Source organism: Rhizobium sp. OAE497 (assembly GCF_040546565.1).
Lineage (GTDB): Bacteria > Pseudomonadota > Alphaproteobacteria > Rhizobiales > Rhizobiaceae > Rhizobium.
On the sequence record NZ_JBEPOA010000003.1, the window covers coordinates 1 to 114,809 of the forward strand.

A 114,809-nucleotide genomic window follows, 5' to 3' on the forward strand; every position below is an offset into this window, starting at 1 on the left:
TAATCGCAAAAAATCGAGTGGCGTCAAGCGGCAGGATAAATCGGCGCAGACAGTCGGGCCGCGCACTGGCATCGCATTTCCAGCGTAAGGCTCGCGAGGTGTCAAGTGGGCCCAGGCCATGGTGGCGATCAGCCTTTCGTCCGGGCGGCAAAACGGGGATCGTTTCAACACCGCTGGCCGCCTGCGGGGTCGGTCATTGTCGGTGGAAGCGCAGGGGTTGGGGTGGCCGGCACGCGGGAGGAATAAGCCTCGCCCTGCACAGGTGGATGCACAGGACGAGGCAGCTGGTTTGGATTGCCCTTCAAACCATAGCCATGATGAACGCTTAAAAGCGGGCTGTCAGCCTGACCCTTAGGATTAATCATAGCGGCTTGGACGCTACGTAAGGTTGGTTGCCGGGCCCGGCAAGCAATGTGGTGCTTCTCAAACCGTCGTCTACCAGCGGCAGATACGCTTATCACTATAGACCCAGCGGTGATGATAACGATGCCGGACAGTGGTCACGCGGCAGCGACGACCAGGGCGGTAGTATTGGCGCGCATGGTGGCGGCGCCAGTCGCGCCGGTCTCGGTCGCCATCCCAGTAGCCTATGTGAAGATCGCCGCCGGTAAGCGTCAGACTGTCGGCCATTCCCGGTGTCGCGGTCGCGATTATCGATGCCAATCCGATCTACCAGCCATCAGTAGCGTTTTCATTTTTCAATACTCCGGTTGGAACGCAGACGGGAAACGAGCGAAAAGACGAGCTGTCGTTCGGCCTCCGAGCAGCAAAACAGGAAACGAGAGCCGACCGCAACTCGCCCCTTGACTCAGGACTGGGTGAAGGATCCGTTTCTCGCTGCTGCACCCTCCGCAGATCGCGCTAGCGCCGGGTGTTCGTTCTGGTCCATTCCTCGTATTCGCCCCGAGCATCATCGTGCAACGGATAGTATCGCTGCAGGGATCCGCCAGCCATCAGCTTCATACGGGAGAATTCTTCCCAGTCATGGTGGGTTTTTGATTCCTGGATCACCTTTGAGGCCATGGCAACGGGGAGCACGACCACCCCGTCATCATCCGCCACGATGATGTCTCCGGGGATCACCGTGACGCCACCACAGGCAATCGGTACGTTCACTGCGTTGGGATAGATGCTCGTCTGAACATGGTAGTTCGGCGTCCAGCCGCGAAGCCACAGCGACAGGTCCAGCTTTTCGACGTTGGGTCTGTCGCGCATGCATCCATCGATAACGATGCCGGCGCCGCCGCGGCCCTTAAAATAGGTCGACATCATATCGCCGAAGACACCCGAGCTCATATCGCCGCGCGCATCGACGACAACCACGTCGCCTTCCTGCACGTGATAGAGGACATGGCGGTGCAACTGCGTCTCCGGATCAGCGTATTCGCCCTCGCTGAAGAGATCAGGCCGCTGGGGCATGAACTGGAGTGTCAATGCCGGTCCGACGATCGATCTGCCTCGCCGCTGCGAAACGGGGCCGACCATGTGCGGATTGCGAAATCCCATGTGCCCAAGCGTTCCCGCTATCGTTGCCGCGCCGATTTCTTCGAGAGCCTCAATCAATTCCTTGGGCGGCCGCGTAATATCCGTTGTCATGGTCATGGGGGCTCCAGTGTTTGGTAATTACCAGTTGGTGACTGAACCGTCGCGGCGCCTCAGATGCGGCGCTTCCCAGAAGCGGAAGCTCTCGGCGGCAATGGCATCCTCATTTACCTCGATGCCGAGCCCGGGCCGTTCGCTGACTGGATAGTCTGCTCCGTCCAGTCTTGGCTGAACTGGAAAGAAGTCCGAATTGTCAAAGCCGAGCCTGGCTTCAGGCGCCCGGGTCTCTAGCCAAGCGAAATTGGCAACAGCGGCTGCAAAATGGATTGTCGCAGCGGTACAGACCGGGCCAAGTGGATTGTGCGGCATCAAATCGACGTAGTGCGCCTCGCTCCAGCCGGCGATTTTCATCGCTTCTGTGAGCCCCCCGACGTTGCAGACGTCAATCCGGTTGAACTGGTGAATGTCGCGCTCGATATACGGCAAGAACTGCCACTTGCTGGCAAATTCTTCACCAATGGCAAAGGGGATATCCGTCATTCTGCGCAAGGATTCATAGGCTGACGGTGTTTCATCGCGTATCGGCTCTTCAAGAAAATCAAGAACACCGCGGCCGAGCTTGTTGCAGAAGCTCGCCGCCTCCGCCACCGATAAGCGGTGGTGATAATCGATACCGAGGACGACGTCATCACCCAATACCTCGCGTGCCTCGTTCAGCATCGATGCCGTTGGGCCAATTGATTCTCTCGGCTCGAAAATATCCTTGCTGTCCTGCCCGGCCGGGAAGAAACGGATTGCCTGCCAGCCTTGTGCCCGCAATTCACGCGCGCGCTCGATGGCGGCAGCCCCCTCGGCCTCGTCACCGGTCGATGCAAAGGTTGGAATGCGCTCGCGCTGCCTGCCGCCGAGCAGTTCATAGACCGGCACGCCAAGGGCCTTGCCCTTGATATCGTGAAGAGCGATATCGATCGCCGACATCGCCGCCTGAAGAACCCGGCCACCTTCAAAATACTGGCTGCGATAGATCTCCTGCCAGATCCGGCCGATCTGCATCGCGTCGCGGCCGATCAGAAATTCGCGATAATGCTCGATCGCTCCCGCGACGGCTTGCTCGCGCCCACTCAAGCCGCTTTCGCCCCAGCCAAAGATCCCTTGATCGGTTTCGACCTTGACCAGCATCTGATTGCGAATGCCCACCCATACTGGATAGGGCTTGATTGCAGTGATCTTGAGTTTTGCCGTCATCGACGCCTCGTGTTGCGCATTCGCCTGCTGTCAATCAGCTCTCAGGGCCATTTCTGTTTCACCGTCGAAGAGATGGATCCGCTCCTGATCGAATTCGAGCCAGATCTGTTCGTCCGGCGCAACCGCGACAGCCGGCGGCACGCTGATATTGACGATCGCGCCGGAGAGGAACGCTTGCACGAAGGTGACGTCTCCCGTCGGCTCTACGGTATAGGCCTTGGCGGGCACGCTTCCCGGAACCGCACTTTTGTGCAGTTTGATGGTCGAGTGGCGCGCACCGAGAACGACTTTCCTCGACTTTGCCTTGTCGACCTTGCGAGCATTTGCTGGGGAGAGTTCCAGATGCCAGCCTTCCGCGCTGGTCAAAACAGCTCTTCCTTGGCCTGTCGATGCTTCGAGGGGCACCAGGCTCATCGCCGGGCTGCCGACAAATCCAGCAACGAACATGTTTACGGGATTGGCAAAGACCTGCGCTGGCGTATCGTATTGCTGGAGATAGCCACCATTCATCACCGCCATTCTGTCTGCCATCGTCACCGCCTCAAGCTGGTCATGCGTCACATAGATGATCGTCGCCTTCAGATCCTGATGAAACCGCTTGATCTCCGAGCGCATTTGAACGCGTAGCTTTGCATCCAGGTTGGAGAGCGGCTCATCCATCAGGAACACGGCAGGGTCGCGAACAAGAGCGCGGCCGAGTGCCACGCGCTGCTGTTGTCCGCCCGACAGCTCCCGCGGCTTGCGTTCGAGCAACTGCGTCATATCGAGGACGCGGGCCGCTTCCCTGACTTTCTTGTCGATCTCGTCCTTCGGCAGTTTTCGCATCTGCAGCGGAAACGCCAGGTTTTTGTAGACGGATTTTTGCGGATAAAGAGCGTAATTCTGGAACACCATTGCGATGTCCCGGTCTTTGGGGTCGAGGTCGTTGACCACACGATCGCCGATGACGATATCGCCAGATGTGACCGACGTCAGCCCCGCCACCAGGTTGAGCGTCGTCGTCTTGCCGCAGCCTGAAGGGCCAACGAGTGCGACGAATTCGCCATCGTTGACCGTCAGCGAAACGCTTTTAACAGCATTGAAGCTGCCATAATTTTTGATCAGATCCTTTAAGACCACATGGGCCACGAGCAACTCCCTAGTGCTTGACGGCGCCCTCTGTCAGCGCGCGGACGAAGTATCGTTGCAGAAGCAGAAACAGGACGACAACCGGTACGCTCATCATGAAGCTGGCCGCCATAAGGCCAGGAAAGTCGGTGGTGTTTTCCGAAAAGAAGCGCTGGATGCCGACAGGCAAGGTCAGCTGCTCGTTTTTCGAAAGGAAGGTATAGGCGTAAATGTACTCGTTCCAGGCGCCGATGAAGGAGTAGATCGCTGTTGCGATGATCCCAGGCGTCGACAGCGGCACAACGATCAGAACGAAGGCCTGAAAGCGTGTCGCCCCGTCAATGCGCGCGGCTTGTTCCAGTTGGATTGGAATGTTGTCGTAGAACCCTTTGAGGAGCCAGATGGCCAGAGGCAAGCCGAAGGTGAGGTAGGTCAGGACGAGGGACCCGTGGGTGTTGACCAGCCCGATTGCCCGCATGAGGATAAAAAGCGGTACGAGAAAAATCACCGCTGGAAACATGTTCCGAAGCAGGACGGCAAAAAACAGAAAGTTCCGTCCAGGAAATGAGAAGCGAGAGAAGGCGTAGGCGGCCGGGACAGCGACGATCACCGACATTATGGTCGTCGCCGTGGAGACGAATAGGCTGTTCCAGAAGAAACGCAGGAAATCCTGGCCGACGCTGTTTTGCGGATCGAGCAGCTTCTGGTAGCTGGCGAGCGTCGGCTGATCCGGCCACCATTGAGGCGGGAACTGCATTGCAGCGAAGCCCGATTTGATTGACGTGAGCAACATCCAAATCATCGGCAAGGCTGTGTAGAGCAGCATGAAGAGCAGGAAGATGCGCCCGCCCCATCGCCATGCATCGACGCGCGTGCGGTGGTGCGGCTTGGGCGCGGCTCGGGTCTGTGCAATCGTGCTCATTCGGCCGCTTCCTTTTTATCGTTGGAGCTGAGCGCGCGGACATAGAAGTAACCGAACGACATCAGAATCAGGAACAGCAGGACCGAATATGCAGATGCGACGCCCCACCGCTGGCGGCCGAAGGCGAGCTCGTAGATGTGGGTGATCCAGATGTGCGACGCGTTCGACGGGCCACCGCCTGTCATGATCCATGGGATGATGAACGAATTGAAGTTGGCGACCGCCAGAAGCAGGATCGTTACGATCGAAACGTTGCCGACATGCGGGAAGGTCACGTGCCAGAACCGCTGCCACGCGTTGGCTCCATCTACTTTTGCTGCGCGCAGCAATTGGTCGGGAACGGTCTGAAGAGCGGCCATCATCATGATCATGGCGAACGGGAACTCGCGCCAGATATTGACGATGATGAGGGAAGGCAGAACGGTATCGACATTGTCGATGAAGTTGGGTGGCCGGTCTGCGAGACCGAGGCCGACCAGAACCGCGCCGATCACGCCGAAGTCTGAATGATAAATCCATTTCCAGATGTAAGACGCGGCGACTGCGCTGATGACCCATGGGATAATCAGGATGGCGCGCATGATCGCTCTGCCTGCAAAGTCGCGATGCAGCGCCAGTGCACAGGCAAACCCGAGAAGGAAGGAGATGAAAGTCGACCCAACCGTCCAGATAAGCGTGTTCTTGGTCACCGTCCAGAACACCGGGCTTTTCAGGATGGCGGTATAATTGTCGATGCCGACAAAGATCTTGTCGCGCAGCTGCAGACCGGGCGGTGTGTTGAAGAAGGACAGTTCGATCGTATAGTATATGGGGTAGGCGATCACGATAAGCATCACCGCGATCGACGGCAGCACATACGCGTAGTCGAAGCGATGATCCCAAACCCTGCGCATCACTCCAGATCTACGGTTATGCCACCGGCCAGTGTTTTCGGCCTTTCCGGTCAAAATCGTCACTATGCAAAGCCCTCATCCGTGGGAAGAAGGCCGGCTTCAGATCGCTCTGCAGCCGGTCCGAGATCAAAGGACCTTGTCTAGAGGCCACCATCCATCAGTTCCTTGACCTTTTTAGCCGCGTCATCTGCGGCCTGGTCAACGGTCATCGCCCCGGTCAGCGCGTTTTGCAGCATGTCGGGCACGATGATGTTCATGATTTCCGGTGACTGCGGAAGTGCTGGGAAGGGAATGCCGTAGGGCAGCATGGACGTCGTCACGTCAAGAAACTTTATCTTTTCCAGCCGGTCTTTCATCCACTTCGTCTTGAAGCCGTTCAGGTTTCCGGGGTTTGATCCCACATAAGCGAGTTTCAGCGACCATTCCGGGCTGCTCCACATGCAGATGATCGCCTTGGCTGCGGGTTCATCGACCGTGCCGCCCTCGACATATTCGGGCTTGAGAATATGGATGTTCGAGCCACCGAAGACCACGGCACGCTTGCCGTCAGGTCCGGTCGGGATCAGGCCGTAACGCATGTTGTCGATAACGGTCTGTGCTTTCTCCTTGTCCGTCGCCGTTGCTTTTTTCTGCAGGTCGAGCATGACGTCGTAATCGGACGGGTGCGAAACCATCATTCCCAGCTGGCCAGCAAGGAATAGCGGCTGATTGTCAGCCTGCTGGTTGGTCAACGCCGAAACGGGAACCGACTTGTCGCGGACATACATGTCATAGGAGGCCTGCAAAGCCGCCTTGCTTTGAGGGCTGGCAAGTTCGACCTCCTTGTAGGTCGGATCGGCGGATGCTTCGTCGAAGACACCACCGCCATAAGCCCATAGTTGCGGCATAAAACGGTATGGCGTATTGCCAGCGTTCTTGCGGGCCACGAGGCCATAGCCCGACACGCCAAGCTTGTCATGGATCTGCTTGGAATATTTGACGACGTCATCCCAGGTGGCTGGCGCCTTGTCGGGATCGAGGCCAGCGCGCTTGAATATGTCGGCATTCCAGATGAATGCCATCGTCTCGTTATTGGTCGGAATGCCATAAGGCACGCCATCCCAACTGACGGCCTTCATTGCGCCGGGCCAGAAGTCCTCGGTCTTGTAGCCGACATCCTCTGGCTTCAAAGGCTGAAGGTAACCCTTGGCAGCGAACTCGACGCCTCCGAGGATTTGCAGGCGGACGGCCATCGGTGCGGCGTTGCCGAGAAGCGCGGTGCGGAACTTGTCGAGAAGATCGTTGTAGGTCAGTCCCTGTTCTTCGAGCTGAATGTTGGGGTAGGTCTTGCGGAACGTCGCGAAGAAGTCCTTGTAATATTGCCGAAGTGAATCGGGATCTCCCTCGAAGATACCCTGGTACCAGAAGGTCAGCCGCCCCTTATAGTCGAGGGGTGTTACCTTGCTGCAGTCCGCTGCGGTATCGAAGTCCTGTGTGCCGGCGATCGACCTTACATAGTCGGGTGACCACTTGCTCAGGTCGACCGATGCGCCCATGGCAGAGGCAGACATCATCGACATCAGCAAAGCGGTTGAGACGGTGCCGCGCAGGACGGCACCTCCGAGTGAAATCCTCGTCATGGGTATCCTCCAGGTTCTCCCGAGCCGCTCGGTCCATGGCGAGCGCTCCTGTCCGCTGGGCCGCCTCCTCAAGCAGTGTATCCCATCAGACGGATTGCACGTTTTCAGATCAGCTAATGTCTGTCAATCGGCAAAATCGTACATTGTTTGAAGCTGATTTGCATGATAGGCGAGTAAGTCGAGTATTGGATGGGGATTATTTTGAACGAGACGAGCGATTTCAGAGCCGGACCACCTGAAGGCATCGATGCCGATGGAGCATCGAGCGAGGGGGCCTCGCTCTACAAAATCATCAGGGACGACATCATCGAGGGCCGGCTGGCGGCAAACGAGCGGCTGGTTGTGACCGATCTCGCCCGGCGCCATGGTACGTCCACCAACCCGGTGCGCGAGGCCTTGCAGCTTTTGCGAGGAGAGGGTTTCGTCACATTCGTGCCGAACCGGGGTGCGCGCGTCCGGCCAATCGATCAGGACTTTGTTCGCGATATTTACGAGATTGGTGTCCTCATTGAACCGGCATTGACACGCTGGTTCGTCACGATGGCAACCGTTGACGACATTGCCGAACTTGAGCGCATTCAGGATCTGATTGAGCAAAACGATTTTGCCGACCCGTTCAAACACAGTGAGTTGGACACGGCTTTTCACACGGTGATGTACCAGAAGCACTATAACCGTCATGCTGCCGAACTCTGGTGGAAGCACCGTGAAGTGCTGCGCGCAGTCGGGCGGCGGTTCAATTTCACGCTTGCCCGCCGGGCCGCCATCCTGAGTGAACACCGTGAGCTCATCGCGCATGTGAAGTCGGGAAACGCCGAGGCGGCAGCTGAACTCATCGCCCGGCACGTCGAGGGCTCTGGCCGTCATCTCCTCGAACACATGCGGGCGCGTAGCGCTCTTCGTGCGGGATAGACAAAGCCCGGGTGTAGACTCTCCTTCATGCCTCCAAGTCAAAGGTACCCCAGATGAAGATTACCAGTGTACGGCCGTGGCTCATCAAGTCGGATGCGTCTTACTGGGGCGAGTTCCTGTTCGTCGAGGTGACGACCGACGACGGGGTGAGCGGCTGGGGAGAGATCACAACGACGACGAAACTCGCCAATCGTGCGCTCTGTACGATCCTGCGCCAGATCGGCCAAGCACTGAAAGGCGAGGATCCGGGGCGCATCGAATACTTGTGGCACAAGATATTCCGCAGCTTCACCTACATGGGCAGCCGAGGTGCGGCAGTCGAATGCGTCAGCGCGATCGACATAGCTCTATGGGATATCCGCGGGAAAGTCATCGGCAAGCCGATCTACGAGCTTCTCGGGGGCCCGGTACGAGACGAGATCGCGCTCTACACCCATCCCAATCAGGCGAAGTTTACCAGCAGAGAGGCCGTCATCCGCGAAATCCGCGACATCGTCGATTCTGGTCACACCGGACTGAAGTTCGATCCTTTCCCCCAACAAGGACGCATCGCCGATGGTAACGCGCGAGAACAGCGAGACGGCTATCTTGACGGCACCATGACCCGAAAGGATGAGCGCGAAGCCGCAGAGCTCACCGCGCTGATCCGTGAGACGGCGGGTCCTGATGTCGACATCTTGATCGACGCCCACGGCCGTTTCGATGTCCCCACTGCCATTCGCCTTTGCCGAAGCCTTGAGGAAGCGGGGCAAATAGACTGGTTTGAGGAGCCTTGCCCACCCGAAAGCCTCAACGCTCTCAAGCAGGTCCGGGAGAAGGTAAGCGCCCCGATTTCGTGGGGCGAGCGCGGCCACACCAAGTGGGACTTCGTTCCGGTTCTCGAAAACAAGCTTGCCGACTACATCATGCCGGACGTCACCTGGACGGGGGGCATTACCGAACTGAAGAAAATCTCAGCTCTTTGCGAAGCTTATTATATCCCGGTCTCCCCGCATGACGCCGCCGGCCCGATCAACGTTGTCGCTGGCGCCCAGGTGATGATGACCGTTCCGAACTTCTACAAACTCGAGACATCGGAGTGGAACCTGGGCAAATACGATCATCTCATCGACCGCCCACTCGATGTCTCAAATGGCAACCTGAAGCTCAGCCCCAAGCCCGGGCTCGGTATCGAGATGAACCGCGACTACCTTCAAGACCACGAGATTGCACTGGACTGACCAACGTTTTCGGCTGTGCCGGCCGCGCGGCGGCCAGCCCTGTCGACAGGAGCGAGGATCAACTTATGAAAGAGGCAGACGGAGCCGAAGACGCGCTCGATCGGGTGAACCAGAATTCCAAGCCCTCGGACCTTCGCATTACCGACATACGGGTTGCCGAAATCGTCGGTGCACCCTTCACCTCTGCGCTTCTCAAGATCTATACGAACCAGGGAATCGTCGGGCTCGGCGAGGTTCGGGACGGGGCGAGCGCCACCTACGCGCTTATGCTGAAGAGCCGCTTGCTTGGCGAAAACCCCTGCGACATCGATCGCCTGTTCCGGCGCATCAAACAGTTCGGCGGACATGGACGGCAAGGCGGCGGTGTATCGGCGGTCGAAATTGCCCTTTGGGATCTTGCCGGCAAGGCCTATGGCGTTCCGGTCTACCAGATGCTCGGCGGTCGCTTCCGGGAGAAGGTACGCGTTTATTGCGACACGGACGCCACCGTGCCGAGCGGCACGGAAACCGGCAAGCGCCTAAAAGAGCGCATGGATCTCGGCTTCACCTTCCTCAAGATGGACCTTGGGCTGATGCAGATCGCCGATGTCCCTGGAGCGGTGGTGTTTCCTGCAGGCTCGCTGGAAGGATATCGCGACAGCCCGACGCGCGGACCGTTGAAGACGGCGGACGAACGCCGTCTTCGCAATGCAGCCTATGACCTGCACAACGTCCAGCATCCATTTACGGGTCTGCACTTTACCGACAAGGGCCTGGACTTGCTTGAGCAATACATCGCCGAGGTTCGCGAAGTCACTGGAATGAATGTACCGCTCGCGATCGACCACATCGGCCATATTTCGATGCAGAACGGCATTCGCCTCGCGCGACGCATCGAGAAATATGTGCCGGCATGGCTCGAGGACGTGATCCCCTGGCAATACGCACAGCAATATCGGCAATTGCAGGATGCTACCACCGTACCGATCTGTACCGGCGAAGACATCTATCTCAAGGAGGGTTTTCAGCCGCTCCTCGACAGTGGCGGTGTTTCGGTCATCCATCCGGATCTTCTGACCAGCGGAGGCATCCTTGAGACCAAGAAGATCGGTGACATGGCCCAGGATCGCGGTGTGGCAATGGCGATCCACATGGCGGAGAGCCCGATCGCGGCGATGGCGGCTGCTCATGTTGCGACAGCGACCGAAAACTTCATGGCCCTTGAATATCATTCGGCCGATGTCGACTGGTGGGACGACATTGTGACGGGCCTACCAAGACCATTGGTGAAGGATGGTTTTATCACTGTGCCCGACAAGCCGGGGCTTGGGATCGACGATGTCGTCGACGAGGTCATCCTGCAGCATTTGCAGCCGGGTGTCGCCGGCATTTGGCAGCCCACTGACCATTGGGATGACGAGTATTCCTGGGATCGTACCTGGAGTTGAAGCGAGAAAACGAAGATGAAGATCACCGACCTGCGCTGCGCTGTTATCGGCAAACACCCCATCGTCCGGATTGTGACCGACGAGGGCCTCTATGGCCTCGGCGAGGTGGAGTTTACCAAGACTTACCTCAAGCCATGGGTATTGCATTTTCGCGACGCTCTGATCGGTGAGGACCCCACCGACGTCGAGAGGGTGATGCTGAAGATCCGCCAGCGCGGCTCGTTCAAGCCATATGGCGCGGCCGTGAGCGCCATTGAGCATGCATTGTGGGATATCGCCGGCAAAGCGGCTGGCGTGCCGGCCTACAAGCTGCTTGGGGGCAAGGTGCGAGACAAGGTGCGCGTCTATAATGGCTCGGTGCGCCGGAAGCGTTCGGGTGATCGGCCGGAGGATTACGCCGCCGACGTCAGATGGATGATGGAGCAGCCGCAGAATTTCTTTATGGTCAAGCAGGGGATCTCGTTCCACTCCAATATGAAGGATACGGTCGAGGAATTTCATTATGGTGTGACGCAGACCAAGGCGGGTTACCACGGCGCGATGGATCAGGGCGTCATCAGCGAGCGCGGCTTCAACCATATGCTCGACTGCGTCATCGCAATGAAGGAAGTGCTTGGGGACAAAGTCAGCCTGGCGCTTGATTGTGGCCCAGGCTGGATGTTGCCGGATGCGATAAAGTTTGCTCGCGCGGTCGAGAAATACAATCTGATGTGGCTGGAGGACATGCTGACAGGCGACTATGTGCCCTGGGTCAATCCTCAGGCCTACAGGGAGCTGACCACCTCTACCTCGACACCGATTCACACCGGCGAGCAGATCTATCTCCGTCACAACTTCAAGGAGCTGATCGAAACGCAAGCCGTTCGTGTCATCGGGCCTGACCCGGCTGATGTCGGAGGTATCGCGGAACTGAAATGGATCACCGAACACGCCTATATGCACTCGATCCTGATGGCCCCACACGGAACGGCAAACGGGCTCCTTGGTCTCGGCGCGTTGATTAATGTGTGCGCGACGCTGCCGGCAAATTATGTTGCCTTCGAATATCCGACCGCCTCGGATCCTTGGTGGGAAGATCTGATCATTGGCTTGCCGGAAGAGATCGTGAAGGACAGCATGGTGGATCTTCTTGAGACGCCAGGCCTCGGTCTCGACATCGACGCGGAGAGCGCGAAGAAATACCTCAAGGAGGAAGATGCAGGATTTTTCGACCTGAACTGAAGCGTCATCAGCGCGAGCAACGACCAGGCGAAAAATAGCCTTCAACGAACGTGTCACCCAAATTTCTCGGCCCCGCTGGCAGGTGTCTGAAGCAGCCAAGTCTCCTGCCGGAAGATGGGTGGGCAGGTGAGCGACTGGTTCATTGCAATGTCTGGCCGCCTTGATCCAAATCATAGAAGGAGGAAAAGATGCTCAAACGGACGCTCGGCCGGCAGGGTCTGGAAGTCTCGGCTATTGGTTTTGGCTGCATGGGTTTGAACCATCACCGCGGTCCCGCGATGCGCTCAAGCGATGCGATCACTTTGATGCGAACGGCATTCGATCGCGGAGTGACCTTCTTCGATACCGCCGAAATCTATGGTCCTTTCACGAACGAGGAGCTCGTAGGGGAGGCTCTCGCACCGATCCGCGACCACGTCGTGATTGCCACAAAATTTGGCTTCAGGGACGGGCGATCAAGCAATGGCCTTGACAGCCGGCCGGAGAGTATCCGTCGGATGGTCGATGCCGCGCTTGTCCGGCTTAGAACCGATCACATCGACCTTCTCTACCAGCACCGTATCGATCCTGACGTTGCGATGGCGGATGTTGCAGGGACGGTCAAGGATTTGATCGACGCCGGTAAAGTCTTGCACTTTGGGCTATCGGAGGCCGACGATGAAGCTATCCGGATAGCTGATGCGGTCCAGCCGGTTGCCGCCGTGCAGAGTGAGTACTCCCTGTGGTGGCGCCACCCCGAGGCGAGCGTTCTTTCGACCGTCGAAGAATTGGGGATCGGGTTCGTAGCCTATAGCCCTCTGGGACGCGGCTTCCTGTCGGGGACGATGGGGGAAAGCACGAACTTCGCGGCCGACAACGATCAGCGCAAGACAAATCCCTATCTCTCAGCTGAAAATCGCGCGGCGAACCAACCGATCATTGATGCGATCAAGGCAATCGCGGAGGAAAAGCGGGCGACCGCTGCACAGGTTGCGATCGGTTGGTTGCTGGCACGGAAGCCATGGATTGTTCCCATTCCCGGAACGACGAAGCTGCAAAGGCTCGACGAAAATCTCGATGCGCTTTCCCTTGAGTTCAGTGAAAGTGATCTGGAGAAAATCGATCGCCTACTTTCGACCATCACGGTTCACGGTGAGCGCTATGCCAGCGCTCCTGCGCCAACGGCCGAACGATAGAGCGCCGGTTCCCGTCGCAGCCTTACAGAGCCATTTCAGGCTGCCATGTCCTGTCGGCAAACGAGACATCTTACGGCGATGAGCCGCCGCCGCTGATCGTCCTATCCAAGTGGGGAAGCGTTACCGTCCGGAGATAATTCTGCAGATGTTTTGAGCCCCGTGCCTGTCACGTTTGCCCAAGCGTCTCTATAACCTCTAAGCCAGGCCGCATAGAGGTCAGGTCGACCTTGATAAGGGTTTGCAGACAGTAAGGCCCCATTTCGCGCGCTCAAACAACCGGCCTGCTCGGCGTCCTTGGTTTCCCTCATCAAGCTCATAAGGATCTCCACAAAAGCAAGATTGATAGAAAAATCTGGTTGATGTCTAACGTCGGTACTTCTCCCGCTGCCAATGTCAAGTGGCAGAGGCCGCGGGATTGGCGTCCAACCGCTGCAGGCCTGATCGTTCGCCAGAGCTTATAAAGTGGGTCTTCAACCATGCGTTGTCCATGATCGATGGCGCCACCGTTGCCATTCTTCGCGGCTTTCAACCCGTCGGCTTCCCGGCATCAAGCGGGGGCAACAGCCAGTTGCCTATCTCGCCGGATCGGAGAAGCTATACGCTGCCTCCAGCTTCCAGGGACCACCTTGGTAGTGCCATAGCTGATACCCAATCATGTTCAATGTCTTCGGCTCAAACTCTTTGCGTAGTTCGTCGAACAACAGGTTGGCCTTTTTCGTGTCGACCCCGTTTTGCACGGTAATGTGCGGCCGCCATGGCCGAAGGTCCTGCGGGCAAAGCCACGACTGAAAGCTGCGTCGCAAGGCAGCGCGAATATTGTTGAGCTCGTCGGAGGCGACCGCGAAGGCGACGCCACGGCCAAGGTGGTATATGCCGGTCGTTGTCACTGTCGCAGGCACGACGTCTGCTGCCAGGGCGGCGAGTGTTGAACGGATGTCTGCGAGGCGGATGTTATCGATTTGATGAAACATCGTCAGATGCGCGCGCAAGAAGTTGCGGGGACTGGGAAAGTGCCTTTTACGCAAGGCTTCAAACGCTGCGAGATCTTCATCGGGGAATGCTGCGGTCAGGATCATAGCATCGAGATAGATTGACGCAGTTAAAATACAAGCAGGGGCATCTCAGAGAAGCGCGCAAAGGCGCTCAGTGCGCTGGTCTGGCCAAACAAGCTACCAGCATCGCTCGGCGGTTGATCGCCGGTGGAGAGATGAACGCCAGGTCGACACCACCATGAGGCTGTCGGGGCACGGCGCCGCCCGCTGCCGGGACCGGAGCGAAGAATGCAGGTAGCCGAGAAGGCAGGCGATCCTTACCACCCACAGACCTCCCTGTGGAATTAGCGCTTTAATGTTGTCACCGATCGCCACGAAACCGAATCTCGGTCGGCGCGTTTTGAGCAGGCAACATGACTGGAGTGGCGGATGGAACGCCTGTCGACAGGATACGACGAGATTGAACGTGAAAAGCAGGGAAACGTCATACCGCGTCCGATCTCTGATCATGGCGTTATCGGTGACCTCGCAACACTGGCCTTGGTCGCCAAGGATGGGACGATCGATTTCATGTGTTGGCCGAACTTTGACAGTCCGACAATCTTCGCGGCGCTCCTCGATCCCGAAAATGGTGGAAACTTCGAAATCTCGCCGAATATCGCTGATGCCAGGGTGGTCCATCAATACCGTCCAGATACCAATGTGCTCATCACCCGTTGGATGGGCCGCTGATGCGAGCGCGGAACTTACTGATTTCATGGCCGTCAACAACGGCGTAGCCGGCACAGCGACGACGCTCGCGCGGCGTCTGAAGATCACGCGCGGCAAGGTCCAGTTCACGATGCGCTGCGCGCCGCGTTTCGACTACGCCCGGCAAAAGATGGGCGCTATCGTGAACGGCAAAGAGGCATCTTGGGAGCCGTCAGCTTCCGTTCAGGGATTTCGTTTGTCGTCCAACACTGGCCTTTCCGCCGATGGCGCCGACGTCGTAGCTGGCGGTCTCCTGATGGCCGGAGAGACGGCAGATTTCATCCTTGCAGCTGTCGATCAGCGTCAAATCGAGATATCGGAGATTGATGGTTTCGAGGACGCCACCATTGCCTATTGGCAGAATTGGGCTTCGCAATCAACCTATCGCGGCCGATGGCGGGAGATGGTCAACAGATCAGCGCTGACGCTGAAGCTGATGACGTCAAGGCGCCACGGCTCTATTGTTGCAGCGGGAACTTTTGGCTTGCCCGAAGCGCCCGGGGGTAGCCGCAATTGGGATTATCGCGCGACATGGATCCGGGATGCATCCTTTACTGTTTACGCCTTGATGCGACTTGGATACCAGCAGGAGGCCGAGGCTTTCAACGGCTGGATCGGCAAGCGCGCTATGAGATGCGGTTCCCGAGGCAAACTTGATATCATGTATGCCGTCGATGGTGGGCAAGTGCCGGAAGAGGTCAGTCTTGACCATCTGCGGGGCTATGGCGGAGCGCGTCCGGTTCGCATCGGCAACAAGGCATCCGAGCAGTTCCAGCTTGATATCTACGGCGAGCTTATGGATGCGATCTATCTCAGCAACAAATACGGTCACGCCATCTCTCATGACGGCTGGCGTGGCGTGCGAGACGTCATCGACTATGTGTGCGAGCATTGGCAGGATGCCGATGCGGGTATCTGGGAAATGCGCCGGGAGCCGCAGCATTTCCTCCATTCCCGGCTGATGTGCTGGGTGGCGGTTGATCGCGCGATACGCCTTGCGAGCAAGCGCTCGCTGGCTGCGCCTTTCGCCAAATGGATCGACGTGCGCAATGATATCTATGAGGACATCTGGGCCAATTTCTGGAATGAGGAAAACGGACATTTTGTTCAAACGAAGAATGGCGATAGCCTCGACGCATCCCTGCTACTGATGCCACTGGTGCGCTTCGTCAGTGCGACAGACCCGCGATGGCTGGCAACTCTTGACGCGATCGGGCGAACCCTTTCTGACGACGGCGTCGTCTATCGCTACAAGAGCGCCGACGGTTTGCGCGGCCGGGAAGGTGCTTTCTCGGCCTGTTCTTTCTGGTATGCAGAATGCCTTGCGCGCGCCGGCGACCTGAAGAAGGCGCGGCAGGTATTCGAGGCGGTCCTCAACTACGCCAACGATCTCGGTCTTTATGCCGAGGAGTTCGATGTCCGCTCTGACTTGATCGGCAATTTTCCGCAAGCTTTCACGCATTTGGCGCTGATCAGCGCAGCCTATTATCTCGACCGTGAGCTTGATCGACGAAACGACCAAGAATGGCGGCCGTAAGCAATGGCGGTTGCGGATCCCGGCGTGCGAGCAGAAATGAATAGCCATCTGTCGAGCGCACGTTCGATAGCAGTGCCGGGCCGACTGGCCGGAGGATCCGGCTTGATCCGTGAGCACGCCACCCTGTCTCGGAGACTGCTGACCGCTCTCGGCGGCCGTCCCTTGCGAGCGACCGTTGCAAGGGAAAAAGGAGATCACGCTCGCCCGCGTGATCTCCAATTAAAACTGCTCCACGCCCCCGCAAAGCAGTCGATGCCAGAGAGGAACTGACAAGCTGAGACTGAGGCGGTTTGGTTAATGCAGCGTTAATGAACGACGACATGATTTTGCCGCTGTGAACAGCGCTGAAAAACAAAAACGGTTCATCGCATGGGTCAGCCGTGCGTCAACTCATGTGCCATCGACGGTTTTGCGAACATCTCTTGCTTCATCAGCACTCAGCGACATTGACCGCATCGACCGACGCGGCGTGCATGGCAATGGCAGGATGACGGGCAACTATTTACCCGTCAGGAACGCGCGCCAGCCTCCAAATGCCGTAATGTCGGCACAGTTGCTCACTGCAGATGCTTCAACGAGGAAGCCCTTAACACTGGACCCATCGGCCAAGGCGATCGTCCCGATCCCTAAGGGGGATGGTATCTCGGCGACGACACTTCCGAACGCCTCAGCAGACAAACGCCAAACCTCCACGTCGATTTCGCCGCCTTCTCCATCACGGATGCGAAGCAGGCCGGGCTTCGAAGGCTTCTGGGATGTCAATTCGAACAATCGGTACGCATCGGATGTCTTTGCGGTGCGCACAAAACGCGCGTCCCTGGATGTGAGTTGGGCATTGAGAGGCATGCCGCTCAGATGAGCTCCGACCACCGCAATTTCAATTTGGCCACGCGCGGGTGGCGCCACAGCAGCGGTCTTTGGAAGCGTCCAGCCGGTAGCACCCAGCGTTAGGCCGCTCGCCTGGTGAAGCCTCCGCGCCACGGCGCCAGCGATGCCGTCCTGGCCAGCTGGCGCAAGCAGCGTCACGCTCGATGGCAGGCCGTCGCGGCGCCGGCCACAGGGTACGGCGATGCCGCAGAGATCGAGCAGATTGACGAAATTCGTGTAGGTGCCCAGCCGCGAGTTCTCGCGGATCGGTTCGGCTTCCAGCTCGGCGACAGTGAAGTGCCGCGGTGCCGTCGGCACGCAGAGCAGATCGACCGAGGCGATGACAGGCGCGAGCTGCTTTTTATAGGCCTGAAGCGCGTAGAGGCCGCGGAAGGCGTCCGAGGCGGAGAGCGTCCTGGCGCCGCCATAAATCTTGCGGGTTACCGGATGGAAGCTCGCTTCCTTCGCATCAAAGAATTCCTTGACGGCGGCATAGCGCTCGGCGACCCAGGCCCCCTCGTAGAGCAAATCGGCGACCTTATAGAAATCGTGGAAGGGCAGTTCGGTGATCGCGTAGCCCATCCCGGCGAGGTCATCGAGGCTCTTGTCAAAAGCTTCAGCCATCGCCTCGTCGCCAAAGAACCGCAGATCGGCACGCGCCGGCACGCCGATTCTCAGAACCGGCGGCAGCGCCTCTAGCGCAAGCGGGCCGTAATCTCTCGAATAAGCGTCGGTTTCATCTGGCGCGGCCGCAGCCGAGAACACGCACCATGCATCGTCGACCGTCAGCGCGAAGACCGAGACGCAATCGAGCGTGCGGCAGGCGGGGACGACGCCCGATGTCGAAAGCGCGCCGAGGCTCGGCTTCAGCCCAACGATGTTGTTGAGGCCGGCGGGAATGCGGCCGGAGCCGGCTGTATCGGTGCCGAGCGCGAAGCTGACGATGCCCTGGGCGGTGGCGACCGCCGATCCGGAAGACGAGCCCCCTGGCACAAGCTTGGGATCGATGGCGTTGCGCGGTATCGGATAGGGCGAGCGGACGCCGACGAGGCCAGTGGCGAACTGATCAAGATTGGTCTTGCCGACGACAATGGCACCGGCCGCCTTCAGCCGGGCAACGACGGTCGCATCCTTTTCGGGCGTATAGGCATAGTCGGGGCAGGCGGCGGTGGTCGGCATGCCCGTGACGTCGATATTATCCTTGACGGCGAAGGGGATGCCCCAGAGCGGCTTTGCCGACGGGTCGAATGTGCCGAGCGCCGATGCTTGGGCGAGCAGATCCGCCTTGCTGGCAATTGAGATGAAGATGCCCGCATCGTTTACCGCCGCGATGCGGGCGAAGACCGCCTCGATCACATCCTCGGCCTTTCCGCCGTCGGCGTAGAAGGCGTGCAGTGAACTGATATCGAAGGCTGGTGCCGTCCTCATGCCATTTCCTCTTCCAAAATCCTCACCGGCCTGTCCCACTGGATCAGGACCACGCATCCGGTATCGCTCCACACCGAATGCTCGGTGCCTTCGGCATTGACGACATAGCTTCCTCGGCCGTAGTCGCCCGCCTCGTCGGATTGCGTGCCATCGAGAACGAAGATCGTCTCCAAGCCCTGGTGGCGGTGCCGGGGGACTGCTGCTCCTGCCTCGTATTTCAAGAGCGCTATCCCCGGCTGGTCCGCCTCGAACCTGCGGATCCAGTGTATCTCCACCCCGTCACGGAATGGCTCGAAGGCCAGTTTATTCCAGCCGCCCAGCGTTAGCATCTCGCGCGTCGTTTCAGGCATCGGCGATTCCTTTCAGAATATCGTCCACATGGGCGGTCCAGCCGACGATCGCGCCCTGGGCGCGGATCATGTCGATTGCCGCCTTTTTGAATTCGGGGAAATAGCTTTCGGTCGCCTCTTCGGCGAGCAGGCACTCGTAACCGCGGTCGTTGGCTTCGCGCATCGTCGTCTGCACACAGACCTCGGTGGTGACGCCGGCAAAGACCAGCTGGCCGATGCCTTTCTCTTTCAGGATGTCGCCGAGCGGCGTGGCATAGAAGGCGCCCTTGCCAGGCTTCTCGATAACGATCTCGCCATCGACGGGTGCAAGCTCAGGGAGAATAGCTGTTCCCGGCTCGCCTGCGATCAGGATGCGGCCCATCGGACCGGCATCGCCGATCCTCAGCGACGGGCTGCCGCGATCGCGCTTTGCCGGCGGCAGATCGGAAAGATCGGGCTTGTGGCATTCCATCGTGTGAATGACCGGCAGTCCCGCCTGGCGGAAGCCTTCTATCAGGCGCTTGACGTCGGGAATGATCCTGGTGATCCGGCTGACATCGTTGCCGAGGCTGGCGCCGAAGCCGCCGGGCTCGGCGAAATCACGCTGCATGTCGATGACGACGAGGGCCAGTTCGCCCGGTCTTGCCGGGAAGGCAAATGGTTCTGCCGCAATGCCGACCATCAGTGATGTCCTGCCATATGGGCGCCGATCACGCCGATGTCGGCACCGCGGGCTGGCGTTTCGTAAACCAGCTTGCCTTCCGAGATGACCATAATGCGATCGGACATTTCCAGGAGCTCGTCCAGATCTTCCGACAGCAGCAGCACCGCCGTTCCGGCGTTGCGCGCCTTCATGATGCGGGCTCGGATATCGGCGACAGCAGAAAAGTCGAGGCCGAAACAGGGATTGGAGACGATCAGGAGATCGACATCGCCGGTCAGCTCGCGGGCAAGCACCGCACGCTGCACGTTGCCGCCCGACAGAGCCGCGATCGGCGAGGCGGACGAGGCGGTCTTCACCTTGAAATCGGCAATCAGATCGGCGGCGCGCTTCTTCATCTGTCCCTTGCTCAGCCAGATAGCATCGCCGCCGCCGTCCTTGAGATCGAAGGTGCGGAAGGCAAGGTTCTCGCTGACGGTCATCTTCGGGGCGCAGGCGTTCTGCAGCGGCTCTTCGGGGATGAAGCGGACGTTGTGCTGGCGCGTTTCCGGCCGGGTGGCGCCGTAGCGGCTGCCCTTGACAGAGACGCTGCCTGCTTCCAGCGGGCGCTGCCCTGCGAGAATTTCTGTCAGTTCCTTCTGGCCGTTGCCGGATATGCCGGCGATCCCGAGGATTTCGCCCGAGCGGACGGTGAGCCTGTCGATCTCGATGGTCTTGAGGCCGGAGCGATCCGGTGCCTTGGCGGCCTCGACGGCAAGCACCATCGGCGCGCTATCGGAAACCGGTGTGCGGGCGTCGAGCTCGGCAAGCTTGACGTCGCCGATCATCATCGCCGCCATATCGGATATCGAGAGCTCGCCGATCTTGCCGCTGCCGACCAGCTTGCCGCGGCGCAGGATCGAGACGGCATCGGCAAACTTGGTCACCTCGTGGAACTTGTGGCTGATCATCAGTACGGTCAGCTCGCCGCGCTCGGTCATAGCGCGCACGAGCCCCAGCATCTCGTCGGCTTCGGCCGGGGTCAGCACCGATGTCGGTTCGTCAAGCACGATGAGGGAGCGGCCGAGATAGAGCTGCTTGACGATCTCAAGCTTCTGCTTTTCGCCGGCCGCCAGCTCGCTGACAGGGCGTTCGAGCGGGATCTTGAACGGCATGCGTTCCATGAAGGCCGCAAGATCACGGCGTTCCTTGGCCCAGTTGATGACTGCGGGCACTTCGGCTCCGCTGATCACCAGGTTTTCGGCGCCGGTTAGCGACGGCACCAGTGTGAAGTGCTGGTAGACCATGCCGAGGCCATAGGCAGCCGCATCCCGGGGCGAGGCGATCGCAGCCTCGCGGCCGCCGACCGATAGCGAGCCCGATGTGGCATGGTAGAAGCCCATGATGCATTTGACGAGGGTCGATTTGCCGGCGCCGTTTTCTCCGAGCAGCGCGTGAAAGCTGCCGGCAGGAATGCTGATCGAGACGTTGTCCAGTGCGGTGAACGACCCGAAGCGCATGGTCATGCCGAGGGTATCGATACCGATGGCCTTGCCGGCCTGGGGAAGGGGCGTGTCGCGAACGATGCTCACTTCAACTCTCCTTTTCAACGATGATGGCGACGGGACCGCCGCCGGAGGGACCCTGGTGTTCGGCCCCGCCGGAGACATAGAGATCGGTCATGCCGAAGACGCCGGCGAGCACGCCGCCGACGAAGGCGCGGGCATGGCGTGTGCCTGATATGTCGGAATCGTCGAGCATGGTGTGGCGCAGACCACCGACCTTTCCCGACGGGTCGGGCTCAGCCTTGGCGAGCACCGCGGTGAGACGGGCACTGGCGGGCAGACGATCGCGTGCCTTTAGCACGGAGGATGTGTCGATCGCATTCTCCATCACGGCATGGTCGATCGCGAAGGGACCGGACCAGCCGTTGCCCATGCCGAGCACGACGATTTCATGGTCAAGCAATTCGACGCCGCCGGAGGTGGATGCGCGGCGAGAGAAGATGGCGTAGCGCGTGCAGATGTCGGCGTCGGCAATCGAACCTGGGTCGGCCTCGCCGAGGGCGACGGCGGCACCGAGGGCGGAGGCACCGCGCGACAGGCCCATCGATTTCAGCGTGTCGCGGGTCGCGACCGCCTCGCCTTCGTTCTCGGCGACGCCAACGCGGGCCAGCGTCAGAAGCGGGCATTTGATCTGGACGAAATGCACGTCCCTCGGGTCATCGATGCCGGCATCGCGCATCGCCGCCTTCACACCGTTGGCGACCATCAGGATCTGCTGGCGGCGCCCGAGATGGTGGAAGGGAAGGACCGGCGTACGTGCGGTGCCGATCGCCAACGCGCGGCCCGCCGGCGCCTCGCTCTTTTCGCGGGAAAAGACCGTCCAGTGCGGCGACAGCGCGCCCTCCGTGCCGCCGGACATGACGAGGCAGACGCCGGTGACGCCATGCCTCGCGAACAGCGCTTCGAAGCTGCGGCTGGCAAAGCCGCGGGTGAAGTCGTTGACGCAGCCATTGCCTTCCGTCTTGCCGAGGATGGCAACGACGCTTTCCGGCCTCAGCCCGGCGGCAAACAGCGCCTCGACGACGGAGACGTCGTCGGGGCCGGCTGCCGCAACGCGATAGACATGGGCACGCATTGAGGACATCAGGGCAGCGCCTCGATCAGAGTGTTCGAATTGGAGACCGAGCCGAACACGCCGCCCTGCATCTTCACCATCTTGATGGCGGCGAGATGATTGCCGTAATCGGTGGCGCCGCAGCAGTCTTCGAGCAGCAGGCATTCGAAGCCGCGGTCGTTGGCTTCGCGCATGGTGGTCGAGACGCAGACATCAGTGGTGATGCCGGTCAGGATGATGTTTTCGATACGCTTCTGGTTGAGGATCAGCTCCAGGTCGGTGGCGCAGAAGGAACCCTTGCCGGGCTTGTCGATGATCGTCTCGCCGGCGACCGGGTACAGTTCGGGGATGATGTCCCAGCCTGTTTCGCCACGGGTGAGAATGCGGCCGCAGGGGCCGGGATCGCCGATGCCGGCGCCGATGCGTTGCGAACGCCAGCGCTTGTTGGCCGGCAGGTCGGCGAGATCGGGCCGGTGGCCCTCGCGGGTATGGATGATGTGATAGCCCTTGGCACGCATGGCTGTAAGCACCGCCTTGATCGGCTCGATCGGTGCCTGGACCAGCGACAGGTCGTAGCCCATGTGATCGACATAGCCGCCCTTGCCGCAGAAATCGGTCTGCATGTCGATGATGATGAGAGCGGTATTGTCGGGTCGCAGCGCGCCATTATACGGCCAGGGATAGGGGTCGGCGGTGATGTAATGCATCTTGGTCTCGACCAGAGTGTCCATCGTCTTGTCCTATTCGGCAGCGGGTTTGAGGGTTTCGCCGTAGCGGCGTGCCGGCGTGTCGAAGCCGCAGGAGGTGCCGTCGGTGACCTTGATCTGGTCTTCCCAGGGCAAGCGGTAGCGGCCGGCGATCAGGTCGTGCATGTAGCTGTAGGGCGCGTCACCGGCGCCACCCGATACCGCGACATAACCGCGATGGCCGAACTGGTAGATGTTGTTTTCGACACCCAGCCGAGACGTGCCTCTCGGACGAGATCGGGACGGACCTCGGCGGTGATGATCTCGTTGACGCGGCCGGATGTGCCGTGAGCGATGATCGTGCCGTCGAAATTGCAGATCATGCCTTCGCCCATGGAATCGAAGGTGCCGTCGGAGCCGCACATGCAGACACTGGCGGTGACCATGAGATTGCAGAAGGCGTTGGACTGGTTGGTGAACTTCCAGCTGTCGCGGATCGGCGCGGTATAGCCCGCCGTGCGGATCATGATCTCGGCGCCCTTGTAGGCGCATTCGCGGGCCATTTCCGGGAACATGCCGTCGTGGCAGATGATCAGCGCAAGCTTCGCGCCCTTCGGGCCGTCGATCACGGGAATGCCAAGATCGCCGGGCTCCCATGGCTCGATCGGGACCCAGGGATGCATCTTGCGATAGTAGAGCTTGAGCTCGCCCTGATCGTCGATGACGATGCCGGAATTGTAGGGCATGCCGCCGGGGTTCAGCTCCATGATCGAGAAGCAGCCCCAGATGGCGTTGTCGCGGCAGGCCTGCTTGAAGGCGGCGACTTCAGGACCGTCGAGGCTGCACATGATATCCGGATTGATGTCCATCGACAGGCCGTGCAGGGCATATTCGGGGAAGACCACGAGATCCATGCCCGGCTGATTGCGTCTCGCCTTGCCGACGAGATAGACGATCACCTGCGTCTGGCGCGCAAGGTCCGCCCTGGTGACGGTGACCGGCAATTGCAGCTGGACGAGGCCGATGCCGACACCGTGCTCCGATTTGTTCAAACCGCCTAGGCCGTTCATGGCTGGGCTCCTTTCTGGTTCATTTCGTCAGTGACAGGGCGCCCGGCGCGCCCGTCAGCGAGCGGTTGGGCGACGAGGTGGCGATCAAGATGGCGAGCGTCAGCACGTAGGGGGCGGCGTAGAAGAGGTAATAGCCCTGCGTGACGCCGACCGACTGCAATGCCGGACCAAGCGCACCGGCGCCGCCGAAGAGCAGTGCCGCAAAGAAGCAGCCGATCGGGTTCCAGCGCGCGAAGATGACGAGCGCGACGGCCATCAGGCCCTGTCCGGAGGAGATCCCCTCGTTCCAGGAGCCGGGATAGTAGAGCGACAGATAGGCGCCGCCGATCGCTGCCAGCGAGCCGCCGGTGGCCGTGGCGAGCAGACGGACGCGGTCCGGATTGATGCCCATGGCACGCGCCGCATCGGTACTGTCGCCGACGACCCGCAGGATCAGTCCGACGCGCATGTTCCGGAACGCCCACCAGAGCAGGAATGCCAACGCGGCGCCGATGACAAACAGCACATTGATGTTCAGGGCGGCCTGTATCTGCGGGCTCGCCGACCAGAAGCCAAGCGGGATGGCCGGCAGGCGCGGGGCAACCGGCTGGATGAACGGCTTGCCGAGGAAGAAGGCGAGGCCAAGCCCGAACTGCATCATGGCGATGCCGATGGCGATATCGTTGACCTTCGGCCATTTACAGATCCAGCCGTGCACCAAGCCGAAGATCGCGCCCGACCCCATCGCGGCGAGTACGCCGAGCCAGGGAGAACCGGTCATGACGGCGATGGCATAGGCGGTCATGGCGCCGAAGACGAGCGTGCCTTCGAGGCCGAGATTGATGCGGCCGGAGCGTTCGGTGATCGTCTCGCCGAGACTGACGAAGATGAAGGGGGTGGAGACGCGGATCGCGCCGGCCAGGATTGCAAGCGGAACACCCCAGATGCCGATGCCTGAACTTTCCATCACTGGTTCCTTTTCCAGAGGTCCGGATTGAAGATCTTGAAGCGGCCGTAGAAGGTCTCGCAGAACAGGATGACGATGAAGAGCGTGCCCTGGAGGACGAGAACCGTGGCGTCCGGCAGGCCCATGCGCCGCTGGATCAGACCGCCCGAGGCATCGATGCCGCCGAGCAGGATGGCAACGGGGATGATGGCCAGCGGATTATGCCGCGCAAGGAAGGCGACGAGGATGCCTGTATAGCCGTAGCCGGCCGCAAGCGAAGCATTGGCGCCGCCCTGGACGGCCGCCACCTCGATCATGCCCGCCAGTCCGGCAAAACTCCCGGCGATCGCGGTGAAGCCGGTGATCAGCCTGCCGACCGGCAGGCCCTGGATCTGGGCGGCGCGGACGTTGCCGCCGGCGATGCGCGCGGCAAAGCCGTAGCTGGTCGCCTCGATCAGCAACCAGGAGAGGATGCAGGCGGCGATGCCGATCGCCAGACCCCAATGGACGTCCATGCCGGGGATCTTGCCGAGCATGTATTCGGCCGGTAACGGCGCGGTGGATGGCTTGTTGAGACTGGCCGGATCGCGCAGCGGTCCCTCGACGAACTGGTTCATCAGGGCAATGGCGATATAGGCGAGCAGCAGCGAGGAGATCGTCTCGTTGACGCCGCGATAGTGGCGCAGGAAGCCGGCAAGGCCGATCCACAAGCCGCCTGCAACCATTGCCGCCAGGCCCATCAGGATCAGCGTCGGCCAGACCGGCGCAAAGCCGACGAGTGGCAGAGCGATCGCCGCCGCTGCGACCCCTCCGAGCACGACAGCGCCTTCGCCGCCGATGATGACGAGGCCGAGACGGGCGGGAAGTGCTACGCAGAGTGCCGTCAGCAGCAGAGGGGAAGCTCGGCTCAGGCAGTTCTGGATCGAAAACCAGCTGCCGAAACCGCCGGTATACATCAGCTGGAAGAGCATCGCCGGCGACTTGCCGATGATGAGGATGAAGAGGGAGAAGAGCGCGAGCCCGATCAGGATGGCCACGAGCCCGATGGCGACGGGCTCGGTGCGCCGCGCCAGCCATTCGATGGCCGGGCGCAGCGAGGCGGGCTTGGCAGGAGCGGCTGTCATTGCGGGATCGTGGGTCTCGACCGTCATGGCACTTCTCCCTTCAATCCATCAGGCGGTGGATCCGACGACGCCCTCGACCAGATAATCCATGCTCTCGAGCTCGATCGCGTCCTCGGCGAAGCTCTTGCCGCCGGCGATCACCTCGTTGCCCTTGTTGTCTTTCATCGGGCCCTTGAAGACCGAGAAGCCGCCCTTCATGATTTCCGCATGCGTCGCTTCGAACGCCTTGCGGCCTGCCTCCGGCACTGCCGGTCCGAGCGGGCTCATCTTGACGAAGCCGTCCTTCAGGCCGCCGCGGACGAAGTTGGCGAGCTTTTCGCCGGCCTGGGCCTTCTTGACGAAGTCGGTGTAGACGTTGCCCCAGGCCCATTCGGCGCCGGTCAGGTATTTTTCAGGAGCCAGCGGGCTCTGGTTGGCGTGATAGCCGCAGACGAAGGCATTGCGGCCAGCCGCCGTCTCGACGACGACCTTCGGGCTATCGACATGGCAGGTGATGACGTCGGCGCCCTGATCGATCAGCGCGTTGGTCGCTTCCGCTTCCTTGACCGCCAGCGACCACTCGCCGGTGAAGATCACTTGGCAGGTGATAGTCGGATCGACGCTGCGGGCGCCGAGCAGGAAGGAATTGATGTTCTGGATGACCTGCGGGATTGGTTTGGCTGCGACGAAGCCGATCTTCTTGCTCTTCGTCGTATGGCCGGCGGCGATACCGTTCAGATACTGGCCCTGGCCGATATAGCCGAAATAGGAGCCGGTATTCTTCGGATGCTTGCCCTCCTGCCAGAGGCCGCCGCAATGGCGGAACTGGATATCCGGATATTTGGCGGCCATGGCCAGCATGTGCGGATCGAAATAGCCGAAGGAGGTCGGGAAGAGCAGCGTTGCGCCGTCGAGGTTGATCATCGATTCCATGGTCTTCTGAACGTCTACGGTCTCGGGGACGTTTTCTTCTTCGACGACGGTGACGCCGGGGATCGCCTTGACGACGGCGGCACCCTCGGCATGCGCCTGGTTGTAGCCGTAGTCATCCTTTGGGCCGACATAGATGAAACCAATGGTCAGAGCATTCTGGGCGAGCGAGCGTGACGCGGTGAGGCCGGTAACGGTTGCGGCGAAGGCGCCGGCAGCAGTAGCAGTCAGAAATTTGCGGCGGTTCATGGGAAGGAGGTCGGTCATTGCAGGCTCCTTGACGGCTGGGCCGATAAAAAGGGTTACGAAAAAGTGTATGCAATGGCCGTGCCAGTTCCTAAGTCATTGAAAAGAGGAGTTGAAAATCGACATTCAGCCGCACCTGATAAAAGTGTATGCACTTTCGTTGGATAAAATGATGATTTTATAATCAAAACAGGTTCCATGGTGAAAATTACGCCTTCTGCGTAACGTCTTTCGAACTTCGATTCGTGGACGAGTTTTTAAATCCCTGAATTATCTAGATATTTGACTATCTCGTAAATCTGTATCATCTGTATGCAGATTGCTGAGAGAAGGCAGGGCGTTGCCGCGGATACGAAAAAGAGAGGTCATTAGAGCCGGTAACACCGTCGAACAGATGGTGAGGGCAGTTGCCGATCTGATTGTGACGGGAGAACTGCTACCGGGCGAAAAGCTCGATGAGGGCTCGCTAGCCGACCGCTTTGCCGTCTCCCGCACACCGGTGCGCGAGGCTTTGCGCGAACTCGGGGCGATGGGGCTGGTTGCCCGCGAGCCCAACCGCAGCGCAGTTGTTGCAAATGTTTCCGGGCACTATCTTCATTCGATGTTCGAGGCGATGGCTGAGCTCGAGCGAATATGCGCCCGGCTTTGTGCCGAGCGTATGAGCGTTGACGAGCGCAGATTGCTCGAGCGCCAACACGAGGGTTCAAAGGTGTTGGTGCATCAGTTTAACGTGGATGAATACGCCGCGCATAACGCCGAATTCCACACCCGCCTCTATCGCGGAGCGCGCAACGATCATATCTTCGAGCTAGCGACTGCAACTCGTGCCAGACTTGCACCTTTTCGCAGCGCCCAGTTCCGCCTGCCTGACCGTTTGGCAAGATCATTTCAAGAGCACGATCTTATCGTCCAGGCAATCCTGAGAGCGGATGGAGCGGCGGCTGGCGATTATGCTTTCCAGCACGTTGAATTGGTCAGTAGCGCAAGCAGCGTCTTCGCAAGGGGCTGATATGTCGATGATGCGTTCTTTTTAGAATGGGTCACGCTGCAACCAGTCCGGTCCAAACAATCCGATAATGCTCTGACGAGCTCACCCCTCGGGTCGGAAGCGAGAGCGCATCAATGCTCCCGGGTCTAGATATCGGGTGAACTGATTGAGGGGACGACACGCGTCCGTCGTCTGCGGTTATCGTAGATAACAAAGCTGCCGAAGCACCGCGTGGACCTCGCGTCCAGGTCCATAATCTTCACGAACCATTGACGGGAGGCCCCTCAAAAACGTGATCAGTGCGATCATCGCGATGCCCCAGAAATAGGCCGCCGTTGATAGAGCGGCCGTGCGCGTGAGATCTCACCAGTGGATGGCTGGATGTCAGAAAAGGTCAGGTCACATCCTTGACTGTAGAAGGCGGTACCACACGTGTTTCACGCGGTTGGCTGCCGCGAGTCCGAAACACGAACTGCGGGAAGAGCTATTCATGATCTCTGTTTTCACAAAGCCATTTGCCGGCTTCCTTTTCGATATGGACGGCACGATCATCAACTCAGCAGCTTCAACTGATCGGGTTTGGGGCAGGTGGGCCGTTCGCCACGGATTAGATCCACATGAGCTTCTTGCGAAAATGCACGGATCGAGGTCGGTTGATACGATCCGGCGATTGAACCTGCCGGGGGTAGATCCCGAACGGGAAGCCGCGGCAATTGAAGCCGAGGAAGCTGATGACATCGAGGACGTGGTTGCCATTCCCGGCGCTCAGACATTCTTAAACAGTCTGCCGGCGCGACGGTGGGCACTGGTGACATCGTCTTCGAAGAAGCTTGTGCTGCGTCGACTGGAGGCTGCACAACTTCCTGTACCTGAGTTTCTCGTAACGGCTGAGGAAGTCGTGCATGGGAAGCCCGATCCCGAAGCCTATCTTCTCGGCGCCGAGAAGCTGGGTGTCAATGCAAGAGATTGCCTGATCTTTGAGGATACGATGCCGGGTCTGAACGCTGGCGAAGCTGCTGGGGGCAACATCCTGTTGATCAGCGCCGTTCATAATCCTCCCCTGGCAAGCAAACACGAGGCGGTCGACGACTTTCGGCAACTGAGAGCGGTTCCTTCCAACGACGGCGCTGTGCTTCGAATCGAAAAAATCACAGGCAGCAGTATTGCCGGTGGGTAAACGTTTGATGGCGGCCAGGCGCTCGACGCTGTCTCATCCGGTGCTCTGGTGTCGTTTTAAATCATGATGATCGCGCCTGACGTGCCGCGACGAAAACCCTTCTTGATCTCCTTTCAAATGGCACGGTGTCAGGCGTGTTGCGTATGAGATACACTTGGAAGCGGCTGTCACCAGCGTCATAGCTGTGCGTCGTAGAGGAGCCCACATGTCAAAGACAAGACTGTTCTCGCCTATCCGTATCGGGTCGCTCAACATGCGAAACCGCATCGTCATCGCGCCTATGTGCCAGTACTCGGCTGCCGACGGCGAAATGACTGACTGGCATCACATTCACCTTGGCCATCTCGCACTCTCGGGCGCGGGCATTCTTACGATCGAGGCGACAGCAGTCTTACCAGAGGGTCGGATAACCTACGGTGACGTCGGCCTATATTCCGATGGCTGTCAGGCCGCGATGGATCGTGTGCTGACCAGTGTCAGACGGTGGTCCAACATGCCTGTTGCGATCCAACTCGGCCATGCTGGCCGCAAGGCCTCGACTGAGAAGCCATGGCTTGGTGGCCATCAGCTGAGCCCAGGCGAAAAGAACGGCTGGAAGACCGCCGCTCCTAGCGCTGTTGCGTTCAAGCCTGAATACGATCCGCCTCAACAACTCGATAGAGACGGACTTAAGCGGGTGCGAGGTGCTTTTGCAGACGCCGCAAGACGTGCTGCCGCTCTCGGGATCGACGCTGTGCAGATCCATGGCGCACATGGCTATCTGCTGCATCAGTTCCTGTCACCACTGTCAAACAAACGCACCGACGAGTACGGCGGCTCGCTTGAGAACCGCATGCGGTTTCCCCTGGAAGTTTTCGATGTGGTCAGAGAGGCTTTCCCTTCCGACAAGCCTGTGACGATGCGCGTGTCGGCGACCGACTGGGCACAGGGGGGGTGGGACAACGCTCAGACCGTCGTTTTCGCCGAGGCGCTGGAGGGGAGAGGGTGCTCGGCAATCCATGTTTCGACCGGCGGGCTCTCGGCTCACCAGCAGATTTCAATCGGTCCAAGCTACCAGGTACCTTTCGCGCGCACCGTCAAACACGCAGTCAAGATACCTGTGATCGCTGTCGGTCTCATTACTGACTTCGAACAGGCGGAAGCCATATTGACAACGGGGGATGCTGATCTCATTGCGATCGCGAGAGCGATCCTCTACGATCCGCGCTGGCCGTGGCACGCTGCCGCGCATTTCGGGGAAACCGTTGATGCGCCCGAACAATATCTTCGCAGCCAGCCTCGTCAGTTCAAGGACCTGTTCGGTACGCCGGCGGGATGATTGCCGTAGGGTATTGCCACTCAGACCTTCGATGAGACCTCGCGGCAACCGAACTAACGCTTCTCCGGTCCCCGCCGTCCCCGCCAGCTGCAAATGTTTTCCCAAGCCAAGGCGATACCGGCTAGCAATAGGAAAACGGTCGGAATAGCGACTATCGGAATGGTCCAGACGCTGAGAGCACCGGTCAACCACCATAGCATCCATACTGCGTCAACCATCAAAAACAAGGCGACAAGAAATGAGATCGCTCTACGCATCACGCCCCATCTGACCATTTACATGAAAGTAGAACTTGGACGGCCTCCATGGGTTCCGGCCTGCGGGCATTGTCTCGGCTGCGATGCTGCGCAGCCAGGATCACGCGGGTGGCTATCGCGCCTGCGTGGGATCTGGCGTCAGCCGAAACGTTCGCCTGTCAAGCGCCCCGCTGTCGGCGGCATCCCGCACGGCGCCAATATTTCAAATTCAGTACCGATGAGGCTCCCTCGAAGCCGATCCGGTGGATCTTCCCTTATCGGTCGCTGCAGTTCAGGAATACAGAAAACCTCGCGCGGGCCTATGACGAGGCAGCGTATTTGGAGACCGTCATATCCCCATTCTCATGTGAACCCTCGCATTGATGACAATGGAACATCATCATCATCTACACGTTCCTCGCCGCCAGCAAAGGAGCAAATGATGATACGAGCAGAACAGATTACCGAGCACATGGAAGTCATCTCTCAGGACGGAGCGCATGTCGGCACGGTCGACCACATGGACGGCGACAGCCGCATCAAGCTTACCAAGACCGACTCCGACGATGGAAAACATCATTTCGTTTCCTTGGAATGGGTGGATCATGTCGATGAGCATGTGCACCTCTCCAAGAGCGAAGCTGATGTTCGCAGCGCATGGTCCGTCGAGGACTGACGACCTACAACGCTTGACGTGAAACAAACCCATGGGGCCGGGCCGTCCGGCTCCTCCTTCAAGCAGCTACGGGAACAGCATGGCAAGGATCGCGATCATCGGCTCGGGACCGACGGGGATCTATACTCTCAAGGGGCTCATCTCGCACCCGGCTGGACTTTCGATCACCGTCTTCGAGGAAAGTCCGGACCCCGGTAAAGGCACTCCTTACCATCCAGCCGTCAACGACAAGGCTATGTTGGCGAATATAGCGAGCATCGAGATTCCGCCGATCATTGACAGCCTCGTAGGCTGGCTCAGATCGCGGTCCAACGAGGAGCTACAGAATCTCGGCATAGCACGCGACGCGATCGGCGAGCGCGAGTTCTATCCCCGCATCGTTCTTGGTGACTACTTTGCTGCGCAGTTTTGGGAGCTGGTCAGGCGTGGCCATGCGGCGGGTCACACGATTGACGTCCGGGGAAGCTGCCGGATCGCCGACATCGCATTGAATGCGCATGATCTAACAGTCACGGCAACAAGCAGCGAGAATTCGCCTTGCCGGTTGAGCTTCGATCATGTTGTGATGGCAACAGGTCATGACTGGCCGCAGGATACGGAAACATCTCCGGGCTATTTTGCCTCTCCATGGCCCGCAGCTGCTATCAAGCGGATCAAGGCCGTCAAGGTCGGCGTTCTTGGAACGTCCCTCAGTGGCATTGACGCCGTGGTTTCGGTGGCGACGGCGCACGGGGTGTTCCTACGGGACGATATGGGGGCGCTGCTGTACCAGCCTTTGCAAGGTCGCGAGGACTTGCACATCACGATGATGTCGAGGAAGGGACTGCTTCCTGAGGCCGATTTCTACTGCCCTATCCCTTACGAGCCATTGGCTATATGTACACCGATGGCGGTCGAGCAGGCAGTACACGATGAACCGGACAGGCTTCTGGACGCTGTGTTCGATCTCTTCAAGCAGGAGCTTGCCCGTGCGGATCCTGATTTTGCTGCACGCATTGGACTGGCCCTTGCGACGGTAGAAGATATTTCCGATCGATACTTCCGCGAACGGACAGCCAGCGACCAGTTCGTATGGGCCGGCCGTGTTCTCGCACAGGCCAAACGGGATAAGATCGAGCGCAACACGGTTCCTTGGCGCTACGCTATCCTGCGCATGCATGAGGTCATTGCACGAGCCGTGCCGCACTTCAGCAACGGCGACCTGGGACGCTTCCATAAATATTTCAAAACGGTCTTCGTCGACGATTATGCGACGGTTCCACATGAATCCATTGAGCGGCTCTTGGCGTTGCACAATGCCGGGAAGCTAGAGGTGATGGCAACGGGTTCTGATTACACGATCGAAAAGACCGACGGTCAGCCGGGAGTCGAGCTGACTATCGCTGCTTCCTCGCCCATCCGTTTCGCGGCCTTCATTGACGCCACCGGGCAACATCCTCTCTCCGCAAAGGACATTCCGTTCGAGAGCCTCCGACGCCAGGACGTCATCCGGCAGGCTCAGACACCGACCAATAGCCTGGGTGGCGACGGGTGCGATCTCAGGCCCACAGGGGGGATCGACGTCGATCAAAGCTTCCGGCCGAAGTTCGAAGCGAACTTGACAAACCAGCTCTACTGCGTATCGGTGCCTTTCCTGTTGCACAAGCTGCCATTCGTCCAGGGCATAACATCTGCAAGCGATATGGGCGAGATCGTTTCTGAATCGATCAGGAGCGCGCTCGGGAAAGTTAGTCAGTTACTGCCATTCCCGGTTTCGACTGAAAGGCTAAATCGATCGCCTACACCGACGACGCCCACCGAGGATACGGTTGCATAGACGCCGAATGCTCGATGCCGCTTTCTGACGATGGTACGAAGCACCTCGGCATCCTCGTCAATTCCTTGTTGGGCGATCATGGTCATGCCGCAACGCTTGGCAACCTCCTTCACCAGCCCGCCGCCCCCAACGCCGACGTGGAACGATTGCCCTACCCAGCCCTGGTCATTGCTTTCAGTGCTGATCACCAGATTGGGCCGGAAGCGGCGTGTGTCGACAAAGCTTTTACCAAGTTCGAGCGATAAAGCGCGTAGGGATGATGTCGTTATGAGGTGAAGCGGGGTGACGTCGTACCTTGGTTTGAGGCAGACCGTCGACCCATTGGTGAGAGACACCATGGTTCCGGCAGCTCGTATGCCGCACCGGAAGCCCATGTGCTCGCTTACCAGTCTATCGAGTTCGCTTCCATGACTGGCCTCGTGCTTTCCAACTGAGACAACCACTGATGTACCTTCAATGCGTGCTGCCATCAGCAAAGCCTTGCGCCAACGAAGGTCGCTTTCGGGAGAGGCGACTTGACCGTTATCGAGGTCAACGAGCAGATGCGTCCTGTCCCCGGCTATGCCCGAGAGGCAGATTTCGCCCGAGGTGAGCTTCTCGCCGCCCAAGCTCGATACCGGATATCTCCAAACTTCTATAACATGGCCAGCCATCAAACCTCTCGCATTTTCGCAGCAACCCATGCCGAGAGCTGCTACGACAAATGCGGACCAGGATAGTTCGTTCCTGCAGTGGCTTTCAAAATGTCCAAAACGTGTCGCAACGGTTGGCGCGCCGGCCTTTGGTGAGCCATGCAAGGCCATGGCGATGCGCACTATTCCGTTACGTTCCTTCTCGCCCTCATGCGGCCGGAAATGACAGCGGCGGCTCCTGTCATCGAACTCTGGTGATCCAATTGCTAAAGCATCGGTCGCTCTACTCAACCGCTGGACACCCAAACGTTCACGGAGAGGGTGCCACGGCATCCCGGATGAAGCCGTTGAACGCTTAATGGCCTGGCCCGACAAGATTGCTGCGAGGCCGCGTGATCTGCGGCGCACTACATTGTTAGCCGCGGCGTGATGATCTGCCCGGCGATTGTCTTGAACACGTCCACCAGCTTGGCGGAATCTTCCATCGCATAGGCTTTCGAACTGTCGGAGGCGCAAGACGCGAGGCCAGCGGCTGTCGGGCCCGTGACGCCGACGGCCACCGTAAAGATCGTGATGCCGGCCGCCTTCGCATTTGTGCAGACGCTGGACATCAACGCATTGGCCTTTGCGGCGTCGGTCCCTGTGTGCTGAAGGTAGTTCGACTTGTTAGGAGACAAAGTGTTGGCGCCATCGGTCATTAAGACAATGAATTTGCTGAGGCCATTACCCTTTGGAAGAGCTTCCTCCATGGGCATTTGCGAAGACAGGGTGTTCCAACCCCACAGGATGCCCGCAGGAATATAGGTCTCGTCCTTAGCAGCCATCTTAGATATCGCCATGCGTAACGAAGTATAGTTGTTGGTCAGCGGCATGACGACCGACCCGCAGGTGGTATTCTGCAGCCCAGTATATTTGGTCGCCGGTTGAACGTCGTTGACGTCGAGCGGACTTGGCCGCGAACCGACGCAGCCGTTCCAGGTATAGTTGAAAGTTTTATCGGAGCAGGTGGTGACGGGCTCGTCATATGTATAGCTGTCGCATTGCTCCTTCTGCCCCGTCGTGGTCACGCCGTCATTCGTAGTGGTGGTCGGAACCATTTTGCAGCCCGACTTGGACAAGAGTTTTTTCGAGGTAGTGCAGGTATTTCTGACCTCAGACGTATCATTAGGTACACTAAGCCAAGGCTGCCCCCGGTTTTCTGTCCCGACGTTAACGTATCGTGAGAACGGCACCAGCGAGAAGCGAGCATTCACATTCGATGCCGTCTCGAAAACCTTAAGCAAGGAGTTCGCTGCCGCCTTCAGATCTGTCAGCTTTTGACCAGACATCGATCCCGTATTGTCGAGCACCATCGAAACCTCGATCTTCTGATAGCCGGAGCGCACTGATTGCGCAGAAACGGCGACCTCGAGGTTGTCTTGGAACAGGATCTGACCGATCGTCAGCGGAACACGGGTCCTGGCGTTCAGGGTAATGTAGTTGGACGCCGAGACCTGGAGATCGTCGACACTGGCAGACTTGGCTAGATCGCCGCTCAGATTGGCAATGAAAACACGGGTTGCTTCTATTTTCATGTTGTCGACCGACGTCGACGGCATTGATGCCGCAGCGAGGACGGCGGCATCCGCTGCAGCTTGCAAATCGGCCTTTCGTGACAGGGCCATGGAGAAGTCAGTCGCCATCCCAGCGGCCCCAATCAGTGGCACGGCGACGATTGCGGTCATAACCGCGAAATTACCTGACTTATCTTTCCAGATCGACATCGTTCACCCCGCAGTTCTAGGTGGTTCAAATTGAAGTGAAAGCGTTTAGCATTTGTTAAGAAGAGATCCGGGTGATCCCGAATGAACGCGAGGAATGGCCGGCCAAGGCGCGCCGACGGAGCGACGCCAGTCGGCGATAACGTCTCCTTGGGCCAGACGGCTAGGACAAAGCAGCCGGTCCAGGAAAGAATGCACCAGTACCAGTTGGTTCGGACGGCGCGTCTGGGGCAGGCGCAAAAGCAAATGGCCCGGGCGCCGGGTGGGGGAGCCGGTCCAGGTCGTCATAGCGTCCCGGGCGGCAAAAGCTCTAGCGGTGGCGGCGGCAAGGGTTCCTGCGATGGGGATGCTGTGAAGGGCCCCGGCAGCCATTTGGCCGGAGTTTGTAATGTGCAAGAAAAGCGAGGGTCACCGTTTCAAACGGTGCTGCTGCACAGCCTTTTTGACCGCCGAGGGTCAGTTACTATGAAGTGGGCGGATGGTGAGGGGCAGGACGCTATCGCACAATGACCTTTGTTCCGGTCTGGACCAGCTCGTACAGCTCCTCCACGTCCTGCCGGTACATCCGAAAGCAGCCACTTGAAGCCTTTGTGCCGATCGAGGACGGATCGTTGGTCCCGTGAATGCGCAACAGACCATCGGCAAGGTAGATCGCGCGCGTTCCCAGCGGGTTTTGGGGGCCAGGGGCGACGACCGCGGGCAGCCGCGGGTTTTTTTCCCGCATGCTTGCGGTCGGTCGCCATTCCGGATGTTCGCGCTTGGCGACCACCCGCGTCGTTCCAAACCACTGTTTTCCCTCCCGTCCGACGGCGATCGGGTAGACGAATTGCTGTCCCTGCGACGTCGTGTAAGTCAGCGTTCTGCGGCGTGTTGAGATTTCGATGGTGCCGCGGCCGATATTGATCGACGGCCGTTGACGCTCCAGCTCTGGCGCCCGATAGCGCGGTTCCCGATACCCGGGTTCAAGATAGCGCTGGTCGTTCTCATCGTAGGGAGGCGGCGGATACGGACTGTACGGGTCGTCGTAGCCATACCCGTCATAATCTCCGTAATCCTGCTGAGGGGGGTAAAACTGCGCATTGGCGTTTCCCGCGAAGAGCGCGCTGCACAAGGCAAAGACGACCATCGATTTCATGTAGAGCCACCGAACGTTTTTCATCGATTGGACCGAATTCTGTGGCAGCACTATGACGACGACTACGCAGTGCGAGCTTTCGAGATGTTGATCCGACCGAGACTGTCTGCATCCTCGGTCTCGAAGGAAATCCGGCGGGCTCGCGAAGTCTCTGCAAGCGCCCAGATTTGCCGTCCCTTTTTAAGGCGAGTTTCAGGAAAGGTGCAAAGAGTAGTGCTAAGTGTTCGTTAATGCCCGCGCTCGAGACACCACGGCTCTGCCTCATCGTCGTCGCCAAAATGTTCGTTTGGAAAAAGCCGACGCTTGCGCATCGCAAGGCGTTTACTCAGCCGATCGGTGGCCGCAGCGGTCTCTTGACCGGCTGATCCTCGTGCACTGCCCGGAGTGATCTCCGTTTTCGGACGTCAGTTCAGCGAGCTGGGTCGACCTTTCTATGCCAGCCGACAGCGGCGCGGATCGAGGCCGCGCTTTAGGCGTCCCAATCAACATCGGAACAACGCCGTTGGATGCAGGTTAGGTTAATGAGCGTTGCGTTTTCCTAACTCAGGATGCGCAGCATGGTAAGTCACGGCAGCTCGCAAGGTCAGAACGTCAACGCTGGCTTGTCGGATTTTCAGGCTCTTACGCTCATGCGCGCAACGACTAATCAGCGGCGTCCATGACGCTGAGGCAGGGAAAGATGCAACGATTTTACCGTGTGGACAGTCAAACAGCACAAGCTTATCCGGGGCATCTCATCGTCGTCTGGGGCGACGTTGAAAGGATAGTTGGTGAAGTGGTTCCTATGGGTCATACTTCCCGCGGCCAAACGGAACCCCTTGAAGCTGCAATCCATAACGCCCTCCTTATAAAACAGCGTGACGCGCTGCCCATTGCGGTGCGAGATGATTTGGGGCTGTGGCCGCCGAGGCTCGGTCAGTTGGTTGTTTGGGATCCATGAGAGTATTGAGAGATCAAGTTAATGATCGCTGTTATAGCTTTCACGCCTGACATTGCCGCGCTTAGCGCTGCCACATCGGCCGCCCTTAGGAAGCCGGCTGCATCAAGATGCGGTGGCAATGTTTCATGGCGTGGTAGGGTGGGGCGCCTTCATGCTGACTCGCTCGCTTTTCACCTCAGGCGGCCAATCTGAGCCATGCAGAAGGGGTGGATGAGCGAGTCATTTCGATCAATACTCTTATTGTCGAGGCTGCTTACTTTTTGCCGCCTGCATCGCCATTCGTATAAGGTACTCAATGAGCTTCTCGCCGTCGCCGCGGACTGCCTTGCACAGACTTCGATTTAGCTGATTTGCCATTTATTCCTCGTGCTCGCAGGCTCGGGAGACGCCACTTTAGCCAGGTGCGGCCTAAAAGGCATGGGCATGCTTTCGCCGCCGGCAGCCAACCTAGGGCACTTTGCTGTCCGTTTCGGCTTAGCCCATCATGGATGTGCCGGGCAATGATCAGTCCGCTGTCTGCTCGTCATCGGCTCAACTCCCCGAGGATTGAGTTCAACTCCCCCTGTCCGGCGATGGAGATGGCTCTCGGCCCAAACCGGAAGCCCTGTAAAACCGGCGGTAGCAACGCAAGGCGCCTCAGGCGATGTTGAACGACGTTCGGGAGCGTTCAACGGCGGCCCGCTTTGTCGGTAACGGATTTCACCGACAGCAAAAGGAAGCGAAACCTAACTTAAAGCTTTCCACGGGGCGCGCGACAGCGGCAAAGGACTATCTACAACAGAAGGAGCATTTCGCCCGGGGTTGGGGCGCCCGCATGGAAAATTTAAGGGCAGACAAAAGAACCGGCGGGTGGCAATTTCCGTACATTCGGCAGAGTGAGAGGTTTGATCGGCCCGGCGACGAACTCCTGGCTCTGCTCTGGCCGGATAGCGGCGCCGTCACGCGAACCCGACGAGAGAAGGGGGCGGCACTAGGCTCTCTCCGCTCCGTCTGGCGGCAGCGTAATCGAGCGCGGCCACGACCTCTGCACCAGAGAGCGGCTTTGCCACCACACCGACTGCACCGGGAAATCCCTTCGAAACGATTTCTGGTGACGCCGTCGCGAATAGCACCGTGACATTCCAGCGCTCTGAGAGCATTTTGCCGATCGCCGTTCCGTCTTCCTCATCAAGATGAATGTCGACTATCGCGACATCGACATGTTCCGCCAGTCGAGCCGCCTCAATAGCATTTCGGGCATGTCCGCAAACCTCGTAACCTCCTGCCATCGCCGCCTCCTCGATGGTCATAGCCATCTCAAGGTCGTCCTCGACGATCAGAACCTTGATAGGTCCTCTAACAGGCTCCATGGCATCACCTCGGTTCTAAGCCCAATGCCATCATTCACGACATCGCAACAACGAGCATGACAGCTCCGAACCAAGAGGATGACAAATAACGTGACGATTGTCCAAAAAGCGAGCCGGAAGCCCTTGGAGAATTGGATACTTTTCCAATCCGTCTTCGGGGAGGGGCTGGTTCCCAGAGAAGTGTCGGTGTGCAGGTATCGGGACATAGTGTTCGGTTCCAGTTGGCGCATGGTGAACGGGCGGTAACCGCGAATGTTCCTCTCCCGACTGGTCACGGCTGCGAATGCCTGAATTGAGTAGTTGCTTATACGCCGACAGGCGTTACGCTTACGAAGGCCCAGCATAGAGGTATTGCATATGGATGCTCTCTCCAGGAAAACGGTCGGTATCGAAGACAGTAAGATATTGGTGACGATCCTCGATCAGTGGTGTGCTGCAAATCCGGCAGCGTCGGGAGGTAGCGAAGCGCGAGCAAAAGCTGAGGAACTTGTAGACTGGTTCGAATTCGGCATTTCGGATGCGAATGAATTGGTTGATCTGTTCCATCGAAAGCATTGGCAGGTTTCGACAATTTGAGAATAGCTCACGTAAGCATCTCCGATGATTTTTCGACGACGGGATGCCAAAACGACAGGCTCTTGAATCGTCTCGTTCCCGGGTTGCGAGTGTCGATAAGGAACATTCCTGGGACAGTCGACACGGCAGGGGATGACGGGCGGCGTCCTTTCAACTTGTCGTCCACGTCGGCCCGGGAAACTGGCCGCAGCGGTCTCGGTAGAGTGCAAGCAAACCGTAACGCCTTCCTGCTAGCGTTTTAGAATGGAAACCCAAATCATCAAGTTCGGCCTCAGCACGCCCACTCTCGTCATCATTCAGGACGAAATGCCGAAATCGCGGGTTATCAACCTCCTGATTGATCACGTCGTCGACGACGAGGACGCGAGGGCAGCCATCGAGCTCGTCTGCGGTTCTCCAGCGGGCCGTTATGATGGCAATGGATGGTCCTTCTGGTTTGCAATGAAGGACGCGATCTTACACTGACAGCGCAACGTGTCTTCCCTCGCGGTTCGAGCGAAAGCCATTGGTTCTCATGCCCCGACTGCTATGACATGCATCAGAAGCTTTCCAGCCCGGACTCGGCAGTGCCAAGATTGCGCGCCGAGCTCATATGGTTTTGAACGTAATGCGAGATGACGCCAGCCCCCCGCTTGGCTGCGAAGATGGGTTGCGAACGCACTCATTTGAGGATGAGACGGGCCGTTTCATTGTGTCCGACAAGCACGGACGGCATCTCCTGCGATATTGGCGAGCGGTGTAAAGCTGTGCACTTCGTCGTGAGTAGCGCAATCTCCTGTGAAAACATTGCCGTAGAGAGCAAAGTGATAGAGGCCTCCCGTTAATAGGGCCGCCTTGATCCCTATCTGGCCTTCATTTCTGTTGAAACGAAGAGTGCCCACTGATGGCCAATCGGAGGGATCGCCTCCGTAGGCAGAAATATATGCGACAACCCAGTTGCTTTGCACGCTTTACCTGGTCAACGAGCGCTTTTACGCTGACTGCCTGGCGCCAGCCCTATCCAACTGTAAGTGTTTGGCATGGTTCGCATCACGATCGCCGGCGTTTGCCGCAATGACGGTCATGTTGGAGGCATCCGGGGCCTGGTCTGAGCGCCGGCCCGCTAACAGAAGGGCGTTGAATGGACGCAGGCAATAAATAGAGGTTACAATCGCGGCGGCCAGCCGTACGCCAGCGCGCAGGATGCGACATTTCGACAACGGCCCTTCGGACCGTCGTGAAACCTGCCTTTGAGCACGCCACTCAGGACCGCCTATCCTTCGTTTCCATCGCTGATGAAGTTCGTATCACTACCGTCGGGTGCCGGATTTGCAATGTCTGTGACAGAGACGGGAACTTCTTGCCGCCGCTTTTGCCGACGGACCTCCGCCGTTGAAGATACAGGGTCGGTTATAGAAGGTTGCGCCTGAACTTGGTCCGGTAGTTCCGTGGCATTGCTATCGGTGCGGATCATAATTTCCTCCTAGTTTTGTTTAAACCCGCACGAGTGCTTCCAGTTCCCAAGCGCCACCGGCCTAAGATGCGGAGTAGAACTAAAAACTAATTGCACATCAAAACGCCCGGGCTGCTTCGGCCAAGGGAAGCTGTTGAGCGCCGGGGGGAAAATGATCAGGCACTGCTGGATCAACGTCGGCCTGGACGTCATACCTGCGACCTACTCCTGCAAGATGATGCCCATCTCGTTCGTATTATCAGCCGATACGATAGGAAGGGTTTGAATCTTATACCGGTCCGAGCCGGTGCGCGGTAAACCGATCAGGCCACCGTCACGAAATCGTGGCTCAGCTTTTGGATCAGGTCCAGGGGGCTCGTATAAGATAGAATTTCAACGTGGTTCAGGTTTGTCGCAGTTTCAAAATTGGAAAGACCGGGTCGGTATGTGAGGCTCACCGGGTTGTCGTCCGAACCTCGACACGCACTGTCGGACGAGAAACTTGCTAGTGTTCTGCCGGCTTAGCTCACGGTGAGCGCAATGACCTTAATATTTCGTCTGAGGCGAGAAGATTGTCGGATATCTGAGCGAAGCGTCGGTAAGGGCGCGCGGCTGGACGCTAGCTGATGCGAGAAGAGGGCTCACGCTGCGATCCGCCCAGCAAAGGATGCCTGAGGCGGAGGACGGATAACGGAAACTCGTGCATAAAACCGAGCCTAATTCCCTGGCCGCTGGGCGAGCTCGACATCTTGTGCTGCAGCAACGCTGATTACGACTAGTCCTTCTAATTTCACCGTGCGCCGGAACTTGGGACCATGCGCTGCGTTCGGCGCGTGAGGAGAGCAAACATGTCTGTTCCAAACGAACCTATCGTCCCGCCACAATCGCCATCACCGATCGACAGACCTCCGCAGGATCCTGATCGTGTTCCCGCAGACGAACCCGTCCGCGATCCGGATCCCGACGAGCCAGCCAGCCCGTTCAGTCACACCACATCGCATTGCCCGACTTGGGGCCTGATCTGCAGGGGCGTTCGCCTGCAGCCGGAAGATTTCCGGCAAACGGCTTGAGTTGCAGAGCCAAATCTGGCGTTGGATTGAACGGCCGCGCGGTGGTCTGGCCAGTGTGAATTGTCTGGGCTGTGAAGCGGTGCGGCAGTGACGCCGCCACACCAGCCGCGGGGGTGGGCGTTCCGCCGCACGTTTGTCCTGACAGATACACCCATAGAGGGTGCTGCCTCGAAGCTGCAGATCTTTTAATGTCGTTTAGACGCCGCATGCGCCCGAACCCGAAAAGAGTGCGATTGCGATTGACAGGCACGATGCCATGCTTCGGACAGCTCGGTCGTTAAAGCGGATGACCGCGACAGGGGCGACCTCGGATGCCCCTGACGCGTGCGGAAACTCCAGAGATATGTTGTTCGGCCAAAGCCCAAGCAGCTTCAACCTGATCAGGGACCGTAGCCCCTGCTGTTAAACCAGTAGGATCCAGTCTTCAGCTGGCGACTTTTTGGTCCGGCGGTGCATCCGAGTGGCTTAATCTCGGACCAAGGTCGGGGGTAGGGAACAGCTAATCGCCTCGCTCGTTCTTTGGCAGCGGTCAGATCAGACCGCGTCCAAGGAGAGGTAAAAATGCTCACGAAAATCTCGATAGCCGCCACCCTGTCCGCAGCGCTCCTGTCAGGCACAGCATTCGCTCAGTCGTCGACCGTCAATGGAGCCGCTGGCGGAGCGGTCACCGGCGCGATCGTCGGCGGCCCGGTCGGCGCAGCCGTGGGTGGCGTTGCAGGCGCCGTGGTCGGCACAGTCATCGATCCGCCGCCGCAGAAGGTGGTGACCTATGTCCAGGAAGCTCCGGCTCCGACCACGCGGGTCGTCGTAAAGGAGAAGGTCGTGGTAGGTCAGCCGCTTCCTGAAACAGTCGTCGTCACGCCCGTGCCGGACAATCCGACCTATTCCTACGCGATCGTTAACGACGAACGGGTCATCGTCGAACCATCTTCGCGCAAAGTTGTCCAGATCATCAATTGACGTTCGGCGGGCGCGGATCTGCCGCGCCCGCCATTTATGTCCCATCAGGAAAACTGCACTATGAAAGCAGTCGCTTCATTGGTCTTTGGCATCGTCTGCGCAGTCGGCGCCGGTATTGTGGGAATTTCAGCAGCTTCTGCTGTGATGTCCAATCCGGAAGGCCAGCATTTAACGACACTCTCCGAGCCTGATCTCTGGACCTCTGAGCCTGTGCGGATAGACGTTGCAAAGCAACAATATGAGCGGGTCGAGGCCGTCTATTCGAGCTACGTGACCGATCACGCTGGTGCCAGGATTGCGACGAAGACCCCGGTCGAACGCAGCTTGGAGGCGGATAGTGTACAGGAAAAGGTGGCCACAGCTGCAGCTCATCGCGACTGGTGCGTGCAACGATATCGCTCATACGATGAGGCCGAAAATACATATCGAAGCTTCAGCGGCGAAACACGGACCTGCGTATCGCCCTTCGCACCGCCATCTGCGGTCGCTCAGAGTGCAGACGAGGATCGGGCCACAGCAAACGTAGCCTGGTGCGCTGCACGCTACCGCTCTTATCGCGCCAAGGATAACACTTATCAGCCCTTCGACGGGCCGCGTCGCGCCTGCGTGCCATCAGCGCGTCAGGAAATAGCAGCAAATTGATGAGCTGTTTCAGAGCAAGGGGATCGCTATGCGGCTTTTGATTGTTGAAGATGAAGTCGACGTGGCTCTCACGATCGAGGATGTGGCCCTAGGCTTAGGGTTTGAAGTGGTTGGAATCGCGACCAACATGCAGGAAGCTCTGGAGATAGCTCCAGAAACGGAGATTGCGCTGGTCGACTTGCGGCTTGCCGATGGCATCACAGGTCCCGCAATCGCCCGCGCGCTTGTCGCCGGCTGGAATATCGGCGTGGTTTTTGTGACCGGCAGTCCTGAACTGAACGAGGAGGTCGATGGTCTGCTGACGATCGAAAAGCCGGCCACTCCGGACGTTGTCAAAGCCGCGCTTCAGGCAGCGGCGAAGTGGAGACGATCTCACGCCCACGCCTGACGCGCGGAGGCCGGCGAAAGGAGGTGGCTTTTCCGGAACTTTGGCGGTGAATCAAAAAGACGTGACACCATTTGCCGTACTGAAGTCGTCCTGCCGCATGAGGAATCCGGGCTGCGGCTCGAACTGGAAGGCCAACGCGTCAGCGACCATTACCAGCCTGTCACACAATCGCTGGATGCGCTGCTTTGAAGATTGATCGGCTTGGAGTCAGCGGCTTTATGTTTCAGGTGGCGCGGGCGAATGCGGTCACGGAGTGGCCACTGCGAGAACTTTTGTCCAACCGTCCAGCTGTTACGCCAATTTTGTCGAAGACGGTTGTCCCGACCGAAATCGATGCCCCGTCCTTCAACCGTTGCAGATGGCGCAGTGCTTCAATCCCTCTACTGATATATCGGAAGGTTCAGGGCGATGACGCCTTCCGGTTCATAAAAACCCTCGATCTCAGCAAGCAACTGTCCCTGTGGCGAACGACTGGCGCTTTACTGCGGAACTTACCGCGGAAACCTTCTCGAAACCCTTGCCTTGAGCGATCCGGCTTCCAGGGAGGCAGGCAACCGCTTAAGCGTCATTCCAAACGTGATCGGCCCCCGTTGCCTCGAACGGCTCAATTCCCAACGCAGCGGTCTCAGGTTAGTCAATTCTCCGGTCTGGACATGCAGCGAGGTGATAAGCGTAGAGGCGACGCAGTCGGGCCCCAATGTTAACCGAGAGCCGGTGCCGGGGTCGCCGGCGGCAGAGCCGAAGTCATTCAGCCGTGCGGCGATCATCGCCACCGATACGCATCACCGATGCCCGGTTGACCAGGGCGCAATCGGCTTTTCTAACCTGTTGTTTCGCCCCCCTAGCAGATGATAGCGATGCGATAGCCCACCCTCCCATCGTCCGATGCGGAAGGTCGACGCTCGTTAACTGCGGTCTTATCTGCCGACAAATCTCGCTGTCGTCGTAGCCGACAACCGAGATATCGTCAGGGACCTTCAGACCCATGTCCAGCAGCGCATTGAGGCAGCCGAGTGCCATCTGATCGTTCTGACAGAAGATTGCCGTTGGCGGCGTCTTCAGGGACATCAGCTGGCGCGTCGCGTCATAGCCTGAGGAGGGCGTCCAGTTTCCGCGCACAACATAATCAGGAACCTCGTCCAAGCGTCGCTCTGAAAGCGCCAGCCGGTAGCCGGCAAGACGAAGACCCGCCGCTTCCATAAACATCTCCCCAGTTATCGTCGCGATCCGCTGGTGGCCACGGTCAAGTAGGGTAGCAGTGGCGCGCCGACCGCCAGCGAGCTCGTCGGGAATGATTGAGGGATACTCGCCCCCCGATGTGTAGCAGTTCAGAAGGACCGCGGGCACTGGGAGCCTGCGCATGGCCGGGCTCAATTCAACCGGCCGGGTGAAGACTGACATGAAGACTATTCCGCCCACACCGGCCGCAAGCAGACGCTCGATAGCCAGTTCTTCATGCCTTTCACGGTCGAGGCTTTGGGCGACAAGTATCGTCACGTCCTGATCCCACGATACGATCCGCGCCCCTTCGATTGCATTGATTGCTTCAGGCGTCGTTGCAAGCTGATCAACGATGAAGCCGACGGAACTTCCACGAAGGTTGTCGAGGCCCGACCGTCTGACCGGCCCTGACACCCCGTAGCCGAGTTCGCGAGCCGCAAGGATGACGCGAGCCTTGAGCTCGGCAGAGATCTGCACCTCGGTGACGTCGTTTAGCACCAGCGATACCGTTGCCTGCGAGCAGCCCGCGGCCTTCGCCACATCTGCCATTGTCACTCGGCGGGGCGATTTGTCTCGTGGTCGTCCGTTCAAAAGCGCACCTAATATTTATTAGCTTGACTGAAACTTATTAGTACCGCTACCGTACCTACAGTTCAAGGAGGATAACACGATGAACGACAGTGCAAAAATTCTCAACGATGCACAGACGCTGCGGACGGATGGCATCGTCGGCTTGAAGGGGGCATTTGCGCCAGAATGGGCCGATCGTATGCGCGAAGACATGATGACGGCTTTTTGGGAAGCGATCCAGCGTCCAGGCGGCGCGGTGGGCCGAGGTCCGCGACGGTGGTATGTCGAGCTACATCCGCAGGCCTTCGGCGGATTTGTCGATCTTATCACCCATCCATGGGTCGTAGCACTTTGCACCGAAGTTCTGGGCCCCAGTTACCAGATTGTCGAAATTGGGCTCGATGTACCGTTTCAGGGAGCGAAGTTCCAGCCGTGGCATCGGGATTTTCCATCCCCACGCGACACGTATGAAGAAAAGAGGATCACCTCGCTCGCTTTCAACCTGACGGGGGTCGACGTGACCGAAGACATGGGGCCGTTCGAAGTTGCTCCAGGCACACAGTATGACGACGGCAGGGAATGGAAGCATGAGATGTTTCCGGATAAATCGCTGTGGGGGCGCTTCAACGAGCGAGCCGTTCGGAAATATCCACGACGTGGTGACATTTCTTGCAGATCGGCACTGACGGTTCATCGCGGCACCGAACATGGCTCGCCCATTGCCCGTCCGGTCATGGTGTTGGGGGTCGACGCGCCAGGGGCGGGTCATGCCGAGATGCATGACATGATGGTGACACGCGATTGGTACGAGGCACTGCCCGACGTTGCGCGAGATCATCTTGTCTGCCGGGTTGTCGATGAGCTCGTCCCGATCACTCAGAAGCACGATATCGAAGGCCTTGTCATGGGGGCCGATCCAACTTGATCGTGATGAAGACCGGGTGTGCTTTACCGCTTGACCGCGCCTCGCATCCTGGGATCGGGCTGTAGCGCTGGATCCCACTGTCGCGACTATCGCGGTCGCTCGGTCTTGATCATCCTAGATCCGTCCGCGTAATCTTCCGTCGGGCGTCAGCATCAACGCAGCGAACTCGGCGCAGGGAAGGGGGCGGGAATAGAGGTAACCTTGGAGATCGGTGCAGCCTGCGGCAATCAGAAAGTCTTGTTGTCCGACAGTTTCGACGCCTTCTGCGGTTGCCGCCTTCCCCAGTTTCCGGCTCAAAGCAATGACGGACGAAACGATGGTGGCTCCCTCCGCCTTGCTTCCGAGCAGCGTCACGAATGAGCGGTCGATTTTGATCCTGTCGATGTTGATCTGGAGCAGGTGGCTAAGGGACGAAAAGCCGGTTCCGAAATCGTCGAGCGCAATTCGGACACCCTGAGAGCGAAGATTTCCCAAGGTTGACTGGACGGCGGCATCAACCTCGAACAGCGCAGCCTCTGTTAACTCAAGTTCAAGACGCGCCGGATCGAAGCCGGTTTCCTCGATGATGGACAGGACCTTGGAATCGAACCCGCGACGACGGAGTTGGGAGGGGGAAACATTGACCGCCACCGTCATCGTCTCGGGCCATGCTCTAGCCTCTTCTGCCGCCCTGCGCAGAACCCATTCGCCAAGCTGGTCTATCAGCCCAGCTTCTTCGGCAAGCGGGATGAACCTGTCGGGAGCAAGAAGCCCAAGCCGGGGATGACGCCACCGGACCAACGCTTCCGCCCCCGATATAGGCTCGCCGCGTGTTGCGCGGTGTACGGACTGGAAGAACAGCTCGAGCTTGCCAGCATCATCTTCCGGCCTCAGATCATTGCAGGCCGAACTTGGCATTTCGGTAAGAACCTTGCGGAGTTCCCTTGTGAGGTTTTCCCTCTCGCTGCCGCGGCTATCCATTGACACGTCATAGGTAACATATTTTCCGCGGCCGCTCGACTTTGCTTCATAGAGAGCGACGTCGGCTCGGCGTAAGGTCTCTCCTCTCTCAGCCGTCCCTTCGACGATACCGACGGCACCAATCGAGCAGCCGATCCGCACGATGACGCCGCCGCCTGCCCGAAGTTCAAAGGGCGCGCTAAGCGTTTTTATGATCTGAAGCAGCAGTTCATTATCGCGTCCGGCGCTAACACCGGGCACAAGCAGTGCGAATTCGTCACCGCCCACTCTTGCAAGCGTATCTGCGTTCCCCAGAAGCTCCTGCATGCGCGCGACTGCCTTGATCAGCAATTCGTCGCCTGCCGGATGCCCGTAGGTGTCGTTGACCTCCTTGAACCTGTCGAGGTCGATGAGGGCGAGAAGGGCTTGGTTGCCATGGTGGCGGAGACCGTCGAGGCAGTGTTTAAAGCGTTCGGAAAATAGCGCTCTGTTTGGCAAGCCGGTGAGCACATCGTGGAGAGACAAGTGGCGTGCATGGTCCTCGCTCTGAGCAAGTTCCAAGAGGCTTTTCCTGAGCCGAACCATGAGGGCAAAGAAAAGGCCGCCGATCAGCACGCCTGCGAACGTCAGAAGCGGGGTCAGCCGCGCCACGACCCGGGATCCAGGCAGGTCAGGGGTCCAGATAATGAAGCCGATCGGTTCATGTGTCGCCGTGGCCTCGATTTGGAAAGCAACTTCGTTCGCCTCTGCATCAGCGGTTCGCGCATATCGAGCACCCGCCAGGCCTTGCTCCCGGCTCAAGGTATCAAGGGTGGGCCCATCCAAGAACCGGAACGCGGCAAGAAGCAACGGCTGGGACGTCCGGGATGCTGCGTCAATGGATGCTATGCCTGCTATCGACGGACGGCCTTCCAGGCGCATCAGATCGACGCGGATCGGTGCGTTTGCAGCGGCTGCTTCTTTTCCATGCAAGACGGTCCTGACCATTGGCAGGAGGAGCGGGCGGATCCATTTGTAACGTCGGGTCGTTTCCGGGTCCGAAGCGAAGGCCAGGTCCCCTGTGGGTGTTATCAAAAACGTCCCGTTGTAGCCGAACACGGTCTTGGACATGGTCGCAAACGCTTGTGCCGTGCCTGCGTCGTCCTCATTGCTCATCGAGGCACTGGCTGAAATAAGTGAGGAGTATCCGGCCGCCATCAGCCTGAGGTCGTTCGAAACACGGTCGACCTGATCCTGCAAGCGGCTGTCGACCAGCTTTCGCTGACGGTCGAGCGCTGCGGCATCGCTTTCTTTTCCTGCCCAGAGGGCTGCAACAAAAACCAGCCCCAGGATCGCCAGCCCACTGATTGCGAGCAAGGCCAGTGTCGCACTTGACGATCGTGTTGCTCTTTTGGCCAGACGTTGTGGAAAATCATATGCGGACAAAGGTACCTCTCCCAGATTTTTCAATTCTGGAGGGCATAGATTACGAAAGGCTTTTCAAGCGACTGCAAATTTAGCCGGTCAGCATGATGAGCTTCTTAAAGGTTTCGTGTTCGACTGTCCGAGTTCTGATGCTCAACCAGATGGATTACACGATGACCAGATCGAACACGTCTTTCCGCTTCAAACTGCTGGCTGTGGCATCGAGCCTGATGCTGAGTGTCGGTGCCGCCCATTCTTCCTCGGCCGCCGAACAGGAAATGGTGCGAGTTGCCGTCGAGGGGGGATTTCCTCCGTTCAATTATCTGGACTCGGAAAACAATCTTCAGGGCTTCGATGTCGATATCGCAAAGGCGTTATGCGAGGCAGCCGCGCTGAAATGCCAGTTCATCGTGCAGGAATGGACAGGTATGATCCCGAACCTGTTGGCGAAGAAATATGACGCCATCATTTCCTCAATGTCCATGAGCGCGGAGCGGCGTCAACAGGTTGCGTTCACCAGCAAATATTACGATAGTCCGTCCGTATTCATCGTGCGCAAAGGCGCCGATATCACCGGCACTTCGCCCGATGATCTGAAAGATTTGCGCCTTGGGGTGACGGCGGCCACATCGCAGGAGTCCTACGCGCGGAAATTCTACCCCGGCGTGGCAACAAGTGTGGTCCATGCGTCACCTGATCTCTACAAGAACCTGGCCGAGGGAAACGTGGATATCATCTTCGAGGACAAGTTGGCGGTGTACGACTGGTTGGCAAATACGAAGGCCGGCAGTTGCTGTGAATTCAAAGGTGAGGACGTCAAAAACGCCGAATATTTCGGCGACGGCGCGGGCATCGCCGTTCGCCCCGACGATGTCACGCTTCTTGCGAAGCTCAATGCCGCGCTGGACAAGATCCAGGCCAATGACGTGTACGATACGATCAACGCAAAATACTTCCCGTTCTCGATCCGATGACCTTGTGCCGGATCCGCATCGCTGGCGACCTCGAAAAAAGGAAAGAGCCTCCAGGTGCCGGCCTCAATAGCAGGGAGGTCGACGTTGGCATCGCGTTGTGCACAAAAAAACCCTGGCAGGCGCCAGGGTTGAAGTCAGGATAACGACTGCGGGAGGGATGTCGCAGTCTGTCAAAAACGCCGGGCATCACCGTTAGTTCCTTCTGAAGAGGTAAGATCGGACGGTTTGCCGGCGACCTCTTCCCCGTCGCCCTGGTTCAAGCTCTCGAAGGGGCGTTGCAGCGCAGCCGTACCTCGCGCGCCCGTTTGGCGAAAATCTCCATTGGCGGGCTCGCTCGTGCTCTCCAATACCGGAAAGACGCTTTCGCGATCATTGGTGGTCGGCAGCAAGGTGCCGTATCGGTGGTCATCCAAGTTGGTCTCCGCTGGTTGTCTAGCAGAAAAAGCCGAGGCAGCGTCGGCAAGGTTGCCGTCCCAGCCGTCCAATCGCCATTGGCCAGCGCGCTCTTCAAGGTCGACAGCACCCTCAACGTCCAGTATGTCCTGCGCCGTCTCATAGTGCGCGTCGTCGACCTCTGCTGACACGAGAAAACCGCCACGTCGCAGACCCTCTGCATACGTGACCCGCTCGTCCTCGGAGATCTTCCAGCCGTCAAGCTTTCGCCAGAAGCTGTTGTCGCCGGTCACTGCGTCATCGACCCTGTCTGCCTCGAAGCCAGGCACGAAGCGGATTGCCTCCATCATCAGGCCGGCCTTCTTCAGGCGCTCTACCGCCTGTTCTGCGTCCTCGCGGGTGTCGAAGAAACCGACGAGCGTGTCTTTTGACTTGTCGGTCGACAGTGCGGGGGTTCTTTCGGTCGATAGGTTCGTCATCTCAACTCTCCTGTAGTAAGCTTTATTTGCCATCGCGATCGGTCGCATGTCGGTGCAACTTTCATGCCGTCCCATTGTTCCATGCAGCGCCGATCGGTCACGACGGGGCGCAGCGCGATAATGTGAACGTGTTGCGGCGTGGGCCATCTTCGCTGGCGTGGGGCCGACCGCTGACGCTGGCTGCAGCGGTTCGATTTGCCTCCTTCAGCTCTGACGACTGCCGGGCCAGAAGGAAGAAAGCAGTTGTCGCATGGTGCCCATGACGATCCCAGCCTCCCGGCTATCACCCTTTGCGAGTGTTTCAGTGATCTTCTTCATTTGCTCGAAGGTTAAATGTGGGGGCAGCGGTGGGACCTCCGGGTCCGTCTTGACCTCGAGCAGCACCGGCCGGTCAGACGACAGCGCCTCATCCCATGCCGGCCCGACATTTTCTGGGCGGTCGACATAGATCCCCTTTAGTCCAATCATTTCCGCAAAGCGATGATACGGGACGTTTGGAATGCTTTGGGACGCTTCGAATTTAGGGTCACCCTCCATGACCCTCTGCTCCCACGTCACCTGATTGAGGTCTTCGTTGTTGAAAACGCAAATCACACACCGAGGGTCGTCCCAGCTCGACCAATATTTCGCAATGGTGATGAGTTCGGACATGTTGTTCATCTGCATCGCGCCGTCCCCCACCAGCCCGATAACGGGCCGGTCGGGATGTGCAAATTTCGCAGCGAGGGCATAGGGCACAGCTGCTCCCATCGATGCGAGCCCTCCCGACAAAGAGGCCATCATGCCGCGACGAATCTTCAAATCCCGCGCATACCAATTGGCACACGATCCGGAGTCGCTGGTGATGATGGCGCCATCAGGCAGCCGGGGTGAAAGTTCCCAGGTGACACGCTGAGGGTTGACCGGGTTGGCATCTGCATGTGCCCGCTCCTCAAGCGTCTTCCACCATTTTGCGACCTTCGCCTCAATACTCTTGCGCCACTCTCCCTCCTTCTGTCTGAGATGTGGTAGAAGTGCTTTGAGGGTTTGCGCAGCGTCCCCCTGCAGATTGGTGTCCATCGGGTAGCGCAATGACAGCATGCTGGGGGTGATATCGATCTGTACCGCTTTCACGCTGCCCTCCTCGGGCAAGAACTCTGAGTAGGGAAAGCCGGAGCCGATCATCAAAAGCGTGTCGCAGTCACGCATCAAATCCCAGGAGGGCTCCGTCCCCAAGAGGCCAATGGATCCGGTGACCCACGGCAAATTGTCTGGCAATGCAGCCTTACCCAGCAGGGCCTTTGCTACACCGGCGTTCAGTCGGTCGGCAACGGCGATAACCTCGTCTGTCGCCGCCAGGGCGCCCGCTCCCACGAGAATGGCTACACGCTCTCCTTGGTTGAGGATATCGGCGGCTTCCTGCAGGTCTTCCAAATGTGGTACGGTGCGAGCCGCCCTGAAACCAATGCCGGAGTGGACCGTGCCGTGCTTGCGAGGGGGCTCTTCATAGGGAAGGTCCTGGAGGTCGTTGGGAAGGATAACTGCCGTGACAGTTCTGTTGGCCTTGGCGATGCGGATTGCCCTATCGATGAGATGTCGCACTTGTGCTGGTGTAGCAGCCTGATGAACAAAATCGCCGGCAACGTCCTTGAAGAGTGAGGCGAGGTCGACTTCCTGTTGATAGTGGCCACCAATTGCAGCGCGGGATTGCTGCCCGACGATGGCCAAAACCGGCTGATGATCAAGCCGGGCATCATATAGGCCGGTGATGAGGTGGGTTGCACCAGGTCCTGATGTCGCTATACAAACTCCGATATCGCCAGTGAATTTTGCATGGGCCGACGCCATGAACGCGGCCATCTCCTCGTGCCTGGTTTGGATGAACTCCATTTTTGCCTTCGCGCGAGCAAGAGCACCGAAGACGCCGTTGATACCGTCCCCCGGATATCCGAACAAGCGACGAACGCCCCATTGGTGCAGCCGTTCCACGATGAAGTCGCCGACAGTCATTGTCATTTTTCAATCTCCAGGACGTATTTCCTTCTGCCAAACCGGGCAGAGAGCGCGATGTTCCATCGCGCGAGGAGGTCACCTGGCGAAGCTGCAGTCGTTCGGCCGCGATAAATTGCTGTCTAAAGTCCGGTAAACGCCGGGTGGACGACCGCTTCTATTATTAGAGCGTCATCGAAACGAGGAATTTCCACTGGCGTCCTGCATCCGGGGAACCGACTGGTTGGTCCGGCCTTTATGTTGCACCGGGTCGAGGCCCAGAGGTGGCCATCGGTCAATTTCCCAATCGCGAGGATATCCTATGCCAATTAAAGCAGTTGCGTTCAACAGCACCCTAAAACCGTCTTCCTCTTCCGAACAGTCGTCGACCGGAAGGCTTCTTGAGCTGATCTCTTCGCAGTTTGAGACGCACGATGTCGAAACCGAGATAATCCACTTGGCCGATTACGACATCAAACCAGGCGTAACCTCTAACGAGGGGGATGGGGACGCCTGGCCGGGTATCAGGGCCAAGGTGCTCGCGGCCGATATCCTTATCATCGGCACACCGATATGGCTCGGTCAGCCTTCCAGCATTTGTAAACGTGCACTGGAGAGGATGGACGCCTTCCTCGAAGAAACAGACGCTCACGGCCGGATGGTCTCCTACGGAAAGGTCGCCGCAGTCGCCGTTGTCGGAAACGAAGACGGCGCCCATCATGTTTCAGCAGAACTCTTCCAGGCTCTAAACGACGTCGGCTTTACCATCCCGGCCAATGCGGTTGCCTATTGGGTTGGCGAGGCGATGGGCTCAACTAACTTTGTCGACCTTGAGGAGATCCCCGGCGCAGTCGACACGATGATTTCTGCTCTGGCCCGAAATACCGCTCATTTGTCGCGCCTGCTAAAGCCAAATCAATATCCAAGCGATAAAAAATAACCGCCTCTGGCTGCAGCATATGGGCGATCCCACCTGTTGGCAGCGGACGTGCAAGCATCGCAGTTGTCGGGCTCTTCCGGAGACAGATTGCTGCGAGCGAGGCGACCGTTACGAAAAGCCCATCTTTTGGGACCTGTTGTTATCGTCTTGCCAGGAAGCGTGATAGGGTTGAGCCAAAGCGATGCCGCCAGAGATAAGGAGCTCAAAAAACCGGTTTGTGCGAACCTGGAGGTCCCTCAAACGGAACTTCCTGATCCAGCCCGCGTTAGTGATATGGATCGTTAACCCTCAACAACGTATCCAGTTGTGCTTTCCGCAACTTTGAAAAAGCCTCACACTCCAGCGTGAGGCTTTTTCTTCTTCGAACGGCGGGGCGATTTCCGCACCGTTCCATTCGCTATTGCAACGGACGTCGCGGGGTGTCCCTGCCTTTGCTCACGCTAGGCAGCCCAACGTCAGCTTGCGGCCGGTGGCAGGACTGGGCAATTCGACCTAGCGCACCAGCGTGGGCGCGAAAAAATGCCGGCAACTCGCCAAACCGGTTTCGCCCTCTCTCTTTTCGAAAAACCTCCGCCGTTGATCAGCTTAAGGCCTCTGGGAACCATTCGCTGATAAAGGTTCATAGATCGCTCTTCGATCATCACCGCAGGGCCTCGCCTGATAACCTCAGACTAAGCGCCGTTGGAAGAAGCGGCGCTCTTTTCCGCAATCCCGATAGACATGCAAAGGCAACGGCCACAACGGCTAGCCGTCGCAACGCCCTGAACGCGCTCGACCCGAGGAAAAAACCCGCTGCCTTCCTGGGGGACAAGCAGCGGGCACAGTCCAGAGAAGAGGATTGCGACAAGCAATCCAGACTCACCAGCCCGTTGAGCTTACAGAATCGGACTGCCGTGAAAAGGCTCCGTCTGAAATCGGACAGTTGAGTTGAAGCCTGCCTGTTGCCAGGATCGGCACCAGATTCAATCTGGACGGCGAGCGAACGTTCCCGGTGACTGGAACATTCGCGACAGCCATTACGTTGACAGCCAAAGGGAGATCGGGATGTCAGACGAAAACACCAAGACCGTCGTCGCAACTTTTCAGACGCGGGAAGCCGCCGACCTTGCCGTTCAGCACATGGTTCAAAAAGCAGGCTTGGACCGAGCCGCCATTTTCCTCGAGGCCGTCGGCCGGTCCAACAGTGCCGGTAAGATCCAGAGCGGTGGTGACACTGCATCGGCAAACCACGAGACGAGGATGGATGCCCCCCTTCGTGGTGAGATCGCCGTCTCGGTCGATCCGAGAAGCGATCAGGCGGCAGTGCTTCACCGCATCTTCGGCGACGCTGGTGCCATCCACGCTGCCGCTCGCTAAAGCAACTCGCTTGGCCATGGCATCCACACCGGACGTCGGGCGAGCTCGTGTTGAAGAAGAGAGATCGAAATCGGAGGTCTCGACGAAAAGAGCCTGCGGGAGAAAAACGCGTGATCAATGATCTGTGGTACAAGAACGCCGTTGTCTATTGTCTGTCGGTCGAGACTTTTATGGATTCAAACGGTGACGGCGTCGGCGACTTTGAGGGCCTGCAGCGCCGGCTTGACTACCTCGCCGGACTGGGCGTCACCGCGATCTGGCTGATGCCATTCCAGACGTCGCCCGGGCGCGACGATGGCTATGATGTCTCCGATTATTATAACGTCGATCCACGCTACGGCACGCTCGGAGATTTCGTCGAATTCACGCATGGCGCAAAACAGCGCGGCATTCGCGTTCTCATTGATCTTGTCGTCAATCACACCTCGGACGAGCATCCCTGGTTCAAGGAGGCGAGAGCCGATAAGAAGTCGCGATACCGCGATTGGTATGTATGGTCGAAGACGAAACCTGCGGCCGCGGACGAGGGGATGGTGTTTCCCGGAGTGCAGACGTCAACGTGGACACGGGACAAGCAATCCGGCGAGTATTATTTCCATCGCTTTTACGAGTTCCAGCCGGATCTCAACACTGCGAACCCCCTTGTCCAGGCAGAGATTTTGAAGATCATGGGCTTCTGGATCCAGCTCGGTGTTTCGGGTTTTCGCATGGACGCGGTGCCCTTTGTTATCTCCGAGAAGGGCGCCGACGTTGCCCAGCCCAAGGAGCAGTTCGACATGCTTCGAACGTTCCGCGAGTTTCTTCAATGGCGAAAGGGAGACAGCGTGATTCTCGCCGAGGCCAATGTTTTGCCGAAGGAAAACATCGAATATTTCGGCGATGACGGCGAGCGAATGCAGATGATGTTCAATTTCCATGTCAACCAGGCACTCTTCTACGCGATGGCAAGCGCAGATACCCGTCCGCTTGTAAAGGCGCTGAAGGATACGGAGAAGCTGCCCAAGACTGGCCAGTGGGGCATCTTCCTACGCAACCACGACGAACTCGATCTCGGGCGACTGACCCAAAGCCAGCGGCAAACCGTGTTCAATGCGTTCGGACCGGACAAGGGCATGCAACTCTACGATCGCGGCATCCGCCGCAGGTTGGCTCCAATGCTGGGGGGAGACATTCGTCGTCTGAAACTCGCTTACAGCCTCATGTACTCGCTGCCAGGGACGCCTGTGCTGCGTTACGGTGATGAGATTGGTATGGGAGACGATCTGACGCTTCCAGAACGGAATTGCGCGCGCACCCCCATGCAATGGTCAAACGAGCCACAAGGCGGTTTCACAAAGAGTGAAAAACCCGTTCTTCCTGTTATCAGCGAGGGGCCTTACGGCTATGGACATGTCAACGTTGCCTTTCAGCGTCGTGACGCCGAATCCATGCTGAACTGGACCGAGCGTATGGTCCGCATGCGCAAAGAAGCGCCTGAGATCGGGTGGGGCACCTGTAGTGCGGTCGACTGCGGCGATCCGGGCGTGCTGATTCTTCGGTACGCATGGAGAGATAACGTTGTGATAGTCATACACAGCTTCCACGACAGGCCGGTTGAAATTGCTTTCCGCCTTCCGCAGGACAATAATGACGGCCCTCTGATCGACATATTGGATGGGCACGACAGCCGTGCTAACCACGACCGACGCCATCATATGGTTCTCGAACCCTATGGCTTCCGCTGGTACCGCGCCGGCGGCCTGGATTACCTTCTCAAGCGCCGGCGAGCGTAATTTAGCTTCCAAGGACGATTGCCCGGGGCAGCGTGTGATCCCCGTTGGTCAGGCAAGTCTACCGTCGAACGGCGCCTGCGGTAAAGAATTGATCGATCAGCAACAGCGCTTATGTGCGACAGGTGGGGTTATTTGTCTGGTTGCCTTCCGCGTTAGACGCACTGCCAGTCAAGATGCGCTGCGCGTCAAACACTTGGACGCTCATGATGTTCGTAGGCACCAAGAAGGCTTTTCTCGGGCCGCTTTGCCAAGCGCTGCTCTCACTTCGGACCGGGGAAAGCGCCGAAATCCCAAGGTTGTATTCCACTGGGTGGTATCACTGCCGGCCCGTTCATACGCTGAAAGATGGAACACCGGTAATGGCTTCACTTTAGCAAGCCACCTGCAGGCAATCCGTCCGGCCCGACTGGCCACAAAAGACATTCCCGTCCAGGCGACACTTGTTTAAGGGAAGGTTCGCCTTCGGCTACCTGTGGGACGTGTCGAGCGGCCGCTATCGGCCGCTCGACGGATGTTTCAACCTTCAGCCGCGGCGGTAACGCTGGCGCTCCGCCTCGATCTGCTCGATCGTATAAGGTTCGGCACTTTCGTCGAAGCGGCTCCAACCTTGTTGCTGATAGCTCGTGCGACGGGATACATAATCGACCGGGCGGGATGCCGACAGGATCGACTGCGCAACTTCGGCTTTGCTGTCCTCGACCTTTGCCGTCACAACGGAGCCGCCACGGCGGATACCTTCAGCATAGAAGTTGGCTTCATCCTCGGGGACACCTTCGCTGATCATCGCGCCGACAATGCCGCCGACCGCGCCGCCGGCCACCGCGCCGGCAACCGCGCCTGCAGCCGTTGCTGCGAGCCATCCCGCAGCAACGACGGGGCCAACACCTGGAATGGCAAGCATGCCGAGGCCGGTAAGCAGGCCACCGGCGCCGCCGGCCACAGCGCCGACGCCAGCACCGGCACCCGCACCTTCGCCTGCGTAAGAACCCTGGCCCTCGACATCAACACCATTCGCCTTGTTCGTCACAATACTGATGTGATCGGAAGGGACACCCGCTTCTTCCAGGGCCGTGACGGCGGACCGGGCATCATCGTAGCTGTCATACAGTCCGGTAACAGTTCTCATTTGATCATCTCCTTCAACGGTCCATTACTTGGCGAGTGTCACGTTGCCCTGAAAATCTAGGGAGACAGCTGCATCAGCGCCGTCTTTTTTGGCTGTTGCGCGCCAGACGCCCTGATCATCGAGCTTCAGTCCCATAACGTCCGAAAAGCCGGCTTCCTCGATACGTGACTTCGCCTGACTTTCCGTGAAACTGTTCTTACCAGCCACAGGCGCGCCGGGATTGTGCTCGGTATTTACGGCCGGGGTCGTCTGAGAGGTCGACGGTGTCTCACTCTGGGCAAAGGCGACCGTCGCCGACAGCAGCATGGCGGCGGTAAACGTCGTAATCTTTTGCATGGAAAGCTCCTGTTGTTGCCAGGACGAAACTTCGAAAAAAGCAACTTGTTCCGACGCTTACATCAAGCTGGGACAACAGTCGCGTAAATGCCCGAGGCGCGAGGCGCTTGCGCAATCACTGCGATGTCAGACAATATCGGGAAACGCCTAGAACTCGTGAGCAGATCGACCGGCAGTGTTCCTACCTGCGTCCCCCGAGGGTCAAACAGGCGCTACCTCAGCCCCAGCGTCGTCGCCGCGATCGATGTCGCGCGATAGCGTCCAGGGTACGCGAACCGACATCTTTGAGCACGTGTTCAAGGCCTCGCCAGAGTTGAACGGTAGTGACTGCGTTCTTGGCATCTGAACCCGACCTCGCAGAGATCAAGCCAATGTGCGGTGGCTCCGCCGCTGCTCCGCAGTCTCAGCGAGGAACCTGAATTTGCTGTCTCGAAAAGACGCTGCAGCAAACGAGAAAGCTATATCTCGAAGGGAACGTGCGCGACAATCGCGCCTGTCGGGTCTCTGATTTCGAACACCAAGCCGTCTAAACCACGGCAACGGCAACCGAGAGCGTCGAGTATCTTGCGACCATCGACCAACGCAGCCGTAATAGCGGCGCCGACATCCGGAAACATGCACCCTACTTCATCGCGGACACGTCGCGACGCCATGTTGACGTCGAAAAAGAACCGGGTGGCGATAGACGTTTCTCCGTTGTTAAATGAGCCCCGCGAGGCGGAGCCGGCGGCGCAGGTGTTCTCAACGCATGCTTCTGGCAGCGTCAGGGAAAATTTTGGAACTGCTAATGGATCCCGTCCGCGATAGCCCGACATGTTGACTATCCTTTCCGGTAACCTGATAGGTGGGCAGCTTCGGCAGCACCTTCAACCGTGAGACATTGCGCGTCCGATTGCGTACAGACGCGCCCCCTAAGTTTTCCCGGGCTTCCACCGTCCTGAATGTCCTTCGCGACTGTCTCGACCATCCCTCGGGAGGGTCGAGACTGTTGATCCGGCCTGTATGATGAGCGGACTGAAAGAGGAGCGCTCGCGAAAACTTCCTTGGAAATGTGGGTGGAGCCTGATGGGCAAAATCAGTCGGTTGATTGAAACCTGACGCAGCAAACGACCGACGAGCGAGCGGGGACCGTCGGCAATCTGGAGAACTGCGCGCTGCGAAGACAACGGCCGTCCGAGTAACACTAGCCTTGGGTAGACCGCTTCAGCGCAAGGGCACCCGCATTAGCGGCTGTCTCCGCAAGACGGGTGGGAGGCTGTAGCAAATCATTACTTTGCATGATAATGCGGTCGTTGATTAAGCAAGATTTGACGCGAGAAGTGATGCACAGGTCTCTGACATATCTCAGCTTTGGCTTTCTGATCTGCGTCGCAATATCGATCTTTCTCATCGTCGTGGTGAGCGAGCACTATCCGGGGCCTCTTGTCGCAGGGGTAGACATGGGCGTCCGCGAAATTGGCATTGGACTTCTATGCGTCGGTGCACTGGGCGCAGCAATCATTGCCGTCCGGCTCGTCCATGCCTTAATTTCCCTCTACTCCAATTCCTGATGTCAAGCCCTTGTGGACCGATGGAAAGGCGGCTTTCCACCGGGAGCGATAACTTTTTCGCTCCGGCTGCGACTGCGCGTCGTTAATGGCGTGGCCCAAGGGCTAGACCTCGGGCGAGTTTTGGGTAAGGTCGCGACAATCGACTTGTCGCGTAACTGATTGGATGCGAAAGCTGTGAGAAGACTGGACACGCGACACAAGATTGCAGCCGTTCATCCCTTCGCGAGCGCTAGGTTCGGTCTCGCCCCAGCCGGCCTTCGGTGTCGTCAAATGGATCGATCGAGGCACCGCTCGCTTTGACTTCGCAATAACTCTATTTCTGATTCAACTGTCATCGAAGTAGCCCTTGGCCTCCATCGACCCAGATCGGAGAACCGGTGATATGTCGCGACCTGTCAGATGCCAAAAACGCGATGACCTCGGCAACGTCTTCACTTCGACCGGGCTTGCCGCCAGTCAGCGGTACCTGTCCTTCAGGCCAGATGACGGGTATGGCTGTATCATCCTTCTGCCGGAGGTTTGTGTTGGAACCAATGTTGGTTTCGATTTCGCCCGGGCAGACGGCATTGATCCTGATGTGGTGACGGGCGAGCTCCAATGATAGCTGCTGAACCATAGCGACCTGTCCCGCTTTCGTGGTCGTGTATGCTGTCGCTCCGGGGGTGGTGAAGGTCCGGGTTCCATTGATCGACGACACAACGATGATCGCGCCACCACCCGATTTCTTCAAAAATGGCACCGTCTGCCTAATCGTTAGAAATGTGCCAGTGAGATTGACAGATATCGTCCTGTTCCATTCGTCGAGCGTAAGACTATCAATCGGCGCCCAGGCACCATTTATTCCCGCGTTGGCAACAACGGCATCAAGCCTGCCATACATGTCTACAAGAGAGGAAACCGCCGTCTCCATCTGCCTCTCGTCAGAAATATCGGCATCGAGCGCAATCGCATTGCCTCCCAGAGCCGCGATATCGTCAACGACGGCAGCGAGTTCGCGGTGAGAGTGACCCAAGGCGCCAATAGAGTAGCCGTCGCGTGCCAAGGTCAAGGAAGCCGCCCGACCTATTCCCGATCCGGCTCCGGTGATCATTGCTACCCGGTTGGTCATGTCTTTTCTCCGCTGACTGTTCCTAAAAACGCGCGAAAGATAAAAACGATGCCGTACGGTTGCGAACAACCATCCTTGTTGCTGATGTCTGAGCTAAGCCGGGGCCGCCGGGCCAAGGATCCTAGTTCCGTAGGAGGCGCGAAGATGAAACAACCCTCTGTTTTCGTGGATTTAGCTGGGAGAGCCGAGACGAGGGCAGCATTCGCGGACATAAGCCCGGCATGACGGAACCCGCTGAGAGTAAGATCCGCTTTTGGAGAAAGGCTGCTGCGGCAAAGCACGCGAGCCAGAGAGGGACGGCGAGACACATAAGACTGGATGAACAGGATCGCTTAAGACGCGCTAAAAGACCGCTCCTTTGGGTCAGTTGTAGGGCAACTTCAAGGGAGCGGTCTGATGCAGCGTTTTTCGACGGCAGCACAGTCACACTACCACGCTCGGGCCGGAGGGCAAGGATTGGTCCGCTACCGTACCGGTCGTCTTGCCCTGCTGTGACATACTGATCGATCGAACTCCATTACAGGTCGCTGGAGTGTCCTGCGTCAGTTGGATTTACGAGGTTTGGCGGCCCTGCTGATGGGCTGCCCGCTCGCCGCACAGAGGTCAAACGTAGTCCGGCGGGAACGACCATAAGAATTGCCTCAGCCGATGCAGTTTTTGCTTCTGCTGCAGACCAAGATCGGCGCTACGCAAATGGGTAGAGGTACTCTGGCACTCGCTCTCTACGAAAGTTCCAAATGGAAAGGGCGCTTCTCGACATCATGTCGGAGCGCCCTTGATCGGGATGGCGACGTTGCGGCGGAAGCCATCGGCCGAGGACTTCATCTGAGCGGATTCGGATGTCCCACGCAAGATCCATGCCCATTCCCTTAACGTCGGGAAGCGGCGTTGCACACAGTTCCTCCACATGTTCTCCACAACCTGTCCACAGCGCAAGCCTCTGGAAAGGCTACGGCAAAGGGCTTCTCCGAGATTCTGTGCGTAGAGCTATATGATAGGGACGACGACGCCGCGAAAAAGCTGCGAAAATGAGTTTCCGTTCTGAGCCATATAGCTTTATGTTCGCCGCGCTTTCCTGAGCGCAGGCGGCGGACCTTGGAGAGCCGCGGCGGCGAGCATTCGTTGCTCCCGCCGCATCGTTTAGCCGGGGAGCAATGGGTAGCAGGCAAGGTCAGGACTTTCGTCGAAAGCGGAACGCACGACCGCGGGAGTGGTATCTGCCCGCATAAAGCGATCGTGACACTCGATGACATCGACGTGCCGCTGGTAAAAGTTGAGGCCTCCCGCTCCAGCATGTCGATTTTTGGTGCGGCTTGCCCCTTGATTATTTGATCCCTATGCATTGCTACTCAACCGGCGTGATCGAAGTCGTCGCAATGTTGGTCTTGCCTGTCTGTCAAAACACGCGCTAGCAGTCGTCGCGACGCCGGTTCACGTCGCCTATCGCGTTCCGAAGCCTGGTGCCTGCAGCATGCGGACAATCGCGTCATATGTGTAGGGCTTGGGAATAAATGACACGCCGCTCGCAAGGTCAAAAGCACCAAGTCTAACATGGCCAGAAGTGACGATGACGCGAGTCTGCGGCGAGCGGGCTCGCACCAGGGAGGTGAGCCCCAGTCCATCCGTCGTTCCCGGCATATTCACATCGGTGAATACAGCGTCAAAATCATTCCGTTGAAGAAGGACGAGAGCCTCGTCAGCGTTGCCCGCCTCAAGGACCTCGAAGCCGGCGTCTTCCAGGGCCTCGACGGTAGCAAACCGTATCAGCGGCTCGTCGTCGACCACCAGAACGCGCCTCACTTGCTCCCGCAGCGCCTCGTAGGGGACCTCCAGCCGCCTTTTGCGGTGTTCCCATTCTTCGGCCGCTTTGGCCCAATGCTCGCGATCTTTCCCATTTGGACAACCTTCAGATTGCCATATCTCGTGAGCTCTGATGCTGATCCAGTTATATTGGCTATGTTCCATCATGTCCTCCGATGCTAAAAAACGCGGCCTCGCGCTCGGGGTTCCGGACGGCTACAAGTATTCAACGAAACTCGCCCGTGATTAATTCTCATCAGCTTGCCGGATGATAGCGGGGTCAAATCGACCGAGGACGAGGCTGATCGTGGTTCTCCGGATATTTGAGAGAGTGGGGGAGCAGTACACGACGGCAGTCGTTCTCAATCCTGATGAAAGTTATTGCAATGGATCAAGTCGTAGCAATCTCTGAAGAAACCGGCCTTGGACAGGCGCTTCTGCGCGAGGCCGATCGTCTTGGGATCGGATACGGAGTTGTCCGAGAGGCATGGCAGCGGCTCTGGGATGAGGACGAATTGCCGACCTGCGGCCTCCAAGAGTTGCCCACTGTTCTTTTGACAGCGGCCCGCGAGAGAAACTTGCGGAGTTCGTCAATCGCTGGCGCGAACGCGCATAAAGAAGGGAAGGCAGGCCTGTAGCTCAATGGTGAGTGCCGTCGGCTCATAACCGATTGATTGCAGGTTCGAGCCCTGCCGGGGGACCCATCGCTCAAGGTCGAATTTAGCTCCATGCTAATCAAATGCGGCCAAACGCTGGCAGACAATTGCCCGCATCTGCGCCGCCCGTTCAGCGCCGACTGAACCGTCTGTCAGCGGGTCCGGCAGAGCAAGCTCATCTCACGCCGCGCGCAAGGGTCGCCGCCAGTTCATCCATGGCCGTGTCCGCCGCCGCCACCGGAATACCCGCCGTCGCTGCAAACCGCCGGAAATCCGCTCTTTTCAGCCGTTCGTCCTTGCCGCTGATTTTCAGCGCCATATGGTCATTCTGAAGGTTCGGAAACACCCCCTTGTTACAGCGTCATAGAGCGGCGCCATACGGACCGAGCTAAAATCTCCTCTGCCTGGTTCCGCAATTTTCAGGACGGCCATGTTCTTCAGGTGCTATCGCCGTCCGCGATCAACCACGCAAATAGGGTCCGATGCAAGGCCAGCAGCAAATCGGTGACGGCGTCGGTGGAGAGGGGACGCACTGCTGCCCCAATCCGCTCCATGGTGCCTGTGGCTTTGTCTTCCGCCCGCACGCCCAGAACGGATGTCATGTCCTCGAGCGCAATACGGCGCTTTTCGTTAGGAACGCACTATGTAACTTTGGCGTATTTCAGATACGGAAAAGTTACACCATTTCGCCTGGAGATCAAAGATTGCTGTCAATCGCGTATCTACAATACGCGATAGTGACGCCCCTCACCATTTTCAGCCGGCCCGGAACAGCGATTGCGCGTTCCGTGTCGGCTCTAGCCATGCAGGGACTATGCAGTAAAATCGATGATGTACGATCCTATAGGCAGCTCGTTGGGGCCGGAACAAGCACATCTGGGCCACTGGAACCTGACTTGAGCGTTCTGTCGGCACCGGGTCGTAAACGTTCGCCGAAGACCTGCTCATATGAATCGGTGCGCAAAACGAAGAGTAAAAGCATTACCGACGCGTACGCCGACGCGACGGACCTGGATCGACATTCTCATGTTGCTGGGCATCATATCTCCTGCGCAAAGTCGCTAACGGGGATGGTCGGCAATTTCTCTCTGAATGTACCCTTGAACAGGTTCCACTCACGAAGGACGTTGCCGCGGGGCGGAAATCAAGTCACCCTTTGCCTAGGCGGCCGCTCGGCCGATAGCTCTCCTCAATGGTGAACTATTCTTGGCAGGAGCAACAAGCGCCCTCCAGCATTTCACTTTAAAGCAATTCCTTTCGCGGCCAACCCCGCCTTGAGACCGTCGATGATTGCGTGCCTGGTTTCCGTCCATTCACCCGTGGATGCCCAGTATTCGATCTTGAGAGTGATCTTGTCGGCACTGAGATCGTCCGCAAAAACGCGAGGTGGCGGATCGGAGCGCACGCGCTTATCTGACGAGATGATGTCCAGAATCAGCCTCTTGACCATGTTGCCGTCAGCGTCATTCCCAATCGCGACGGACATCTCCTGGCGTCTGTCCTTTTCCCTGCTATGGTTTATGATGGGTGTGTTCCATAGCGTCGAATTCGGAGCGAGCAGGTACAGGCCGTCAGCGTTTCTGAGCTCCGTTGCAAAGAGGCCGATCTCTCGAACCAGGCCCTTCACACTGGACGTCTCGATGTATTCGCCTACGCGGAACGGCCGTAGTACTAGCAGCATGATCCCGGCCGCAATGTTTTGCAGCGTACCCTGGAGCGCCAATCCGATTGCCAAGCCTGCGGCGCCTAGAGCGGCGACGATGGATGCTGTCTGCACCCCGAACTGGCCGAGAACCATGACGAACACCAAGATCAGCAATCCGTAGTGAAGAACGCTCTCAAAGAAACGAGCGAGCGTTTCATCAATCCCGTGGATTCGAGATAGACCCTTATAGGCCCATCGGCTTAAAAAGCCGGACAGAATCCAGCCGCCGACCAGAAGGACCACTGCGCCTGCCAAAGCCAATCCGTAGTGAATGAGCAATGCTCCGATCTGCGCTAGCGCTGTTGGATTAGAAGTAACGGCCTCTGTGGTATGATTTTCCATGCAAATGTCCCGTCTTTTGGAAGCTGACGATAAAGAGCGTCCTCCATTCAGCAATGTCGGCACAGCGTGGGTGGTTCCATCAAAACAGCGGCTTGCGGTACCGCGCGTTGACGCGCCGAGGCGACGCTGTTCGAACAGCGCGTACCCAGTCCATGCTTTGACCATGTCACGCCGTTGTCACGCGACACCGCCGCGCTTTTGAGCATGATGTGGTGAGCACACTGTTTTTGGAACCGGACATGAAGCTTTCGAAAATGACCGAAGTTTATCAGCGCGGCGGCCGCGAAGAACTGATCATCGCCATAGAAATCTTTTCGGCCACAACAAAGGCAGAGATGCTTTTTGACCTGGATACCAGCCCCGCGAGCAACGCCCTTCGAAGGCGTTACCCGATCCCGGCTGAGCCGCAACCGAGCGTCGAGGATTGTTGTTATTAATATCTTCAAGATTGACCTGGTCGCGTCCGTCTTCACGACGTCAAATAGACCTCTCAAAAACCAATCGCCTAACGACATACCGCCGGCGGTCGGCCCCTGCCTTGCCACGGGCTCGTTTTCCGGCCATCAGGTCGCATATAAAATTGCCCAGGGGTTGCAGGACGTATTTGTTCCCGTTATGTTTCGGTTTTCCGGAGCGCCTGCGTTTGAAATCCTCCATATCGCTTTACCGAGATCAGAGACGGCTGGCAGAGACGAAAATGCGTGCGCTCTCGCACAACGATCCGTTACGTGCGAAGTATGTGGCCTGGATCGCGGACCTGCTCGGGCGGGAGGCCACCGCTGCCGACAGCGCCTTGGCCAGTTCGGCTGGAAACACAGCGCCGATGCGAAACGCGGCGGCAGCGCCTGAATCGGTCGTGAGAGTCGAAGTTCCCGCAACCGAAACATCGGGGACTTCCAACCATGAGATGACATCGCTAACCGTTGCAGAGGCTTGCCGCAAGGCTCGGCGTGAGAACCAGCTTCTCCGGCAAATGCTGGCGCGGTACGACCGGTCTTAGCGACCCTAAGGCCGGTCATGCGAACCGGCCACCGCAATGACGTGGCGTATGGAAATTTCGTTCAGGCCCGCTGCCAGGACGCCAGGAAGCGGCATCGGGATGCCGCCGGATGTCGCGTCTACGGGGGCGGCGTATCCTAGCGCGGGCCATTCGATCCTTCTTTCGATGCCTGTTGGGACGCTTTCTTCAGCCCACGAGCCGCTTCCTTGGCAAGCTCCTCCCGGTTCCGATCGGCAACTGCGGGATCGCTTCGCTCAGCATCGCTCGTCTTGTCGTTTTCCTTGCTCATGAGTCTTCCCTTGGGTGATTGGGGAAGCGGCGGTCTGCCTTGGAAGAGCAATAGCCGTCGCTGCTGACCTAAGCACGCCGCCGACCTTTAGTTCCCAGATTTTGAGGCCGGTATGGGCAAGGTAAGACAATAGGCAATCACAGCTTCCGAGCCACTGCGGTTCCCGAAAATCCGAGGAGCTCAGGACTTCCGGAACGCGCCACTCACGTCCTTCGGCGCAGCCTCAGACCTTGTCGCCTCTGGTCCGGTTCGTTTCGAGGGTGCAGATCCACTGCTCGATCACCATGCCGTCGGCAAAGCTGATGCGAATATCGTTAGTTCGTGGGCGGCATCGAGGTCACGGCACCTCTTGTCGGAAGCCCCCACGCTCCCATCTTCGGCGTGAGGCACGGGAGTGAGTGATGGAAAGTTGGCTTGGCAGTGTTGGCGTCCATATCGATCTTCTGCGTAATCTCGGTGTCCTCGTGGTCGCATACGCCCTAGCTCTTCCGATCGCATGGGATCGGGAACGCAACGAGCGAAGCGCCGGGCTTAGGACCTTTCCTCTCGTTGCACTTGCGGCCTGTGGCTTCATCCAGGCCGCTGAGACGGTCACCCGCGAAAATGCGGAGGCAACAGCGCGGATTGTCGAGGGCATTATCAATGGCGTGGGTTTCATTGGCGGAGGTGCAATTCTGGTGGGCAAGGCCAGCATTAGGGGAACTGCAACAGCCGCCAGCCTGTGGGCAACGGGTGCCATCGGCGCGGCAGTTGGGCTGGGCGCCTATGAGACTGCGGTCGTCCTCTCGATTGCGACCTTCGCGACATTGCGCTTCATGACGAGCTTCAAGGTGGACGACAGGGACGCAGTCAAAATACCGAAGGACCAGCAGGACGGATAGAATGTTCGCAAGTCGCGACTAAAGCGCAACGCGCTTCGAGTACCGTCAATAAAACAGGGGCAGCGCGAATACCGGACGCATCAGAGATTAAATTGGTGGTTCATTCAGTTCGCTGACCACAAGAGCAACCCTTGGGCGGCGAGATTCCTAGCGATGCCGACCCTGTTTATCGTCCGGTTGGGCTGATGACATCGGCGCCTTTGTCGTGAAGCTCGATGCAGCGGATGAGACGAAGATTTCGACCTCAAAGTTTCCGCCGATCGGAAGATGAAAGCGCCCCGCCGAAGCGGGGCTTTTAGTTACTTGCAGTTTGCCTGCTCCTGCGGCGTCATCGTCGACGGATCGTGGTTTGGCGTTGTTGTCGTGTGAGCGCAATTGTCGCTGTCGGACGAACCGTTATTCGTCCCCGAATTCGTCGATGCGCCTGAATTTGTCGTGGAATTGGTGGCATTGGGGTCGAGGGCGTTCCCGTTGGAGCCATTGGCACCGGGGTTGACGGTCCCATTGTTGCTGGAGCCATTGGTGCCCGTGCCGCTATTCGCGCCAGAGCCAATGGAACCGCTACTCGAGGTGCCGCCAGTAGCGGAGCCGGCGCCACCTGAAGCCTGAGCCATTGCGGATGTTGCAAGGCCGAGCGACAAGACTGATGCGGTGATGATCTTCATAAGCATGATTTTCTCCTTGAGCTTTGTGAAGGACATGGACTCAACCACCGTCGATCGGGCTTGTTCCTGATTTTGGCAGAAAATCGTCAGGATCACAGAAACGTCTCTGAAGCGATCAGGCAGTCCGCCACTTTGATACCGGCGCAGTGCACCTAAACGCTAACCGGACCGGGCAGCTTTGCGATTGAAGCGATCGCGGGCCGGTGCCGGGTTCACCCTACACACAGTCTCCCAAGAATCAGCAGCCACTCGTTTGAAGCGCGCGATTCAGCCGCGGCCGCAATTGTTCTAAAATAGACCGATAATGGATTATACTATTCAATTAGAGAGGTTTTTCTGATTGATTGACGCGGGGGGATACGGGCAGTTTGATGGTGGGGGCAGGAAGAGCGCGGGTGACGATTTGCTAACCGAAAACCATTCAGATACGACAGCTTCAGAAGAACATCACAGGACGTCGCATACATGGCTGATATCGCCGGGATCAAAAAGTCTTTTACGGGCATCGCCGGCTTCGATGATCTGACGCTCGGCGGCCTTCCGACGGGGCGACCTACGCTCGTGTGCGGCACAGCCGGCTGTGGCAAAACCTTGTTTGCCTCAACCTTTCTCCTCAACGGAGCTCGCGACTATGACGAGCCTGGCGTCTTCGTCACCTTCGAGGAACGGCCGGTTGATATCGTTAACAATGTCGCGTCGCTCGGCTTCGATGTGCAGAGCTTGATCGACGCCGACAAGCTCTACATCGAGCATATCGTCGTCGATCCATCCGAACTTGAGGAAATCGGCGACTACGATCTTGAAGGTCTCTTCCTGCGCTTGGAACTAGCGATAGACCAGGTCGGTGCAAAACGCATCGTGCTCGACACGATCGAGAGCCTTTTTTCTGCATTCACCAACCCCGCCATTTTGCGCGCGGAATCCGCCGGCTCTTTGACTGGTTGAAGGACAAGGGCCTGACGACGATCATAACGGGGGAGCGTGGCGACGGGTCACTCACTAGGCAGGGCCTTGAGGAGTATGTTTCGGATTGCGTCATCCTGCTAGACCATCGCGTTCATAACCAAATTTCCACCCGCCGCCTTCGGATCGTCAAATATCGTGGTACCGCCCACGGAACCAACGAAATCCCTTTCCTGATTGATGAAGACGGTTTCAGTGTCCTGCCGGTTAGCACACTGGGCCTGAACCACAAGGTATCGAACGATCGTATATCATCAGGCGTACTAGATCTCGACGCAATGCTGTCGGGAGGAGGGTTTCACCGGGCAACAAGCATTCTCATTAGCGGTGTTGCAGGCTCGGGCAAGAGCTCATTGTCGGCCGCGTTTTGTAACGCCGCCTGTGTGGCCGGCGAGAAAGCCCTCTATTTTTCGTTCGAGGAGTCCGTCTACCAGACCGTCCGTAACATGCGCTCGATCGGCACCGATCTCGCGAAATGGATTGACGCTGGAAGAATGCACTATATCGCTGTGCGGCCAACCTTTTACAGTCTCGAAATGCACCTTGCCATCATGCTGCGCGAGATCAACAAGTTCGATCCCTCTCTTGTTGTCCTCGATCCGATTTCCGCCTTTGTTGGAAGCGGAGATCCGCTTGAGGTCCAATCGATGCTGTTGCGCATGGTCGATTTCCTCAAGTCGCGCGGTACGACCGCTGTCTTCACGCACCTCATGCATTCCCAGGAAGGGGTCACGGAGACGGACGCCGGCCTATCGTCGCTGATGGACGCTTGGATATTGTTGCTCAATCGCGAGGTCGGCGGTGAATTCAACCGCGAGCTCTATCTGCTCAAGGCCCGCGGGACGGCCCATTCTAATCAGGTCCGTGAATTTGTCATGTCAGACAATGGAATCCAGCTTGTGGCGCCATATATCGGCGATGGAAGGGCGTTGACGGGATCCCAGAGGCATGCAGAAGAGGCACGGCTTCGGAAGGCGGAGCTTGAGCGTCGGGCGGACGTTATCCGTCGGGCCGATCGGCTGAAGCAGAAACGCCGCAGGACGCTTGCCCAGATTGAGGCTCTGCAGGCAGAACTTGACGCCGACGAGGCCGAATTGAATTTCGACGCTGAGGCCGAGCGGGTCTATCTCGACCAAGCTGCTTCGGATAGGTCTGATATGGAGAAAAGCCGCCGCGTGGCGGAATGACGATGGAAGATATGGAAGACCAACCTACCGGAACGCCGAAGAAACTCACGCTTTATGTTGCGGGCCAGACCCCGAAGTCGCTGGCTGCGCTCCAGAACCTCGAACGAATCTGCGCCGAGAGCCTTCCGGGCAAGTATGTGATCGAAGTCGTTGATCTGCGAAAGTCGCCGCAGCTTGCCCGTGAGCATGGGATCGTTGCCATTCCGACGCTGGTGCGCGAACTACCAGTTCCTATCCGCAAGATCATCGGCGACCTTTCGAACGCGGAGAAGGTCCTGGTCAGCCTTCAGGTGGAAGGCGAATGACGTCTACTACGGTCTCAAAGGCTGAAAGCCTGAATGCCGACCTTCGCCGGCGCCTCGAGGAGGCGGAAGAGGTCATCCGCGCTATACGCGAGGGGGAAATCGACGCGCTGGTCGTCCGCAATGAAGCGAATGGCGAGGAAGTCTTCACCCTCGAAGGAGGCGTGGAGTCCTATCGCTCTTTCATGGAGGCGATGAACCTCGGCGCTGCGGCTTTCGACAGGTTCGGCAATCTGCTTTACGCCAATAGAGCCCTGACGGACCTTGTCGATGTTGCTCGCGACGCCCTGGACGGGCCGGTGTTGTTCACAGCGCTTGGAGCGAACGGCGCAAAGGCGCTGAGAGACTTGATTTCAGCAGCGCATCCCGCGACGTCGGCCGTCGAGGTCACGCTTGGCAGCGGCGATGGCGCAAAACACCTGCTGATAGCAGCCGGCGAAATGACGCTTGGCACAAATTCCGGTGTTGCCGTCACCTTCACCGATGTTACCGCGCGCATCAACGCCGAAAAGCGTGCCCAGGCTGAGCGGACAGCTCTTGCGATCCTTGCTTCGGCCGTCGAGGCCGTCGTGGTTTGCGACCTCAACGGTGTCGTCACCCACGCCAACGCCTCCGCATCGTCGCTTGCCGGTGCCGATCCGATCGGCTCTACGTTCGACGAGGCATTCGCACTCGATTTTAGAGGAGCGACCGGCTTGATGCAGGGCGGCGATTTTCTTGACGTCGTCGCCAGTGGCCAACCAATTCAGGGCATCGAGGCAATAGCACCGCGCAGCCGTGGCGCAAAGGACGTTCTCGTCAGTGCGTCCGCGCTGATGGTCGGCGAGGGAAGCATTGGGACGGTCGTCACACTCGTCGATCTGTCGCGCCGCAAGGCAGCTGAGAAGCAGCAGCTGCTGCTTATGGGCGAGCTCGATCACCGCGTTAAAAACACGCTGGCACTGGTCGTATCCATTTCTAACCGGACAGCCTCGACCGAGGAGACGATCGATGGTTTTCGCAAGGCATTTTCTGGCCGGATCCACGCACTGGCTGCAACCCACAACGTTCTGGCTGACCGCTCCTGGGCCTCGATCTTTCTTCGCGATATCCTTTCCACCGAGCTGGCACCTTACGTTAACGAGCTCGGCTCGCGACTTGAGATGATCGGCGACGACATCGAAATTCTGCCGCGTGCCGCCATTGCGTTTGGGCTTGTCGTGCATGAGCTCGCGACCAACGCGGTAAAATATGGCGCCCTGGCAATCGAAACCGGCAAGATCGCCGTATCCGTGGCCGCCCGTGACACGTATTTTGAGGTTTCGTGGAAGGAAATTGGTGGGCCTAAGGTCTCGATGCCAACCCGACGCGGTTTTGGAAACACCGTGATTACACGCAGCCTTCAATACTCGGCCAATGGCGGAGCATCGCTCGATTTTGAGACCGACGGCGTGCGCTGTACGATCAGGATTCCAGTTGAGGACGTGGTGCAAGCTTAGCCACATGCCACCCGACACCCAGGCATGTTTCCACGCTGTCGGCGCTTAAAGACGGCGGCGAGAGTATCCAAGCGCATAATCATCATCGCATGCGGTGCGCCAGGCACCTTTTGCTTCGAGCCAAGCCCGTCCTGCAAGGACCTTGCAGCATGAGCGCCGAAGCATATGTTAAAACCGATCTTTGGAAATATGGACATGCGATGCAACATCCCGACGGTGCCTGCCTTTGAACGCTTCCGCCAAGGCTCGCTTTGCACAGCTGGTATTACCGCGACTTGACGAAGGATTTCGTCTAGCGCCTTGGCTAACGGGCAGCGTGACGGATGCATGGATCGGCGCACGAAGGTCTCTTTCAGGTGTACAGGCAGTCGGTCGATCGCTCTCGAGCACGATCACGAATCTTTGAGGGCTCCGTACGATACCGTACATACCGCATGTTTGCGGTCAGCTTCGGCGCGAACTTAAAACGATTCTTAAAGATGCCATGCCTAAATGCTCCGATAACACGGGGGTGGAAATGCGCGTTGTTCTTCGTTTTGTCGTCCTGCTTTTCCTCTTGCCGGTCTCGGCGATCGCTGGCAGCGATGACTGGAAAGTCGACAAGGCAACGAGCCAGGTACGCTATACGACGGATCAAATGTCGTGGAAGGACTTAAAGTCGGGCGACATTCTTCCCAATCACGCCTGGATCTCGACGGGGCCTCGCGGAAAGGCGCGACTGGTAAGGGGCGTGGAAAGCATCGCCTTTCAGCCTAACACGATGGCCGCAATCACCACCAAGCCAGCCGGTTTTTTTGCACCGCGCAAAACGGAAATCGTTCAGCAGGTGGGCGCCCTTGATCTGGAGATCGAAAGGCGAAGCCTGCCCCATACGACGGCGCAGACGCCCTATCTAGCGGCTGTTGTAAAAAGCACAATCTTCCATGTGAGCGTTGGAAGGTCCAAAGCGTCTGTGTCCGTTGATCGAGGCCTCGTGCAGGTGACCGCCTTCGCGAGCGGCCAGCAAGCCAATGTCGGGCCGCGCCGGAGCGCCATTGTCGACCGAAAGACGGGGATGAAAGTCGATGGTGCTGCCTCGCGCCCATCGATAATAGCCGTTACACCGTCCGTCGCGGTCGTGCCTGCGGTGGGAACGACCACCTTCGCCGGCCAGACCGAAGGTTCAGCAGAAGACAAAGAGAAATCGGGCAAGGGATCGCAGGATACGAGCGAGAACACTGCCAACGACAGCGGGGGCAAGTCCGGCAAGGGAAACAATGCCTCGACCAATAGCGGAGGCGGTAAAGACAGCAGCTCTGGCCATGAAAGCAACGGTAATGGTGGAGGCAATGGCAACAGCAGCGGCAAGGGCAATAACGGAAACGGCAGCAATAGCGGCAAAGGCAACAACAAGTGAAAAGCTACGGCGCGACGCTTAGGCGGATCTATGACGCAGTCACTGGCCCGATCGCGCTTCGCGCCGCGCTTATCACCGTCATGCTTGCACTTCCGGTCGTCGCCCCCAGCCTGACCGCGCTAACGGCGCTCAACCAAAGGCTGATCGACAAGCGGTTTCAATGGGCGCCAAGGGAAGCCTCCGGCAAGATTGTATTCATTGCCATCGACAAGCGAACGCTTGACGAGGTCGGCGTCTGGCCTTGGCCTCGCAGCATCTATGCCACGCTTCTGGACAAGTTGATTGCTGCAAATGCAGCAGACATCTTCCTCGATATCGATTTCTCCACCCCCTCCGATGCCGATGACGATAACGCGATCGCATTGGCACTGGAGCGCGCCGGTGGAGGCGTTCTTCTACCGATCTTCCGCCAGCAGATCACCGCGGCCTCGGGAGAGACGGTGGTCACCAGGCCCATCCCCCGGCTCCTGTCCAACGCCTGGCCGGTATTTGCGAACGTCTCCACAGACGCCGACGGCGCGGTGCGCAATTTCGATTTAGGCAGCGCCTTCGAGGGCATTTCAACGCCATCTGCAGCTTCGGCTCTCGGCGCAAGCCCGGAGACCTCAGGGCATCGGCTGATCGACTTTTCGATTGAGCCCGGCAGCGTGCCCACTTACTCACTGGCGGATGTTCTTACCGGCAAGGTAGCAGCCGGTCAGCTTGCTGGACGTTCCATTGTCGTCGGCGCCTCTGCGACCGAACTGAAGGATATCTTTCCGGTCCCGGTGCATGGAGTATTGCCGGGACCTCTTATTCATGTTCTCGCAGCCGAGACGCTGATCCAGGCCCGCCTCCTGACCGAAGTCGATCAAGGGCCATTGGAGCTTCTCCTCGCTGCCGCGCTGATCGTTGCCGTTCTGTCGTCGCGTTCCGTTGGATTGGCCAAGCTTTCGGCGCTCGCCTTGATATTAGGCGCCGTCTGCGAATTGACGGCCTACGCTCTCCAGAAAGATTATGCCATCGTGACAGGGACGACTGTCTCCTGGCTTCTGCTCGCGCTCGCAAGCGGTCTCGCGTTGAACGAACGGGTAGATCTCGGTCAGATGATGGCGACGCTTGCAAACATCGACGCCCGCAACGCCCGCCGCCTCATGCGGCGTATCATTGCCGACAGCTCCGATGGAATTGTTGCCTTCGCTGGCGACATGAAAATCGCAGAAATCAGTGAATCTGCCAAATCGATCCTGAGAGTCGGGGCCGGCGCAAACCTGCTGAGCAGCGCAGAGCAGTCGGTGACGGCGGCGATCCGTGATCTTGCTGTTTTATACGAGGCCGATCCCGGCAGGATCCAAAGCACGATCGTAGAGTTTGTCAGACGCAGGGGTGAAAGCGAAACAAACTATGAAGCGGCGATCACCCTTTCTCCGGTCGAGGAGAAGGGATTTCGAGCGGCACCCTCGTTCGGCGGGTGCGTCATTATCCGCGATGTCACCGCCCGCAAGGCATACGAGGCGAAGCTCAAGTCGATGGCCGAGAAGGACGAGCTAACCGGGCTTTTGAATCGCCGCGAGTTCCTCGCACGCCTTGAAGGACGCGGCGGCGTAGTGGCGGTTCTCGATATCGAACGCTTCTCGGACGTGTGCGCGACTTTGGGCCGCGATGTCGGTGACAAGCTCTTGAAGGCCGTAGCTTCCCGGCTCGCCGCCAGCTTCCCAGGCGATCTGCTGGCGCGAATCGATGGCGACCTGTTCGCGATCCTGAGAGCCGGGGATGATGCCGACCCGGCGTCTCAAGCCGATCTTTTGCTGGCTCTTTTCGAGGAGCCTGTCGTCTTCGACGAGATGTCCGCCACCGTTGTCGTCCGGCTCGGCGTAGCACGCACCGAGCTTGTCGATTCGGCGAGTTCTCTGCGCGCAGCCGAATCCGCGCTTGACATCGCTAAGGAAACGTCAGGGCGCTGGTCGATCTATGATCCGGCCGTCGCGCTCCAACAAGCCCGCTCCAGACGTCTCGAAGCCGACATGAGGGGTGCGCTGCGCGAAGGGCAGTTCTTTCTGCTCTACCAGCCTCAGGTGGACCTGGCGATGGGACATTTCGTCGGCGCGGAAGCACTTTTGCGCTGGCGCCACCCCGAACTCGGCATCGTCCCACCGACGGAGTTCATCCCAATTGCAGAGTCTTCCGGGATAATTTGCGATATCGGCCGCTGGGTGCTGATGCAGGCCTGTGCGGACGCCATGCATTGGCCAACGGGTGCTGTATCGGTCAACATCTCGCCAATTCAGTTCGAACGCGCCGATGTGGAAGGGGAAATTTGCCTTGCTTTGTCCAGGAGTGGGTTGCCGGCGTCACGACTCTGTGTCGAGCTGACCGAATCTGCGTTCCTCGACAATGGCGGCCGATCGCAGGCAAAAATGGCTGCGGTTCGCGCGATCGGTGTTTCCATTGCACTCGACGATTTTGGAACGGGTTATTCCTCTATGAGCTATCTCGCTGATTTGCCGCTCGACAAACTTAAGATCGATCAGTCATTTGTTCGCAGGATGACTGCGGACCACGGGGTCTTCGAGATCGTCAAGGCAATCGTCTCCCTTGCCCATGGGTTGGGGCTGGAGATCGTCGCTGAAGGCGTCGAGGGCACGGCTGAACAAGCGCTTCTTCGCGAGCTCCATTGCGCAACCGGTCAAGGCTATCTCTTTGGCAGGCCCCAGCCACCTGATGAGATGCTCGCAGCTTTTGGCTTCGGGCCTGAGCGCAGATCAGCTTAACCTTGGATAGTCATCATCGAACGAGGTTCGTCAACCGACAGCTGCGAGTCGGGCCAGCGGTTTTGCGACGATCGGCAATGACATGAGGCGGCGATACTCCGCTTCCGGAGTGCCATAGGACTCGCCTGCGAACTGAAGCAATTTTGGTCGATCGCGGATTTCGAGGTGACTTCGAGTGGATCGTATGAGCCTTTCTCCTTCTAATACGTGAATTGCTTCCGTCACTGATGGCCTTCTGGCGCCAAGCATGATGGAGAGATATTCGTGAGTGAGGTCAAAGCCGCTCTTGGACGTACGGTCGTCCACCATCAGCAGCCATCGGGCAAGCCGCGTGCGGATGTCGAACCTGCCGTTGGCGAGAGCGGTATGGCTCACTTGTATGCCAAGGCATCGTGCAAACCGACCTGCAAGAAGATCGAGTTCGGGAGCGTCCTTCAGCACGAGCTTGAAATCGTCGGCGGCTATGGCGAGAGCAAAGCCTTCAATCTGATTGACAAGTTCGTGCGGCGTGCGCTCATCGCCGAGCGCGATCCCGAAGCCTGTCATCCCCTCCCTGCCGATGAGCCCTGTTTCAATCCTGGCGCCACCGCTCCCGACGGCGATGAGTGAACCGACACAATCGAGCGGGAAGTAGACCCGGCTGATCGTCTGATGGGCAACCTCAAGAACAGCCCCCCTTGGCACGTTCATCCTGCTCAGAAGCGGCAAAAGTTCCTTCAGAGTGCGTGCTGGAAGAAGGGCGAGAAGATCGTTTTGTAGTGCCTCCTCGATCGAGACGGTTCTTGGACGCGCAACGTCCGACAAGACAAGCGCCAAACTCTCGACCTCGACGGGTTTGCGCAACACAATTTTGTCAGCGTGGCGGTCGGGTAAGACATCTGGGTCGTAGCCGGTGGCGAAAATGAACGGGATGCCGAGCCGCTCCAGCCTGTCTGCTACGGGGAAGACCATCTCGCCCGACAGATTGATGTCCAATATAGCGGCATCGAGGTCAGTTGCCGCCGCGATCGCCCCCAGAGCCTCTGCAACACCTGGGCATTTCGCAGCGACGATGACATCCATCGCAGCGAGACGCTGCGCCAGCTCGCTCACCATGTAATAATCGTCTTCAACCAGGAGAATACGCTTCCCGGTCAGCGCTTCGCGGCAAGTCATGACCCGGCTCCTACTGTTCGAGACTCCTAGATGGGGCAGGAATCATGGCAGGCAAGGATGGTCTGGACATATCTTCGGTTGTGGGGCTCTCCAAGCGGCGTTGCGTGTTGGCAGCCCTGCCAGTTCTGCAGCCCTGAGGTGGTGCATCTTTTTCAAGCAATCAGCGTTTAACCCTGCAAACCCTCAAACCTTGCGACAGGGAAACGATCATGACCGACATTAGAGCCAAGGGGTTCTCGTCTCGTGCGGAACTGGAACAATATCTCGAGGAACTGGAGGATGATGGTGGTGCGAGCGTCTTGGAAGACGACGACGACGAGGTTTTTCGCGCCGCCCGTAAAGAGCTCGCATGGCTTCGTAAGGAAGTCGCAGATCTCCGCGAGCAACTATCCTTTGGACATCTGCGAAGAAATGCGGTGGACGAACGGGAAAATGGCCGTTCCCTGGCGTGGGTTGCAGCGAGCGTTATCATAACCGCCATGCTGGCCAGGCTTGTGAGCCGCAGGGGCTAGAAGATTGTGGGGACCGGCTGAGCCATGGTCGAGGGGCCCAGGGCATGCAACCGGAAGTTTGGCCGTTCCCGACACTGCCAGTGCCATGGTCAATTTCGAAAATCAACATCAGCGGCTGGAACGAGCGCGCGTCCATCGCGTTTCGTCCTAACATAGAAGGAGAAAACACCGATGGATTGGAACCGCGTCGAAGGCAATTGGAAGCAGATGAAGGGCAAGGTCAAGGAACAGTGGGGAAAACTTACTGACGATGATCTTGACGTAATCGATGGAAAGCGCGACCAGCTCGAAGGTAAGATCCAGGAACGCTATGGTTACGAGAAGGATCGTGCCAACAAGGACGTTGACGCCTGGTATGGCCGTCAGACCTGGTAAAAGCTCCAGGACTTTCTAGTCGCCGGCCCTTGTGCCGGCGACTTTTGTTTAGACGATTGGAGCCAGCTGTATCGATAATCATGCTCGTTGCCAGCTGATGTTGCTGCTTTTCCTGCTTCGACGTGTGCAAGTGATCATTTAACTTCGTCGTCAACGCCGTCGACCGCCGTGGCTTTAGCCGTCACAGCCGAACCGTTCGCTGCGATGACGAATTCGATTAGCGCCCTTGACGCATTCGTCGATCGCGTCCGTGGAACGAGTTTGTTGCTACACCGTTTCGTGATCAATTCGGTTGAAACGCACGGAGTTTGATGATGGCACGCGAGAATTTAACTTGCGGGGACGCCGGTTCGACCAGCGCGAGCAAGCCGAAACGCCAATATACCGAGGGCGGCGATCCGAAACATGCGCAAATGCTAACCCGGCCAGACGCGCATGAGACCTCCCACATGGATGAGTACACACTAATGATGAAGCAGGCGATGCAGGGGCGCGCCTAGCAGCCCGTGGCGCACGACGAGCGTCAGCTTCTTTGTCCCAATCTCCTGCTACTTAAACGGCGGGAATGCCAGCGAGACGATCGAAGCGAAGTCCGAAATCAATTTTGGGTGGCTCCGCTAAACACGTCGTTCTCGGACAAGTTTCCCGAACTACACTTCCGAGCGTCCTGGTAGTCCTGTCGACCGTTGCCATTGGACATCCTACAACAAATTCGCCCTGAAACGGAGAAACCCATGGCTAACGATACAAATCCAGCCCCAGCTTCAGACCCGGCCACTGCCGAAGTCGTAACAACTCCCCAAAAAAAGAAACGCACGCCTCGCAAGCCGGCGGTGGTTTCAACGTCCTCACCAGCTGAGAAGACCAGCAGTGCCGCGACCAGCCGCGGCAAAAAGAGATCAGCCGCCAAAGCTGCAGAGGGTAATCCTTTAGCTTTGGCAGCGCCGGCCGGCCGTAAGGGTAAGCCCAAGTCTGAAGCGACCCGAGATTGGTGGACGAAAGCGCACGATCTCTGCGACCGCCCGCCCTGTCGCCTCTGCGGATGAGATGTCCGATTTGCTCAAACTCGAAGAAGAGAACCAGGTGCTGCGCAAGCAACTTGGCGACAAGCTCCGGGCTGAAAATGTAGACCTGCGTAAGAAGCTCGGCGTGAAGTAATCTTCATCTGCGCTTGTTCTGGCGCAGCGTCTCACTTAGCAGCCCGGCCGCACCACGGTCCAGGCTGCTTTTCGTTGGAAGAGCGATAAGACCAGTCGTCCAGCCCTCCTTACTCGCGATAGCCGGGCTTAGACGGGTCCATGATCCGGCCAGATGGCAGAGCGGCGTCTGTCTACAGCCAATCACGTAATCCCTGACCCAAGCGAGACATGGAGATCGGCACGCTTTTATTCGATCCTGCCGTTGTCGCCATCCATTGCCGCGGCAGTTCCTGTGCTCGCATAGCCGTCGCGCCCGTGAAGGGTGGCACGCCGATCCGTTCATGCGCGCATGATGATGCGCAACCTCGTGCGATTGAGCGCAAATCAATCGCGCACCGCCGCACGCGGCCACATCGGCAAACGAACCGCTGCAGGTTCCGGTTCAGGCCATCACCGTTGAACCCTCTCCACATCCAACCGGCTGAACCAAAACCAAAGTCGCGCGTTAGGCGGCTGGACTATTTCTAAAAGGAGATGACAATGAAATCTGCTCTATTCGCTTCCGCAGTGGTCGCTATGGCTTTTTCAGGCTCGGCCGATGCTGCCACAATGCGGCAACACCACGGCTCAAAGCATGTCACACAGGTCGTCGCTGATCAGCCGAAGGAACGCCTCGGCACGCTCCAGTGTGAGGTGGCTGGAGGCATAGGCATGGTCATCGGCTCGAACCGTAAACTGCAGTGCTCCTTCAAACAGCGATCCGGCAAGATTGAACGGTATGTCGGGACGATTGGAAGGCTGGGTGTCGACGTGGGCGTGACCGGCAAGCGTTATTTGAGCTGGCTGGTCGTCAACACCGTGCCCACGCGTGTCGGCGACGGGGCGCTTGCCGGCAGGTATGTCGGAGCATCAGCCGGAGCGTCGGTCGGACTCGGTCTCGGCGCTAACGCCCTGGTCGGTGGCAGCTCAAAGAACTTCGCTTTGCAGCCAATCAGTGCCGAGGGCGGCGTCGGCCTCAATATCGCGGCTGGGATCGCTCAACTCAAGCTTCAAAAAGCTGGCTGAAGCCCCTGAGAAAGAAGTACTGCGCGCGGCCGCCTGCGCGCAGTTTACCTTTCAATTCTATGCTGCCTTAAATCCAAGACGCTGGAACGCGCTCGGGTCAGCACCGGGTTACCGAGACCTTGCTGCGCCATTTGTTTGAGATATCGGATTTGCAACAACTGTCAGCGTGACTTTTCCTTTAACAGAGCCGTCGATCTGTCCCGCCAGCTGGAACCGGAGACTTCAATTCGAGTTAGAGCGAAATGAACGAGATGTTTGCGAAGATCGATGCGATCGATGCGGAGGCGAAACTAGCTTCCGGACTTGTCTACATTCCAGGGCTGGAGAGCGGTATCACGCGAAAGCCTGGGGCCAGCGGATTTCTGTATTACCGACCCGACGGGCGTCGGATAACGGAACCTTCCGAAATAGAGCGCCTAAACGCGTTGGCCATCCCTCCCGCTTATACCAACGTCATCATCTCTACCAACCCGCTCTCCCACCTGCAGGCGATCGGAACAGATGCGCGAGGCCGACGGCAGTATCGGTACCATACCGAGTGGCATGCTGAACGTGGGAAAGCAAAATTCGAGCGGCTCGGCGCGTTCGCCGGCCGCCTTCCCGATCTTCGCGAGAGGGTTGATTTCGATCTTCGATCGCGCGGCCTAAACATGGACAAAGCGCTTGCAACCGTTGTGTGGATGCTCGACAATCTGTACATCCGCATCGGAAATACCGCCTATGCGCAGATGAATAACTCCTTTGGGCTCACCACGCTACGAAGCCGTCATGTGAAGGTCGAGGGCGGAAGCGTGAAGTTTCGTTTTAAGGGAAAATCCGGCAGGGAATGGAACCTTGCCCATAGTGATCGCCGGATCGCAAATGTTGTCAGAAAGCTGCAAGAGCTTCCAGGGCAACACCTGTTCCAGTATGTATGTGATCAAGGCGGATGCCGCCAAATCTCCTCACACGACGTCAACGCATACATCAAGGATATCACCGGCGACGACTTTAGCTCCCGTCAGTTTCGAACATGGGGTGCAACCTGTATGGCGGTGGAGGTTCTGGCATCGCTGGAAGCTGCGACAACGAAGCGGGCGCTCGCACGACAACTCAACGATGCCGTTGATCAGGTTGCTGCCAAACTTGTGAACACCCGTTCGGTCTGCCGCTCGTCCTATATTCACCCGGCGGTGTTCGAAGACTTTCAAGCTGGTACGCTTGGAGACGTCCTAAAACTGACGACTAGAAGCGCGCGGCTGCTGCAGTGGATGGATGAGGAAGAAATCAGGGTGGTGAGATGGCTAAAGAGCAGGGAGGGTGGCACGAGGACCAGCGCCTAAGCTGCGATCCACGGCTGGCGACTTTCCCGGCATTGGCGTCCTCTTTGGCTCTACGACACTGTCAACGACCAAGAGTGGTCCCCCGACCATTGTCGGCGCCGTGCCATGCTCTGGCAATTTCGTCCGTGCAGATCACGACCTGAAGGCCAGGCAGGACTTCCTGCCTGACGCCGATGCGCCGTTGCGAGGATCGCGCAGATTCCAGGCCGTTCGGCCCAAGGCCTCCGCAGCCCACGCGCCTGAGGACACTTCCATTTTGCCATCCGGGATGACGTCCCCGAAGGCCTTGCAGGTAAAAGTCACCGGCACTATTTCTTAGGCGATGACGATGCAGGGCAAAGATTGATGGCAAATCCTTACGAAACGCTCGGCGTCTCACAACACGCGACGCAGAAGGAAATACAGTCCGCATACCGAAAGCTCGCCAAAAAACTGCATCCCGACCTCAATCCGGGTGACGCGTCAGCCGAAGAAAAGTTCAAGGCAGCCTCCGCCGCCTACGCGATCTTAGGGGATGAGGATAAGCGTGCGAGGTTCGATAGGCATGAAATCGACGAGACCGGTGGCGAGCAGGGAAAACGTAGCTACTATCGCGACTATGCATCAGGGGAGCATAGCCGCTCTCGATACCATAATCCCGGTGGGTTTGCCGATTTTGGTGATCGGGACGATATTTTCTCAAGCTTCTTTTCGGGGGCAGGGGGCAGGGGCACCGCACCGTACCCTGGAGACAATACGCACTACCGGCTGGAACTCGAGCTTCGCGAGGCTGCCAATGGCGCCAAGTGCACCGTTTCCCTGCCAGAAGGCGGCACCCTTGAGCTAAAAATCCCGGCAGGGGCTCGCGACGGACAGATCTTGCGCTTGCGGGGAAAGGGCGCCCCTGGGTACAATAACGGACCCGCGGGCGACGCCCTCGTCGAGATCCACGTTCTTCCTGACCGCCAGTTCTCTCTTGAGGGAGATGATGTCAGGATTGACCTGCCGATTTCCCTTCGGGAGGCCGTTCTGGGTGGAAAGGTCGAAGTCGCCACCTTGTCGGGGACGGTGTCCGTGAAGGTTCCGCCATATTCCAGTACAGGCAGAAGGCTTCGTCTCAAAGGCAAGGGGTTTCCCAACAAGCACGGTGGCCATGGTGACCAATATGTCGTCCTGAAAATCGCTCTGCCGGCGACACCGGACGCAGAGTTGACGGACTTCATGACCCGGTGGGAAGCTGGTAAATCCCATAACCCGAGGGGCTTATAGGAGGAGGCGATGAACGATCTTGAGTACTGTCGTATCCTGCAAATCGAAAGTTCAACTCTTCAGATGTGGGTGGAGGAGCGATGGATTATCCCCGGCAGTTCTTCGCAAGCCCGTTCCTATGAGGACGTTGACCTTGCGAGAGGGCGTCTGATCCTCGATCTCATCGAAAGCATGGGCGTCAATCACGCCGGCGTTGATGTGGTCATCGAGCTCGTCGACCAGGTGCACAGCCTGCGTGAGCGGATGCGCTTGCTGATGGACGCGATCGGCAAACAGGATCCTGCGGTCCAAAACGCCCTATGGCAGGCGCTGACCCCAATCCGTTGAGTTGGCGCGGCAATTGCTCAGTCACTCTTGCTCCTGTCGCTCTTATACTCAAACTCCGCACTGGCTGGTCGATCCACGTATCTATGCTTGAAAGCCTCTGCCTTTTCCAAGCGATCGAAGCCAACCGCAACCCAGCGAGATGCAATCATGCTGAAGTTTGCACCGATGACAAAGACATCGGTTTGCGGGAATTCAGCTCCCACATGTCAGCCTGATCAGCGAGCAGCTCGCTGCTGCTCAAGATAAAGGTGAATAGCGCCCGCGGGGCGCTACCAGAGCGGAAAGAGGCTGACGAAAAATCAGATCGGAGTGGCTGGCAGCGTCCGCTTGTGTCCCGAAGCATAATACATTGCCAGCATGCGATTTCTAGAGGTGACGCTGATCTCTCGCCCTTCCAAAAAATCATCGATCTCGTCGTATGTCACCCCGTAGGCATCTTCGTCAGGCTTAAGCGGCGCGTCCGATTCCAGATCGGCCGTTGGTACTTTCAGGACAAGGCTTTCCGGTGCGCCCAAAAACTTGGCGAGTGCCCGAACGCGACGCTTGTTAAGACCAGCCAAGGGGAGCACGTCCGCGGCCCCATCGCCGAACTTTGTATAGAACCCCATCAAAGCTTCCGCAGCATGATCGGTGCCGATAACAAGCCCGCGAGTGGCGCCCGCCAACGCATATTGTGCGATCATACGCTGACGGGCTTTGATGTTCCCCAGGTGGAACTGGTAACGATCGCCATCGACGATCCCCGGAGCGTTGCGACTGATCTCACTCATGATAGCGTCTGACGCCGGCTTGACATCGAGTGTAATGACGCGATCGGGTTGAATAGTCGAGAGACAAGCCTGCGCGTCGGACTTATCGGCCTGATCGCCGTACGGGAGCCGAACCGCGATAAACTCCGCCTGATGTCCGCCGCTCCTGAGCCTGGCGACAGATTTTTGCGCCAGAAGACCTGCCGTCAGTGAGTCGACGCCGCCGCTGATCCCAAGCACGAATGACCGACGCGACGCTGCTATGCAGTAGTCTTCCAGAAATGAACATCTCCGTATTACCTCGTGTTCCGCATCGAAATGTTCATGCACACCAAGGGCTTCGATGATGGATTTCTGTTCAGGCGACACTAAGCACCTCCGGGCCGAGAAACGACGGGACTTACACATCTTGAGGAGGCAAGCGAACGCTAGTAGCCTGTGCCCGCCGAGTGGGATTGACCAATAACTGCAGGTCGAAACCCTTGAACAATCAGGTGAGCTGATAGTTCCGATTCATCGTCTTCGAAAAGCCCTCTGTCCAAAATCGCACGAAAAAAGACGCGACGGAACTTCCTCAACGGATCATGGTTCGTCCTTTCCTGGCCACTCGGCACTGTTGGAAACCGGAGGACGCTTGTGACTTGGGTCCATTTGTGCATCGACATGCAGCGAATGTTCGCGGAACCGACGCCATGGCAGGTTCCTTGGATGGCAAAGATTTCTGGCCAAGTTGTCGAGCTGGCCGGACGGTTTGCTGAACGAACCGTCTTCACCCGCTTCTTAACACCGCAACACGGTTCGCAGATGCCCGGAAGGTGGCATGAGTACTATGCCAAATGGGAGTGCATGACACGTGAAAATCTTCCCGACGAACTGCTGAATCTCTTGCCTGAACTGGGATGCTTCGTGCCGCCGGCAAGAGTTTTCACCAAGACCACATATTCGCCATGGGTGAGCGGTCATCTTCACCAAATTCTGACCCACGAACATGTCGACACTGTTGTCATCACCGGCGGTGAAACCGACGTCTGTGTTCTGGCAGCTGTGCTTGGCGCTGTGGACCTTGGATACCATGTAATCATACCGGCTGACGCGGTTTGCAGCGGAGCCGACAACACTCACGATTCAACCCTCGATTTGCTCGGCTCAAGATTCAGTGTTCAAGTCGAGGTGTCCTCGACCGAGCAAATCCTATCCTCAATGCGTTGATGCGAGGTACGGTCGAGAGCTGTGTTGCCGCACGGTCGCGTGAAAGTCCACACGTTGACGAAAGGATCTGTCCTATCGTCGCCGAGCTGGAGCGGACGCCGCTGAGGGTGGGTTCCCATTGACGCGGTGGAACCATCTCCTTCTGAGCCGGCTAGGCCTTACGACAAAGGAAAGTTCAAAATGTTTGTTTCCTCGCCGGTCAAGATCAGAAGCATTGCGATCCGGTTTGACGGGTCGGATCACTGGCACAAAGCGGTCTCCGTCACAGATCTTGCGGAGCTCCTATTGTCGAGAAGGTGGCCGAGATCATCAGACGACGCGATGTGGCGCACAGCACTCGTCGCCTGCCTCGCTTCCCAACGGAGCGAGGCGAAGGCCGGCAAGGCTCGCAAGGCGTTCATCAAAGCTGCGCTGCGTGCTGCGCTTATCGTCAAGGCCGACACCCGGGTCCATTGATCCTCGCGGCCTTTCGGTACGGCACGTGCGTAGAGACAAGCCGCGCTGATAGCCAGATGCTTGCCGCCACGAACGTGCTCGTTAACCGTGGTCTTGACTTGGACGATCGCATCGCCTTGAGACAGGATCCCCAATGAGGGGTCCGGCACGGAACATCCTGCTCCCTGGTTCATTTCAGAAGCGCTGCAAGCAGTATGGAGGATCAGATGGCTGACGATAGCGTGACAACATATGTCGACCGCCTCTTGCGCGAAGGGTTTGCCGTGGACGTCACGGAAAATAACGTGATCCTCATTCTAGATCCTGCCGACGCTTCAGGCTTGCTGGATGCGCGCGACCCGGCACGCGGAATCGATTTGACGATGCACAAGGATGCCGTCATTGCCTATCTTAGGCAAATTGGTCGGTCGGTGTAGTCGAAGAGTTGCCGACCGTCGCCGGACAAGCTACCAGTTCTCGTTGTGGGGACCTTGACGGTATCTGGGGCATTTTGAACCTCCACCGCGATAGGAATAGCCATGCTGGACAACCTATTTGATACCAATCGAAACGCGGCTTTAAGAAGACCGACGAACCGGCTGGCGAAACCACCGCGCACGCGAAATTCGCTATCGGCTTGACGAGCTCGGCCTGATAAGCTTTTGCAAGACGACCGGGGAAGGGACGCCACGTGGTGACGCCCCGCTGCGTAATTTTGTTATCACGACGCTTGGCAATAAGACCTTCTAGAAGAGAGGCACGGAGGCGTATCAAGACGGTGCTTACCGCCACCACTGAACGCCCCGATGGCGTAGATCGGCCAGTTCGTTCCGAAGAAACTGTCAGCAGGGAGACGGCTGTGAAAATAGAGGGGATCGAAGGGCTTCTTCGAGCTGATGTACAAAAACGTACAATGGGTGGCGGCGACTCAAACGCAGTTTCATATTCTGTCGATGCTTTCGATTTTTCAAAACATGCTACTGGCGCTCTTGCCAGCGGAGGACAGGCTAGCGCTCGCTCCTCTTCTAAAGCGCAGGAAGCTTGCCCGCCACGACCTTCTGTTGAGGGCGCAAGATCATGTGGACAACGTCATCTTCATCGAAGACGGCGTCGTGTCGATTCTCGCCCAGGATCGTCCCGGACTGGACGTTGAAGTTGCAATGATCGGACGGGAGGGCATGATCGGCGCCCAATTGCTCCACGGTGTCTTTACCACTTACATGCCGGTCAAAGTTCGCATTGAAGGATCGGGATACGAGATCGCTGCTCCTGACTTCATCGCATTTTCACGCAAGAGCGCACGGTTTCGAGACCGCATTTGCCGTTATCTTGAATGGCGCCACGTGCAGATGGGAATGATTGCGATGAGCGGGCGCCAAGGTGACATCCCACAAAATATTGCCCGTGTGCTGCTTATGCTACATGATCGCTTGGATGGCGACAGCATCCCCATAACCCATGAAGAGCTTGCGCGCCAAGTTGCCGCTCACCGTCCAGGCGTCACGATAGCCCTGCATCTCCTGGAGGGAGAAAGATTGGTCCGAGCCAATCGTGGCAATATTTTTATCAACGACCGACCGGGCCTGGAAACGCTGGCCGGCGACTTCTACGGCATGCCCGAAAACGCCTGGTTTGAAATATTGGGTGGTCCTTCACCTGGTCCGGTGCTCGCTGACTAAGTCAAGCTGCAATTGCGGCCATTCCCGAGGATGCCCAAGCCGGTCGCTAGCCTCGTTCAAAGGCGTCGCATGGCAGGGAGCTGACAGAAATACTACCCTATCGTCTTCCTTTCCATCCACGCCATACTAAACGTTATTTCGCCCTAGGAAAAAGGACAGCGCCCCTGGCCCTCACTGCGTCTTGGTTGATCTCCTCTGGCTCAGTCGATCCGTGTCGACAAAATCTTCGCTCTTGCCGCTGATGTCGAACGGGCGGCAGCTCGCGCGCGCTTGTCTCGCTCCCTGCCACTGTGGCCATGCCTGAGCGTCTCTGCCGTCCGGTCTATGTGCTAACCCGTCAGCTATTTCCCCTGAACTGAGCCACGGAATCGATTATAGCTCGTTCTCGGCAATGGATCCAAGACAGACGAGTGATGCAGCAGTTCGATTTTTTTCCAGATGAAAGCGAGGCTTCCGCGCTTGGCCCGCGGCGGCGGCGGGCAGTGAATCGGGCCCCCGCTACTAGCCATGACGAACTGGTTCGCCAACTGGAGGCGACTGGTCGCTATCGCGTCTTCAGCAAGCTAGAGCCGAGACCGATAGCGCCGGATCCACGAGCGGGCTTTCCTATGAGGGGCGTCATCGTTGATGCCGAGACGACTGGGCTTAACCATCGCGAAGACGAAGTGATAGAAATTGGCATCGTCAGCTTTTCATTTGACGCGCTCGGAGCAATCGGCGACGTCACTGACGTCTACGGTGCATTGCACCAGCCGACGAAGCCGATCCCGAACGAAATCACCCGGCTCACCGGAATTACTAACGACATGGTGGCCGGCCACATTGTCGACCCCCATCGACTGCGATCGCTGATCGAGCCCGCGGATCTAATCATTGCGCACTTTGCGGCGTTCGACAGGCCATTTCTGGAAGCTTTTTCGCCTGTATTCCACCGAAAGGCCTGGGCCTGTTCGGTGTCGGAGATTGATTGGGCTGCCCGCGGTTTCGATGGTACCAAGCTCGGATACCTGATCGGGCAGGCGGGCTACTTTCACGAGGCTCATCGAGCGGTCGACGACTGCTTCGCGCTGCTGGAGATCCTTGATCGTGGTCACGGTGAAAGCGACAGTTCGCCTTTTTCGGAACTTTACCGGTCGAGCCAGCGCCAGCGCGCGCGTATCATTGCTGAACACAGTCCGTTCGAGATGAAGGATCAATTGAAGAAGCGTGGCTACAAATGGTCTGACGGAAGTGATGGCGGGCCGAAGTCATGGTGGACCGAAGTCGACGAACAGGCTGTGCAAGAGGAGATCAATTATCTCCGCGCGGAGGTTTACGTGTGGGAAGACGCGGACCCGCTCGTGACATACACGACCGCTTTCGACCGTTATAAATAGAATCCGATATCGAGAGGGCCCACCTGACAGGCGTCAGGACATTGGCGGCGGCTATCCGGTCGCTCACAATCCAAAAAAATGCAACCGGATAGCCACCATCGGACGGATGGTGACTCGGATATTGATGATGGCTAATGCTGTCCGGCTGGAGCCGACAGGAGCACTCTAACGGCCCTAAAAAGTCCATTGCATGCGCGGGCGGTCCGAAAGGAAAACTACTCAGCAGCTTGCCGAAGAGAATGTCCTTCAAGTGGCTCGACAAGGGCAATGATGTCGAAATCACTTGTCATGTAATGCTCTTCGGAACCGGGAATCGCTAGGGTCCAGAAATCCGGATCGTCGCCAAAAACCGTCGAGACTTGGACGATTGTTGTCTTCCCCCCGGTGTGCTCCTCGGAACGAGCCCAATAGAAAGCTTCAGGCACCAGACTCTTCATAACGCCTACTCCCCACAACAGCTTGGACTATATCAAAAATTACGAGAATGAATACCCCGACCTACGACAATCCCCAAGCACCCTCGGTTTCTCTCGACACCCAAGCGCTCCCAAGCAGGCCAGCTTCCTTGACACCGCATGGCAAGAGCATGGGGAACATGACTGACAGGAATTGGCAAATGGCGGCGCTGGTCCACATTGAAGACACGGCTTGGGAAGCCCGTTTCAGGTTGCGGCCTGAGGTTCCTCGTCGATGATCTTATCTAGGTGGTCTCATTCGGGTGGATTTCACGACCTGTGGCTCTGGCTCCAGGAGCGACACTATGGCCCCAGGCCAGGAGATTGCTTACGAGCGGATCGTCAGCGTCGAAGACGAGGATGATCCTGCTATGGGAAAATCAATCGAGATTGGATGCGGATCGGCAAAGACTGTTTGAATAATTGAGCTTGCCCGCGCAAATGTCGGCGAGGGGGCGCGGTTCTGTTATCAGTAATTGCGTGATCGACCCGATGGAAGAGAAATTCCCCGACTACCCGGACGGGCGGAATGCTCAGTTCAGCGCAAACATCGGTCATTGGCTGCGGACCCCTTGGAAATGGATTGCTAGCGCCTTTTTTACGTTCGATACTGCGCCTGCATAGTGAACTCTTTGCTAGCTTTTTCAAAGGGTAAACCGAGCGGACCGCCATTGAGAGCCGTGCGCAAGGGCTTATCGCGCTTTAAATCCCCGACCGGGCCTTCCCGATCTCGTCAATTCCTGTCTTCAAGGAACGCGTGTCGGCGCCGTTGGTAGCACTCGGCTCGACGTCTCCTGCACTGGAACCCGCGACTGATGGAAACCGTGAGCAGCGTGGTCGTTACCCGGATCACTTCCATCAAAGAGAGAAAGTTGGCTATGCCTCCCAAGGGCGAAAGTTTCCGATTACGATACAATCCATCCTTGCTGGCCAGCGGCATCATTGACCAGCGTCACGCAGCAGAGACCAGCCGTCAGAGCCGCGGTTGAAACAACGCAAATCGCGATGTCAGACTAGGGTCCGGATCGGCATTAGACTGAGGTCCGTGGTCAGGAACAGCCTGCATTGATGGTGGTTTGTCTGGCAGCCTCAAGTCTCATCGACAAGGCTTTCGCTTCGACATTCAATGGAGGAAACCTACATGTTCAAGACAACCAGCATCGCCTTCGCGGCAGCCCTGCTTGCAAGCACCGCTTTTGCCCAATCGTCCAGTACCGTCGGTACGGGCGGCTCATCGGCTGGCGGAGGAACTTCGAGCAGCACGGTTGGGACCGGCGGAAGTTCGACAGGCGGTGATTGTCCGGCGGGCTCGGCCAACTGCCCGTCTGGAAGCTCCTCGACAGTGGGAACCGGCGGTTCATCTGCCGGCGGCGGAACGTCAAGTAGCACCGTCGGTACGGGTGGCTCTTCGGCTGGATCTGGTTCCGGATCGTCGACGGTGGGCACCGGCGGTTCGTCTGCTGGTGAGGGAGCGTCCAGTAGCTCGGTTGGAACCGGCGGGTCCGCTACGGGCACGGGCGATGCAGGTTCCGCTTCGTCCGTCGGCACAGGGAGCTCGTCGGCCGGCAACGGGGAGAGCGGAAGCTCCGTCGGCACCGGCTCGAGCCAAGCAGGCTCTTCCCATGACAACAACGGTAAGAAAGGCTGCGCGCCGGGTCAGATGAAGAAAAACGGTACCAGCCACTCCTGCTAACTGCAACGGCCGGCGCCTTTGGACGCCGGCCATCTCCGTTGGAGGCACCAAGATGACTTCTACATTCAGAACTCTTATCGCGACCGCGGCTGTGGTCACCGCAAGCTGCGCTGCCGCCGAAGAAATCAAACTTGCCGACGGTACCAGCTGCACCTTGACTGAGGAACACTCTGGGTCGACCGGCATGTCAACCACAGTGACCGCCGGAAATGGCCAGGTAACGGCGTCAACGACAAGCCGGGGCGGTTCGACGAGTTCCTCTTCTGCGTCAACCTCCTCAGCCGGGTCCGGCAGCGTCAACAGTTACTCGAGCGCGAGCGTAACGCGACCAGACGGAACCGTCATCACAAAGCGCTCGGACGGTACCTGCTCCATCATAAAGCCCGGCAAATAGTAGGAGACGATTATGAAAAGGCCAGAATTATTCAGCGCGATCGCACTCTCATTCCTGTTGGCCACCGTGCATGCGACGGCACAGGACTGCAGCGCGGCAGGAACTGTTGCGACCGGTGGGAGCGCAAGCGCCGGTGGAACGTCGGCCAGTTCGCTTGGCACTGCTGGATCATGTCAGACGGACGGCGGCACAAGCTCATCTGTCGGTTCTGGGGGCAGCGCTACGGCAGACGGCGGAAGGGCGATGAGCAAGACCCACGTGAATGACAATGCAGATCGGCTCAAGGCGCAGACGAAATCCCAAGCTGTCGACAAGGGCAGCTTTAGCAAGTCAAGAACCCAAACCACAACGAATGGCGACACGCTTCAGAGCACGACGCGCACCATGTCGCATGAACCGGGACAGAAGCCCGTCAAGAACACAACGCAGCAGAAGATAGTTCTGCCTGAGCAATAAGCCTAGAAAGGATGATCGAATGAACAACTTGATCTGGCTTGTCGGTGCAGTCGTCATTATCCTGGCCATACTGAGCTTTTTGGGACTGCAGTAACACCGCACGCTGAACCTCGGGGCGGCCTTACTTCGGGCGCCCCTCGCCTATTGTGCGAAATCGTACGAAAGCAGAAAGGTGCTGACACCCCGCCCGTCGGCAGATAGGGTACGGCGATAGCTTATCTGCCCATACGGAAGCTGCCCACGTGGAATTTCATACTGTTCTCATTTTGGAGAACGAAGCGTTCATCGCGATGGACATCGAAGAGATCGCCTCATCGCTTGGAGCGAAATCCGTCACAACCTTGGACAACAGAGCTGCGGCGATCACATGGCTCGTGGCGCACAGTCCAGATATTGCAATTGTAGACCCTCTGTTGAACGATGGCGTCTGCAGCGATGTGGCGGCTTTACTATCGGCGAGGGGAGTTCCCTTTGTCGTTTACGCGGGAGCCGAAGTTGTCGGAAAAGGTTCTGAAGCCTTTGCAACGGCTCTGTGGGTTGGGAAACCGGCAACGCCTGAAGCCTTAAGGCAAGCAATGCTCGAGGCAGGCGGCGGACAATCGCTCCGCTGAGGATTCGCGCGGGTTCCCTATATCTCGGTCCACCCCTTAAGGGCTACTCGGATGACCCTGAAGTCGCCGTCGTCAGCACCAGGTGTCGGTAGCACGCAATGGTCCACTCGAGACGCTGGAGTGCTCCCAACGGGAGCCCGGCAATGCTGCCACAGGAGGTGTTGCCCGAACCGTGAAGAGCTCGTGAGGCCGTGCCCCGGCACTGCCGATAAGCCCCGCCGCCGGGCTCCAGCACGAGCACGCTCGGCCGGAGCCTCTCCATGTCTCAGGCAACTGAGTTGGGAGATGCGAAATTCCCCGACGCAGGCGCGGTCTCTTCGAGACCCTCGGTCTGGATGTCTGACGTATCGGCCGACGCGGATGCGTCGGCCGATTCTCCGACAGCAACCCCGAACGTCGCCACCTGCACCATCAACTCCTTGGCCTTCTGTAGCGCGGTCTCATCGTCGAGCTGGCCTGCAGCGACCATCTGTACGACGATGGATTCACCGCCTTCTCCGTTGAACGCCACTCTGAATTTGCCGTCGCTCTGCTCTGAGATGTTCGTACTTGTCACTTCCATATTGTCCTCCTGTTTTTTTGCAATAGTGCAAGATGCTGCCCGATAAAGTGCGATCGCGCCTTTGCAGACGGCTCCGCCCTGTCGGGCGGAGATCACTCAACAGGCGGCGAAGCTTTCCCAAGCTTCAAAGACGGCTCGCGGCCCCACACCCGCAACTTTCCGAGTTCTGATAGAAACTCCGTCGCCGATTTAGGATCACTGAGCGCAATCGTACCCTCATCAAGGGACTGTGAGATACCTGCCTTGTCGAGGAGGGGGAGCGCAGATTGGTCGTAGCCGATATATTTGCAATGCTGGAAGGCGTCTGCAACAAAATCCCGTGCGGTCGCCTCCTTGACAAGGTCATCGATCGCCTGGTGTGAAGCGAGCACGGCGACAGCGTCGAAAAGCACCGAAGGACCGCCATCAATCATATGATGAGCCTTCAACCAGGATCCGTCCGATGCCTTCACCCCGCCGACTTTTGGCGCAATAAGTTCCACGATCGCCTTTTCCTTGCCAGCGGCCTTGATGATTGCCTGAAGCAGCTTCGCATCGGTGCCGTCAGTGACCAGGACTCCGAGCTTTCTACCCTCGAACCGTTTCGGGCCGCGCTTCACGATACTGAGTGCCGGCGAAGGATCGAGGTCCTGACGGGTGGGCAGCGCCGCTTCTGCTGGTTTTGGCATCGCCTGGAACCCCAGCTTTTCTGCCACCGTGGATGCGAGGGTTTCGTCGATGTTGAGTAGGTGAGAGACCATCCGCTCCCGGATCGCCAGCGTCTCGACCTTGCTCAGTTCGAACGTTAGCGCCATGGCGATGTGGCGCTGCTCAGCGCCGGTCTGGCTGACGTAGAACTGCCGCGCCTGACTGTAATGATCGGCAAAGCTTTCTGGACGCAGCCGGACCTTCTGTCCCTGCTCCTCCGCCGAAAAATGCCGATATCCGCGCGCCGGCGATTCCCTTGGCCCTTCGTCGAACGAATTCGGCTGATAGTTGGCGCGGCCGCTTGGATTTCGCATCGCCATATGCCCGTCCTGCTGAAAAGTGTGAAACGGGCACTTGGGCGCATTGATAGGCAGATGCGTGAAGTTCGGTCCGCCTAGCCGCTTAAGCTGGGTGTCGAGATATGAGAAGTTTCGACCCTGTAGGAGCGGGTCGTTGCTGAAGTCAATGCCTGGAGGGACGTTCTGCGTCATGAAGGCAACTTGCTCGGTCTCGGCGAAGAAGTTGTCGGGCATGCGGTCCAGTACCAGGCGGCCAATGGGGCGCACCGGAAGAACCTCCTCCGGAATTATCTTTGTCGGGTCGAGGACATCGAATTCGAAGCTGTCGGCAAAGTTCTGGTCGAAGAGCTGCACGGCAAGCTCCCATTCAGGGAAGTTACCTGACTGGATCGACTGCCACAGGTCGCGACGGTGGTAATCGGGGTCGGCGCCATTGATCTTGACCGCTTCGTTCCAAGCAACGGACTGCAGGCCGAGCTTCGGCTTCCAATGGAATTTGACGAAGGTGGACTGCCCGTCTGCATTGACGAAGCGGAATGTATGAACACCGAAACCTTCCATGAAGCGGAACGAGCGTGGGATGGTCCGGTCCGACATGATCCACATCACCATGTGCATGCTCTCGGGCGTCAGGCTGATAAAATCCCAGAAAGTGTCGTGAGCGGTCTGCGCCTGGGGAAAAGCACGATCCGGTTCCTGCTTTGCAGCATGAACCATATCGGGAAACTTAATTGCATCCTGGATGAAGAACACCGGAATATTGTTTCCGACCAGGTCCCAGTTGCCCTCTTTTGTGTACATCTTGACGGCGAAGCCACGTACATCGCGGGCAAGGTCCGCGGAACCCTTATTGCCGGCGACAGTCGAGAACCGGACAAAAACCGGAGTCTTTTCTCCAGCGCGCTGAAAGAGGTCGGCGCGCGTGATATCAGCGAGCGACTCATAAGTTTCGAAAAAGCCGTGGGCACCATAACCACGTGCGTGGACGACACGTTCGGGAATCCTCTCATGGTCGAAATGGAAGATTTTTTCCCGGAAATGGAAATCGTCGACTAAAAGCGGCCCCCGCGCTCCGACCCGCAGGGAATTCTGATCATCGGCGACGGGAGCGCCCTGCGAGGTCGTCAGCACATCATGACCGTCCTCAGCGAACTGGTGAAGCTCGCCACCGGCTCCGCGATGAAGCTGTTGGTCATGAATGGTCACGGTTGATCCTGAACGGTCGGTTTTCGTGGCGCGCTTGGCCATAGGGTGGTCCTTCGAAAGATGAGCAAATTGGTGGGCCATCTTGAAAGACGGCCCTCGAGGCAATCACTTGGCCGAGGCTGTGCCCATAGCCTTGACATTCGCCTGCGACCCGGCGAGCGCGGTCAGCTTTTCGTCGGTGGCCACTTCCTCCGCGAGGTTTGCTTCAAGGAGCGCAACGGCGTCCTTCAAGCCGAGCTGATTGGCCCATGCAATCAGGGTGCCGTAGCGGGCGATTTCGTAGTGCTCGACTGCCTGGGCCGATGAAATGAGCCCGGCATCGAGGGCGTCAGAACCGTTGTATTCCTCGATAATCTCTTCACCTTCGGCAATAATTCCTTGGATCGCTTCGCAGGTCTTGCCGCGGGCGGGCTTGCCGAGAAATTCGAACACCTGTTCAAGCCGCTCGATTTGGCCTTGAGTTTCATCGCGATGGTGCAGAAATCCGGACTTTCCTTCTTCCGACTGAGCGGCCCGCGCCATTTTCGGCAATGCTTTCAGAATCTGCTTTTCGGCGAAATAAATATCCTTCAACGTGTCGAGAAAAAGGTCGTCGAGGGTCTTTGTCTTTGCCATTGTTAGTCCTCCAGAACTGGCTTCCGCGGCCGCAATCGCCCCGGCCTGAGATTTCGCAGCACCAAACGGCACAGCGCTTCCACAATGTTTGCTCGCTGACGTTGTTCCGGTACTGAAGCGTACAAAGGAATGGAAAGGTGCAGCCAAATACACATGATCTGAGCGCGACAGCGCCACCTCACGTGGCAAACACGCCAATATTGGTGACGCGCTGCTGCACGAAGACAAACAATGGCGCACGCGAGGCACGCCGGGGGGGGCCTTGGCATCAAAAGCTAGTTGGCGGCCTCGATCCGGCTGCCACACAGGAAAGGGGCGGGAGATCGCGATTTTCCGCGTAGAGGCCGCCAAGGCGGCCGGTGCGGCGCTGGATGGGGACTGGTACCGGTCGCCCGGGCGACAGAAACAGCGGCGGCTCTCCGCTGAATTGTCGCTGGGCTCGCAGACACCGCTTCGCTCTTCGTCTTTTGCCTGATGCTTTCGGCGCCGTGCGGAACTATCTGCCTCCGGCAGCGTAGATGTACGAACATCGGCATTGGCAGTGGAACGGCAGACGGAGACATGAAATGACAGACAGCAAAGTCCGACCAACTCTTATAGCTGAAGGCGCCCGCCTGGGAGAAACCGTGCCGCGGGCGGTGATCGATAGAGCGACCGCCTCAGTCGGAATACCGCCCGAGCCGGGCTTTAACGCGGGGGAGGAAATTGACATCATTCGAAAGCGGCTGGAAGACCTGCGTCAGCAGCTTAACGCCGCTTCTGATATGGTAAGAGATGGCGCTCGTCAGGGAGCGCGGCAAGCGGAAGCGGGGGTAAAGCTTTACCCGATGTCTAGCCTTTTGGCCGCAGCCGCAGCAACGGCAGCATTGACGCTCGCAATCGTCGGCCTATCCCCTAGATCGCGCCGCTCGCGTTACGAGAGAGTCTTTGACGATTTACGCGGCCTTTATGACAGCGCTTTTGAACGTCTGTAGCCGAAGTATATTCGGACAGGCGAGACTGCCTGTGTCAAGCAGGGTCGCACCTCCTCAGCATCATCTTTCGGGCTTCTTGGCGTTTCTTGCCGTGAAGATCGATGTGACGTTCGAACCGAAAACCGCGCGAGCGATGGAAGCGTCCTCTAAATCGGACGTTCGGCGTCTCTGTCGCTCCCGAAGGAGCTCCTGGCGCGGCTGGAAGAATGCCGGCCTGTCAAGCGGTGACAGCCCGAATTCTCGTTCGATACGATCAGCCAATTCGAATGCCGCAAGCCCAAGTCGGACGTACTCGCTATTCCGCTTTTCGAAATATTTCTCGTCTGACGTCTGCGTTTGGAGATGATCCAGTGCGTGACTGACGTTTCGCGTTGAATTGGGCATTCTGATGAGAGCTTCTTCCAAATCCGTCCCGAGGATAGACCAATCTATATCCGCGGGAAGTGCGAAAATCGGTTCGTCAGTATGCATGAAGTAGTGCTCCGGATCGTCCTCATCGAACTCCGGCTTGTCGAAGGCAGCCGCGTGGCACGCGATTGCAAAATCATCCAAGAGAAGCAGAGCGCGCAATGCTGTACGCGCCGCAGCAATGGGTGGGCGACCCCAGTTCCAGCCCCCTAGCGCCACTAGCCCGACAGCTATAACCGCAACCAGCGAAGCTCCCGTCAGGAAACCGACAATCAGACCCGAGATTGGAGACGCGAGACTTTCCAAAGAATCCTACCCTATTTTTCCTCAACGATGCATCTGCCCTCTTATCACGAGAGTAGCATGAGTCGGCGAGATGGTCAGTTTGCAACTCAGACATCTGGACAGCAAGGCGGTAGAGCCCCGGGTACGTGATCGCACCAAGCTGGGGCGACGAGGCAAAGGGATGTCATCCCGGACAATCTCTGCCGGCAGAGGCCGGCCCAAGCCTTGTCGCGTTGTCCTCGCCAGGCTGCAAAATTTCCGTCTGCATCACCAAGCAGTCAACGCCGCTTCAGTAAACGCCCCAGAACGAAAGGCCTCAATCTCGATCGAGATGTCCTTCCGCCGCCTTGTGAAGATATTGGGCGCAGATCAGCCATCCCTTGAGTGGTCGCAAAAGCGACATGCATGCCGCAACGGTCAGCGGCAACGTTGACAGCAAGTGCACCCAAATTGGCGGGTTAAAGCTAAACTGAAGCCAAAGCGCAAAACCGAGCGCGGGAACTGCAACAACGCTCATGGCAAAGAACGCGGGGCCGTCGGCGGGGTCTGCGAAATCGTAATCGAGCCCGCAGATTTCGCATGACGGTGCAAGCGACAGGTAACCGCGAAAAAGGTGGCCGCGTTGGCAGCGTGGGCATAACCCCCTCAAGCCCGCATAGATCGATATGGTTGCTATGTCACGATCTGGTTCCATGACCTTCGCCTTTGCTAACGCAAACGAACCGCAGTTGACGGCGATGGTTCCAGCCAGACCAAACGTGAACCAAGACCCTAGTCTATCCGTATGACGTCACGAAACCTGATGACGTCCAGTACGCTTCCCTTCTCGTCAGCGATTTCGAACGACAACCCGTCGATCGGCTCATTATGCAAAACCATTTCGGCAACCATTTCTCGTGCGGCGCGCCGCGCTTCGCATCTCGCGTGGTCTAGGGAGGGCAAATCCATACCTTCTGCGTCCGTTTCCCGCTCCCGGTCGGAGCTGATATTGAAATAGAACATCATCTTGCCACCTCAGGCTCAATAACGGTGAGGGGCCCTTTGCTGTTCCATAAGCTAGCACCTGATCGCGGACACAGCCTCGCTCAGTCAACAGCAGCGCGGACAACAGCTACCGGCAACACTCCTTTCGATCCGTATGGAGCGCCTGCGGTGTCTACGGACATCCGCGCCATGTGAGACCTCGGTCAAACCGGGGGATCAGAGATCCTTCTTGATGCTCAATCGAAGCGCAGCAAAAACAAAATGCGTCGCGCTCGCGCGCGACGCATTGTCTTCATGGGTAGCAACATGAAGGTCGCTCTTTCGGGCCAGACCATCTTGGCTTGCACCAACGACGGGCAGACCGAGTGACGCACCGTAACCACGCTGGCGATCAATGGTTCCCGAGCGAAAGACTTCTTCTGATCCGCGACGTTTACCTTGATCATGTTGTGCTGCATCGATCTTAGGTCTTCGTGCGATCCCATCGCAAAGCCGATGTGGCGACCTTGCCGGACCGCAGGGGCCAACGTCGCATTGTAACAATCGGACGTAAGCACCGAGATAGGCAAGGCAGCTCGAAGATGAACCCGGCGCTACCCACGGCAACGCCGGGTTGTGAATTACTTGTTCAGATCTGTTGCCATCTTGAGGTGATGCTCGAGTGCAGGGCGCGTTTTGGCTGCCCAGGCCTTCAGTTCGGGGTTGTCACCTTCCTCTCCATATCGCTTGAAGAGATCGACGGCATCTTCGTGCACATCCTGCTGATCAGCGTGATACTGCTTTGTGAAATCGTCGCCGTTAAGTTTCTTGAGGTCATCGAGCATGCTTTGCTGTGCCGAACTCATTGCAGCTGGGATGGTGGCCTTCACCTTTCCTCCAGAAACGAGTGCCTTCAACTCGTCCGACGTCTTTGTGTGATCAGCTACCATCTGCTGCGCAAAACTCTTGGTCGCAGCATCCTGTGACTTTTCGGCGGCGAGTTTGCTGGATTCAATTTCGAACATGTCGCTCCCTGCGGCTTCGGTGACGAAGTCTTCGGTTTTGGGGGCGACACCCATTACTGAATTGACGCCCGTCTTTTCTGCTGCCGACTGGGCGAGGACGGGCGAGGCGAACAGGACAGAAAGTCCGGCAATGGCGAGGGCGTGCTTCATCATTTGCTCCTATGTGTCGATATAGCAGTAGCCAAACTTCGAAATGGATCATCTGTTCCAAGGGTCAGCGGTTTCGTGCAGTCAGACAGCCCAGCATATCTCGATTGATCGGAGCAACCTGCGCCGTTGCAGGTTCAAGGCCCATGCGGCCACCTGCGGAAGCGAGGAGCGCGAGCCGAGGACTGCGCACCCTCCGGCTTCAATATCTACGCCCCTTGGGAGGGTCGCGCATATAAACTGTTGAGAGCCTTGCATGGCACGGGGCCGCATACGGGAGGATAGAATGGATACGCCTTCGATCGTTGGCTATTGCGCATCCGCGTGTTCGGTCATTAGCTTTGTGCCCCAGGCCGCAAAGGTCATCCGCACGAGAGACACCGCGGCGATTTCGGGGTGGATGTACGCTCTGACAGTTACCGGTTTCGCGCTGTGGACGGGCTTCGGTGTCCTTCGCGGCGAGCTTCCAATCATTCTGACCAATTCGATTTGCTTCTGCCTATCTGCATTCATCCTGACCATCAAGATGATCGGGCATCGGTAACATGCAGGTTACGTCGGTAAAGCATCATGATGTGTTCGCGAGAAAGGGGAGTTTCGCCGGCTGGCCCGCAAACTACGGCATGTGGTTGTGGGAGAGGGAAGCTCTTGTCATTTTTGCGGTTGGAGTTCTTGGAGACCAAGGCAGGCTACATGCTCGCGACAAGCATAGCGACTGCCTGCCAGTTCAGAGCCGGAGCCTCGACGGAGGTAGGACATGGCGATCGGAACCTTTCTGCGGGATCGTGCCCGGCGGCCGCAGCCTGTCGGCGAACGAACATGTGGATCAATCACTCCGGTCCGGTCCAAGGATAGACCTACTCCCGTCAAGCAGCCAGTCGTCCAGAATCGATTTCCAGGATCCGGAAGTCGTAGTCATGGCAGCCCGCACAGGCATCGATGGAGGCGCTGAAAGCTGGTTCTATGTCAGCCGCGACAGGGGACGAACGTGGAGTGGGCCTCACGCCTTTACTGGCCTGCATCAAACCGGGGTTGCGGCCCGAACTGATCTGATCGCGATCGACCGCAATCATGCACTGTTCATGCTTAGCCGTTCCAAGAGAGACGGCAACGAAGGGCAGTGCATGTGCGTTGAGACGATCGATGGAGGGTTAAGCTTTTCTTGGAAAAGCGATCTTCCATTCGATGGTGACGGCTATGCCATCATGCCCACAAGCGTACTGCCAGATCGTTCCGTTTTGACTGTCGTTCGACGCGGCCGCGGTATCGAGGAGGGCGGATGGCTTGAGGCCTTTCGGTCAATGGACTACGGAAAGACTTGGGAGCCGCTGGGGGTAGCACTGGGCCTGGCGGTAATCCTGGCGCCCCTGGTCGCGATAGGCAGCGGTGAAATATGCCTTGCTCTATGGCTACAGGGGCAGCCCCGCCGGCATAAGAATGAAGCGCACGACGAATGGCACGCATTGGTCGGTGGAAAGCATTATCCGGTCGGATGGCCTGCTGCCTGATCTCGGTTATCCTCGTGCGGTAAGCCGACAGGATGGCAGCGTACTGACCGCTTACTATATGAATCGCGGCGAAGAACGCTTCATATCGTCTTCAACGATTTTCCTTGCCTAAGACCGGGGCGGGTCGTATCGGCGGACACCGGCGCCGGTTGAACAGTCGGAGCGGTCATCGATTGGTGCGGTGAGAGGCGACAAGTATTGGTTTGAGCGCGCGCGGCGCTGTTTATGGAACCAAAGCATCCTGATCGCCGTTGCAGCGCAAACAGGAATGGTTGGCGCGATGACGGGCAGGCAGATATTGACGTACATGCTGATCATAGTTGGTATCAGCGCCGCCGCGTACCTTCTATACGAGACATTCAGCGAATACTCGTTGCGGGAGGTCATCGGTTCCGTTCGAGAGATTCCTGCTCAGAACCTCGCCCTGGCGATGCTCTTTGCCTTCGGTTCATATATTTGCCTGACCGGTTTCGACTGGGCAGGCGTCCGTCATGTTCACAGCGACCTTCCTTACCCGAAGATCGGCTTGGCATCCTTCATCGCGCTGTCGATTGGCCAAAGCGTCGGCTTTTCGGGGCTTAGCAGCGGCGCACTGCGATACCGGTACTACGCGCGTTGGGGATTGAGCACCGAGGATGTCGCCAAAATCGTTCTCCTGTCGGGCGTTACAGTCGGTGTCGGCATGGCAATGCTATCCGGCATCGTTTTGACATTGAACCCTGCAGACGCCAGTGCGGTGCTCGGTCTCAGTGAAGCAGCGGTGAGATCGATTGGCATTGCAAGTATAGTCGCGGTGGCGGCATATCTCCTGCTTGCTTCCTTTCTAAGGACCCCGCTGCACATCCGCTCATGGACATTCCAGATGCCGACGCTACGGATTGCCGCCCTCCAAGTGATCGTCGGGACAGTCAACTTTGCACTGGTCTCCGCATGTTTGCGCGAAGTGATGGCAGTGGGCGGCGATGTCAGCTATCTCAAGGCCGCGACCGCCTTCACCTTGGCTAATATCGCTATTCTCGCCACGCACGCTCCAGGCGGCCTCGGCGTCCTGGAGGCCACAGTCACCCATGTAATGGGAGACCAGGCCTCAATTGGATCACTTGTCGCCTTCCGCGCGATCTATTTCTTCATTCCTTTTTTCATTGGTCTTCCTCTGTCGCTGATTACTGAAGCAGTCTTTCGCGCCAACAAGAGAAATCGAAGCCCGGTGATAGCAGAAATCGAGCGCGCTTCGGCCTGACTGTATTATTCCGACGCCATGCTGGCCTTACGCGCGCGACAGTCGACTCGCTTCGAACCGAGCCAGATTAACCGGTCGCAAACACCGCCACTTTGAAGACTTTGCCAGTCGGTCCGCGAGGTCAGAGGCACTGCGATCCAAAAAGCGGTCGCTGACCCCGCCGCAAACCGGGCATAGAACGAACGCGAAATCTGGTCTTACTGTGCAACCGCTCTGACTTCGATGCTGGAGAGTGCCTCAGTCAAGCCATCATTAGCAGGTTGCTTTTTGGCGCATGAGAGATACCCATTTTGAAATTCAAATGTGCCGGTCTGCTTCAATGTCCGACCGAGGTAGTTCATCACCTCCTCGCGCCGGCTGATACGAGGGTCGGTGATCGGGATCGTTATATCCTGATCGTATACAACGACCGTTTAAGGAATTGTCGTGCCTATCTGCGGTTGCCGAAACCCAGAGGCGCCCGACATGCGGATAGTCCGGTTGATATTCGGCCGGGTAGGCGTGATTGGTAACGTTGCTGTTCGCCTCGCTCAGGCCGGTCAGTACGTTGATCATGACACTCTCTGGAGCAGCCTCGTCTTCGCATCGACAGGTGCGCCGGTCAGATAGATGGTCTCCTCGCGGCTGCCGTCGCTCGTTTTAGTCCGGCCGAGATCGATGGCGATCGACGGGAGAAGAAGCGCCTCGGGCGCCGGCCAGGGGAGGGGGCTTGCCGTCGCGGCCAGTGCCCAGGCTTGAAGATAGGACAGATCCGAGGTGAGAGCCCTCAGCGAATTGGCGCCCATGCCTTCGTTGACGAGATGACGAAGGGTTTCGACGTCCTGGTCGGTCAGTAGCTCTGCGGGCTCGTCGCGCCGCTCGATCGGCAGGACCGCGGCGATCGTATCGAGCTCGCTGGCTCGGCGATCGACGGCACTCATCTCGGCATTCCGTTTTCGTCGTAGAACTCGTCGTGGTTTGAGCTGGCGCCGGGCGGCGCGCTGGCGCGCCCTTCCGCTGCGAGCGCCCGGAAATCATCCATGGTTCCTGCGGCCTTCGGGATCGCGGTCAGCTCCGCGATCGGTATGCCGCCCCGGCAGATCACGAAGACCTCACCACGCAGCGTGCGTTCAATCAGTTCGTTAAACCGCTCGGTAGCCTCGTTCACATCAAATAGGATAGGCATTCATCTTTCCCCTGTCCGAAACGTGACATAAATACTGGAGCGACCACGGGGGTGCCGGCTAACCGGTAACTCGAGTTGCGTGGACCGCCACCGCCCGGGATTACAAAACTTCCGTAAATTCCGTATATTCCGTATATTCCGTAAAAAGGCAGTTCTCACATGACTTCTACAGTTACGGCGGCCACGGTCTCGAAAAATTTCGGCGCCTATCAGGATGCCGCCGTCCGTGACCCGGTGATCATCACCAAAAACGGGCGCCCGAAAACGGTCCTGATCGCTTACGAAGATTACCTGCGGCTGACGAAACGCGAACGGCGCGTCGAACTGACCTCCGCCATTGGCGACGACGACCTTGCTGCGATCGAAGCGTCCGAGATGGATGAGGCGCTCGATCATCTCAATGCTGAGGTCCTGACGGGCAAGCATGCTGCCGACTGAACCAAAAGTCGGCTGGCTCTTTCGCTACTCGTACCTCTGGCATTGGCAGTTTCTCGAAGGTCGCGAAGAGGGCGACAAGGATCGGCCGGTGCTTGTGTTGGCGATGGTTGCGCATGTTGACGACGGCAGACCGGCCGTGCGGGTACTCCGATTTTCCATACCCCACCATCCAACCCTGCGGACGCAATCGAAATTCCGCTGGCAACCAAACAGCGCCTGGGCCTCGATGACGACCGCTCCTGGATCGTCTTGACCGAAAGCAACCGGTTTGTTTGGCCAGGACCGAATATCCGGCCGGCTCAACACTAACACGGGCTACCACGGCCCTTTGCCTCCCGCGCTGTTTGCCGAGGTCAAACGCCGGTTCGTCGAGTTGGCCCGCGCCCAACGTCACCAAGCGGCCGCGCGTAGCGAATAGCTGATTCAGCTTCAATGTTCGATCCCCGGGGCTGTCGAGGCGGCCCGGCGCGTCTCTGCGCCGGCGCGATCTTCAGCGATTTGCGACACGCAAAAAGCCGAGCAATTGCAGCGCTCGCAGGCGCGCCTCGAAAGCAATCACCATCGATAAGGGATACTTATCGATGGTAGACAGTTCCGTTCAATACGCTCATAGCCGACCCCAGGCTTTGTGAATGAGGCCCTGGATTTCGAAATTGACCGCATCCATACATTGACGGCACGATCGTAGGTTTCGCGTGTGAAATTCGAACGATCTAGTTCATAAAGTGTGCGCTTTGCCAGTCCGGCGTCAGAGATGGCTGTGGTGTTCACCATCGGGCTGGTGAGCATCTCCTCTGCCAGGAGCGATTGCATGAAACCCATCATCTGGACTTGTGGCACGTCGGATGGCTCATAGCCGGTGATCAGATAGCGCAGCCAGTCCATCTTGACGTTCGCCCCTGCCCGCTTGATTGTCTTCTTCCCTTATCGAACTGATCTCGGCACTTTAGGCTTTTGAATTTTGCTTGTCGCGCGTCCCGGTAAAAGAAGGGCTACAAGGAAAAGCTATCTTGCGCCACCCCACTCCCTCCACATTCCGAGAAAGGTATGCGCAGATCGGTCCGGCCTCAGGATCGGCAATCATCTAGATGGCGCACCCAGATGGCGTTTTTCGACGATCTGAACGGGTGATGCCCCATGTCCTTTTTGAATGACCATTTCCTGAAGCTTTGGTATATCCAGTCCGCAAAGCAGCCGCGGCCGTGGCAGTACCTAATGCGTCAGGAGGCGTGCATGCTCAACCAAAACATCGATCCTGCGCTTACCAGCGCATGCGATCTTGAGCCCATCCACATCCCGGGGGCAATACAAGCCCATGGCCTCATGCTGGTGTGCGACGCCTCTATGACGTGTATCGGCGTAGCAGGACGGCCCGAAAGGTTTCTTGCGTCTCCCGCGCTCGGTAAATCTCTATCCGAGGTTTTGGGTTTAGATTTAGAGGGGCTCGCCCATAAGCTCCGCGCCGGCGCTCTTTCGGTTCTCGGTCGCATCGAGGCGCCTTGCGGGCCACTCAATGCCGTGGCTTACCGGTCTGGAAACTATCTGGTTGTGGAACTTGATCGAGCAGAACGAGATACCGTACAGGCAGTGCCGTTCCTGGTCGAACTGGACGCCGCTTCCTCAGCCTTCGAGAAGACCAGCAAACTCGAGGAACTCTGCAAGGCCGCCGCTCAAGTCTTTCGGGAGATGACTGGTTTTGGACGCGTGATGGTCTACCAGTTTGTCGACGATGATGCCGGCGTGGTTGTCGGGGAAAGCATCGACAAGGATTCATCGAGTTTCATGAACCATTACTTCCCTGCTTCCGATATTCCCAGACAAGCGAGGGCACTTTATGTTCGCAACCGCGTCAGGGTTATTCCCGATGTCTCTTACGAACCACAGCCCATTCACTCGATCACAACGGACTTACGCGAACTCGATTTGAGCGATTCGACGCTACGAAGCGTATCTCCAGTCCATCTGCAGTATCTGCGCAACATGGGGGTTGCTGCCTCTGCATCCTTCTCAATTATTAAGGACGGGGTTCTCTGGGGGCTGATTGCCTGCCATCATCACGAACCGCGCGAAATTCCGTTGGCCGTGAGGATGGGCGGACAAGCGCTGTCCAACGCGCTGGCCAGGCAAATCCGCGCCAAGGAAGAGGCGGCCCAGTATCGCGAGCGCATTCGAAGCCGCTCGCAGGAAGATACAGTGATCTCCCTTCTTGGTAGTGATCGATCACTTGAAGACTTCTTCAGTGACGGTGGCGCGGAAATCGCCCGTCTTCTCGCGGCCGACGGATTTGCCGCGGTCCAGGGAACCGAGCTCTTTACCTATGGAGCTTGTCCGGATCCGATCGACGTGCGCGAGATCGCGAGCTACGCGCGCGTGCCGGCCGCCACGCAGCCGATCGCAACTGCAAGTCTGTCTCGCCTTTTCGAGGCGGCCATCGCATACCGGGATCGCGCCAGCGGCCTTCTTGCGGTGACGATGTCGACGGAAGTCCCGACAATTCTCATGTGGTTTCGGGCCGAACACGTGGAGGTTCTAAAGTGGGCCGGGAACCCGCATAAGGACGTGCCACTGGAAGCCGGTGCAACGCTGACACCGCGCGCGTCCTTCGAGGAATGGTCCGAGAGCGTCCGGGGAAGGGCGAGGCCGTGGAGTCACGCTGAAGAGGACGTTGCGTCGCGCATTGTCAAGCTTATGCTGGAGCATCGGAATAACCACCGCCTCCGCGAGCTCAATCGCGAGCTGACAACCACTTTGAAGGAAAATGAAAGCCTCCTCGTTCAAAAAGACTTCCTCATGAAGGAAGTCAATCACCGAGTACAGAATTCGCTGCAACTCGTATCAGCATTTCTAGGCATGCAAGGCCGTGCGACCGTTAACGACGAGGTCCGCGTCAGCTTGAACGAGGCTCAGAACCGTTTGAATGCGGTCGCTCTCGTGCATCGTCGGCTTTACCAGGACGGCAGCCTGGAAATCGTCGACCTCTCACGCTATCTCGAGAATCTCTTATCTGACATGTCCACAACGATGGACAGGAAATGGTCAGAAAGCCTCGATGTAGATTTGTCACCCATTCTGGTCTCTACCGATCGCGCAGTCAACATTGGCCTCGTGTTGACGGAACTTGTCATCAATGCACAAAAATATGCCTACGGCGGCGACGCGGGGCCGTTGCTGATCAAACTTGAACAGCACCGGAATTCGTTGCGTCTCATTGTCGCCGACCGCGGGAAGGGCAAGTTACCCAAGGGGAGGAGTGGCTTTGGAACCCGCATGCTTGCTGCGATCATTGATCGCCTTCAAGGGAGCATTGACGAGGAGCCAAATGGTCCAGGGCTGCGCGTTGTGGTGACTGCCCCGGTCAGGGCTCCTTGACAGACATTCAACCGGCGCGATGGATGTCTCAAAACTAGCCGTGCCCCTCGGACGTCCTGGTTGCACCTTGGCTCGGCGTTGAAGGCGCCCGGGTCGAACTTGGGAAGGTCGGGCTTGCATCCGAAGTTTTCTTGGAGCCGGTCCGTTCAACAACCGGTCGAGCTCGCGACACCTCGCATGGTAAAAAGGCCGAATCGGGGTGGACAATTCGCGCCCTTCCATGCGGCAGCTTGCCGGACAAACTCGATCATCGGTCACAAAAAGCAGCAACCATAGTTACAGCGAACAAAATTTTGATCCAGGCGTGACTGGGCACGTACATGCAAGTGGGAAGCGCCGGTGAGAAACAACGATGTTTGCAGGAACGGCATTAAAGCGTATGCCTCGCGTGCACGTGAGGAAGCAGAGCATGGAAGGCCAGGAGCCTGAAAACGATCAGACGAGATTGAAAAGACTGCTGGAGGCGGTGGCGCAGACGCGCGATCCTGCAGCATTTGAGGAGCTTTATAAGCATATTTACCCTCGGTTGCGATCGCATATGCGACGGCTCGCCAAGGATTTCGTGATTGCCGACGAGCTCGCCCAGGAGGTTATGCTTGCGGTATGGCGTAAAGCTGAACAGTACGATCCCGCGCGGGGTCAGGTATCGACTTGGGTCTTTAGGATTGCTCGCAACCTCTATATCGACTCTCTTAGGCGCCGGATGCCTGAGTTGGACGAGAATGATCCTGCCTTCGTCCCGCAAGAGGAGATTGCGGCCGATCGAGCGATTATTAATGCTCAGGACGCGCAGGCGTTGACCAGAGCACTTGGGTCTCTAAAGGATGAGCACCTTGAAGTCCTGCGGCTTTCATATTTCGAGGAAATGCCGCACTCCGCGATTTCTTCATTGCTAGGTATCCCGCTAGGGACAGTGAAATCAAGAATTCGAATGGCATGCGAGAAACTAAGATGGGCACTACAGCAGAGCCGATAATCCGACATCATCTCGAAGACGAGATGCTTATGCTCTATGCCGCCGGCAGGCTGTCCGAAGGCTGGAGTGTTGCTGTTGCGACACACCTTGCGCTTTGTCCCTCATGCCGTGGCCGCGTTGGGGTCTATGAGGCGATAGGCGGACACTTTCTGGACAATGAAGAGCCTATTGAGGACGATGATGCGGTTGCTGAGAGCTGGTCACGCCTAAAAAGCCGTATCGAAAATGAAGAGTTTCCCAACGTTGTGACACTTCGCCGGCCGGCAGGTGACAGGTTGCTACCGCAACCGCTTCGATCGTATGTCGATCGCGCTGGAGGGCTTAAATGGAAGACGCTGGGAACGGGCGGCGCCGCGCAGATGATCGTCCCAACCGAAGATAAAAGTACAACCGTGCGTCTGCTTCGTATCCCTGCAGGCCTGCCGGTCCCGGAGCATACGCATCGTGGCGACGAGCTCACTCTTGTGCTTGCTGGAAGTTTCTCGGACCAATTTGCGACGTTTAGACGTGGCGATGTGGAAATGGCTGATCCCGATGTGTTGCACACTCCGCGAGCCGGGCATGGACAAGACTGCATTTGCCTGGCGGTTACCGACGCACCACTGAAGTTTTCGAGCAGGCTACTGCGCTTGCTGCAGCCCCTCTTGGGTATCTAGACTAGCTCTATCGAACCAGTTGGAGTTCGGGCGGGAGCAATTCGAAAGGCGCGGCTGCATTTCGAAGACAGATTGCCAGGTTGGCCAATTTGTCTTCAGCAATAGCGGGTCTCCCGTGAAGGTTTCGCCGTTTGGAGGCGGCAATCACGTGGTTCGGAACGAAGACCACTCGGCTGGCGTTCTGTCACATAAGTCGCAATTTCCCCCAGGAGCAAAGTGATGACGACAGCCACCCCTGTGCGCTACTCAGCGGATCTCGAACAGATCAACCCTAACGAGCAGGAAGTGGTCTCCGGTCTTAATGACGCCTTCGACGTCATTCTGAAACGGACTGCTGAGGACTATGGCCACGCCGTCCGGTCCGTGCATGCAAAGGCACACGGAATCCTTAAAGCCAAGATGATTGTCAGGGACAACCTACCTGCCGAACTCGCCCAGGGCCTTTTCTCGCGTTCGGGCAACTACGACGTCTATATGCGGATGTCGACGAATGCCGGCGACATTCTGCCCGACGCGATTGCACTTCCGCGCGGACTCGCCATGAAAGTCGTCGGCGTCGAAGGCCCGAGGCTTTCCGATGCGGCCGGCTCGACCCAGGACTTCGTGATGGTCAACGGTCCGGTTTTCCAGGCGCCGAATGCGGAAAAATTCCTCGGCAATCTGAAGATGCTCGCCAAGATAACAGACCGGATGGAAGGGACAAAGGAGGTACTCTCTAGCGTTCTCCAGACGGTCAATAAGGGTCTTGAGGCGGTCGGCATATCCAGCCCGGCCGTGCAGTCGCTCGGAGGTGCTCCGAATGTCGATCCGCTTGGCGAGACCTATTTCAGCGTTACGCCGTTTCGGTACGGCGACTATGTCGCTAAATTCCGGCTGAAGCCCGTATCGGTCGGCCTCACGGAATTGATGGGCCGCGAGATCGATACCAGCGTGAGCGAAAATGCTATCCGCGAGACGGTCCAGGCGGAGATGCGAGATATTCGCGCGCAATGGGAATTTCAGGTTCAGCTCTGTCGCAACATTGAAGATCAACCGATCGAAGACCCGACCGTCGAGTGGGACGAGACGGATGCGCCCTTCGTCACGGTCGCGATCGTTAGCGCCGGGCCGCAGGATAGCTGGAGCGACGAGAAAGTCGATGAGGTCGATGAGCGGATGCGCTTCAGCGTCTGGACGGGCTTGGCCGCCCACCAGCCGCTCGGCAACATCAATCGCGCGCGCAAGGCGCCTTACGAACATTCCGCCCAGTTCCGGCAGGGGTTCAACCGCTGTCCGATCCACGAGCCACGTTGAGCTTATTTCTAATTCGGGTCGCGCACATCGAAAGACCGGAGATACCAGCCATCCGCCAGATTGACGTTCGCGACCGGCTGCAAGGTGAGCAGACTCGCCCCGGCTTCAGGCCAAGCAGCAATCCGCCAACTCTGAAGAAGCAGAAATCCTCGCTCACGGCGCCCCAACCGTTCGCATTTTATTAAACATGTCGGCAAATACTCCGCTTCGAGGGGCAATCTAAATGTGGATACGCGAGTTCCTCTCGTGACCACGGAGCGGAGACTGCCATGTACCAACCTACGGTTCTCATCGTCGAAGATGAATTCCTGATTCGGATGATGCTCGCCGACACCCTTCTCGACGAGGGCTACGATGTGGTCGAGGCTGCCAACGTCCTTGAAGCCGTGGCCGTCCTCGGACGACGGAAGATCGACGCCGTCATCACGGACGTCGACATGCCGGGCGGCCTGAGCGGTCTCGATCTCGCAAGGATGATTTCGACGAGCCACATGAACGTACCCGTCATCGTCGCTTCGGGCGGACATCGGCTCCAATCTGAAGAACTCCCCGGCGACGCCGTATTCATACCTAAGCCATACGGCCTGGACGTCATTACGGCTTTGGTCGGGGACATGACCGTGGGCACGGTACATAAGCTCGTGGGCTAGCAAGGGCACCGATCCTACTTGTCGGGAAGCCGACGTTCAGATCGCGTTGCGGTAGAACAGTTGTCCGTTACGGCCGCCGGGACAAACCCTTAATCGACGCATTACACCTCCTCCCGCGCAAAGAAGACTGTAGGAAGTCATGCAAAATGTCCGCAGCATTTTGAAAAAACACAATGAAAATACGGAAAATGGGAACCCATTCCTATCTGACCTGAAACGCATTCGTAAAATGTTCTAATGCCTAACGCGCAGAAATTGCTTAAATATTACCTGGTGCTTATGGAATGCGTTGCTATTGGCTTTCCCGGCACGATGTAATGCCAGTCGACTTTGTGATCCTTCGACCAGGCGAGGATCGCATTCGAGGTGAATTCCGTGCCGTAGCACATCGGGAATCTTGCTCTGACAGAGCCGGCGGCGCGCGTAGCCGTGTGTAGCGGAGCGCGCCGCCGGCGGTGGTCATGGCCGGTCAACAGGTCTCTAAAGTGAAGTTGTCGAGGCAACACTTTGGAGGCGACAAGCCATGACCAAATATCTTTCTACTCCCACAAACGCCGTGCTGGTAGCGATTGATATGTCGAAGCACCGTCAGGAGGTCCTTATCGAGCGGCCCGAAGGTGGCCGGCGCCGGCGTATGTCGGTGATGGCGACCAAGGATGACTATGATCGCACAGCCGCTCACCAGTCCCTGGATTGCCCGCCAAGCCTCGTCGAAAGGGGGCAGCCTGAGGAGCTGCCCCGCGCTTTTATCGCATCGACTGGAATGCCGCCCGTAGTTCTTCGGCGAACAGCTGCGGCTGTTCCCAGGCGGCGAAATGTCCACCCTTGGCGGCCTGATTGTAGTAGACCAGCGTCGGGTAAGCCTGCTTGCTCCAACTTTCCGGTGCCTTGTAAATTTCCTTGGGAAAGGCCGTGATGGCAACCGGCACCTTGATGTCCCTGGTCTTCTGGGTCTCGGAGCTGAAGTTGTTGTTGTTGTTTTCCCAGTAGAAGCGGGACGACGATGCGCCGACGTTGTTGAGCCAATAGAGGGTGATGTCGTTGAGCATGTCGTCGCGAGATAGCACGCGTTCCGGCACCCCATCGCTATCGCTCCACTGAGCGAATTTTTCATAGATGAAAGACGCCAGACCAGCCGGCGAGTCAGACAGCGAGTATCCGATGGTCTGCGGACGGGTGACCATCATTGCGCCGTATGCAGCGTTCCTGCCAAAGAAAGTGCTCAGGGACTGGTAAGCCTCCTTTTCGTCGGGCGCGAGGGAGGCCGGTGCGGGGTCGCCTGCGTTGATGCCCTTCATCAGTTCGCCAGGGACGGTGGCGGGCATGTTCAGGTGAATGCCGCGAAGGCCTTCAGGGGCTTGGGCGTGCCAGAGCATCGGAAATAACCGATCCATGGTCGCCGCCCTGCGAGACGTAATTCTTGTATCCGAGCCGCTTCATCAGGACGTCCCAGGCCCTGGCGACACGATCCGGACCCCAGCCCAGTTCCGTTGGCTTTCCGGAGAAGCCGTGGCCGGGGATCGAGGGAATCACCACATCGAAGGCATCTTCCGCCCGACCGGCGAACGCGGTGGGATCGGTCAACGGGCCGATGGCCTTGATAAACTCGAATTGGGAGCCGGGCCAACCGTGCGTCAGGAGCAGGGGAAGGGCGTTCGGATGGCGCGAGCGAACATGGATGAACTGGATATCGACGCCGTCAATTGTGGTGATGAATTCCGGAAGGTCGTTCAGCTCCTTTTCAGCCTTCCGCCAATCATAATCGGTGCCCCAGTACCGAACCAGTTCCTGAACGCGTGCGAGCTGGATGCCCTGGGAGATGTCGCGGACGGTTTCCTTGTCCGGCCAACGGGTCTCGGCGATACGCTTGCGCATGTCGTCGAGCTGGGACTGTGGCACATCGATCTTGAAAGGGCGAATACTGTCGTCCGATGTCTTGTCGGCGGACGTCGTAGTGATTGGCTCGGCAGCCTTTGCATCCTGCAGGGCCACCACCGGCAGCAGCATGATCGAGCCCAGCGCAAATGCGAAAGCACGGCCGGTTGTCGAGTTTCGGCGGGACAATGTTCTGATAGCAGTCATGATGCCTCTCCTTGGGTTATGTCGTGGTGACGACACTTGGCGGAGGGGGTGTAGGGAACCGGCGTATCTGGCTTGTTTCTGAAAAATGCGAACTTGTATCGGGAACGTTGGTCACGGCTCTGAGATACGATTTGGTACAAGGTCTCAAAGATTTGAGGCCGTTGAAGTCCACTCCATGGACGAAGGCCTGGATTAGGCGCGAGTTCCGTCGTCAAACAGGCCAAATGCGCCGGGACGATCCTGTTGCTCGCCGTGCTGTCTCCACCTGCGAACGCGCAACAGGTCCGAGCCAGACCGATCTCGACGTAAGCCGAGCGTTGGAAATTGCGGCCAACGGGAATGCCCGTGATGTTGCAGGTTGAGGTCAATGTCACCTCCGCACCAAAGGCTAGTAAGGGGCGAGCATGCCCAAGCACTGCGTCCGCCATCTCCGCATGTCGGAACTCCAGATCCACGCTTGTCCCGAGACGAATGCGAGCTTGCTCTGGCATGGCCGATGATCCGCCGAGCACTGCAAATCTTTTGAACCTGGAACGACTTGTAGGACCTTTGCAGAGAGGAGGCCGGCCCCGGCCCCTATGTCGAACACCGTCAACTTGGCACAGGTCTGCCATTCTTGGTTAACTCCAGGGCGGTCCCGTAGAACTTATCGAAACAGGGGATCAACCGTCGGCGCAGGCTGTCGCACCCTTCGGCGTCACGAGAAAACAGAGTTGATGCTGCAGCGTCGTTCTTAATCATCCCAGGTTCCTCGATATCGTCTTGTTACTGGCCATGTTGTTGCCGGGTGATGCTCGGGTTGAGCGAGTAAGTGGCAGTAGCAATGCCCGTAGAAAGTATATGCCCCCTCATGGCCTTCGTGACTGTCTCGCCGTCGAACACACCACCGAGGCCGAGAGAAGGTACGTCCAGTGCGAACACTTGCAGTACGTACCGATGTGGGCGCTCATCATTCACTGGCGGGCAAGGGCCATCATAACCACCGTACGTCCCAGCCATTTCGGCGTCTGACGCGAGAAAGCTGGAATAGACGTTAGCGCCCCTGCGTCCGTGCGCTGTTTCGCCAACTGGTTTGCCGTGCGGAAC

Annotated in this window: 101 protein-coding genes, 1 tRNA gene and 6 pseudogenes (1 of these 108 running past the window's edge); 56 read left to right on the plus strand and 52 right to left on the minus strand. The window is 58.0% G+C overall.

Annotated elements, in window-relative coordinates:
• Positions 1–861: 861 nt before the first annotated feature.
• The 6 genes from ABIE40_RS26445 to ABIE40_RS26470 all read right to left on the minus strand — a co-directional run bounded on the left by ABIE40_RS26445 (position 862) and on the right by ABIE40_RS26470 (position 7,328).
• Entirely contained in the window at positions 862–1,602 is a 741-nt protein-coding gene (locus ABIE40_RS26445) for a ribonuclease activity regulator RraA (RefSeq protein ID WP_130279549.1), read from the minus strand.
• A gap of 21 nt (positions 1,603–1,623) precedes the next feature.
• On the minus strand, positions 1,624–2,787 hold the full coding sequence (locus ABIE40_RS26450) for a mandelate racemase/muconate lactonizing enzyme family protein (RefSeq protein ID WP_112715925.1): 1,164 nt from the start codon (positions 2,785–2,787) through the stop codon (positions 1,624–1,626).
• A gap of 30 nt (positions 2,788–2,817) precedes the next feature.
• The gene (locus ABIE40_RS26455; protein WP_112715927.1) at positions 2,818–3,915 is read right to left on the minus strand and encodes an ABC transporter ATP-binding protein; all 1,098 of its coding nucleotides are present in this window, start codon (positions 3,913–3,915) and stop codon (positions 2,818–2,820) included.
• Between the two features lie 10 nt (positions 3,916–3,925).
• Positions 3,926–4,816, minus strand: a complete 891-nt coding sequence (locus tag ABIE40_RS26460) for a carbohydrate ABC transporter permease (protein ID WP_112715929.1) — start codon at positions 4,814–4,816, stop codon at positions 3,926–3,928.
• On the minus strand, positions 4,813–5,772 hold the full coding sequence (locus ABIE40_RS26465) for a carbohydrate ABC transporter permease (protein ID WP_199629699.1): 960 nt from the start codon (positions 5,770–5,772) through the stop codon (positions 4,813–4,815). The genes ABIE40_RS26460 and ABIE40_RS26465 overlap by 4 nt, the downstream gene beginning before the upstream one ends.
• Positions 5,773–5,849: 77 nt before the next feature.
• Complete coding sequence (locus tag ABIE40_RS26470; RefSeq protein ID WP_130279548.1) at positions 5,850–7,328, minus strand: ABC transporter substrate-binding protein; 1,479 nt, start codon at positions 7,326–7,328, stop codon at positions 5,850–5,852.
• A 201-nt stretch (positions 7,329–7,529) separates the two neighbouring features.
• Here ABIE40_RS26470 and ABIE40_RS26475 point away from each other — a divergent pair, with 201 nt between their 5' ends.
• The 5 genes from ABIE40_RS26475 (at position 7,530) to ABIE40_RS26495 (ending at position 13,283) form a co-directional block, all read left to right on the plus strand.
• Entirely contained in the window at positions 7,530–8,240 is a 711-nt protein-coding gene (locus tag ABIE40_RS26475) for a GntR family transcriptional regulator (protein WP_112716169.1), read from the plus strand.
• Between the two features lie 53 nt (positions 8,241–8,293).
• The gene (locus tag ABIE40_RS26480) at positions 8,294–9,460 is read left to right on the plus strand and encodes a mandelate racemase/muconate lactonizing enzyme family protein (protein ID WP_112715935.1); all 1,167 of its coding nucleotides are present in this window, start codon (positions 8,294–8,296) and stop codon (positions 9,458–9,460) included.
• Between the two features lie 65 nt (positions 9,461–9,525).
• On the plus strand, positions 9,526–10,887 hold the full coding sequence (locus ABIE40_RS26485; RefSeq protein ID WP_199629698.1) for a mandelate racemase/muconate lactonizing enzyme family protein: 1,362 nt from the start codon (positions 9,526–9,528) through the stop codon (positions 10,885–10,887).
• Positions 10,888–10,902: 15 nt separating this feature from the next.
• Entirely contained in the window at positions 10,903–12,108 is a 1,206-nt protein-coding gene (locus tag ABIE40_RS26490; RefSeq protein WP_112715939.1) for a mandelate racemase/muconate lactonizing enzyme family protein, read from the plus strand.
• A gap of 188 nt (positions 12,109–12,296) precedes the next feature.
• Positions 12,297–13,283 (plus strand): aldo/keto reductase, encoded by a 987-nt coding sequence (locus ABIE40_RS26495; protein ID WP_130279546.1) that lies wholly within the window; start codon positions 12,297–12,299, stop codon positions 13,281–13,283.
• 572 nt (positions 13,284–13,855) lie between these two features.
• Here ABIE40_RS26495 and ABIE40_RS26500 read toward each other — a convergent pair.
• Positions 13,856–14,359 (minus strand): 2'-5' RNA ligase family protein, encoded by a 504-nt coding sequence (locus tag ABIE40_RS26500; RefSeq protein WP_148195184.1) that lies wholly within the window; start codon positions 14,357–14,359, stop codon positions 13,856–13,858.
• Positions 14,360–14,704: 345 nt separating this feature from the next.
• Between ABIE40_RS26500 and ABIE40_RS26505 the strand changes: the two genes are divergently transcribed.
• Complete coding sequence (locus tag ABIE40_RS26505) at positions 14,705–15,007, plus strand: trehalase-like domain-containing protein (RefSeq protein ID WP_354541162.1); 303 nt, start codon at positions 14,705–14,707, stop codon at positions 15,005–15,007.
• A gap of 25 nt (positions 15,008–15,032) precedes the next feature.
• Positions 15,033–16,562, plus strand: a complete 1,530-nt coding sequence (locus ABIE40_RS26510) for a glycoside hydrolase family 15 protein (protein ID WP_354541163.1) — start codon at positions 15,033–15,035, stop codon at positions 16,560–16,562.
• Positions 16,563–17,060: 498 nt separating this feature from the next.
• Here the strand turns inward: ABIE40_RS26510 and atzF are convergent, their stop codons facing one another.
• From atzF to ABIE40_RS26560, 10 genes and pseudogenes are all read right to left on the minus strand, one after another.
• Positions 17,061–18,857 (minus strand): allophanate hydrolase, encoded by a 1,797-nt coding sequence (atzF, locus tag ABIE40_RS26515; RefSeq protein WP_199629696.1) that lies wholly within the window; start codon positions 18,855–18,857, stop codon positions 17,061–17,063.
• On the minus strand, positions 18,854–19,207 hold the full coding sequence (locus ABIE40_RS26520; RefSeq protein WP_130279542.1) for a cupin domain-containing protein: 354 nt from the start codon (positions 19,205–19,207) through the stop codon (positions 18,854–18,856). The genes atzF and ABIE40_RS26520 overlap by 4 nt, the downstream gene beginning before the upstream one ends.
• Complete coding sequence (locus ABIE40_RS26525; RefSeq protein WP_130279541.1) at positions 19,200–19,868, minus strand: cysteine hydrolase family protein; 669 nt, start codon at positions 19,866–19,868, stop codon at positions 19,200–19,202. Before ABIE40_RS26525 ends, ABIE40_RS26520 begins: the two co-directional genes overlap by 8 nt.
• Entirely contained in the window at positions 19,868–21,418 is a 1,551-nt protein-coding gene (locus tag ABIE40_RS26530; RefSeq protein WP_199629695.1) for an ABC transporter ATP-binding protein, read from the minus strand. The genes ABIE40_RS26525 and ABIE40_RS26530 overlap by 1 nt, the downstream gene beginning before the upstream one ends.
• A gap of 1 nt (position 21,419) precedes the next feature.
• A complete protein-coding gene (gene atzD / locus ABIE40_RS26535) occupies positions 21,420–22,475 on the minus strand; it encodes a cyanuric acid amidohydrolase (protein ID WP_199629694.1) in 1,056 nt (351 codons plus the stop codon).
• Entirely contained in the window at positions 22,475–23,176 is a 702-nt protein-coding gene (gene biuH / locus ABIE40_RS26540) for a biuret amidohydrolase (protein WP_199629693.1), read from the minus strand. Before biuH ends, atzD begins: the two co-directional genes overlap by 1 nt.
• Before the next feature lie 9 nt (positions 23,177–23,185).
• Positions 23,186–24,201, minus strand: a pseudogene (locus tag ABIE40_RS26545) (formamidase).
• Positions 24,202–24,220: 19 nt separating this feature from the next.
• A complete protein-coding gene (locus ABIE40_RS26550) occupies positions 24,221–25,147 on the minus strand; it encodes an ABC transporter permease (protein ID WP_112715961.1) in 927 nt (308 codons plus the stop codon).
• Entirely contained in the window at positions 25,147–26,277 is a 1,131-nt protein-coding gene (locus tag ABIE40_RS26555; protein WP_130279538.1) for an ABC transporter permease, read from the minus strand. Before ABIE40_RS26555 ends, ABIE40_RS26550 begins: the two co-directional genes overlap by 1 nt.
• Positions 26,278–26,298: 21 nt before the next feature.
• Complete coding sequence (locus ABIE40_RS26560; protein WP_112715965.1) at positions 26,299–27,426, minus strand: BMP family ABC transporter substrate-binding protein; 1,128 nt, start codon at positions 27,424–27,426, stop codon at positions 26,299–26,301.
• A gap of 373 nt (positions 27,427–27,799) precedes the next feature.
• Between ABIE40_RS26560 and ABIE40_RS26565 the strand changes: the two genes are divergently transcribed.
• The 5 genes from ABIE40_RS26565 to ABIE40_RS26585 all read left to right on the plus strand — a co-directional run bounded on the left by ABIE40_RS26565 (position 27,800) and on the right by ABIE40_RS26585 (position 33,616).
• Positions 27,800–28,414, plus strand: coding sequence for a GntR family transcriptional regulator (locus ABIE40_RS26565; RefSeq protein ID WP_413709012.1), 615 nt, complete (start codon positions 27,800–27,802; stop codon positions 28,412–28,414).
• A gap of 469 nt (positions 28,415–28,883) precedes the next feature.
• The gene (locus ABIE40_RS26570; protein ID WP_130279536.1) at positions 28,884–29,570 is read left to right on the plus strand and encodes an HAD-IA family hydrolase; all 687 of its coding nucleotides are present in this window, start codon (positions 28,884–28,886) and stop codon (positions 29,568–29,570) included.
• Positions 29,571–29,775: 205 nt separating this feature from the next.
• A complete protein-coding gene (locus ABIE40_RS26575) occupies positions 29,776–30,888 on the plus strand; it encodes an NADH:flavin oxidoreductase/NADH oxidase (RefSeq protein WP_130279535.1) in 1,113 nt (370 codons plus the stop codon).
• 678 nt (positions 30,889–31,566) lie between these two features.
• Positions 31,567–31,800 carry a DUF2171 domain-containing protein gene (locus ABIE40_RS26580; RefSeq protein ID WP_112716171.1) on the plus strand — a complete coding sequence of 78 codons (234 nt, stop codon included), beginning with the start codon at positions 31,567–31,569 and terminating at the stop codon, positions 31,798–31,800.
• Positions 31,801–31,879: 79 nt separating this feature from the next.
• Positions 31,880–33,616: an FAD/NAD(P)-binding protein gene (locus tag ABIE40_RS26585; protein WP_199629692.1), complete on the plus strand. Its 1,737-nt coding sequence runs from the start codon at positions 31,880–31,882 to the stop codon at positions 33,614–33,616.
• On the opposite strand, the gene ABIE40_RS26590 is transcribed toward ABIE40_RS26585, so the two are convergent.
• The 4 genes from ABIE40_RS26590 to ABIE40_RS26605 form a co-directional block, all read right to left on the minus strand.
• Positions 33,532–34,431, minus strand: a complete 900-nt coding sequence (locus ABIE40_RS26590) for an MOSC domain-containing protein (RefSeq protein WP_199629691.1) — start codon at positions 34,429–34,431, stop codon at positions 33,532–33,534. The two genes, ABIE40_RS26585 and ABIE40_RS26590, sit on opposite strands and share 85 nt — an antisense overlap.
• Before the next feature lie 224 nt (positions 34,432–34,655).
• Entirely contained in the window at positions 34,656–36,011 is a 1,356-nt protein-coding gene (locus ABIE40_RS26595; protein WP_112715979.1) for a pilus assembly protein TadG-related protein, read from the minus strand.
• A 493-nt stretch (positions 36,012–36,504) separates the two neighbouring features.
• A complete protein-coding gene (locus ABIE40_RS26600) occupies positions 36,505–37,143 on the minus strand; it encodes a L,D-transpeptidase (RefSeq protein WP_148195175.1) in 639 nt (212 codons plus the stop codon).
• Between the two features lie 1,878 nt (positions 37,144–39,021).
• Positions 39,022–39,432 (minus strand): response regulator, encoded by a 411-nt coding sequence (locus ABIE40_RS26605; RefSeq protein WP_112715981.1) that lies wholly within the window; start codon positions 39,430–39,432, stop codon positions 39,022–39,024.
• A 357-nt stretch (positions 39,433–39,789) separates the two neighbouring features.
• On the opposite strand from ABIE40_RS26605, the gene ABIE40_RS26610 reads away from it, so the two are divergent.
• From ABIE40_RS26610 to ABIE40_RS26630, 5 genes are all read left to right on the plus strand, one after another.
• Positions 39,790–40,008 carry a hypothetical protein gene (locus ABIE40_RS26610; protein WP_199629690.1) on the plus strand — a complete coding sequence of 73 codons (219 nt, stop codon included), beginning with the start codon at positions 39,790–39,792 and terminating at the stop codon, positions 40,006–40,008.
• A gap of 243 nt (positions 40,009–40,251) precedes the next feature.
• On the plus strand, positions 40,252–40,473 hold the full coding sequence (locus tag ABIE40_RS26615; RefSeq protein ID WP_112715987.1) for a hypothetical protein: 222 nt from the start codon (positions 40,252–40,254) through the stop codon (positions 40,471–40,473).
• A 2,598-nt stretch (positions 40,474–43,071) separates the two neighbouring features.
• A complete protein-coding gene (locus ABIE40_RS26620) occupies positions 43,072–43,470 on the plus strand; it encodes a DUF1236 domain-containing protein (RefSeq protein WP_112715989.1) in 399 nt (132 codons plus the stop codon).
• Positions 43,471–43,530: 60 nt separating this feature from the next.
• Positions 43,531–44,112, plus strand: a complete 582-nt coding sequence (locus ABIE40_RS26625; protein WP_112715991.1) for a BA14K family protein — start codon at positions 43,531–43,533, stop codon at positions 44,110–44,112.
• A gap of 28 nt (positions 44,113–44,140) precedes the next feature.
• Positions 44,141–44,500, plus strand: coding sequence for a response regulator (locus tag ABIE40_RS26630; RefSeq protein WP_112715993.1), 360 nt, complete (start codon positions 44,141–44,143; stop codon positions 44,498–44,500).
• A gap of 744 nt (positions 44,501–45,244) precedes the next feature.
• Here ABIE40_RS26630 and ABIE40_RS26635 read toward each other — a convergent pair.
• Complete coding sequence (locus ABIE40_RS26635; RefSeq protein ID WP_112715995.1) at positions 45,245–46,270, minus strand: LacI family DNA-binding transcriptional regulator; 1,026 nt, start codon at positions 46,268–46,270, stop codon at positions 45,245–45,247.
• A gap of 121 nt (positions 46,271–46,391) precedes the next feature.
• Here ABIE40_RS26635 and ABIE40_RS26640 point away from each other — a divergent pair, with 121 nt between their 5' ends.
• A complete protein-coding gene (locus tag ABIE40_RS26640) occupies positions 46,392–47,216 on the plus strand; it encodes a phytanoyl-CoA dioxygenase family protein (protein ID WP_112715997.1) in 825 nt (274 codons plus the stop codon).
• A 114-nt stretch (positions 47,217–47,330) separates the two neighbouring features.
• Here the strand turns inward: ABIE40_RS26640 and ABIE40_RS26645 are convergent, their stop codons facing one another.
• The gene (locus ABIE40_RS26645; protein ID WP_112715999.1) at positions 47,331–49,580 is read right to left on the minus strand and encodes a putative bifunctional diguanylate cyclase/phosphodiesterase; all 2,250 of its coding nucleotides are present in this window, start codon (positions 49,578–49,580) and stop codon (positions 47,331–47,333) included.
• 128 nt (positions 49,581–49,708) lie between these two features.
• Here ABIE40_RS26645 and ABIE40_RS26650 point away from each other — a divergent pair, with 128 nt between their 5' ends.
• A complete protein-coding gene (locus ABIE40_RS26650) occupies positions 49,709–50,533 on the plus strand; it encodes an ABC transporter substrate-binding protein (RefSeq protein ID WP_502944828.1) in 825 nt (274 codons plus the stop codon).
• Positions 50,534–50,703: 170 nt separating this feature from the next.
• On the opposite strand, the gene ABIE40_RS26655 is transcribed toward ABIE40_RS26650, so the two are convergent.
• Positions 50,704–51,405: a hypothetical protein gene (locus tag ABIE40_RS26655; RefSeq protein ID WP_199629689.1), complete on the minus strand. Its 702-nt coding sequence runs from the start codon at positions 51,403–51,405 to the stop codon at positions 50,704–50,706.
• 204 nt (positions 51,406–51,609) lie between these two features.
• The gene (locus ABIE40_RS26660) at positions 51,610–53,400 is read right to left on the minus strand and encodes a thiamine pyrophosphate-requiring protein (protein WP_199629688.1); all 1,791 of its coding nucleotides are present in this window, start codon (positions 53,398–53,400) and stop codon (positions 51,610–51,612) included.
• 295 nt (positions 53,401–53,695) lie between these two features.
• Between ABIE40_RS26660 and ABIE40_RS26665 the strand changes: the two genes are divergently transcribed.
• Entirely contained in the window at positions 53,696–54,313 is a 618-nt protein-coding gene (locus ABIE40_RS26665; RefSeq protein ID WP_199629687.1) for a flavodoxin family protein, read from the plus strand.
• Positions 54,314–55,360: 1,047 nt separating this feature from the next.
• Here the strand turns inward: ABIE40_RS26665 and ABIE40_RS31055 are convergent.
• On the minus strand, positions 55,361–55,687 hold the full coding sequence (locus tag ABIE40_RS31055; RefSeq protein ID WP_162708671.1) for a hypothetical protein: 327 nt from the start codon (positions 55,685–55,687) through the stop codon (positions 55,361–55,363).
• 92 nt (positions 55,688–55,779) lie between these two features.
• Here ABIE40_RS31055 and ABIE40_RS26675 point away from each other — a divergent pair, with 92 nt between their 5' ends.
• Entirely contained in the window at positions 55,780–57,441 is a 1,662-nt protein-coding gene (locus ABIE40_RS26675; protein WP_112716009.1) for an alpha-amylase family protein, read from the plus strand.
• Between the two features lie 523 nt (positions 57,442–57,964).
• Here the strand turns inward: ABIE40_RS26675 and ABIE40_RS26680 are convergent.
• From ABIE40_RS26680 to ABIE40_RS26695, 4 genes are all read right to left on the minus strand, one after another.
• Positions 57,965–58,567 (minus strand): general stress protein, encoded by a 603-nt coding sequence (locus ABIE40_RS26680; protein ID WP_199629686.1) that lies wholly within the window; start codon positions 58,565–58,567, stop codon positions 57,965–57,967.
• 24 nt (positions 58,568–58,591) lie between these two features.
• Positions 58,592–58,903: a PepSY domain-containing protein gene (locus tag ABIE40_RS26685; RefSeq protein WP_112716013.1), complete on the minus strand. Its 312-nt coding sequence runs from the start codon at positions 58,901–58,903 to the stop codon at positions 58,592–58,594.
• 458 nt (positions 58,904–59,361) lie between these two features.
• A complete protein-coding gene (locus tag ABIE40_RS26690; RefSeq protein WP_199629685.1) occupies positions 59,362–59,718 on the minus strand; it encodes a DUF6894 family protein in 357 nt (118 codons plus the stop codon).
• A gap of 1,066 nt (positions 59,719–60,784) precedes the next feature.
• Positions 60,785–61,561 carry an SDR family oxidoreductase gene (locus ABIE40_RS26695; RefSeq protein ID WP_112716017.1) on the minus strand — a complete coding sequence of 259 codons (777 nt, stop codon included), beginning with the start codon at positions 61,559–61,561 and terminating at the stop codon, positions 60,785–60,787.
• Positions 61,562–62,656: 1,095 nt separating this feature from the next.
• Between ABIE40_RS26695 and ABIE40_RS26700 the strand changes: the two genes are divergently transcribed.
• Positions 62,657–62,893: a hypothetical protein gene (locus tag ABIE40_RS26700; protein WP_130279523.1), complete on the plus strand. Its 237-nt coding sequence runs from the start codon at positions 62,657–62,659 to the stop codon at positions 62,891–62,893.
• 108 nt (positions 62,894–63,001) lie between these two features.
• Here ABIE40_RS26700 and ABIE40_RS26705 read toward each other — a convergent pair whose 3' ends face one another.
• The gene (locus tag ABIE40_RS26705) at positions 63,002–63,529 is read right to left on the minus strand and encodes a response regulator (protein ID WP_246777754.1); all 528 of its coding nucleotides are present in this window, start codon (positions 63,527–63,529) and stop codon (positions 63,002–63,004) included.
• A gap of 462 nt (positions 63,530–63,991) precedes the next feature.
• Between ABIE40_RS26705 and ABIE40_RS26710 the strand changes: the two genes are divergently transcribed.
• Positions 63,992–64,065 (plus strand) — tRNA-Ile (locus tag ABIE40_RS26710).
• 127 nt (positions 64,066–64,192) lie between these two features.
• Here ABIE40_RS26710 and ABIE40_RS26715 read toward each other — a convergent pair.
• The 3 genes from ABIE40_RS26715 to ABIE40_RS26725 form a co-directional block, all read right to left on the minus strand.
• Positions 64,193–64,336: a hypothetical protein gene (locus ABIE40_RS26715; protein ID WP_354541165.1), complete on the minus strand. Its 144-nt coding sequence runs from the start codon at positions 64,334–64,336 to the stop codon at positions 64,193–64,195.
• A 118-nt stretch (positions 64,337–64,454) separates the two neighbouring features.
• Positions 64,455–64,619, minus strand: a complete 165-nt coding sequence (locus ABIE40_RS26720; RefSeq protein WP_354541166.1) for a hypothetical protein — start codon at positions 64,617–64,619, stop codon at positions 64,455–64,457.
• 635 nt (positions 64,620–65,254) lie between these two features.
• Positions 65,255–66,064: a mechanosensitive ion channel family protein gene (locus ABIE40_RS26725; protein ID WP_112716023.1), complete on the minus strand. Its 810-nt coding sequence runs from the start codon at positions 66,062–66,064 to the stop codon at positions 65,255–65,257.
• Positions 66,065–66,303: 239 nt separating this feature from the next.
• Between ABIE40_RS26725 and ABIE40_RS26730 the strand changes: the two genes are divergently transcribed.
• Positions 66,304–66,501: a hypothetical protein gene (locus tag ABIE40_RS26730; protein WP_199629684.1), complete on the plus strand. Its 198-nt coding sequence runs from the start codon at positions 66,304–66,306 to the stop codon at positions 66,499–66,501.
• A gap of 699 nt (positions 66,502–67,200) precedes the next feature.
• On the opposite strand, the gene ABIE40_RS26735 is transcribed toward ABIE40_RS26730, so the two are convergent.
• On the minus strand, positions 67,201–67,353 hold the full coding sequence (locus ABIE40_RS26735) for a hypothetical protein (protein WP_199629683.1): 153 nt from the start codon (positions 67,351–67,353) through the stop codon (positions 67,201–67,203).
• Between the two features lie 401 nt (positions 67,354–67,754).
• On the opposite strand from ABIE40_RS26735, the gene ABIE40_RS26740 reads away from it, so the two are divergent.
• The gene (locus ABIE40_RS26740; protein ID WP_199629682.1) at positions 67,755–68,234 is read left to right on the plus strand and encodes an MgtC/SapB family protein; all 480 of its coding nucleotides are present in this window, start codon (positions 67,755–67,757) and stop codon (positions 68,232–68,234) included.
• A 299-nt stretch (positions 68,235–68,533) separates the two neighbouring features.
• Here ABIE40_RS26740 and ABIE40_RS26745 read toward each other — a convergent pair whose 3' ends face one another.
• Positions 68,534–68,995, minus strand: a complete 462-nt coding sequence (locus ABIE40_RS26745) for a hypothetical protein (protein WP_148195167.1) — start codon at positions 68,993–68,995, stop codon at positions 68,534–68,536.
• A 369-nt stretch (positions 68,996–69,364) separates the two neighbouring features.
• Here ABIE40_RS26745 and kaiC point away from each other — a divergent pair.
• The 5 genes and pseudogenes from kaiC (at position 69,365) to ABIE40_RS26770 (ending at position 76,975) form a co-directional block, all read left to right on the plus strand.
• Positions 69,365–71,049, plus strand: a pseudogene (gene kaiC, locus ABIE40_RS26750) (circadian clock protein KaiC).
• A gap of 11 nt (positions 71,050–71,060) precedes the next feature.
• Entirely contained in the window at positions 71,061–71,354 is a 294-nt protein-coding gene (locus tag ABIE40_RS26755) for a circadian clock KaiB family protein (RefSeq protein WP_112716175.1), read from the plus strand.
• Positions 71,351–72,829, plus strand: a complete 1,479-nt coding sequence (locus tag ABIE40_RS26760) for an HWE histidine kinase domain-containing protein (RefSeq protein WP_112716035.1) — start codon at positions 71,351–71,353, stop codon at positions 72,827–72,829. Before ABIE40_RS26755 ends, ABIE40_RS26760 begins: the two co-directional genes overlap by 4 nt.
• Positions 72,830–73,346: 517 nt before the next feature.
• Entirely contained in the window at positions 73,347–74,225 is an 879-nt protein-coding gene (locus ABIE40_RS26765) for a FecR family protein (protein ID WP_199629680.1), read from the plus strand.
• A complete protein-coding gene (locus ABIE40_RS26770; protein WP_354541168.1) occupies positions 74,222–76,975 on the plus strand; it encodes an EAL domain-containing protein in 2,754 nt (917 codons plus the stop codon). The genes ABIE40_RS26765 and ABIE40_RS26770 overlap by 4 nt, the downstream gene beginning before the upstream one ends.
• A gap of 30 nt (positions 76,976–77,005) precedes the next feature.
• Here ABIE40_RS26770 and ABIE40_RS26775 read toward each other — a convergent pair whose 3' ends face one another.
• Positions 77,006–78,130: a helix-turn-helix domain-containing protein gene (locus tag ABIE40_RS26775; RefSeq protein WP_112716039.1), complete on the minus strand. Its 1,125-nt coding sequence runs from the start codon at positions 78,128–78,130 to the stop codon at positions 77,006–77,008.
• Between the two features lie 209 nt (positions 78,131–78,339).
• Between ABIE40_RS26775 and ABIE40_RS26780 the strand changes: the two genes are divergently transcribed.
• From ABIE40_RS26780 to ABIE40_RS26805, 6 genes are all read left to right on the plus strand, one after another.
• Positions 78,340–78,642: a hypothetical protein gene (locus ABIE40_RS26780; protein WP_112716041.1), complete on the plus strand. Its 303-nt coding sequence runs from the start codon at positions 78,340–78,342 to the stop codon at positions 78,640–78,642.
• Positions 78,643–78,813: 171 nt separating this feature from the next.
• On the plus strand, positions 78,814–79,017 hold the full coding sequence (locus tag ABIE40_RS26785; protein WP_112716043.1) for a CsbD family protein: 204 nt from the start codon (positions 78,814–78,816) through the stop codon (positions 79,015–79,017).
• 1,679 nt (positions 79,018–80,696) lie between these two features.
• Positions 80,697–81,221, plus strand: a complete 525-nt coding sequence (locus ABIE40_RS26790; RefSeq protein WP_199629678.1) for a DUF992 domain-containing protein — start codon at positions 80,697–80,699, stop codon at positions 81,219–81,221.
• 242 nt (positions 81,222–81,463) lie between these two features.
• Positions 81,464–82,543, plus strand: a complete 1,080-nt coding sequence (locus ABIE40_RS26795) for a DNA topoisomerase IB (RefSeq protein ID WP_199629677.1) — start codon at positions 81,464–81,466, stop codon at positions 82,541–82,543.
• Positions 82,544–82,885: 342 nt separating this feature from the next.
• A complete protein-coding gene (locus ABIE40_RS26800) occupies positions 82,886–83,791 on the plus strand; it encodes a DnaJ C-terminal domain-containing protein (RefSeq protein WP_199629676.1) in 906 nt (301 codons plus the stop codon).
• Positions 83,792–83,800: 9 nt separating this feature from the next.
• Positions 83,801–84,118, plus strand: a complete 318-nt coding sequence (locus tag ABIE40_RS26805; protein WP_199629675.1) for a chaperone modulator CbpM — start codon at positions 83,801–83,803, stop codon at positions 84,116–84,118.
• A 299-nt stretch (positions 84,119–84,417) separates the two neighbouring features.
• Here ABIE40_RS26805 and nadE read toward each other — a convergent pair whose 3' ends face one another.
• The gene (gene nadE, locus ABIE40_RS26810; protein ID WP_199629674.1) at positions 84,418–85,275 is read right to left on the minus strand and encodes an NAD(+) synthase; all 858 of its coding nucleotides are present in this window, start codon (positions 85,273–85,275) and stop codon (positions 84,418–84,420) included.
• Between the two features lie 228 nt (positions 85,276–85,503).
• Between nadE and ABIE40_RS26815 the strand changes: the two genes are divergently transcribed.
• From ABIE40_RS26815 to ABIE40_RS26835, 5 genes are all read left to right on the plus strand, one after another.
• Complete coding sequence (locus ABIE40_RS26815) at positions 85,504–86,076, plus strand: cysteine hydrolase family protein (RefSeq protein ID WP_354541169.1); 573 nt, start codon at positions 85,504–85,506, stop codon at positions 86,074–86,076.
• A 180-nt stretch (positions 86,077–86,256) separates the two neighbouring features.
• A complete protein-coding gene (locus tag ABIE40_RS26820; RefSeq protein ID WP_199629673.1) occupies positions 86,257–86,532 on the plus strand; it encodes a DUF982 domain-containing protein in 276 nt (91 codons plus the stop codon).
• A 206-nt stretch (positions 86,533–86,738) separates the two neighbouring features.
• Positions 86,739–86,948: a hypothetical protein gene (locus ABIE40_RS31060; RefSeq protein ID WP_246777750.1), complete on the plus strand. Its 210-nt coding sequence runs from the start codon at positions 86,739–86,741 to the stop codon at positions 86,946–86,948.
• 459 nt (positions 86,949–87,407) lie between these two features.
• The gene (locus ABIE40_RS26830) at positions 87,408–88,190 is read left to right on the plus strand and encodes a Crp/Fnr family transcriptional regulator (protein ID WP_199629672.1); all 783 of its coding nucleotides are present in this window, start codon (positions 87,408–87,410) and stop codon (positions 88,188–88,190) included.
• A gap of 410 nt (positions 88,191–88,600) precedes the next feature.
• Positions 88,601–89,566 carry a 3'-5' exonuclease gene (locus ABIE40_RS26835; RefSeq protein ID WP_502944829.1) on the plus strand — a complete coding sequence of 322 codons (966 nt, stop codon included), beginning with the start codon at positions 88,601–88,603 and terminating at the stop codon, positions 89,564–89,566.
• Positions 89,567–89,781: 215 nt separating this feature from the next.
• On the opposite strand, the gene ABIE40_RS26840 is transcribed toward ABIE40_RS26835, so the two are convergent.
• The gene (locus tag ABIE40_RS26840) at positions 89,782–90,003 is read right to left on the minus strand and encodes a hypothetical protein (RefSeq protein ID WP_112716065.1); all 222 of its coding nucleotides are present in this window, start codon (positions 90,001–90,003) and stop codon (positions 89,782–89,784) included.
• A 1,159-nt stretch (positions 90,004–91,162) separates the two neighbouring features.
• Between ABIE40_RS26840 and ABIE40_RS26845 the strand changes: the two genes are divergently transcribed.
• The 4 genes from ABIE40_RS26845 to ABIE40_RS26860 all read left to right on the plus strand — a co-directional run bounded on the left by ABIE40_RS26845 (position 91,163) and on the right by ABIE40_RS26860 (position 93,175).
• On the plus strand, positions 91,163–91,714 hold the full coding sequence (locus ABIE40_RS26845; protein WP_112716067.1) for a hypothetical protein: 552 nt from the start codon (positions 91,163–91,165) through the stop codon (positions 91,712–91,714).
• A gap of 52 nt (positions 91,715–91,766) precedes the next feature.
• Positions 91,767–92,108 (plus strand): hypothetical protein, encoded by a 342-nt coding sequence (locus ABIE40_RS26850; RefSeq protein WP_354541170.1) that lies wholly within the window; start codon positions 91,767–91,769, stop codon positions 92,106–92,108.
• Between the two features lie 9 nt (positions 92,109–92,117).
• Positions 92,118–92,564, plus strand: coding sequence for a hypothetical protein (locus ABIE40_RS26855; protein WP_413709013.1), 447 nt, complete (start codon positions 92,118–92,120; stop codon positions 92,562–92,564).
• A 242-nt stretch (positions 92,565–92,806) separates the two neighbouring features.
• Entirely contained in the window at positions 92,807–93,175 is a 369-nt protein-coding gene (locus ABIE40_RS26860; protein WP_112716073.1) for a response regulator, read from the plus strand.
• 265 nt (positions 93,176–93,440) lie between these two features.
• On the opposite strand, the gene ABIE40_RS26865 is transcribed toward ABIE40_RS26860, so the two are convergent.
• The 3 genes from ABIE40_RS26865 to ABIE40_RS26875 all read right to left on the minus strand — a co-directional run bounded on the left by ABIE40_RS26865 (position 93,441) and on the right by ABIE40_RS26875 (position 96,544).
• Positions 93,441–93,737 carry a hypothetical protein gene (locus ABIE40_RS26865; protein WP_130279517.1) on the minus strand — a complete coding sequence of 99 codons (297 nt, stop codon included), beginning with the start codon at positions 93,735–93,737 and terminating at the stop codon, positions 93,441–93,443.
• Between the two features lie 92 nt (positions 93,738–93,829).
• Complete coding sequence (gene katE, locus ABIE40_RS26870; protein ID WP_112716077.1) at positions 93,830–95,971, minus strand: catalase; 2,142 nt, start codon at positions 95,969–95,971, stop codon at positions 93,830–93,832.
• 63 nt (positions 95,972–96,034) lie between these two features.
• The gene (locus tag ABIE40_RS26875; protein WP_112716079.1) at positions 96,035–96,544 is read right to left on the minus strand and encodes a YciE/YciF ferroxidase family protein; all 510 of its coding nucleotides are present in this window, start codon (positions 96,542–96,544) and stop codon (positions 96,035–96,037) included.
• Positions 96,545–97,110: 566 nt separating this feature from the next.
• Here ABIE40_RS26875 and ABIE40_RS26880 point away from each other — a divergent pair.
• Positions 97,111–97,518, plus strand: coding sequence for a hypothetical protein (locus ABIE40_RS26880; protein WP_112716081.1), 408 nt, complete (start codon positions 97,111–97,113; stop codon positions 97,516–97,518).
• Positions 97,519–97,578: 60 nt separating this feature from the next.
• Here ABIE40_RS26880 and ABIE40_RS26885 read toward each other — a convergent pair whose 3' ends face one another.
• The 5 genes from ABIE40_RS26885 to ABIE40_RS26905 form a co-directional block, all read right to left on the minus strand.
• The gene (locus ABIE40_RS26885; RefSeq protein ID WP_112716083.1) at positions 97,579–98,232 is read right to left on the minus strand and encodes a hypothetical protein; all 654 of its coding nucleotides are present in this window, start codon (positions 98,230–98,232) and stop codon (positions 97,579–97,581) included.
• Between the two features lie 295 nt (positions 98,233–98,527).
• On the minus strand, positions 98,528–98,905 hold the full coding sequence (locus tag ABIE40_RS26890; RefSeq protein ID WP_112716085.1) for a DUF983 domain-containing protein: 378 nt from the start codon (positions 98,903–98,905) through the stop codon (positions 98,528–98,530).
• Positions 98,906–98,982: 77 nt separating this feature from the next.
• The gene (locus ABIE40_RS26895; RefSeq protein ID WP_112716087.1) at positions 98,983–99,216 is read right to left on the minus strand and encodes a DUF6894 family protein; all 234 of its coding nucleotides are present in this window, start codon (positions 99,214–99,216) and stop codon (positions 98,983–98,985) included.
• Positions 99,217–99,431: 215 nt separating this feature from the next.
• A complete protein-coding gene (locus ABIE40_RS26900) occupies positions 99,432–99,641 on the minus strand; it encodes a hypothetical protein (protein WP_130279514.1) in 210 nt (69 codons plus the stop codon).
• Positions 99,642–99,815: 174 nt separating this feature from the next.
• The gene (locus ABIE40_RS26905; protein WP_112716091.1) at positions 99,816–100,349 is read right to left on the minus strand and encodes a DUF4142 domain-containing protein; all 534 of its coding nucleotides are present in this window, start codon (positions 100,347–100,349) and stop codon (positions 99,816–99,818) included.
• A gap of 283 nt (positions 100,350–100,632) precedes the next feature.
• Here ABIE40_RS26905 and ABIE40_RS26910 point away from each other — a divergent pair, with 283 nt between their 5' ends.
• From ABIE40_RS26910 to ABIE40_RS26920, 3 genes are all read left to right on the plus strand, one after another.
• A complete protein-coding gene (locus ABIE40_RS26910; protein WP_112716093.1) occupies positions 100,633–100,890 on the plus strand; it encodes a SemiSWEET family sugar transporter in 258 nt (85 codons plus the stop codon).
• Positions 100,891–101,263: 373 nt separating this feature from the next.
• A complete protein-coding gene (locus tag ABIE40_RS26915; protein ID WP_354541171.1) occupies positions 101,264–101,854 on the plus strand; it encodes a sialidase family protein in 591 nt (196 codons plus the stop codon).
• A 280-nt stretch (positions 101,855–102,134) separates the two neighbouring features.
• On the plus strand, positions 102,135–103,094 hold the full coding sequence (locus ABIE40_RS26920; RefSeq protein ID WP_112716181.1) for a lysylphosphatidylglycerol synthase transmembrane domain-containing protein: 960 nt from the start codon (positions 102,135–102,137) through the stop codon (positions 103,092–103,094).
• Between the two features lie 584 nt (positions 103,095–103,678).
• On the opposite strand, the pseudogene ABIE40_RS26925 reads toward ABIE40_RS26920, so the two are convergent.
• Together ABIE40_RS26925 and ABIE40_RS26930 are read right to left on the minus strand one after the other, a co-directional pair.
• Positions 103,679–104,014: pseudogene (locus tag ABIE40_RS26925) on the minus strand (integrase); the annotation flags it as partial.
• Positions 104,011–104,259: a type II toxin-antitoxin system Phd/YefM family antitoxin gene (locus ABIE40_RS26930; RefSeq protein ID WP_199629670.1), complete on the minus strand. Its 249-nt coding sequence runs from the start codon at positions 104,257–104,259 to the stop codon at positions 104,011–104,013. The gene ABIE40_RS26930 and the pseudogene ABIE40_RS26925, both read right to left, overlap by 4 nt.
• Positions 104,260–104,418: 159 nt before the next feature.
• On the opposite strand from ABIE40_RS26930, the gene ABIE40_RS26935 reads away from it, so the two are divergent.
• Positions 104,419–104,697: a type II toxin-antitoxin system Phd/YefM family antitoxin gene (locus ABIE40_RS26935; RefSeq protein WP_112716099.1), complete on the plus strand. Its 279-nt coding sequence runs from the start codon at positions 104,419–104,421 to the stop codon at positions 104,695–104,697.
• Positions 104,684–105,115 (plus strand): annotated as a pseudogene (locus ABIE40_RS26940) (plasmid maintenance toxin (PemK-like)). Before ABIE40_RS26935 ends, ABIE40_RS26940 begins: the two are co-directional and overlap by 14 nt.
• A gap of 189 nt (positions 105,116–105,304) precedes the next feature.
• Here the strand turns inward: ABIE40_RS26940 and ABIE40_RS26945 are convergent.
• Positions 105,305–105,615: pseudogene (locus ABIE40_RS26945) on the minus strand (plasmid partitioning protein RepA); the annotation flags it as partial.
• A gap of 219 nt (positions 105,616–105,834) precedes the next feature.
• On the opposite strand from ABIE40_RS26945, the gene ABIE40_RS26950 reads away from it, so the two are divergent.
• From ABIE40_RS26950 to ABIE40_RS26970, 5 genes are all read left to right on the plus strand, one after another.
• Complete coding sequence (locus tag ABIE40_RS26950; RefSeq protein WP_354541172.1) at positions 105,835–108,066, plus strand: histidine kinase dimerization/phosphoacceptor domain -containing protein; 2,232 nt, start codon at positions 105,835–105,837, stop codon at positions 108,064–108,066.
• A gap of 409 nt (positions 108,067–108,475) precedes the next feature.
• Positions 108,476–109,042, plus strand: a complete 567-nt coding sequence (locus tag ABIE40_RS26955) for an RNA polymerase sigma factor (RefSeq protein WP_165402643.1) — start codon at positions 108,476–108,478, stop codon at positions 109,040–109,042.
• Positions 109,018–109,698: a ChrR family anti-sigma-E factor gene (locus ABIE40_RS26960; protein WP_130279511.1), complete on the plus strand. Its 681-nt coding sequence runs from the start codon at positions 109,018–109,020 to the stop codon at positions 109,696–109,698. Before ABIE40_RS26955 ends, ABIE40_RS26960 begins: the two co-directional genes overlap by 25 nt.
• A gap of 219 nt (positions 109,699–109,917) precedes the next feature.
• The gene (locus ABIE40_RS26965; protein WP_130279510.1) at positions 109,918–110,991 is read left to right on the plus strand and encodes a catalase family protein; all 1,074 of its coding nucleotides are present in this window, start codon (positions 109,918–109,920) and stop codon (positions 110,989–110,991) included.
• A gap of 269 nt (positions 110,992–111,260) precedes the next feature.
• Positions 111,261–111,641 (plus strand): response regulator, encoded by a 381-nt coding sequence (locus ABIE40_RS26970; RefSeq protein ID WP_199629669.1) that lies wholly within the window; start codon positions 111,261–111,263, stop codon positions 111,639–111,641.
• A 746-nt stretch (positions 111,642–112,387) separates the two neighbouring features.
• Here the strand turns inward: ABIE40_RS26970 and ABIE40_RS26980 are convergent.
• Positions 112,388–113,723: pseudogene (locus tag ABIE40_RS26980) on the minus strand (epoxide hydrolase family protein).
• A gap of 765 nt (positions 113,724–114,488) precedes the next feature.
• Positions 114,489–114,809 carry the 3' end of a YbhB/YbcL family Raf kinase inhibitor-like protein gene (locus ABIE40_RS26985; RefSeq protein ID WP_130279508.1) on the minus strand. It continues 393 nt past the right edge of the window, so only the last 321 of its 714 coding nucleotides appear in the window; its start codon lies off the right edge, out of view — the gene reads right to left on this strand; it ends in the stop codon at positions 114,489–114,491.

Bases quoted from the DNA above. Each gene is read 5' to 3' on its own strand.
- ABIE40_RS26445 (WP_130279549.1), bottom strand. From the start codon at position 1,602: ATGACCATGACAACGGATATTACGCGGCCGCCCAAGGAATTGATTGAG.
- ABIE40_RS26450 (WP_112715925.1), bottom strand. From the start codon at position 2,787: ATGACGGCAAAACTCAAGATCACTGCAATCAAGCCCTATCCAGTATGG.
- ABIE40_RS26460 (WP_112715929.1), bottom strand. From the start codon at position 4,816: ATGAGCACGATTGCACAGACCCGAGCCGCGCCCAAGCCGCACCACCGC.
- ABIE40_RS26470 (WP_130279548.1), bottom strand. From the start codon at position 7,328: ATGACGAGGATTTCACTCGGAGGTGCCGTCCTGCGCGGCACCGTCTCA.
- ABIE40_RS26480 (WP_112715935.1), top strand. From the start codon at position 8,294: ATGAAGATTACCAGTGTACGGCCGTGGCTCATCAAGTCGGATGCGTCT.
- ABIE40_RS26485 (WP_199629698.1), top strand. From the start codon at position 9,526: ATGAAAGAGGCAGACGGAGCCGAAGACGCGCTCGATCGGGTGAACCAG.
- ABIE40_RS26490 (WP_112715939.1), top strand. From the start codon at position 10,903: ATGAAGATCACCGACCTGCGCTGCGCTGTTATCGGCAAACACCCCATC.
- ABIE40_RS26495 (WP_130279546.1), top strand. From the start codon at position 12,297: ATGCTCAAACGGACGCTCGGCCGGCAGGGTCTGGAAGTCTCGGCTATT.
- ABIE40_RS26500 (WP_148195184.1), bottom strand. From the start codon at position 14,359: ATGATCCTGACCGCAGCATTCCCCGATGAAGATCTCGCAGCGTTTGAA.
- ABIE40_RS26505 (WP_354541162.1), top strand. From the start codon at position 14,705: ATGGAACGCCTGTCGACAGGATACGACGAGATTGAACGTGAAAAGCAG.
- ABIE40_RS26510 (WP_354541163.1), top strand. From the start codon at position 15,033: ATGGCCGTCAACAACGGCGTAGCCGGCACAGCGACGACGCTCGCGCGG.
- atzF (WP_199629696.1), bottom strand. From the start codon at position 18,857: ATGAGGACGGCACCAGCCTTCGATATCAGTTCACTGCACGCCTTCTAC.
- ABIE40_RS26520 (WP_130279542.1), bottom strand. From the start codon at position 19,207: ATGCCTGAAACGACGCGCGAGATGCTAACGCTGGGCGGCTGGAATAAA.
- ABIE40_RS26525 (WP_130279541.1), bottom strand. From the start codon at position 19,868: ATGGTCGGCATTGCGGCAGAACCATTTGCCTTCCCGGCAAGACCGGGC.
- atzD (WP_199629694.1), bottom strand. From the start codon at position 22,475: ATGTCCTCAATGCGTGCCCATGTCTATCGCGTTGCGGCAGCCGGCCCC.
- biuH (WP_199629693.1), bottom strand. From the start codon at position 23,176: ATGGACACTCTGGTCGAGACCAAGATGCATTACATCACCGCCGACCCC.
- ABIE40_RS26550 (WP_112715961.1), bottom strand. From the start codon at position 25,147: ATGGAAAGTTCAGGCATCGGCATCTGGGGTGTTCCGCTTGCAATCCTG.
- ABIE40_RS26555 (WP_130279538.1), bottom strand. From the start codon at position 26,277: ATGACGGTCGAGACCCACGATCCCGCAATGACAGCCGCTCCTGCCAAG.
- ABIE40_RS26560 (WP_112715965.1), bottom strand. From the start codon at position 27,426: ATGACCGACCTCCTTCCCATGAACCGCCGCAAATTTCTGACTGCTACT.
- ABIE40_RS26565 (WP_413709012.1), top strand. From the start codon at position 27,800: ATGGTGAGGGCAGTTGCCGATCTGATTGTGACGGGAGAACTGCTACCG.
- ABIE40_RS26570 (WP_130279536.1), top strand. From the start codon at position 28,884: ATGATCTCTGTTTTCACAAAGCCATTTGCCGGCTTCCTTTTCGATATG.
- ABIE40_RS26575 (WP_130279535.1), top strand. From the start codon at position 29,776: ATGTCAAAGACAAGACTGTTCTCGCCTATCCGTATCGGGTCGCTCAAC.
- ABIE40_RS26580 (WP_112716171.1), top strand. From the start codon at position 31,567: ATGATACGAGCAGAACAGATTACCGAGCACATGGAAGTCATCTCTCAG.
- ABIE40_RS26585 (WP_199629692.1), top strand. From the start codon at position 31,880: ATGGCAAGGATCGCGATCATCGGCTCGGGACCGACGGGGATCTATACT.
- ABIE40_RS26595 (WP_112715979.1), bottom strand. From the start codon at position 36,011: ATGTCGATCTGGAAAGATAAGTCAGGTAATTTCGCGGTTATGACCGCA.
- ABIE40_RS26600 (WP_148195175.1), bottom strand. From the start codon at position 37,143: ATGAAATCGATGGTCGTCTTTGCCTTGTGCAGCGCGCTCTTCGCGGGA.
- ABIE40_RS26605 (WP_112715981.1), bottom strand. From the start codon at position 39,432: ATGGAGCCTGTTAGAGGACCTATCAAGGTTCTGATCGTCGAGGACGAC.
- ABIE40_RS26610 (WP_199629690.1), top strand. From the start codon at position 39,790: ATGGATGCTCTCTCCAGGAAAACGGTCGGTATCGAAGACAGTAAGATA.
- ABIE40_RS26615 (WP_112715987.1), top strand. From the start codon at position 40,252: ATGGAAACCCAAATCATCAAGTTCGGCCTCAGCACGCCCACTCTCGTC.
- ABIE40_RS26620 (WP_112715989.1), top strand. From the start codon at position 43,072: ATGCTCACGAAAATCTCGATAGCCGCCACCCTGTCCGCAGCGCTCCTG.
- ABIE40_RS26625 (WP_112715991.1), top strand. From the start codon at position 43,531: ATGAAAGCAGTCGCTTCATTGGTCTTTGGCATCGTCTGCGCAGTCGGC.
- ABIE40_RS26630 (WP_112715993.1), top strand. From the start codon at position 44,141: ATGCGGCTTTTGATTGTTGAAGATGAAGTCGACGTGGCTCTCACGATC.
- ABIE40_RS26635 (WP_112715995.1), bottom strand. From the start codon at position 46,270: ATGGCAGATGTGGCGAAGGCCGCGGGCTGCTCGCAGGCAACGGTATCG.
- ABIE40_RS26640 (WP_112715997.1), top strand. From the start codon at position 46,392: ATGAACGACAGTGCAAAAATTCTCAACGATGCACAGACGCTGCGGACG.
- ABIE40_RS26650 (WP_502944828.1), top strand. From the start codon at position 49,709: ATGCTCAACCAGATGGATTACACGATGACCAGATCGAACACGTCTTTC.
- ABIE40_RS26655 (WP_199629689.1), bottom strand. From the start codon at position 51,405: ATGACGAACCTATCGACCGAAAGAACCCCCGCACTGTCGACCGACAAG.
- ABIE40_RS26660 (WP_199629688.1), bottom strand. From the start codon at position 53,400: ATGACAATGACTGTCGGCGACTTCATCGTGGAACGGCTGCACCAATGG.
- ABIE40_RS26665 (WP_199629687.1), top strand. From the start codon at position 53,696: ATGCCAATTAAAGCAGTTGCGTTCAACAGCACCCTAAAACCGTCTTCC.
- ABIE40_RS31055 (WP_162708671.1), bottom strand. From the start codon at position 55,687: ATGGCCAAGCGAGTTGCTTTAGCGAGCGGCAGCGTGGATGGCACCAGC.
- ABIE40_RS26680 (WP_199629686.1), bottom strand. From the start codon at position 58,567: ATGAGAACTGTTACCGGACTGTATGACAGCTACGATGATGCCCGGTCC.
- ABIE40_RS26685 (WP_112716013.1), bottom strand. From the start codon at position 58,903: ATGCAAAAGATTACGACGTTTACCGCCGCCATGCTGCTGTCGGCGACG.
- ABIE40_RS26690 (WP_199629685.1), bottom strand. From the start codon at position 59,718: ATGTCGGGCTATCGCGGACGGGATCCATTAGCAGTTCCAAAATTTTCC.
- ABIE40_RS26695 (WP_112716017.1), bottom strand. From the start codon at position 61,561: ATGACCAACCGGGTAGCAATGATCACCGGAGCCGGATCGGGAATAGGT.
- ABIE40_RS26705 (WP_246777754.1), bottom strand. From the start codon at position 63,529: ATGATGGAACATAGCCAATATAACTGGATCAGCATCAGAGCTCACGAG.
- ABIE40_RS26715 (WP_354541165.1), bottom strand. From the start codon at position 64,336: ATGGCGCTGAAAATCAGCGGCAAGGACGAACGGCTGAAAAGAGCGGAT.
- ABIE40_RS26720 (WP_354541166.1), bottom strand. From the start codon at position 64,619: ATGACATCCGTTCTGGGCGTGCGGGCGGAAGACAAAGCCACAGGCACC.
- ABIE40_RS26725 (WP_112716023.1), bottom strand. From the start codon at position 66,064: ATGGAAAATCATACCACAGAGGCCGTTACTTCTAATCCAACAGCGCTA.
- ABIE40_RS26730 (WP_199629684.1), top strand. From the start codon at position 66,304: ATGAAGCTTTCGAAAATGACCGAAGTTTATCAGCGCGGCGGCCGCGAA.
- ABIE40_RS26735 (WP_199629683.1), bottom strand. From the start codon at position 67,353: ATGAGCAAGGAAAACGACAAGACGAGCGATGCTGAGCGAAGCGATCCC.
- ABIE40_RS26740 (WP_199629682.1), top strand. From the start codon at position 67,755: ATGGAAAGTTGGCTTGGCAGTGTTGGCGTCCATATCGATCTTCTGCGT.
- ABIE40_RS26755 (WP_112716175.1), top strand. From the start codon at position 71,061: ATGGAAGACCAACCTACCGGAACGCCGAAGAAACTCACGCTTTATGTT.
- ABIE40_RS26760 (WP_112716035.1), top strand. From the start codon at position 71,351: ATGACGTCTACTACGGTCTCAAAGGCTGAAAGCCTGAATGCCGACCTT.
- ABIE40_RS26765 (WP_199629680.1), top strand. From the start codon at position 73,347: ATGCGCGTTGTTCTTCGTTTTGTCGTCCTGCTTTTCCTCTTGCCGGTC.
- ABIE40_RS26775 (WP_112716039.1), bottom strand. From the start codon at position 78,130: ATGACTTGCCGCGAAGCGCTGACCGGGAAGCGTATTCTCCTGGTTGAA.
- ABIE40_RS26780 (WP_112716041.1), top strand. From the start codon at position 78,340: ATGACCGACATTAGAGCCAAGGGGTTCTCGTCTCGTGCGGAACTGGAA.
- ABIE40_RS26785 (WP_112716043.1), top strand. From the start codon at position 78,814: ATGGATTGGAACCGCGTCGAAGGCAATTGGAAGCAGATGAAGGGCAAG.
- ABIE40_RS26790 (WP_199629678.1), top strand. From the start codon at position 80,697: ATGAAATCTGCTCTATTCGCTTCCGCAGTGGTCGCTATGGCTTTTTCA.
- ABIE40_RS26795 (WP_199629677.1), top strand. From the start codon at position 81,464: ATGAACGAGATGTTTGCGAAGATCGATGCGATCGATGCGGAGGCGAAA.
- ABIE40_RS26805 (WP_199629675.1), top strand. From the start codon at position 83,801: ATGAACGATCTTGAGTACTGTCGTATCCTGCAAATCGAAAGTTCAACT.
- nadE (WP_199629674.1), bottom strand. From the start codon at position 85,275: ATGTGTAAGTCCCGTCGTTTCTCGGCCCGGAGGTGCTTAGTGTCGCCT.
- ABIE40_RS26820 (WP_199629673.1), top strand. From the start codon at position 86,257: ATGTTTGTTTCCTCGCCGGTCAAGATCAGAAGCATTGCGATCCGGTTT.
- ABIE40_RS31060 (WP_246777750.1), top strand. From the start codon at position 86,739: ATGGCTGACGATAGCGTGACAACATATGTCGACCGCCTCTTGCGCGAA.
- ABIE40_RS26830 (WP_199629672.1), top strand. From the start codon at position 87,408: ATGTACAAAAACGTACAATGGGTGGCGGCGACTCAAACGCAGTTTCAT.
- ABIE40_RS26840 (WP_112716065.1), bottom strand. From the start codon at position 90,003: ATGAAGAGTCTGGTGCCTGAAGCTTTCTATTGGGCTCGTTCCGAGGAG.
- ABIE40_RS26845 (WP_112716067.1), top strand. From the start codon at position 91,163: ATGTTCAAGACAACCAGCATCGCCTTCGCGGCAGCCCTGCTTGCAAGC.
- ABIE40_RS26850 (WP_354541170.1), top strand. From the start codon at position 91,767: ATGACTTCTACATTCAGAACTCTTATCGCGACCGCGGCTGTGGTCACC.
- ABIE40_RS26865 (WP_130279517.1), bottom strand. From the start codon at position 93,737: ATGGAAGTGACAAGTACGAACATCTCAGAGCAGAGCGACGGCAAATTC.
- katE (WP_112716077.1), bottom strand. From the start codon at position 95,971: ATGGCCAAGCGCGCCACGAAAACCGACCGTTCAGGATCAACCGTGACC.
- ABIE40_RS26875 (WP_112716079.1), bottom strand. From the start codon at position 96,544: ATGGCAAAGACAAAGACCCTCGACGACCTTTTTCTCGACACGTTGAAG.
- ABIE40_RS26880 (WP_112716081.1), top strand. From the start codon at position 97,111: ATGACAGACAGCAAAGTCCGACCAACTCTTATAGCTGAAGGCGCCCGC.
- ABIE40_RS26890 (WP_112716085.1), bottom strand. From the start codon at position 98,905: ATGGAACCAGATCGTGACATAGCAACCATATCGATCTATGCGGGCTTG.
- ABIE40_RS26895 (WP_112716087.1), bottom strand. From the start codon at position 99,216: ATGATGTTCTATTTCAATATCAGCTCCGACCGGGAGCGGGAAACGGAC.
- ABIE40_RS26900 (WP_130279514.1), bottom strand. From the start codon at position 99,641: ATGATCAAGGTAAACGTCGCGGATCAGAAGAAGTCTTTCGCTCGGGAA.
- ABIE40_RS26905 (WP_112716091.1), bottom strand. From the start codon at position 100,349: ATGAAGCACGCCCTCGCCATTGCCGGACTTTCTGTCCTGTTCGCCTCG.
- ABIE40_RS26910 (WP_112716093.1), top strand. From the start codon at position 100,633: ATGGATACGCCTTCGATCGTTGGCTATTGCGCATCCGCGTGTTCGGTC.
- ABIE40_RS26915 (WP_354541171.1), top strand. From the start codon at position 101,264: ATGGCAGCCCGCACAGGCATCGATGGAGGCGCTGAAAGCTGGTTCTAT.
- ABIE40_RS26920 (WP_112716181.1), top strand. From the start codon at position 102,135: ATGACGGGCAGGCAGATATTGACGTACATGCTGATCATAGTTGGTATC.
- ABIE40_RS26930 (WP_199629670.1), bottom strand. From the start codon at position 104,259: ATGCCTATCCTATTTGATGTGAACGAGGCTACCGAGCGGTTTAACGAA.
- ABIE40_RS26935 (WP_112716099.1), top strand. From the start codon at position 104,419: ATGACTTCTACAGTTACGGCGGCCACGGTCTCGAAAAATTTCGGCGCC.
- ABIE40_RS26950 (WP_354541172.1), top strand. From the start codon at position 105,835: ATGTCCTTTTTGAATGACCATTTCCTGAAGCTTTGGTATATCCAGTCC.
- ABIE40_RS26955 (WP_165402643.1), top strand. From the start codon at position 108,476: ATGGAAGGCCAGGAGCCTGAAAACGATCAGACGAGATTGAAAAGACTG.
- ABIE40_RS26960 (WP_130279511.1), top strand. From the start codon at position 109,018: ATGGGCACTACAGCAGAGCCGATAATCCGACATCATCTCGAAGACGAG.
- ABIE40_RS26965 (WP_130279510.1), top strand. From the start codon at position 109,918: ATGACGACAGCCACCCCTGTGCGCTACTCAGCGGATCTCGAACAGATC.
- ABIE40_RS26970 (WP_199629669.1), top strand. From the start codon at position 111,261: ATGTACCAACCTACGGTTCTCATCGTCGAAGATGAATTCCTGATTCGG.